Source organism: Shimia sp., from assembly GCF_039969785.1.
GTDB lineage: Bacteria > Pseudomonadota > Alphaproteobacteria > Rhodobacterales > Rhodobacteraceae > Shimia.
Window position 1 is genome coordinate 113,391 of sequence record NZ_JBDVNC010000033.1, and the last position, 113,510, is coordinate 226,900.

The following is a 113,510-nucleotide window of genomic DNA, read 5'->3' on the forward strand; positions in this document are numbered from 1 at the left end:
GTTCATGGAGATGAACACGCGGTTGCAGGTCGAACACCCCGTAACCGAAGCCATCACCGGCGTTGATCTGGTTGAATGGCAATTGCGCGTCGCATCAGGCGAGGGCCTGCCAATGCAGCAGGAGGCCTTGTCGATCACCGGTCACGCGTTTGAGGCGCGCATCTATGCCGAGGACGTGCCAAAAGGCTTTTTGCCCGCGACCGGTACATTGTCGCATCTGGAGTTCCCTGAAACAGCCCGCATTGATAGTGGCGTGAGGTCCGGGGATACGATCAGCCCGTGGTATGATCCGATGATTGCCAAACTTGTGGTGCATGGCGCCACGCGGCAGATCGCATTAAAACAGCTGGAGCGTTCGCTGCGTCATACCGAAATTGGCGGCACTGTCACCAATGTCTCTTTCCTGAGCCTGCTCTCCGCACAACCTGACTTTGTCGCGGGCGATATGGATACCGGATTGATCGAACGTCACATCGAGACTTTGGCCGCGGCACCGGTGGCCTGCACCAAGGCACGGTCCGTGGCGGCATTGACCGCGCTGGGCCTGCTGCAGGCACCGGATGGCGTGCCGCCCGAAGCCTTTGTGATGTGGTCCCCGCTGATCCATAGAATCTCGCTTGTGCATCACGACACACAGATTGACGTGAGTGTGACTGTGCTGGGGACGGGCGACTATCTGGTGGAACTCGCAAATGGACAGCACAAAGTGACCTATGCACAAGGGTGCTGGTGGGTGGATCAGACCAAATTGCTGGCGCGCACAGCGCGTGACGGCAATGAACTGACGGTCTTTTGGGGGAACGGGTATCGCTTTCACATCATTGACCCGTTGGAGCGCGAAGATGAGGCAGATGCTGGTGGTAACGTCGTTATCGCGCCGATGCCGGGCCTGGTAAAAGCGGTGTTTGCCAGCGCCGGGCAGGCCGTGGCACAGGGTGATCGGCTGGCGATACTGGAAGCCATGAAGATGGAACATGCGCTTTTGGCAGCGCGTGACGGCATCATTGCCGAGGTGTTGGCCACCGACGGGCAGCAGGTTGAAGAAGGCGCGGCACTGATCCGGTTGGAAGACGAGGAAGAGGCCTGACATGGGCACATTTGTCGAGATTTTCGAGATGGGTCCGCGTGACGGGCTTCAAAATGAAAGGCGTCGGATTCCAACCGAGGAAAAGATCGCGCTGGTCAATTGTCTGAGCCGCGCCGGATTTAAACGCATTGAGGTGGCCAGCTTTGTCAGCCCGAAATGGGTGCCGCAAATGGCGGATTCAGCGCAAGTACTGGCCAATATCGACCGTCTTCAGAATGTGTCATATGCCGCGCTGACGCCAAATATGCAGGGGTTTAACCGGGCGGTCATGGCCCAAGCTGATGAAATTGCGGTTTTCGGATCGGCCTCGGAAAGGTTTTCCAAAGCCAACATCAACGCGACCATTGCAGAAAGCTTTGAACGGTTTGCCCCGGTTGTGGAAGCGGCCAAAGAGGTGAATCTGCCGGTTCGGGGATATGTCTCGTGCGTTACAGATTGCCCATATGACGGGCCGACGCCGCCGGAGAAGGTGGCAGAGGTTGCGGCATATCTGCGCGACGCGGGGTGTTATGAGATCAGTCTGGGGGACACGATTGGCCAGGCCACGCCGGAAAGCATCTCAGCGATGCTGGACGCGGTGTTGCAGGAGGTGCCCGCAGAACAACTGGCCGGGCATTATCACGACACGTCCGGACGGGCGCTGATCAATATAGAGGCTTCGCTGGACAAAGGGTTGCGGGTTTTTGATGCCGCAGTAGGGGGGCTGGGCGGTTGCCCGTATGCGCCGGGAGCGGCCGGGAATGTCGCAACTGAAGCTGTGCACGCACGCCTAGTGGCTTTGGGTTACGAAACCGGGCTGGACGAGGCTGTGTTGCTGGATGCAGCCGATATGGCGCGGCGCATGCGCGAGGAATGACGACATCAGGGTGCCTGCCATTAATGTTCTGTGGATAAGTTTTGCGAGGAAGAGACATGTTTGAAACGCTTTTGACAGAGTTAGACGCGCGCGGCGTTGCGACTCTGACGCTGAACCGTCCTGATAAACACAATGCCATGTCCGGTGAGATGCTTGTCGAGCTGAAACAGGTCGCTGCGCAATTGGCGGAGGATGATGCCGTGCGTGTTGTTGTGCTGACCGGTGCAGGTAAATCGTTTTGCGCGGGTGGTGATCTGGGCTGGATGCGGGCGCAGCGCGATATGGACCCGGTCACGCGCGGACGCGAAGCCCGCAAGTTGGCGGAGATGCTGCAGGCGCTGAACACGCTGCCAAAACCTTTGATCGGCAAGATACAAGGCAATGCCTTTGGTGGGGGTGTTGGGCTTGCCTGTGTGTGTGACGTGGCCATTGGCGTGGACGGTTTGACCATGGGTTTAACCGAAACCCGGTTGGGGCTGATCCCGGCCACCATCGGGCCCTATGTGGTCGCGCGCATGGGCGAGGCCAGAGCGCGGCGTGTGTTCATGTCGGCGCGCCTTTTTCCTGCTCAGGAGGCGGTGGATCTGGACATTTTGGCCCGGTCCGTCCCGTTGGACGCGCTGGATGACGTCGTTGAGGGTGAAATTGTCCCGTATCTGACCTGCGCGCCCGGAGCTGTGGGGCGGGCCAAGGCGCTTGTCCGTAAGCTGGGCCCAAGAATAGACGACGAGGTTATCGACCACACAATTGCCGAATTGGTCGCTTGTTGGGAGGGCGATGAGGCCGAAGAAGGTATTCGGGCCTTTTTCGCCAAGGAAAAGCCGAACTGGGGACAGTAATTACCGTTTCACATCCGGTTTTGCAGGCCGAGAATTGCGCGCAATTATGCGGCGCGCCAAATTCCGACTGATTTTGTTGGTTAAAGGCGGGCGGAGGAATCATTCTCTGCCGGTCTGAGTTTCCGTGACAGTTATCTCAAATTAAGGGGCCGACCGATTGCCGCATGGCGATTGGAATTATTCACATATCCCTGTAAAATAACAATAAATCAGTCAAAGTCTGAAAACTGAATGTGTACGGGGTATGTTGACCCCGCCATAGGGCAGAGGTAAACCCCGATTAGTCTGTACAGCCATCTGACTGCGCCTGATATTCGCGCATGAAAGGAGCTACCCCTTGGAAGAGATGCTCAGGGAATATTTTCCCATTATCGTCTTCTTGGCCGTCGCAATTGCGCTCGGTCTAGTTTTCATCCTTGCCGCCGTGGTTTTTGCCGTTCGTAATCCTGATCCTGAAAAGGTGAGTGCTTATGAGTGCGGTTTCAATGCCTTTGATGACGCGCGCATGAAATTTGACGTCAGGTTCTATCTGGTGTCGATCCTGTTCATCATTTTCGACTTGGAAATTGCTTTCCTGTTCCCTTGGGCGGTCGCCTTTAAGGATGTGTCGATGGTGGGCTTCTGGTCGATGATGGTATTCCTTGGTGTTCTGACCATTGGCTTTGCCTATGAGTGGAAGAAAGGGGCTCTGGAATGGGAGTGATGACCGGAGCCAATACGGCAGGCGCGGATCGCGAAGTCGCCACGCAGGCGCTGAATGCCGAGTTGCAGGACAAGGGCTTTCTGCTGACCACAGCCGAAGACCTGATCAACTGGGGTCGTACCGGCTCGCTGCACTGGATGACCTTTGGTCTGGCGTGCTGCGCGGTCGAGATGATCCACACGTCCATGCCGCGGTATGACCTTGAGCGTTTCGGTACTGCCCCACGCGCATCCCCACGACAGTCTGACGTGATGATTGTGGCTGGTACGCTGACCAACAAAATGGCACCGGCGCTGCGCAAGGTTTATGACCAGATGCCAGAGCCACGTTATGTGATCTCGATGGGGTCCTGTGCCAATGGTGGTGGATATTACCACTATTCCTATAGCGTTGTGCGTGGATGTGACCGGATTGTACCGGTTGATATCTATGTACCCGGATGCCCGCCAACAGCCGAGGCGCTGATGTATGGCGTTATGCAGCTGCAACGCAAAATCCGCCGCACGGGGACAATTGAGAGATGAGCGAAGCACTGAACGAACTGGGCACGCATATTGAGCTGAAGCGTCCCGACTGTGTGTTGGGGTGGCGCGTTAGCTTTGGCGAACTGAATATCGATGTGGCTCCGGCGAACATTGCCGGATTTGTCGAATTTCTGAAAAATGACCCGAACACCAAGTTTGCGACGCTGGTTGACGTTACAGCAGTGGACTACCCTGATCGGGCCAAGCGGTTCGACGTGGTGTACCACCTGTTGTCGATGTACCAGAACGCGCGCGTTCGGTTGCATGTTGCGGTGCGCGAAGATGAAATGGTGCCCTCAATTACGGGTGTTCACCCCTGCGCCAACTGGCCAGAGCGGGAAACCTTTGATCTGTTTGGCATTATTTTCAGTGACCACCCGGACCTGCGCCGTCTGCTGACCGACTACGGGTTCCGTGGTCATCCGCTGCGCAAGGATTTTCCGACCACGGGGTATACCGAAGTGCGCTATGACGAAGTGCAAAAACGCGTTGTGTATGAACCCGTGTCGCTGCCGCAGGATTACCGCCAGTTTGACTTTATGTCCCCATGGGAAGGCGCGGAATATATCCTTCCGGGCGATGAGAAAGAGGGGGCGAAATGATGGACGGCTCCAGATATGACGACGGCAGCACAGACGCGCTGTCGGGCGAACAGAAAATCCGCAATTTCAACATCAACTTTGGTCCTCAGCACCCTGCGGCGCACGGTGTGCTGCGTTTGGTGTTGGAGCTTGACGGCGAGATCGTAGAACGCTGTGATCCGCATGTCGGCCTGCTGCACCGCGGCACCGAAAAGCTGATGGAAAGCCGCACTTACCTGCAAAACCTGCCTTATCTGGATCGCCTCGACTATGTGGCGCCGATGAATCAGGAACATGCGTATTGCATGGCCATCGAAAAGATGACCGGCGTGGAAGTGCCGCGCCGTGGTCAGCTGATCCGCGTGCTTTACAGTGAAATCGGCCGTGTTCTGAACCACCTGATGAACGTGTGTTCACAGGCGATGGACGTCGGCGCGCTGACCCCGAACCTTTGGGGTTTTGAAGAGCGTGAAAAGCTGATGATCTTTTACGAGCGGGCCTGTGGCGCACGCTTGCACTCGAACTATTTCCGTCCCGGCGGTGTGCATCAGGACCTGCCTGACGCGTTGTTGGATGACATCGAAGAATGGGCGCTGGGTTTCCCGGAAACGCTTGATGACATCGAAACGCTGCTGACCGAAAACCGCGTGTTCAAACAGCGCAACGTCGACATTTGTGTGGTCGATGTGGATACCGCGCTGGAGCATGGGTATTCAGGTGTCATGCTGCGCTCTGCTGGTCTGGCGTGGGATTTGCGCCGCGCGCAGCCCTATGAATGCTATGACGAGTTTGACTTTAAAGTGCCGGTTGGCAAAAACGGCTGCTGCTATGACCGTTATCTGATGCGTCTGGCGGAAATGCGCGAGTCGACTTCGATCATCCGTCAGGCCATTGTTAAGCTGCGCGAAGCCACCGGCGACGTGATGGCACGGGGCAAGCTGAGCCCGCCCAAGCGGGGCGAGATGAAAACCTCGATGGAAGCGCTGATCCACCACTTTAAGCTTTATACCGAAGGGTTCCACGTACCCGAGGGTGAAGTTTATGCCGCCGTGGAAGCGCCCAAGGGTGAATTTGGTGTGTATATCGTGGGCGATGGCACCAACCGCCCTTATCGCTGCAAGTTGCGCGCGCCCGGTTACATGCATCTGCAGTCGCTGGATCACATCACTTGTGGCCATCAGTTAGCAGATGTTGCCGCCATCATCGGTACGATTGACATCGTGTTTGGGGAGATTGACCGCTAATGTTGCGCCGTCTGTATCACGAACAACCCGAAAGCTTTGCTTTTACGCCGGCCAATCAGGCCTGGGCCGAAGGGCAGATCACAAAATATCCTGACGGTCGTCAGGCCAGCGCGGTTATTCCACTGTTGTGGCGCGCGCAGGAGCAGGAAGGCTGGGTTTCCAAGCCTGCGCTGGAATATGTCGCTGACATGCTTGGCATGGCCTATATCCGCGTGCTGGAAGTGGCCTCGTTCTATTTTATGTTCCAGATGCAACCCGTTGGGTCCGTTGCACATATCCAGATTTGCGGCACGCTGAGCTGTATGATCTGCGGTGCCGAAGACCTGATTGCTGTGTGTAAGGAAAAGATTGCCGACAAACCCCACGAGCTGAGCGCCGATGGCAAATTCAGCTGGGAAGAGGTCGAATGTCTGGGCGCTTGTACCAATGCGCCAATGGCACAGATCGGCAAGGATTATTACGAAGATATGACCGCCGAAGGGTTCGCCCAGATGCTGGACGATATGGCGGCTGGTAAAGTGCCATCGCCGGGTCCGCAAAACGGGCGTTATGCGTCAGAACCTTTGTCTGGTCTGACTAGCCTTAAGGAATATGACAGCGGTCACACCCAATTTAACGCGTCGGTTCAGCTGGCAAATGATATTGGCGACACGATCAAGCGGATTGACGGTACAGAAGTACCGTTGCGTACCCCTTGGGTAGACGCGGATGGCAAGGTCGCCGGACGCGAGGCGGAAGCCACACCTCCGGCCCCGGCGCCTGCACCGAAGCCTGCTGCAAAGCAGGCGGAAGAGGCCAAGAAAGCTGCAAAGCCCGCAGAAAAACCTAAAGCCAAGCCAGCGCCTAAGAAAAAAGTTCCTGTCGCCGAGATTAAGTCTTCTAAAGAGCTGGCTGGTCAGAAAGAGCTGGCAGAGAAAAAGGGCGAATGGAAATACGAAGCCAAGCCCGAAACTAAGCCGGAAGCCAAGCCGAAAGACACGCCAAAGGCTTCGGCGGCGGTTTCTGAAGGGCCGGATGATCTGAAACAGCTTAAGGGCGTTGGCCCAGCGCTGGAGAAGAAACTGCATGCCGCCGGTGTGACCACGTTTGCCCAGATCGCAAGCTGGGGTCCGGACGATATCACCGAGATGGACGACAAGTTGTCCTTTAAGGGACGGATCGAGCGGGATGGCTGGGTTGATCAGGCCAAGACTTTGGCCGCTGGTGAAGATACGGAGTTTTCGAAACGCGTCGCCAAGGGTGACGTTTACGGGGACTAAAATATGACCGCGGAACCGCAGGATCAGCAACAGGCAAGAAAGGGGCGCATCGTAGCGCTTGTGATTGCCGGGACGATGTTGATCTGGATTGGGGTTCAGTGGATCGCAAATCAGGTAGGGTTGCCGGGACGTTATGCGTTTCTGTTCGATTTTGCCGCCATCGCCGCGCTGATTTGGGCGTTGGTGAACATCTATCAGATCTGGCGCGCGCGTCAGAACAACGAAGGGTAACGGGATGCTCAAAGATCAGGACCGTATCTTTACCAACCTCTACGGTATGCATGACCGCACGCTGAAAGGCGCGCAGGCGCGTGGCCATTGGGATGGTACTGCGAAGATCATCCAACAGGGGCGGGATGTCATTGTTGATCAGATGAAGGCTTCAGGTCTGCGTGGTCGGGGTGGAGCAGGGTTTCCCACCGGTCTGAAATGGTCATTCATGCCCAAGCAGAGTGACGGACGTCCGGCGTATCTGGTGATCAACGCCGATGAATCCGAGCCCGGCACCTGTAAAGACCGCGAAATTATGCGCCACGATCCGCACACGCTGATCGAAGGGGCGTTGATTGCGTCTTTTGCGATGGGTGCACATACCTCTTATATCTATCTGCGCGGCGAATACATTCGTGAGCGTGAAGCGTTGCAGATGGCCATTGATGAGGCCTATGACGCAGGATTGCTGGGCAAAAATGCCGCCGGTTCGGGCTGGGATTTCGATCTGTTTCTGCACCACGGGGCTGGTGCTTATATTTGCGGTGAAGAAACCGCATTGCTGGAAAGCCTTGAAGGCAAAAAAGGCATGCCGCGCATGAAGCCACCGTTTCCGGCTGGCGCGGGTCTTTATGGCTGCCCGACCACGGTAAACAACGTGGAATCGATTGCGGTTGTGCCGACCATTCTGCGTCGGGGACCTGAATGGTTTGCCGGATTTGGACGCCCAAATAATGCGGGTACAAAAATCTTTGGTATCTCGGGCCACGTGAACAATCCTTGTGTGGTCGAAGAAGAGATGTCGATCAGCTTTGAAGAACTGATTGAAAAGCACTGTGGCGGTATTCGCGGTGGCTGGGACAATCTTAAGGCAGTGATCCCCGGCGGATCGTCTGTGCCTTGTGTGCGCGGCGAAAACATGCGTGATGCGATCATGGATTTTGATCAGCTGCGCGAAGTTGGCTCTTCCCTGGGCACGGCGGCTGTCATCGTGATGGATGAAAGCACTGACATCATCAAAGCCATCTGGCGCCTTTCGAAGTTCTACAAGCACGAAAGCTGTGGTCAGTGCACGCCTTGCCGCGAAGGCACCGGGTGGATGATGCGTGTCATGGATCGTCTGGTGAAAGGCGAGGCCGAGTTGGAAGAAATCGACATGCTGTTTGATGTGACCAAACAGGTCGAAGGGCACACAATTTGCGCACTTGGTGACGCGGCTGCCTGGCCAATTCAGGGTCTGATCCGCAATTTCCGTGAGGAAATCGAAGATCGTATCAAGGCACAGAAATCCGGGCGCATGGGCGCGATGGCGGCGGAGTAACAGGATCCATGCGCGAGACTTCCCCCTTCATTCGCAGTTTGCCCGTCCGGGCCAGCGTCGTGTGCCTTTTGGGCGTCACGCTGGCTTTGTCGGCGTGCAACCGGCGCAAGAAGGATGATGTGTCGTTCAACGGAGTTCACTTCAAATCCCACGCCGAGAAAGTCTCAAAGGAAGAGCGCGACCGTTTTACCGTTGAAGTTCAGAAAGTTAGTCAGAACTTTGATGGTGCGCGCGAGGCTGGTCGGTATGCCGGGACCAAGTATTGCATCAAGGAATATGGCACATCCACGATCGAGTGGGCGATTGGGCCAGATACTGAAACCATCATCCCGGTGGATGACATGATTACGTTAGAAGGATACTGCCGCCCGTGACGCAATCGGCGACATATCGCGGCTGTTATTGCCTAACAAAGGGGACATCCCCCTTTTGGAACAGCGCAGACATTCTGTCTGCCTGTCTGAAAGGAGAAATGTCATGAGTAAGTTTGGTATCGTAATTGCAGCCGCAAGTCTGGTTTTTGCCGGGGCGGCATCAGCTTCTGCAAAGCCGCCGTTACGCGACGTGCGTGAGATCGACGACAAGGTGTATTACGCGTTGGTTGCGTATGAAATTGGTGAGCAATGCGACAGCATTTCGGCCCGAAAGCTTAAGGGAATAAACGACCTTTGGGCATTGGGACGCCGCGCCAAGGCGCTCGGCTATACCGAAGCGGAAATCAAAGCCTACATCCGGTCCGACGCGGAAAAAGCGCGTATGCGGGCCCGGGGTGAGGCTTACATGGAATATAAGGGCGTCAGCTATGACGATCCGGAAACATTTTGCGTGCTTGGGCGCGCGGAAATCGAACGTAACAGCGCGATCGGCGTGTACCTGAGGGCGAATTAAGTCATGTCTGACCTACGCAAGATCATCATTGACGATACCGAAATCGAGGCAGAGGGCGCGATGACCCTTATTCAGGCCTGTGAGCAAGCCGGGGTGGAAATTCCGCGTTTCTGTTATCACGAGCGTCTGACGATTGCCGGAAACTGCCGGATGTGTCTGGTGGAAGTTGTTGGCGGCCCGCCAAAACCGGCAGCCTCCTGTGCGATGCAGGTACGCGATTTGCGTCCGGGTCCGGAAGGCCAGCCGCCAGTTGTAAAAACCAACTCGCCCATGGTCAAAAAGGCCCGCGAAGGCGTGATGGAATTCATGCTGATCAACCATCCGCTGGATTGCCCGATTTGCGATCAGGGGGGGGAATGTGATCTGCAGGATCAGGCTGTTGCCTATGGCATTTCCGACAGCCGCTTTAAAGAAGCCAAGCGGGCGGTTGATGATCTGGACTTGGGACCGCTTGTTTCGACAACAATGACACGCTGCATCAGCTGTACGCGTTGTGTGCGTTTCACAACCGAGGTCGCAGGTATCGCGCAGATGGGCCAGACAGGTCGTGGCGAAGACGCAGAGATCACCAGCTATCTGAACCAGACGCTGGATTCCAATCTGCAGGGCAACATCATCGATCTGTGCCCGGTTGGCGCGCTGACATCTAAACCTTACGCCTTTACTGCGCGTCCGTGGGAGCTGAGCAAGACCGAAACCATCGATGTGATGGACGCGCTTGGCAGCAATATCCGCGTTGACACCAAAGGCCGCGAAGTGATGCGCATTCTGCCGCGCAACCATGATGGCGTGAACGAAGAATGGATCAGCGATAAAACCCGTTTTGTCTGGGATGGTCTGCGTCGTCAACGTCTGGACAAGCCGTATGTGCGTGTGGATGGCAAACTGAAGCCTGCCAGCTGGGGTGAAGCCCTAGCGGTAGCAGCCGGTGCCATGAAAGGCAAAAAGGTTGCAGCATTGGTTGGTGATCTGGCGCCTGTCGAAGCGGTGTATGCGCTGAAACAGATCGTAGACGCGCAGGACGGCACAATTGAATGCCGCACCAATGGTGCAGTTTTGCCAGCAGCCAATCGGTCGGCTTATGTCGGCAATGCATCGATCGAAGATATCGACAGCGCCAAGGCAATTTATCTGATCGGGACCAACCCGCGCACCGAAGCACCGGTACTGAACGCGCGTATCCGCAAGGCTTGGGCCAAAGGCGCAGACGTTTCGTTGTTGGGTACCAAGGGTTTGGATCTGACCTATGATTTCCGGTATCTGGGGCAGGGTCGTATTCCGCTGAACAATTTGGTGTCCGAAGCGGCCGCACAGGACGATGCGATTGTCATCGTGGGGCAGGGCGCGCTGACCGAAGGTGACGGCGTTGCGGTTCTGGGACAGGCGATGGCGTTGTGCGACAAGCTGGGTGCCAAGATGTTGGTACTGCACACTGCTGCCAGCCGTGTTGGCGCGATGGATGTGGGTGCCGTGACAGAAGGTGGTTTGTCCACCGCGCTGGACGGGGCAGACGTTGTCTACAATCTGGGTGCTGACGAAATCGAAGTCGCAGATGGACCTTTCGTGATCTATCAGGGCAGCCATGGCGACCGTGGCGCGCACCGCGCCGACGTGATCCTGCCTGCGGCAGCCTATACCGAAGAAAACGGTCTGTTTGTAAACACTGAAGGCCGCCCGCAACTGGCGATGCGTGCCGGATTTGCGCCTGGTGAGGCCAAGGAAAACTGGGCCATCCTGCGCGCACTGAGTGCTGAACTGGATGCTGTTTTGCCGTATGACTCGCTGGCGCAACTGCGCACAGCTTTGATTGCGGACGTCCCGCATCTGGGGCAGATCGATCAGGTTGCCGACAATGGCTGGGAACCGCTTGAGGCCAAGACGCTTGGCAAAGGGGCGTTCAAAGCAACGGTTGCAGACTTCTATCTGACCAACCCGATTGCCCGTGCATCCGAGCTGATGGCAGAGCTTTCGGCGAGCGCCAAGGCGCGGACCAACAAGAAGATTGCGGCGGAGTAAGCACCTGATGATCAAATCCGCGTTCATTCCACTGATTTGTCTGGCGGCTTGTGCCGGACTGTCGGCCTGCGCTAAGCCGCAGGACAGTGGTGTGTCGCGTGATCAGATGGTGTTTGACCCGCTTTACCGAGGCGTGGATACGCGCCTTTTGGAAGGTGATCTGGTGAATTTTCACGTGGCCATGACGGGCGCGCGGGATGATCTGGATGTACATCAATACGCCGAATGCGCGGCGGCTCAGTATGCGTTAATCCGGGGTTTCGGATTTGCGCGTCACTTGCGCACAACTGTCGACTTTCAGGGTGGCGTCTGGCGGGGGGATGCGATTTACACCATCTCGTCGGCATTGCCCCGCGGGCTCAAGACGATTGACGCAGAAGTCACCGTCTCGAACTGCGAAGATAACGGAATACCCACGGTGTGAGGACCTATGATTGAATTCTTTACCACCACTAACCTAGGGATTTTCCTGCTCACTTTGGGGCAGGTCCTTTTGGTTGTTGTCCCGCTGCTTGTGGCTTTGGCTTTCCTGCTTTACGCCGACCGGAAAATTTGGGCAGCAGTTCAACTGCGACGCGGTCCCAACGTCGTGGGCACGTTTGGCCTGCTGCAATCCTTTGCCGACTTTGTGAAATACATCGTTAAGGAAATCGTCTATCCCGCTGGTGCGGATAAGGTGGTGTTCCTGCTGGCGCCGATGGTCAGTCTGGTCATGGCAACGGTTGCCTGGGCAGTGATCCCGTTCAATGACGGCTGGGTTGTGTCTGACATCAACGTCGCCATCCTTTATGTGTTCGCGGTGTCCTCTCTTGAGGTTTACGGCGTGATCATGGGCGGGTGGGCGTCAAACTCGAAATATCCATTCCTGGGATCACTTCGCTCTGCTGCGCAGATGATCTCTTACGAAGTGTCATTGGGGCTGATCATCATCGGTGTCATCATCACCACCGGTTCGATGAATTTTGGCGATATTGTACGGGCACAGGACGGCGCTTATGGCTTGTTCAGCTGGTATTGGTTGCCACACTTCCCGATGATGTTCCTGTTCCTGATTTCAGCCATGGCGGAAACCAACCGCCCACCATTTGACCTTCCCGAAGCGGAATCCGAACTGGTTGCGGGGTATCAGGTGGAATACAGTTCGACCCCGTTCCTACTGTTCATGATCGGTGAATATGTGGCCATCGTTCTGATGTGCGCGCTGGTGTCAGTGTTGTTCCTTGGTGGATGGCTGTCGCCAATCCCGGGCCTGCCTGATGGCGTGCTTTGGATGCTGGGCAAGATCTGTTTTGTCTTCTTCATCTTCTCGATGGTGAAAGCAATTGCGCCGCGTTACCGCTATGACCAGCTGATGCGGGTTGGTTGGAAAGTCTTCCTGCCAATGTCGTTGGCTTGGGTTGTTCTGGTGGCCTTTCTGGCGAAATTCGAACTCTTCGGCGGTGCCTATGCCCGCTGGGCAATAGGAGGCTGATATGACAGCGATCGATTATAAACGCGCTGCGGGCTACTTCCTGCTGAAAGACTTTATGCTGGGGTTCAAGCTGGGTATGAAGTATTTCTTCAAACCCAAAGCCACGATCAACTACCCGCATGAAAAAGGCCCGCTGTCACCACGTTTCCGCGGTGAACACGCGCTGCGCCGGTATCCTAATGGCGAAGAGCGCTGCATTGCCTGTAAGCTGTGCGAAGCGATTTGTCCGGCGCAAGCGATCACCATTGACGCGGAACCCCGCGACGATGGCAGCCGCCGCACGACGCGTTACGACATCGACATGACCAAATGCATCTATTGCGGTTTCTGCCAGGAAGCCTGCCCGGTGGATGCGATTGTCGAGGGCCCGAATTTCGAATTCGCCACAGAAACACGCGAAGAGCTGTTTTATGACAAGGCCAAGCTGTTGGAGAACGGCGAACGCTGGGAAGCAGAGATTGCCCGTAACATCGAGCTGGATGCGCCTTACAGATGACAGATCCCAAGAACCCTTTTGAAGCGATGTTCGCACAGTATCAGGACATGGCAAAATCCATGAACCCGGCGCTGGAATCCTTCACCCCTAAGGGGTTCGAGACGCTTTGGCCAACTATGCCGAAAGACGTCATGGAGATGTTCTTTGGCAACGCTCTGAATTCCGACGGGCTGGACGCCAAAACGCGTTTGTTTCTGACGCTGGCAGCGCTGACCGTTCTGGGGGCGCAAGCTGACGCACAAATTCGCCTGACGGTCCGGCATCTGCTGGAAGCCGGGGCAACGAAACAGGAAATCGTCGAGACCATTGGCCAGATGTCGATGTTCGCCGGCATTCCCGCCAGCACCCGCGCCATGGAATTGGCGCAAGAGGTACTGACGGACAAAGAGGGAAGTGACACATGACCATTGTCGCAATTGCATTCTACCTGTTTGCGATCTGCGTGATTGCTGGCGGGCTTTTCACCGTCATCAGCCGCAACCCGGTGCATTCGGTACTTTGGCTAATTCTGGCATTTCTCAGCTCAGCCGGGCTGTTTGTGCTGTTGGGGGCGGAATTCGTCGCCATGCTTTTGATCATCGTTTACGTGGGCGCGGTCGCAGTGCTGTTCCTGTTTGTAGTGATGATGCTGGACGTCGATTTTGCTGAACTCAAAGGCAGTATGGCGCAGTATATGCCGCTGGCGCTTTTGATCGGCATCGTCCTGTTGATGCAACTGGGCATGGCCTTTGGTGTCTGGGAAGCCTCTGAGCAGGCCGAGGCGCTGCGCGGTGCTGTAACCCCGACCGACATGCAAAATACCGCCGCTTTGGGCGTGCTTATTTACGACGAATATTTTCTGTTGTTTCAGCTGGCGGGTCTAATCCTGTTGGTGGCCATGATTGGCGCCATCGTTCTGACCCTGCGCCATCGCAAAGACGTCAAGCGCCAGAACGTGCTTGCGCAGATGTGGCGCGATCCGGCGGATTCGATGGAACTGAAAGATATCAAACCGGGACAGGGGCTTTAAAGCCCGCCGAATAAGAACAAGAACCGAGGGACCACATATGATTGGTTTGGAACATTACCTAGGCGTGGCGGCGACGCTGTTCGTCATCGGCATATTCGGCCTCTTCCTGAACCGGAAGAACGTGATCATTCTATTGATGTCGATCGAGCTGATATTGCTGGCGGTCAACATCAATCTGGTGGCTTTCTCCAGCTTCCTTGGCGATCTGGTCGGGCAGGTGTTTACCCTGTTCGTGCTGACCGTAGCTGCCGCCGAGGCCGCCATTGGCCTTGCGATCTTGGTTTCTTTCTTCCGGAACCGCGGCACCATCGCGGTCGAAGACGTCAACGTGATGAAAGGCTAAGCGACCATGGAAAAGATCATCCTATTCGCGCCGCTTATCGGCAGCCTGATCGGCGGCTTTGGTTGGCGGTTTATTGGCGAGAAGGCGGCGCAGTATGTCACGACCGGTTTGCTGTTCCTTGCCTGTCTGCTGAGCTGGGTTGTGTTTCTGGGCCATGATGGCACCACGCAACACATCCACATTCTGGACTTCATCCAATCCGGCACACTGGACACGGCGTGGTCGATCCGTCTGGACCGGCTGACGGCCATTATGCTGATCGTGGTGACCACAGTTTCTGCTTTGGTGCACATGTATTCGCTGGGCTATATGGCGCATGACGAAGCATGGGGCGAGGGCGAGCACTATAAGGCGCGGTTCTTTGCGTATCTGTCTTTCTTTACCTTTGCCATGCTGGCGCTGGTAACTGCTGACAACCTTGTTCAGATGTTCTTTGGCTGGGAAGGCGTGGGCGTTGCCTCGTACTTGCTGATCGGTTTTTATTACAAAAAGCCATCTGCCAATGCGGCTGCGATCAAGGCGTTTGTGGTCAACCGTGTGGGTGACTTTGGTTTCGCGCTTGGTATTTTCGGCCTCTATTACCTTGTCGACAGCATCAAGTTTGACGACATTTTTGCGGCATCCCCTGCGTTGGCGGAAACGCAGCTTGAGTTCCTGTGGCGTGAATGGAATGCGGCGAACCTGTTGGCGTTCCTGTTGTTCATCGGCGCGATGGGTAAGTCAGCTCAGTTGTTCCTGCACACATGGTTGCCGGACGCGATGGAAGGTCCGACCCCTGTGTCTGCCCTGATCCACGCGGCGACCATGGTGACAGCAGGGGTATTCCTTGTTTGTCGCATGTCACCGCTGATGGAATACGCACCCGAGGCGACGGCCTTTATCACTTTCCTTGGTGCCTCGACAGCGTTTGTCGCCGCCACGATTGGTCTGGTGCAGAACGACATCAAACGCGTGATCGCGTATTCGACCATGTCCCAGCTGGGCTATATGTTCGTTGCGGCGGGTGTTGGTGTCTATTCGGTGGCGATGTTCCACCTTTTCACGCATGCCTTTTTCAAAGCGATGCTGTTCCTTGGCGCCGGTTCGGTGATCCATGCGATGCATCACGAGCAGGACATGCGCAACTATGGCGCGCTGCGTAAAAAGATCCCCTATACATTCTGGGCGATGATGATCGGTACGCTGGCCATCACCGGGGTTGGTATTCCGCTGACCCATATCGGTTTCGCTGGCTTCCTGTCCAAGGATGCAGTGATCGAGAGTGCGTGGGCCGGAACAGCAGGCGGTTACGCTTTCTGGATGCTGGTAGTGGCCGCGTTGTTCACCAGTTTCTACAGCTGGCGTCTGATGTTCCTGACGTTCTACGGCGAGGCGCGTGGCAACAAGCATACGCATGACCACGCCCATGAAAGCCCGATGGTTATGATCGTTCCGCTAGGCGTGCTGGCTCTTGGCGCAATCTTCTCGGGCATGATCTGGTACGGATCGTTCTTTGGCGACCACAACAAGGTCAATTCGTTCTTTGGCATCGAAGCGCATCACGAAGCGTCCGAAGCCGGGCATGGCGAAGACGCCAGCCACAATGAAGAACATGCGGATGATCACGCCGCTGCGGATACGGCACATGGCGAAGACGCGCCTGCTGGTGATGATCACGCGGCTATGGCCGAGGAGCATCACGACTCTGAGGCTGATCATGACGCTGCGCATGCCGATCCGGCACACGCGCCTGTCATGGCGGCTCATCACGGTGAAGCCCCGAAAGGTGCCATTTTCATGCATCCGGATAATCACGTGATGGACGAAGCGCACCACGCCCCAACCTGGGTTAAGGTGAGCCCGTTTGTTGCGATGATTATCGGGCTGATTACGGCGCTCTGGTTCTATATCTGGAACCCGTCGATGCCTGCAAAAGTGGCCGAGAGCCAGCGTCCGCTGTACCTGTTCCTGTTGAACAAATGGTACTTTGACGAAATCTATGACTTTATCTTCGTGCGCACTGCATTTGCCATTGGTCGCTTCCTGTGGAAACGCGGCGACGGAAACGTCATTGATGGCGCTTTGAACGGGGTGGCAATGGGCTTTGTTCCATGGGTCACGCGTCTCGCTGGGCGTGCTCAATCCGGCTACATCTTTACTTATGCCTTTGCCATGGTGATCGGCATCGTTGCGCTGATCACGTGGATGACGCTCAGCGGAGGAGCGCACTAATGAACGATAGCCTGCTCTCTCTCGTTACCTTTATCCCTGCGCTGGCGGCGGCGATCCTTGCCATCTTCCTGCGCGGCGAAGAGGCTGCGGCAAAGCGGAATGCCAAATGGGTCGCTTTGGTTGCCACGGTGATCACCTTTCTGGTGTCTCTGTTTGTGCTGGCCGAATTTGACCCACAGGACACTGGCATGCAGTTCGTTGAAGAACGCGACTGGCTGCTGGGTCTGAAATATAAACTGGGCGTAGATGGCATTTCGGTGCTGTTTGTGATGCTCACCACATTCATGATGCCGCTGGTGATCTGGGCATCCTGGGGTGTTGAGACGCGCGTCAAGGAATACATGATTGCCTTCCTGCTGCTGGAGACCCTGATGCTGGGTGTCTTTATGGCGCTGGATCTGGTGCTGTTCTATGTGTTCTTTGAGGCCGGGTTGATCCCGATGTTCCTGATTATCGGGATCTGGGGCGGCAAAGAACGCATCTATGCGTCCTTTAAGTTCTTCCTCTACACGTTCCTCGGTTCGGTTCTGATGCTGGTTGCGATGGTGGCGATGTTTGTGGATGCCGGTACAACCGACATTCCGACGTTGATGAACCACACGTTTGCCTCTGAGACTTTTTCAGTACTGGGTATTCAGGTAATCGGTGGCGCACAGACGCTGATGTTCCTGGCCTTCTTTGCCAGCTTTGCGGTGAAGATGCCGATGTGGCCCGTGCACACCTGGCTGCCCGATGCTCACGTTCAGGCCCCAACAGCCGGGTCGGTTGTTCTGGCGGCGATCCTTTTGAAGATGGGTGGCTATGGCTTCCTGCGCTTTAGTCTGCCAATGTTCCCAATTGGCGCTGATGTGCTGACACCACTGGTGTTCTGGATGTCCGCAATCGCGATTGTCTATACTTCGCTTGTCGCGCTGGTTCAGGAAGATATGAAAAAGCTGATCGCCTATTCATCGGTGGCCCATATGGGCTATGTGACGATGGGCATCTTTGCGGCCAACCAACAGGGCATTGATGGTGCGATCTTCCAGATGTTGAGCCACGGCTTTATCTCGGGCGCGCTGTTCCTGTGTGTCGGCGTGATCTACGACCGCATGCACACACGTGAGATTGAAGCATATGGAGGACTTGTGAACCGCATGCCCGCCTATGCGCTGATTTTTATGTTTTTCACTATGGCCAATGTCGGACTGCCGGGCACATCCGGGTTTATCGGTGAGTTCTTGGTGTTGATGGGCGTGTTCCAAGTCAATACATGGGCGGCACTGGTGGCAACATCTGGCGTGATCTTCTCGGCAGGCTATGCCTTGTGGCTGTATCGCCGGGTGGTGTTTGGTCAATTGATCAAAGAAAGCCTGAAAACCATCAAAGATATGACCCCGCGTGAGAAATGGATTTTCTCGCCGTTGGTGGCCATGACCTTGATCCTGGGTGTTTACCCGTCGCTGGTGACAGACATCATTGGCCCGTCGGTCGAACATCTGATTTCCAATTATGAAACCGCTCTGGCGAATGCCCCTTCGGGCAACCAGATGGCATCGCACTGAGGAGAGCTTGAGATATGATCCAGGCTGATCTGAATATTATCCTGCCGGAAATTCTGTTGTCGATTTATGCGATGATCGCATTGGTTGGCGCAGTCTACACAGGCAAGGACAAACTGGCGCCGATGCTGACTTGGCTGACTGCCATCGTCTTTGTGCTTATTGGCGCATGGATTGGAATGACCGGAGAGGGCGAACATGCTGCCTTTAACGGTATGTTCCAGGATGACGGGTTTTCGCGTTTTGCCAAAGTGACCATATTGCTGTCTGCCGCCGCTGTTCTGGTGATGGGGCAGGATTACATGAGCCGTCGCGGCATGTTGCGGTTTGAATATCCAATGCTGATCACGCTTTCGGCTGTTGGAATGATGGTGATGGTGTCAGCGGGTGATCTGATGGCACTTTATATGGGCCTCGAGCTGCAGTCGCTGGCGCTTTATGTCGTAGCATCAATCCGTCGGGACAGCGTGAAATCAACCGAAGCCGGTATGAAGTATTTTGTACTGGGCGCGCTGAGTTCGGGTTTGTTGCTCTATGGGGCATCCCTTGTTTATGGCTTTGCCGGAACCACAAATTTTGCAGGTATCATCGAAGCGGCGGGTCATGGGCACACACCTTTGGGTCTGTTGTTTGGTCTGACATTTGTGACAGCTGGTCTGGCGTTCAAAGTGTCGGCGGTTCCGTTTCACATGTGGACACCGGACGTTTATGAGGGCGCTCCCACTCCGGTGACGGCGTTCTTTGCGACGGCTCCTAAGGTGGCTGCGATGGGATTGCTGGCACGGGTCCTGCATGACGCCTTTGGTGGTGTCGTGGGTGACTGGCAGCAGATCATTGCCTTCCTGTCGGTGTTGTCGATGTTCCTGGGTGCTGTTGCCGCGATTGGGCAGCGTAATATCAAACGTCTGATGGCGTATTCGTCGATTGCGCATATGGGATACGCTTTGATGGGTTTGGCTGCGGGCACGGCGTTTGGCGTGCAGGCGATGCTGATTTATATGGCGATTTATGTGACAATGAATGTAGGTACGTTCGCCTTTATTCTGTCGATGGAAAAAGACGGACAGCCGGTCACTGATATTCAATCGCTGAACATGTATTCCAAGCGCGATTCCGGCAAGGCGTTGGCGATGTTGGTCTTGCTGTTCTCGTTGGCTGGTGTTCCGCCGCTAGTTGGATTCTTTGGCAAGTTTTATGTGTTGCGAGCCGCTTATGAAGCGGGCCTTGCATGGCTGGCTGTGCTGGGTGTTGTCGCGTCTGTTATTGGGGCGTTCTACTATCTGCGCATCGTTTACTATATGTATTTTGGTGAAGAGAGTGACGCTTTGGACAAGGGGCGTTCGCCGGTTCTGTATGTGTTCCTGATGGTGTCTGCCGCGGCGATGGTGCTGGGGATCGTGAACCTGTTCGGCATAGAAAGCATTGCGCAGGCGGCATCATTGGCGTTGGTCAACTGAGTCCGTCTTGACGATGATTGGTAAGTTAAATGAGACGCGCCCTTAGGGGCGCGTCGCTTTGTTTTAAGGTGCCTGCGGCGCGAGTATTTGGAGCAAAATGAAGATGCAGGACTGGCCAGAAGGCTATGGGCGGCGGGTTTTGGCAGAGGTGGACAGCACCAATGCAGAGGCTGCGCGTATTGCATCTGATTTGCGGCAGCCTGAATGGATTCTGGGGTTGCGTCAGACCGCCGGGCGCGGCCGGCGTGGCCGGGCCTGGGTTGATCCGGCGGGGAACTTTGCCGCGTCTTTGGTGATGCGCCCCAGCGAAAGCGCAGAACAGGTTGCGTTGCGCTCTTTCGTTGCGTCGGTTGCGTTGTTCGAGGCTTTTGCCACTGCCACCGGGCGCCCTGAGTGTTTTTCGTTGAAATGGCCAAATGACGTATTGTTGAATGGCGGCAAGGTTGCAGGAATTCTTTTAGAAAGCGCTGGCATGTCGGGCGGCGGAGTCAGCCACATCGCCATTGGGATTGGTGTAAACCTGCGCCATGCGCCTGCCGATACCCAGGTTGAAACCGGGGCTTTGCGCCCTGTGTCTTTGCTTGCAGAAACAGGTGTTAAACTGACACCGGAGCCGTTTCTTGGTCTACTGGCGTCGTCTTATGCCCATTACGAAACTCAGTATCGAACTTATGGATTTGCCCCGGTGCGCACAGCATGGTTGAGCCGCGCGGCGCGATTGGGCGAGGTGATCACGGCCCGCACCACACGTGCAGAGTACACCGGTACCTTTGAAACGGTGGACTTGGGCGGCAATCTGGTGTTGAACACCGCAAAAGAACGTGTTGCCATTCCGGCAGCTGAAATCTTTTTTTAGAAACCGAGGGGAACGCGCGCATGCTCCTGGCGATTGATTGTGGAAATACCAACACTGTCTTTTCAATTTGGGATGGCGAAACGTTCCTTTGCACGTTACGCACATCGACCCACCATGCCCGTACGGCGGATGCGTATTTCACCTGGTTTTCGACCCTGATCAGCCATTATCAGATTGATCTGGACATCACCGAGGTGATTATCAGTTCTACAGTGCCCCGGGTGGTGTTCAATCTGCGGGTGTTTGCGGATCGGTTTTTTGACTGCCGTCCGCTTGTTGTCGGCAAACCGGAATGTCTTTTGCCAGCGATGCCGCGTGTGGACGAGGGGACAATTGTCGGACCGGACAGGTTGGTAAACGCCGCCGGTGCATTTGATCGCTTTGGCGGCGATCTGGTTGTGGTGGATTTTGGCACAGCGACAACGTTTGACGTTGTTGCCGCGGATGGTGCGTATATCGGGGGCGTGATTGCACCGGGTGTTAACCTGAGCCTTGAAGCACTACATAATGCCGCCGCCGCCTTACCACATGTCGACATTGCCAAACCGCAGGATGTGATTGGCACAAACACCGTGGCGTGCATTCAGTCCGGGATATTCTGGGGCTATGTCGGGTTGGTCCGTGAGATTTGTGCCCGGATCAAGGTCGAGCAGGACCGCCCTATGAAGATCATTGCGACTGGGGGGCTGGCGCCGTTGTTTCAGCAATCTGTCGAGCTGTTTGATCGCTTTGACGAAGATCTGACCATGCACGGGCTGACCGTGATACACAGTTATAATAAGGAACATGCCGCGTGAGCCGAGAAAGATTAATCTATCTGCCGTTGGGCGGAGCAGGCGAAATAGGCATGAATGCCTATGTCTATGGGTACGGCGCTGAAGGGGCAGAGCGTTTGATCCTTGTAGATATTGGCGTCGCTTTTTCTGATATGGAAACCAGCCCGGGCGTGGACCTGATATTTGCTGACATCTCTTGGTTGGTGGAAAACAAGGACCGGCTAGAGGCGGTCTTTATCACCCATGGGCATGAGGATCACGTTGGCGCGGTTGGGCATTATTGGGAACGCTTGGGTGTGCCGGTTTATGCGCGCACGTTCACGGCCAATCTGGCGCGTCACAAGATGGCAGATCGTGGTCAGCCCGAAGACGCGGTGCGCACCGTATCGCCATGGCCTGAAATGACCAGTGCGGGGCCGTTCTCGGTCGGTTTTTTGCCTGTAAGCCATTCGATCCCGGAAAGCGCTGCTTTGGTGATCGACAGCCCGGCAGGACGCGTGATCCACTCTGGCGATTTCAAACTGGACGAGACGCCAGTGGTGGGTGAACCATTTGATCCGGGTTTGTGGGCTGAGGTGTCAAAGGACGGGGTTCAGGCGCTGATTTGTGATTCAACCAACGTGTTTTCACAGCACGCCGGTCGATCCGAAGCCAGCGTCGGACCCGAGATTGAGGCGCTGGTTTCGGCGGCGCCCAACATGGTGGTCGCCACGACATTTGCGTCCAACGTCGCGCGTGTGAAAACGCTGGCCGAGGCCGGGCAGCGGGCAGGGCGGTCAATCTGCCTGATGGGCCGGGCCATGAGACGCATGGTTGAAGCGGGCATTGCGACAGGCGTGCTGAGCGATTTTCCCAAGGTGGTCAGCCCGGAAGAGGCCGCGCAAATTCCGCGTGAAAGCCTGATGTTATTGGTGACAGGCAGTCAGGGCGAACGCCGGGCGGCAAGCGCCCAATTGGCGCGGGGCAAATTCAATGGCATCACGTTGAAGGAAGGGGATTTGTTTCTGTTTTCTTCAAAAACAATTCCAGGCAATGAGCGCGGCGTCATTCGCATTATGAACCAGTTCTCGGAAATGGGCGTGGATATTGTGGATGACTCCGCTGGAAAATACCATGTTTCCGGGCACGCAAACCGCCCCGATCTGTTGCGGGTGCATGAAATTGTAAACCCGGTCATGGTTATTCCAAACCACGGGGAGCATCGTCATCTGCGTGAACACGCCAAATTGGCCGAGGAATCCGGTCGTAAATCAATTGTCGCCGTCAATGGCACCATGTTGGATCTGACCGGATCGGAACCCAGCGTCGCTGGATATGTCGAAACCGGTCGGACGTATTTGGATGGTGCGGTTCAGATTGGGGCAATGGACGGAATTGTTCGGGATCGTATTCGCATGGCGCTGAATGGGCATGTGATTGTCACGGTTATTCTGGATGAGGATGACGAACCTTTGGGCGGAGCCTGGTGCGAGCTGATGGGCTTGCCTGAAAAGGGGCGGTCAAATGCGCCGTTGCTGGATGTTCTGGAAGAAGACCTGAGCCAGTTTTTGGGACGAGCGGGAGAGAAAACGCTGTCTAATGACGACAAGCTGGAGACCGAGTTGCGCCGTGTTGCGCGCAACTCTTGCCGGGACGAAATTGGTAAAAAGCCAGAAGCGACGGTGATCGTCAGCCGCTTGCGGTAGGTTGTTCACGGACTAACCAAGATGCAAAAAGCCCACCAATCGCATTGGATTGGTGGGCTTTCATGTCTCTGCGGTAACGTCTTTAGCTTGCGCGCCGATCGTCAAAGCTGAGCGCAATGAAAGACGGCATGTGATCGCCCATACCGACCACTTTGTTGTCGGACCGACCACCAGAGCGTCCGCGCGACCGTCCACGGTCTTTGGGGGCGTCTTTGGGCTTTGGCGTTGCGACTTCTTTTACCGGCGTTGGCTCTGCCGCCTTCTTTTCCGATCTGCGGCGGTCCTGTTTTTCCACCGGCTTGTCTTTTTTCTCGGCGGATTTCACCGGGCTTTCGACACGCGTGATTTCTTTTTGGATCAGCTTTTCAACCGCGTCAAAATTCTTTTCGTCGCGCGGGGTGCAAATCGTAAAGGCCTTGCCTTCGCGGCCAGCGCGACCGGTGCGACCAATGCGGTGGACATAGTCTTCGGCATGGCCGGGGACGTCAAAGTTGAACACATGGCTGACGCTTGGAACATCCAGTCCACGGGCCGCCACATCGGAGGCCACCAGAATACGCAATTCGTTATTGCGGAAGGATTCCAGAGTTCTTGTACGTTGTGACTGATCCAGATCACCGTGGATTGGCGCGGCATCGTAGCCATATTTTTTCAATGATTTCGCGGTGATATCAACATCTGTCTTGCGGTTGCAAAAGATGATCGCGTTGGTGCATTTGTCACCTTCGCTATTGATCAGCTCACGCAAAACACGACGTTTTTCGCTGCCTTCGCGATCACGACGGCTGGCTTTGAACATCACGACACCCTGTTCAATGGTCTCGGACGCGGTGGCCTGACGCGCCACTTCGATACGTGCAGGCGCCGACAGAAACTCGCTGGTGATGCGTTCGATTTCCGGTGCCATAGTCGCCGAAAAGAACAAAGTCTGGCGGGTAAAGGGCGTCAGCTTGAAAATACGTTCGATGTCGGGGATGAACCCCATATCAAGCATACGGTCAGCTTCGTCGACGACCATAACCTGAACACCGGTCAAAAGCAGTTTGCCGCGTTCGAAATGGTCAAGCAGGCGACCGGGCGTGGCGATCAGAACATCGACGCCACGGTCGATCAGAATGTCCTGCTCTTTAAAGCTCACACCGCCAATCAACAGCGCTTTGGTCAGCTTGAGGTGTTTGGAGTAGGTATCAAAATTCTCTGCCACCTGCGCGGCGAGTTCCCGTGTGGGGCACAAAACAAGGCTGCGCGGCATACGGGCCCGCGCGCGTCCACGTGCCAACAGCGAAAGCATCGGCAGCGTAAAGCTTGCCGTTTTGCCTGTGCCGGTCTGGGCGATGCCTAAGACATCTTTGCCCTCAAGGGCGGCGGGAATGGCGCCAGCCTGAATTGGCGTTGGAGTTTCATAGCCCGCGTCGCTGATTGCTTTCAGCACCTTGGGGTTAAGGTTTAAGTCGGAAAATTTGGTCATGTGTATCCGTGGTTTACGGACACGTCTTGGCCCGTAGCATCTGAGATTGGGTCAGGCCCGGTTGGCCTCGCATGGCAGTGCGTCGCCGACCCACGCGGGCCTTGTATAGGAAGGTATGGCTTTGGTCAACAAAGGTGCAGGGGCGTACCATGAGTGTTGCCGGATTGGCATCAATTCAGGAAAAACCGGGAAAATGTTTCCGTTTCTTAGCATCCGCATCCAACTGAAACTCGCGCAAGACTCCGTTTTTGCGAAGTTTTTCAATCAATTCGGGCCGTGCAAGGCAGATTTCCTCATAGAATGCCTTCAGTGTTTCTTCGCCGCCATCGGCCAACAAAAACGAAAACAGATCATGCAGCGACATACCGCCAAGTTCGGGTTTGCGAGTGGGTTTCAACTCGCTGCGATAGGATCCCTTGGTCATGCGATAATCGATGATCTTTTGCCATGCGTCCCAACCGGTGATGTGACAATGGCACAAGTCGATGTCGTCCAAGGTCATGCGTGGCTCGATTTCCTGTTTGTTCTGCATGCCCCGATGAATGCGAAACTCCAGATTGGGTAGCCCCGTGCGGATGAAAATCTTGCCCACAAAATGGCTGACGAACCCTCCGCGCAGAAAGCCGCCAAATGTTGGGTATAGCTCTTTTTCAAGTTCCATGCGGCTGTTGCCGCCCGGCATCCACGCCTTGCAATATGTGGTTTTGGGGTCGAGCCCGGGCAAGCCTTCATTGGCCAGTGCCTCGGCCGGGCGCACACGGGCGCATACGACGTTTTTCGGAATGTCTGAGAGCAGCGCGCCAACCGGGCGTTTGGGGCACAGAAATTCGTCGACATCGATATGGGCGATCCAGTCCAGCCTGGCAGTTGAAGCGCGATAGGCGTGGCTGGCATTGGCGGTTTGACGCGACTGGTGACGGACGGGTTTCTTAATACCGAGACTGTACCAATAGGCCTGATTGGTGCGCGTCGTGGTGACGCGCGGATGGTTGGCAAGAGCGGCTTGTGCCTTTGGGTTTTCATTGTCGAGATAGATGAAAATATGATCCGCACCCAAGTCCAGATGGTAAGCGACAAATGCAACGATGTCTTTTGCCGGTGCTTTTATCGTGGCCACCACGCCCCAGCGGGTCATTTATTTTCCTGCTGTCGTTGCCGTTTGTCCCGCATGATTTTGAGCCTGCGAAATACTCCGCCGGGTTCGCCGTTAAGGGTCTCAAGCAAATGACAGGCCAATGGGCCAATCACGGCGTCGGTTTCAGCCATTGTCCAAATGGGGGCGATCAGATTGATATCCAAACCGCCGGATTTCAAAGAAAATGGCTCCATATCCAAAGGCAATCGCGTTTTGACACGATTGTTGAACCCAAAATCCTTGTCGGGGGTTTTACCGCTGAACGTGCGTTCGAATTCATAGAGTTTCATCATACCAAACAACATACGCAGCGCATGGCCCACTTCGCGTTGGGTCGGCGTATTGCCATGTTCGGCAAACGTCTGCACCGATGACACCAGCCAGCGCAGGCTCAGGCGATCCAGCAGATGCGCAGACTCTTCCTGCCACAACCGACGAAACAGGGCAGGTGTATGTTCGGGATAATCGCGTTTTCGCAAATTCGAGATCAGCAGGCCGTTCAAACAGGCCAATTCAGAGTTTCCAACAAACTCCCGGGCCACATCGCGCCGCTTCCAGGCCCAGGATGTTTTAGGGTCGTCCGGCTGTTTTTGAGCTGCGGCCTCGGGGACGGTGCCCGCCTTGAGAACCGCAATATCACAATCAATGGGGGGCAGGGCCTCGGGGCCATATTTGAACGCATCGCGTCGGCCTTCATAGCGCTCTGTCATGCCCGGTAAACCGTCCGGGTAGGTAAGTTGAGTATCCGTCATGTCGCGATAATTGCATGGGGTATTACCCCATGCAATTGGCGATCCGATCAGACCATCATTTCCTTGGTCGCCGTCAGAGTAATATCCGGGTAATCCCGTTCAACACGGTCAATGTCCCATTGCAGACGTGTCAAAAACACCACATCCCCATCATGGTCATAACTGACATGCTGTTTGTTGGTATCTGCAAATTTATCAATGGCTTTCTGGTTTCCGTTCACCCAACGTGCGCTGGTAAACTGGCTTTGTTCAAATCGGACAGGAAGCCCGTATTCCATTTCGATCCGGCTGGCGAGAACTTCGAACTGAAGCTGTCCGACAACACCCACAATAAAGCCTGAGCCAATCATTGGTTTGAAAACTTTTGCGGCGCCTTCTTCGGCAAACTGCATCAGTGCTTTCTCAAGATGCTTAGCCTTCATCGGGTCCCCGGCACGCACGCCCTGCAGCAGTTCGGGGGCGAAACTTGGAATGCCTGTGACGCGCAACGCTTCGCCTTCGGTGAGCGTATCACCGATGCGCAACTGCCCATGGTTCGGGATGCCAATGATGTCGCCTGCCCAGGCCTCGTCTGCAAGTTCGCGGTCTGACGCCAGAAACAATACCGGGTTGGAAATTGCCATCGGCTTCTTAGACCGCACGTGGGTCAGGCGCATGCCGCGTTTGAAATGACCAGACGCCATGCGGACAAAGGCGACGCGGTCGCGGTGTTTGGGGTCCATGTTCGCCTGAACCTTGAAGACAAACCCGGAGACCTTTGTTTCTTCAGGGGAAATCTTTCTTGGCTCAGCGGCCTGAATCTGTGGTTCCGGGCCATATTTTGCAATCCCGTCCATCAGTTCTTTGACGCCAAATGAGTTGATCGCAGATCCAAACCAAATGGGCGTCATGTGGCCTTCCAGCACCGATTGCGGATCCAGTGTTGGAAGCAACTCGCGGGCCATTTCGACCTCTTCCAAAAACGTGTCCAGCAAATGGGCGGGAACATGTTCGGCCAGTTTGGGATCGTCCAGGCCTTTGATCTGGACGGTCTCGGCAACCACGTTGCGGTCGGCCCGGTCCATGAGTTCCAACCGGTCGTTCAAAAGATCATAACAGCCCATGAATTCACGCCCTGTGCCGATCGGCCAGCTGGCAGGTGTGACATCAATGGCCAGATTCTCTTGAATCTCATCAATAATATCAAAGGTTTCGCGGCTTTCCCGGTCCATCTTGTTACAGAAAGTCAGGATTGGCAGATCGCGCAGGCGACACACTTCAAACAGCTTGCGGGTCTGGCTTTCCACGCCCTTGGCGCCGTCGATCACCATGACAGCAGCATCAACAGCCGTCAGCGTTCGATACGTGTCCTCCGAAAAGTCCGAGTGGCCGGGAGTGTCGACGAGATTGAAGCGAAAGGACTCAAAATCGAAGGACATTGCCGAGGCGGACACCGAAATGCCGCGGTCTTTTTCCATCTGCATAAAGTCAGACCGTGTGCGGCGTGCTTCGCCTTTGGCACGCACCTGGCCAGCCATCTGAATCGCACCACCATACAACAGGAATTTTTCAGTAAGTGTCGTCTTGCCGGCGTCAGGATGCGAAATGATCGCAAATGTACGGCGGCGGGCGATTTCCGGGGGCAGTTCCGGGCGATTTGAAATGCTATCCAACATGTTCGCGCATATAGGTTGCGCAGCACAAAACCGCAAGAAAAAGCGTTGTCTACTTGGAGGACGCCCGCTTTAGAAGAGCTGCAGCATCCGGACGGTCCAGAAGGCTTTTGTGCACTTCGTATTCCTGATGCTGGCGGCGTTGGTGCCCGGGGATGTTTTGCTTGAGCTCAGTCGGCAAAACTGCGTGAACACGTGTGTCGATCTGCATGGTTTCCGCTGAAATACCTTCGGCAAAAATGATCTGGTGTGTGTCAAACATCAGCTGAAAATAGTCGACAAAGCCACCTTCTTGAACATGAACCGTATCGCCATTGACCAAATGCCGGGCTTTGACCATCAATTCTGCGCGTCCGGCCCCAATGTGGTCGTGGCGTTGATAGATAAAAAGCCGGTGGTCAGGGCTTACCTTTAGATCTTCGGTATTGTTGAGCGCCCCTGCGGTGATCACAATAGGTGCAAATTCGCCAACAGCGCGTTGAGTCGAATGTCCAATCCACCGAATTTCCCGGGGTCCGTCATCGCGTGTTAAAATGCGATCACCAATCCGCAGATCCTCAATCGGCTTTTGTTCGCCAGTGGCGGTGGTGATGCGTGTCCCGCGCGTAAAGCTGACGCAAGCCAGTTGGGCAAGGCGTGTCAGCGCGTTTTCCTGATCAATTCCGACCAGCATATAGTCCGTCTTAGGGGCCAGTGGGGCCAGCGGTGCACCGTAGATTTCAGCGATATTGCCGTCATCGTCTACTTCGACCAGAACCAATACCTCGATTGTGTCACCAGACGGCGGCATGAATGTTGCGACGCAGTCCAGAAACACGCGCGCGCCAATTGTTCCCAGTCCTGATCCGTCTGAAATTCGAAATTGACCTTCTTCGTCCGCCCCCAACGACAGGCTTTGCGCATCGGCGTCGTTGTTTAAAGCGTAAACGTCGTCTGGCACGAGTTCCTGAGAATAGGACAAGCCATCGCCCAGATTCGCGCCATTCGTCACCCGGATCATTGACGCCAGATACACCGGCAGGCTTTGCGAAGGGTGGGCGGATGTGTGAAGTTGCGGCGACATTCGCTCAGGGTCTCTTTCTAATTTGGATGATCAAGAGTTAACGAATAATTGTGGCAGCTTCGGGTCTGCCCGCTGACAATACGCTGGCACTGACAAGTATTTGAGTATTCTGTTGGGCCATTACAATGGAGAGAATCGCATGGATTTGGGAATCAAAGGTAAACGCGCGCTGGTTTGTGCATCTTCAAAGGGGCTGGGGCTGGCCTGTGCCCGGGCTCTTGCTGGCGAAGGTGTTGACCTCATCATGAATGCGCGCGGCTCTGAGGCGTTGGAGGAAGCAGCAGAAGCCATTCGCGCAGAGTTCGGCGTGCAGGTCGTAACGGTTGCATGTGATGTCACCAGCCTAGACGGGCAGGCGCGTCTGATCGAAGCGGCGACTGGTGTGGATATTCTGATCAATAATGCCGGTGGACCGCCTCCGGGCATGTGGACCGATTGGGATCGTGAAGATTTTCTGGCCGCGCTGGAAGCCAATATGCTGACACCGATTACGATGATCAAAGCTCTGGTGCCCGGCATGATCGATAAAGGCTGGGGCAGAGTGGTCAACATCACGTCGCAATCGGTCAAGGCACCCATTGCTGTGCTGGGCCTTTCAAATTCTGCGCGGGCGGGGCTGACTGGCTATGTTGCCGGAACTTCGCGGCAAGTGGCCGCCTTGGGTGTCAACATCAACAACCTGCTGCCGGGCAGCCATGATACCGATAGAATACTGGCGCTGGACCAGGGCACATCGCAAAAATCCGGCATCAGCTTTGACGAAGCGCGCGCACAACGCCAATCGACGATACCCGCTGGCCGTGATGGCAATCCACGAGACTTTGGCGCAACCTGTGCATTCATGTGCTCGCAATATGCGAATTTCATGGTTGGTCAGAATGTTCTGCTGGACGGCGGCAACGTCAACGCGACCATCTAAAGATGGCGCAAGGGTTCTCATTGAAAGATCAGCTATTTAATGAAGATAGCTTGCGTGATCTGGCAACAGAGTTTTCGGCCGGCGTTGATGGTTTTGACGCCGGGGATTTCCACAAGGAAGTGGTGGCCGGGTTGCACGGCCGCGAACTTATGGAGCGTTTGGAATGGATCGCCGATTGTGTCGCGCCGCGTCTTTCTACTGATTTTGACACAATGGCGGATCAGCTTGAGGCGGCGATGCCGTCCAGGCTGGATACGCGATTGCAGGATGATGATTTCGGGCGTTTCATTCACGCGGTTCCGGGCATTCTGGCGGTCCGACACGGTCTTGAGAAACATCGCGACCGCTCGCTCGATCTAATCTACGAAGCTACGCAAAGGTTCTCGATGGAGTTCTATATCCGTCCGTTTTTGAACCGATGGCCGGATGAAACGATGGCACGTCTTGGCGAATGGGCCGAGGATGAGAACTATCATGTGCGCCGTTTGGTCAGCGAAGGCACGCGCCCTAAGCTGCCCTGGGCCAAAAAGCTGACACTTGATCCACTGGCCCCTTTGCCGTTTCTGGACCGTTTGCACGCAGACCCGACGCGTTATGTGACACGTTCGGTGGCCAATCATCTGAACGATATAGCGAAAATTTCACCACCAGAGGTGGTGAACCGCTTGCAGGACTGGGCGCAAAAGAAGGCACAGTCGCAAAAAGAGCTGGATTGGATGACACGGCATGCGACACGCACGTTGGTCAAACAGGGCGACAGCGATGCTTTGGCTTTGTTGGGGTTTCGCCCGGATGCACCTGTCGACCTGTCCGGGCTTTCGATGGCCAATCAGAAAGTGCGCATCGGCGAGGCGTTGGAGTTTTCGATCTCTTTGAGCACGCAAAGCGACACGCCAGTGCCGGTTCTGGTGGATTATCTGATTACATTTGCCAGACCAAACGGGCGCACCGGGCAGAAAGTATACAAATTAAAGCAAGGCAAAATCACTCCGCTGGGATCATTGTCGCTTAGCAAAAAACATCCTCTTAAGGGGAATGCCACGACATTCACGTTGCATCCCGGCCCGCACCGTTTGGCGGTTCAGGTCAATGGCCGGATTGTGGGTGATATTGATTTTGAACTGACTGCAGAGGCCTGATTTCCCAAAGTTTCTTCTTGGGTTTGCATATGCAATCCAAATTTCGTTTCGCGGCAGTATTCATTGGGCCTCGCAGGGTTGATGCGGCGCGGGGGGGCTGTTAAACCATTGCGAAATCCGATGGTTTCTCTCGGAGATTGCAAGAGGCAAATGTGCAGTCGCAGCTAAAACAGTCACCTCCACCTCGATTGGAAGTTCGAAACCTGCGCCGGAAATTCGGCGACCGTCAGGTGGTGGACGACGTTTCGCTGACCATTATGCCCGGCAAGGTCATGTGCCTTCTCGGGCCGTCCGGATGCGGTAAGTCCACGACATTGCGCATGATCGCAGGCGTCGACATGCAGGATTCCGGTGAGATCTATGTTGATGGGTCGCTGATTTGCGACACTGTGTTTCGCATCCCGCCCGAGCGGCGCAAGATTGGGTTGATGTTCCAGGACTTTGCCCTGTTTCCACATCTGAGCGTTGCGGACAACGTTGCTTTTGGTCTGAAAAACAGCAAAGAACACAAACGCGATCGTGTGGAAGAATTGCTCGGCAAGGTCAATCTGGCCTGGGCGATTGATGAATACCCGCATGTCCTGTCGGGGGGCGAACAGCAACGCATCGCATTGGCGCGGGCGCTGGCGCCGCGGCCCCGTATCATGCTGATGGATGAACCGTTTTCCGGGCTCGACAATCGGCTGCGCGATGACATTCGCGACCAGACCCTGAGTATTCTGAAAGAAGAAGACACTGCTGTCATGCTGGTCACGCATGAGCCGGAAGAGGCAATGCGGATGGCAGACGAAATCGCATTGATGCGGGATGGGCAAATTGTCCAACGAGGCGCGCCCTATAATATCTACAACGCGCCTGTCGACCGCGAGGCTGTTGGTTTCTTTAGTGATATCAATGTGATCCGGGGCACAAGTAAGGGGGCGTTGACCGATACGCCCTTTGGTCAGTTTCTGACACCCGGTCTGGCGGATGGTGCGTGCGTTGACATCGTTATCCGGCCTCAGCACCTGAAGCTTGATTTTGACCGCGACGGCAAAGGGCCTTTGCCCACGGCCAGCGACGGGGTTGCAGCACGGGGTATCGTCAAACGCGCACGGTTCATAGGCAATGAAAGCCTAGTTGAATTCTGTATGGATTTTGACGGATCTGACCTTAAGGTCACGGTTCCCAATGTGTTTCTACCCAAGGAAGGCACGCCGCTTTGGCTGACTATTCGTCGCGACAGATGTTTCGTTTTCCCGTCCAAAGACTGATGAATAGGTATTAATTACAACATTTTACAGTTCGAAACTTAACTGTTTTCCTTGCTGAAATCCTGCAAACGCTTGCCCGGTTCATCCACAAATAGTCCGGGTAGAATTGCGATGGAGTCTATCTGGTCAACGCGCAGCGTTTCAAATGCGTCGTCGGATTCGTTCCAAACAATGCATGTCCAGACACGCCCCCAATAATCCATCTTGAGCGGCCGCACGTCACATGTGCGATCATCCATCATATTGAGGCGCAGTTTCTGACGTGACCGGATCGCCGTGCGTACAGGTGTCAAGTGGCGAAAGCCCTGTGCCGCATCGGCAAAAGGATAGACAGCAAAGCCAAAACTCTTTGGCGCATCGAGACTGTCTTCGGGAAGCACTGCATCGATTTTCGCACTTAAGCTTTCGGCGGCGTCTCGCAGGTCGCCCTCCATGCCACCACCAACCGCCGCCAAACCGATGTGCAATGCTTCAAGTTCGGTTTCTGTCAGGTTCAACGGGGGCAGGGTAATTGCGGCGCGCGCGCTGTAGCCCTGACCACGCTCTCCTTCGACCGGAATGCCGCTGACCGCCAATGTGTCCATGTCGCGATAGATTGTGCGCATAGACACTTGCATGCGATCCGCAAGATCTTCGGCGCGGTGCAATCGTCCGTCTTTTAGGATTTCGATCAGAGCATAAAGCCTGTCTGCGCGCTTCATTCTTGATGATTCCCCGAGCTCAATTGACAAAAATCTGACAACTGACAGGATAATGGCAAAAGAAACCGGAAAACACCCCAAAACGACGGGCCGAACAGGTGTTTGTCGCTTTTCCCAAGGCGGTCAAAGGGCTAGGACTTCGGTAACATTTACCGGGCGCACACCGCCTGATGAGAGGAGAGACATCATGGGAATTGGAAATATTGGTCTGCCGGGCCTGTTGTTGATTGCAGTGGTTGTGCTTGTGCTGTTTGGCCGTGGAAAAATCAGCGGTCTGATGGGTGAAGTCGGAAAAGGCATCACGTCCTTTAAGAAAGGCGTCAATGAAGGCCAAAAAGAGCTGGAAGAAGAAGTTTCTGACGTCGCCAAAGATGTGACACCCGAAGACGACAAAGACAAAGTCTGAGCAGGGGCTGACAGTTCATGTTTGACCTGGGGTTCTCTGAGCTACTTGTTATCGGCATCGTGGCGCTGATTGTTGTTGGTCCCAAGGACCTGCCAGTGCTGTTTCGCTCTGTCGGGCGGTTTGTTGGCAAGGCCAAGGGCATGGCACGCGAGTTTTCCTCTGCCATGAATCAGGCAGCGGATCAGGCAGGCGTCAAAGATGTTGCTGATACGCTGAAAGGCGCCACTGACAGTTTGAACACCATGTCAAACCCGCTCAAGGCGGCCAGCGATGTGGTCAAGGATACAGCCAAGTCTGTGACGGACCTGAACCTTGATCCCAAGAGCGAGACCGCAAAACTGGCCGCTGAACGCGCCGAAGACGCCAAGAAAATTCAGCAGGCCACGGCGCAGCGGGCGCAAGAACGTCTGGACGCAGAGGCCAAAGCTGCAGAAGAGGCAGCCGCTGCCGCCAAGGCGCGCGCCGAAGCCGCCCGCAAGGCCACAGAAGCCTCTGAGGATAAAGCATGAGCAGCACGGAAGAGATCGAAGACAGCTCGGCCCCATTGATCGAGCATCTGGCCGAATTGCGCACGCGATTGATCCGGTCGGTGATCGCGCTTTTGGTTGGGATCAGCATTTGTTTTATCCCAATCAACGGCGATTTCATTGCCGTTCATATTCTGAACTTCCTGTTGCAACCGATCGAAGCGTCGCTGCGTGCGCTGGGTGATCCGTCGCCGACACTGCAATACACATCTCCACAGGAATACCTGTTTACGCTGTTTCGCATTTCTATGGTCTTTGGGTTCGCGATGGCCTTTCCGGTCATCGCAATTCAGATGTGGCGCTTTGTGGCGCCGGGTCTTTACAAGAATGAAAAGGGCGCCTTTCTGCCGTTTATGGTGGCGTCGCCGTTTATGTTTCTGCTGGGTGCAACCTTTGCGCATTTCGTAGTGACCCCGCTGGCGATGTCCTTTTTCCTGGGGTTCGCTGACGTCAGCTCGATTTTCGCCAATCTGATGTCTGGTGTCGCGTCGGACCTGCCGACGGATGCGGCAGTTGTTCCCGAAAGTAACGAAGGCATTAAGGTCACGTTCTTCGGCAAGGTGAATGAAAGCCTGGATATCACGCTGAAATTCATCATGGCCTTTGGGCTTTGCTTTCAGCTTCCCGTGTTGCTGACCCTGATGGGCAAGGCCGGTCTGGTCAGCGCCGACGGGCTGGGCGCGGTGCGTAAATACGCAATGGTTGGCATCCTTGTTCTGGCCGCGCTGGTGACACCGCCGGATGTTGTCACCCAGGGCATTTTGTTCACGGTTGTGTACGGCCTGTATGAGATTTCGATTTTTCTGGTCAGACGCGTCGAAACCAAACGCGAAGCAAAGCTGCGCGCCGAAGGGTTTTATGACGACGAAGACGAAGACTTTGACGATCCGCTGAAACAGGAACCTGACAGCGCCGATACGTCCGAAGGCAAATAACCAAATCAAGATAGAGAGACAAAGGCGTTTGGATCATCCCAAGCGCCTTTGTTGTATTTGCACTTGGCGTTTTGTGCGGAACATGGTTTTTGATCGTGAACTGACACAAGAGGTTTCGCATGAGTGCTGCAACTTTGACCCGTATTGCCGATGCATTGGAACGGCTGTCGCCCGCCCCGATGGCCGCACCTGATTTTGAGGCCGCAGACGGGTTTGTCTGGCATGTCGAGCCAGACCGGCTTGAACCCGTTGTTGAGATCAAGCGCGTCGATATCGGGTTGCTGATTGGTGTGGACCGGTCGCGCAATACGTTGCTGGAAAATACGGAACAATTTGCACGGGGCCTGCCCGCGAACAACGCGCTTCTCTGGGGCTCGCGTGGGATGGGAAAATCGTCGCTGGTCAAGGCAGTGCACGCCGAAGTTCTGAAACGCGGGATGGCGCTCAAAATCATCGAGCTGCAGCGTGAGGACCTGCCCAGCGTGGCGCGGTTGCTGAACCTGCTCAGGGGCCGGCCTGAACGGTTTTTGCTGTTTTGCGATGATCTGTCCTTTGGCCATGATGATCAGCATTATAAGTCGCTCAAGGCCGTGTTGGATGGCGGTATTGAGGGGCGGCCTGACAATGTGGTTTTCTATGCCACGTCAAACCGACGCCACCTGATGCCGCGCGACATGATCGAAAACGAACGCTCCAGCGGGATCAACCCGTCAGAGGCTGTGGAAGAAAAAGTATCTTTGTCCGACCGGTTTGGGCTTTGGCTGGGCTTCCACCCGTGTTCGCAGGACGAATACCTTGCCATGATCCGTGGGTATTGCCGCGCATATGGGGTGGAGATTGATGACGACACGCTGTGGGCCGAGGCCATTGAATGGCAAGCAACCCGCGGCGCGCGTTCGGGCCGCGTTGCGTGGCAGTACTTCACCGATTTGGCAGGCCGCAAAGGTGTTACGCTCTGACGATCAGCTTTGCTGCGGAACAAAAGGTTTCCGGCAGAGGTGATACTCTGCCGGTACGGGTTACTTCAGATAAGGCATCGGGTCGACGCTATCAAAGCCCTTGCGCACTTCGAAATGCACAAAGCTGTCCTTGGCAGGCAGGGCTGCGATTTTCTGCCCGCGTTTGACGCTTTTGCCTTTGGTGACATTCACAGCGTCTACATTGTAATAGACCGTCATCAGATTGTCTGAGTGGCGCAAGACAACGATGGTGACGTCATCGGCGTCGGTTGTGATCGCCGCAACCTTGCCGTCAGCAGCCGCCATGACAGCTGCGCCCGCCTTGCCAGAGATGTCGACACCGTTGTTTTTTCCCTTGGAATAGGGGCGAATGATCTTGCCGCTGACCGGGTATCCCATTTGGGATTTTGAGGCGCTTTGGTTTTTGCCCAGATCCGGCGATTCCGGCTTTTCGACGCGAACAACGCTGTCATCCTCAGGCAATGGTTTGGATGCGCTTGGAGGCGTCGGCGTCGGAGAGCCCTGGCCAGGTTTGGTTGTTGCCGCCGCAGCCGTTGCTGTGGTGCCTGCCGTGGCCGCCGCTGCGGCTGCCTTTTTCTCGATCTCGGGGTCTGCAGGCGGAATAAGCAGGTACTGGTTTTCGCGAATGGTGAAATCGCTGCCAAGCCCGTTCCAATCGGCCAATGCCCGCACCGACACGTTGTACAGCCGCGAAATGGTAAAGGCGGTCTCTCCGCGTTTGACCTTGTGACGGACCGGCTCGTAACCAGTTTGCGTTTTGGTCTTGGCGACTGGTTTCGGGGTTGGCTCAAGCGCTTCGGTAGTGACATCCGGTTGCGCATTGTCGATGGCGCTTCCGGCGAGGGAGGCGATGTCTACTTCGCTTTGCGGAGGCTGGATCACGCCGGTGCCACCCGTTGCCGCTGAAGGTTCGGCAACCTTATAGGGCAGGGCGACAATTTCGCCATCGCGCAAGCTGGCATCCGGCTGGATGCCGTTATACTTGGCCAACTCGTCCGCCGGAACGCCAATACGGGCGGAAACATCGCTAAGTGTATCACCGCGTTTGGCAACGGCCACCTGATAGCCAGGATAGGAGATAATACCGCGATTGTCCGGCTTGGGGCGCTTGGCGGTTGCGGATTTGGCAGCAGTGGTTGTGTCCAGACCAGACCCCAACCCGCCACGCAGATCGACGTCAAATCCATCTTCACAGCCCGCAATCAACGCCATACACAGTCCTGCCATGATCAGCCTGACCGATTTTACCGGGGTAAATGCCATCTCGAAATCCTCACATGCGCCCCTTGTTTTGTTCGGTCTTGCGCCGGGGCCGCCTTGGTTGTCACTCATCAATTTATAGATCAGCCGATTTTCGCCCAAAAAACGGGGAAAACCGGCCTGAAAACTCAGTTGTCGCGCGCGATGCCTTCAATCAGTGGCACAAAACGCACCGGGCGTATTTCGTCATAGTCAAATCCGGTCTCTGTTCTGCGTACCCGGATCAGACTTTGCACCGTGTCGGACTGGCCAACCGGCAATACCATAATACCGCCGATCTTGAGTTGCGCCAAGAGGGGCCCCGGAGGGTCCTCGGCGGCGGCGGTCACGATGATGCGATCAAACGGGGCCTGATCGGGCAAGCCAAAGCTGCCATCCGACGTAAACGCGGTGATATTCACAAGGTCCATGCTCTCAAATACTGTGCGGGCTTCGCGCACCAGACGTTTGTGCCGGTCCACAGTATAAATTCGCCGCGCCAGCAAGGACAGAATGGCCGCCTGATAGCCCGACCCGGTGCCCACTTCGAGAACTTTGTCGCGTGGCGAGACTTCCAGGGCCTGCGTCATCAGCCCCACAACAGAGGGCTGGGAAATGGTCTGGCCGCATGCAATCGGCAAGGGGGTATCCTCGTAAGCCCGATCTGCAAACAGGCCCTTTACGAACGGGCCACGATCGATCCGTTCCATGGCCGTCAGGACAGTTGGATTGGTGACGCCTTTTGAGCGCAGCGCAAAGAGGAACTGCATTTTGCGTTCTGCTACGGAGTCTTCGGCGTCGTTCATTCGATACCCTTAAGTGCGGCAAGTGTGTCATGCGCAGTCAGGTCCGCGCGCATAGGTGTGACCGAGATGTAGCCATCCAGATTAACCGCCACATCTGTGTTGGGCGTGCCTTGAACCTGTTGATCGCCCCCCCGGGCCCACAGGAACCGACGACCCGACGGCGAGGCATGCGGTTCGACCGTGAAATGCGTGTTCGGGCGTGTACCTTGCGCCGCAACCCGAATGCCTTTGACCGCATCGCCCAGAACAGGTGGGAAGTTGATATTGTAAAACAGGTGATAGTCATGGGCGTTGTCAGGGGCTGCATCGAGAATTTTCTGCACTACGTCGGCACCAAATCGGTCTGCGGACTCAAATGGATTTTCTGCGTTGCGTGTATGTGGCCCAAGATATTGGGACAACGCCATTGATGGGATACCTTGCAAAGCGCCTTCCATTGCGCCACCCAAAGTGCCGGAATACAACGCGTTTTCAGCGGAATTGTTGCCCCGGTTCACGCCTGACAGGATTAGATCCGGTCGTTTGTCTTTCAACACATCATGCACACCGGCCAGCACGCAATCGGCGGGGCTGCCTTCGGCAGCAAACCGGCGCTCGTCCATTTGGGCAATCATGGTGGGGTGGGTGTAGCTGATGCAGTGGGCAACGCCTGATTGTTCAAATGCGGGCGCGACAGTCCAGACCTCGCCGTCCGGTCCTGCGATCTGATTTGCAATCCTGTCCAGCACAGCCAGACCCGGCGCATTGATACCGTCATCGTTTGTAATCAGAATACGCATAATGGCCCCTTACCTGCACGTGTCCTGAATAGGGGCTGAGGCCGGATTGGGCAAGAACCGTTGGGCGTTCAGACGCAGCGCGCGGTTATTGCGCAACTGGTGCAGGATAGCGGGCCTTTTGCCAGCGCGCGAGGGCCGCGTAAATTACGCTTAGCCTGTAATGTCGGGCATCATACGTGCCGCTTCGTCATTGGGATGCGTCAAAGGGGCCCGGTCTTCGCCCGGGTGAAAACGCGCGCGCAACCCGGTTGGCATTGGTTTGGGTTTCAGGATCGAAACACGCGGACCAATTGAGGTGTTTTCGGCCTGCCAGCTTTGCGCCAGCGCAATCTGTGCGGTTTTCGTTGTCCCGTAAGAGCCAAAGAATTTCTCTCCGCCATGCGGATCATCAAAGAACACGGCGTGACCGTCGGGGCCCAAAAGGGGTGTCAGGAATGGAATCAACCTTCCCACAGCATCAAGGTTGATGCGAACCGATTTGTCCCAGTCTTTGGGATCGATATGGCCAGTCGGGGTCAGCGGTGCACCATGGATGGCGGTGTGCACCCAAAGGTCAACTTTCCCCCAGCGATCATGGACAGACCGGCACAGTTGGGCCATGGCGTCGACATTTGTAATGTCCATTGGCGCCAAAGTGGCTTTGCCGCCCCTGGCCTGAATGCGATCATCCAGATCTTCGAGCCCGCCGGTCGTGCGGGCTACAGCCACAACATGATATTCAGGCGTCAGGGCTTCGGCGATGGCGGCCCCAAGACCGCGCGAAGCGCCGGTCACAAGAGCGATCTTTTCGATATTGTTTGGCTCGGTCATGACCTTCATGTGCGGGGTTCTGAAGGCAAGGTCAAGAGGGCGGGCGGCTGTCTGCACTGCACGCGCCAATTTGCGCGCATTTTGGCAGATGCCCTGTGAAGTCGCAAGAAGCTGAACGCCCCAATCAGTTTGGCATCGTCAGGCGCACTTGTTTTTTGCCTGACTGCAAGACAATGCTCTCGCCGTCGATACCCACAACCCTTCCGGCAGGGGTGCTATCACCCAGACGCACTTTGAGGGTGCGCCCGGACAAGGTCATCAGCAACGCGGTTGGTTGCGCGGGTGTGCCCATAAGCCCGATCAGGACGATGCGGGAGCGGTGTTTCAACACGCCGGGAGTTGTGGCCTTGGCGGCCACAGCAGCAGGGGTTTTGGTGGTCATGGAGGTATCTTTGCAGCAGTTTCGTCCCCCACAGATGGGGATCAGGCCGCGCAAGTAACAGGGGGATCGGGGGATGAAAAGTGCGACGGCACCGTCTGGCGGCGGATTTATGCCGCATTGCAGCGGCGGCTGCGATCTAACGTTTCCGAGACGGGCGGCTATTCAGCCGCCGTCTTCATTTCAAACCCCTTATCCAGCATGTCCGAAGGCACCACAGGATACTCTCCCGAGAAGCAGGCATCGCAATATTGCGGGCAGTCATTGTCGCGCCCGTCAAGTTCGCCTACTGCGCGATACAACCCGTCCAGCGAAATGAACTTGAGGCTGTCCACGGCCAGATGCTCGGCCATTTCATCCTCGGTCATTGTTGCTGCCAGAAGCTTTTCACGCTGAGGCGTATCAACACCATAAAAACAGGGCCACGCGGTGGGTGGGCTGGCGATACGGAAATGAACTTCCTTAGCGCCGGCATCCAGAATCATTTCCTTGATTTTGCGACTGGTGGTGCCGCGCACAACCGAGTCGTCAACAAGGATCACACGTTTGCCTTTGATCAGCGACCGGTTCACGTTCAGCTTGAGACGCACACCCATGTTACGGATCTGTTCAGTTGGCTCAATAAAGGTCCGACCCATGTATTGATTGCGGATAATACCCATCGCAAAGGGAATGCCGCTTTCCTGGCTAAACCCAATGGCTGCAGGGGTGCCGCTGTCTGGAACTGCACACACAAGGTCGGCATCAACAGGGTTTTCACGGGCCAGTTCAACACCAATCTGACGCCGTGTTTCATAAACAGAACGACCGCCGATGATCGAATCCGGGCGCGAAAAATAGACATGTTCGAACACACAGAATTTCGAAGGGCGCGGACGGAACGGGAAAGAGGATTCGACACCGTTTTTCTCGGTGATCACAACCATTTCGCCGGGCTTGATCTCGCGCACATATTCAGCGCCGATAATATCCAGCCCGCATGTTTCTGAAGACAAAGCCCAGCCTTCGCCAAGGCGCCCCAGAACCAGCGGACGCACACCATGGGGATCACGCACACCAATCAGCTTGGTGCGGGTCATGGCAACAACGGAAAATGCCCCTTCGACACGACGCAGCGCGTCTTCCATGCGTTCGGGAATATTGCGCTGAAGCGAGCGGGCCATCAGATGAATGATGCATTCGCTGTCCGAGGACGATTGAAAAATCGATCCGCGTTCGATCAGCTCTTTGCGCAAAGCGTCGGCATTGGTGATGTTGCCATTATGCGCAATGGCTGCTCCGCCCATGGAAAATTCGCCAAAAAATGGCTGAACGTCCCGGATCACCGCACCTTTGGAACCTGCTGTTGAATACCGGACATGACCAATCGCAAGCGGACCGGGCAGGGTTTTCATCAGGCTTTCTTTGGTGAAGTTATCGCGCACATAGCCAAATCTGCGGGCTGAGTTGAACCCATGATCCGGGTGATGACAGACGATCCCGCCTGCCTCTTGTCCGCGATGTTGCAAAGCGTGCAGCCCAAGGGCTACGAAATTGGCGGCATCGGCAAGGCCGACGACGCCGAAAACGCCACATTCCTCTTTCAGTTTGTCGTCGTCAAAAGGATGGGCGGCGGGCATATTCCTGGACAAGGCGAGTGGCTCCGAATCCGAGTTGGCAGGCTGAGGCCTCTCTTAAGGGGTCGAACGACGGTTGTCACGAAAGGATAACATTTACTTTTGAGATATGCGTCGCGGTGACGGTCAGGCGCGCTGCAATGGTGCATCTAAGAAACACTATTTGTTCCTGATTGTTCGTTAGCGCGTTTGTCGCGAACGCGTTTACGCACAAGGTCGATATGCATACGCGCGTGATACGCCGCCTGACGATAGGCCGCAGGAATCCGCAAGGTGGATATTTTGGTATCCATACTGACCAGTTGACGGTCCATTTTTTCAAGCGCTTCAGTGTCTTGTTTTAAGGCAAGTTCGTCTTCTATCTGGCGGATCAACGGATAATGCTGCCACACACGCCATCCCATGAAATAGGCATAAAGCGACGGGAATACCCGCAGTAGGGGCACAAGGATCAGCAAAACCGGCAAGGTCAGCAAAAGCAGCCGGTTGACCTGAGCCGCCATCCAGTAAGGCAGCCACTGGTGCCATGTTGACGGACCTTCCTGAATGAGTTGCCGGGCAACGGTATTAATGGTCATTCCAGTACCTTCGACGGTCGGAAACGTGTCCCGGCCCGTGATGATATCGCGCGACGCGTGCAATTCTATGGCCGCCATTGTCAGCCGGTTGACCAGAGCAGGGTGCAGGTTTGGCATCATTGCCAACCGCGCCTCAAGGGCCAGAACCTGTTGCGGGACAGATGGTACAACAGGTGCCAGTGACACGGCGCCGCTGGGAACGGTTGCCACCGTTGCATATTCCAGCCAGCGCGAAATCGTCTCGACATAATCGATTTGCAGAAACGTCAGATCGCGCGATGTATAGGCCTGAGCCAGATAGGGTGCATCGACGGTTGTGACAAATACCGCCATATCAACCGCGCCAGATTTCAGGGCCTGCAGGGCATCCGCGTAAGACAGAAACGCGTGTTGGTTTTGATCTGGGTCCAATTTAATGGCGGCTTGAAAATCATCAAACGCAGCGCGGGTGCCAGACCCGGAGGTTCCGCTTGTGATACGGATATCTTTCCAGTGGGACGGGTTGCTTGGAATGCCGCTGTCTGTTCGGATAAGGAACAGCATTGGTTCAAAAAACACACCGGCGATGGCTTCGGCCACGCCGTCTGGCACCGGGATGCCGCCTTGTAACAAAGCCACATCCGCGGCGCCCTGCGCCATCAAGTCGGCATTATCGACGGACCCGTCAGTATACAGGATTTCGACTTCAATTTCGTCGCGTGCCAATATGGCCTGATACCGTTTGGCGACCTGGGCATAGGCGCCCCCTTCGGGACCAGCTGCAAAAGTCAACGATTTGGGCGGCAACAGAACGGTCAATATGACGGCCGGGATCAGAACCACGGTGAATAAAATAATCGCAACCCAGGTTCTCATGCCCGAAAAATCCATCCATCCCAAAACACATGCACGCTACTGCCCTGCAGGTGTAACGACAAGAAAAAGCGTGGTTTTTGTTGGCTTTTGTAGCGGGCACAAAAAAGCCCGCACATTTGGCACGGGCTTTTTGAATTAGTTGACAGGGTCGCGAACTTACTTTTCGCAGATGCCAACCAGTTGTTCGTACTGCGTTGTGATCCATCCCAGCGCTTGCTCTGGGTCGCGGTCTTCGATCTTTTGGGTCATGCGTGAAAACACATGCGCGGACCGGCTGTCATCCACTATGGCAATGCTCTGAGACGTGATGACCGTTTCGTAGACGAAGAACGCAATTGCCACGAGCAGGATACCGCGCAGGACGCCAAACAGGAACCCGATGCCCTGATCCAGCCCACCCAGCGCCGACCGTTGTACCAGCGACGAGAACAGGGGCGTGAACAGCGACACAACAACCAGCGCAATGGCAAACACCACTGCGAAACTGGCGATAATCGACAACTCGCAACTGTCGGACAGGTATTCGCCGACCACCGGGATTTCCTTGACCAGGGGCTGCACCTGCGGCGCAAACATAAAGGCAAGGACCGCAGCGGCCACCCATCCGGCAATCGCCATCGCCTCGCGCACGAAACCGCGGCTGTATGCCAGCAGTGCCGAAATGATGATGACGCCAGCGACGACGCCGTCAATAATGGTGAAACCTTCCATGTATTCCCGTTCCCTCTGGGCCGTGTCTCTTTGGCTTTTGGCAGGTTAACCTGCTCCGAATGTTTCCTCCACAAAGCGCGCCAGATCCGTCATTCGGTTCAGCTTTATGCCGTCGACCGTCAACGATTTACCACCCTTCGGAGCTATTGCGGATGAAAAACCAAGTTTTTGGGCTTCTTTCAACCTGTTTTCTGTCTGTCCGACCGCTCGAAGCGCCCCTGAGAGGCTTATTTCGCCAAAAACCACTGTATCTGCAGGCAAAGCTGAGTCTTCGCGGGCTGAAATCAGGGCGGCGGCGACGGCGAGGTCGGCGGCGGGTTCGTTGATTTTCATGCCCCCGGCCACGTTCAGATACACATCGAGTCCCGTGAATGGGACGCCGCAGCGCGCCTCGAGCACGGCCAGAATCATCGCCAGCCGTCCACCATCCCAGCCCACAACCGTGCGCCGGGGCTGGCTGTGAGGCGAGGGCGCCACCAGCGCCTGAAGCTCGATCAGAACCGGGCGTGTGCCTTCGATACCGGCAAACACGACGCTGCCTGCGCTGGGTTTGCCCCGGTCGGACAGGAACAGCGCGGAAGGATTGCCAACTTCGGCTAAGCCTTTGCCAGTCATCTCAAAAACGCCGATCTCATCGGCTGGCCCAAAGCGGTTTTTGACAGCGCGCAGAATGCGGAACTGATGCCCGCGTTCGCCTTCGAAATAGAGCACGGTGTCCACCATGTGTTCGACCACGCGGGGGCCTGCGATCTGCCCCTCTTTGGTGACATGGCCCACAAGGATCACAGCCATGCCTTTGCGCTTGGCAAAGGCAGTTAACTCGTGTGCGGCGGCGCGGACCTGAGAAACGGAGCCGGGCGCGCTGCCCACCGAATCTGACCACATGGTCTGAATCGAATCAATGATCGCCAACTGCGGGCGTTCTTCGTCCAGCGTGGTCAGAATATCGCGCAGGTTGGTTTCAGCCGCAAGCATCACCGGGCTTTGTGTCAGGCCCAGACGCTGGGCGCGCATACGCACCTGGGCGCTGGCTTCTTCGCCGGAAACATAGATTGTTTTCAAACCCATACGGGCAAACCTTGCAGCAGCCTGTAAGAGCAGCGTTGACTTGCCGATGCCCGGATCACCGCCCACAAGTATGGCGCTGGCCGGGACCAGACCGCCGCCCAGAACCCGGTCCAGCTCGGCCACGCCAGAGATCGTACGGGGGGGCGGGGTTTCATGTGTGCTGAGGTCAGTCAGCTCGATCCGGCGGCCCCGGCTGGTGCCCAGCGAGGCGGCCGATGGGCCGTAGGACAGGGGCTTTTCTTCGACGATGCTGTTCCATTCGCCACAGGCTTCGCAGCGTCCGGACCATTTGGTTGAGACGGCAGCACAGGCAGTGCAGGTGAACTGGGTTTTACTCTTGGCCATGTTCTTGTTTTGGACCACTACCGCTTGCGGGTCAAATGGCTAATCGCAATCGAGGCCAGAATGCAGCCTGTAAACAGGTAAAGCCCCCAGCCGGTTTGCACGGTCACATAGCCTGCGCCCTTAACAATCACGACGTAAAGCGCAATCAGGAACACGTCGGCCATCGCGAGCTTTCCCAGAAACTCCAGTGCTGGCAAGACCTTACGGCGCATCATGCCGAAATGGATCAGGGCGACACCGATGACTTTCATGTAGGGCGCAAAGATCGCGAGGAACGTGACAAGCAAGGCCAGCGCCACATCGCTGTCCCAAAGCGATTGCAGGCCCGAGACGATGGTGATTTCGGAAAGACCAAAGATCGGCAGGATGCCCGCGCGCAGAAGCGGGGCAAACCATGCGACGGGAAAGAGGATCAGCAGGGCGAGGTTGGCGAGGCGCAATATCATGAGGCAAGAGCTAGGGTGTTGCGCGGTGTGGTGCAAGGCGACGCTTGGGGGGAAAAACCTATAGATTGGCTCTGACCTGCACGAATCATGGTTAACGCGTTGGTTTCGTTGAAAAGTGCGTATCGGCGCTGCGTCGGCATTGCGACGGTGTGGATTTGGGAAATGGGGGGCTTAAGCGGGCGGGCGCCGTGTTGCGCGGTGTTATGATGTAACAGTGAGACCCAGGCCGGGCAGCGACCGACCGGGGTGGGCGCTCCGACGTGTGGGCTTGGCAGTTTATCTGTCCAACTCTCAAACGGTTTGTGGTCTTGGTGAGCTGTCAAAAGCGCCCGCCCATGGGGCGGTCGGGCGCTGCCCGGCGGCTTGCTTTGCAAGCCTTGATTCCGGGCAGCACAATACTCAGCGCAATCTCGCGTAGGAAATGTGACTCACTTGATCTCGTCATTCACGTATTGAACGACATCCAAAAGTGCTTCTAGGAAGTCAAACATGTTCAAATTGACCGCCCAGTTGGTGCCCCCGAGCGAACCTTTCAATTCTAGTTGACCATCCATGCCCCATACTTCTCTCTCGATGCGGTCGGAGCCATTATCGTAAACAGGCCTCACGTCGGTAGCGTGAACAATTTTGTTACAAGCTTCGCGGAGTGTTGTTTTCCCGTTTCCTTGGTAGAAGTGGAGGTTGCTAAAAGAAGTTTCCAAGTTTTTTACAAATTCCCTGAAGCCTTCATCTTCCCGTCTTTGGTCGTCTAGAGTGCGAAAACTGATCGCGAGAAAGAGAAGTGCGCTGGACAGTTTCAACTCTGCGCACTGTTGATGGAGTTTTACCAAGGTTGGGTAGGACCAAATGCTTTCCTCCAATCCCTCGTCCTCTGAGGCACTTTCCCAAAAAACGCCTAGAGACGAGGACGTAGATAGAGGTTCAAAGCACTTCAGGCACTGTTCAGAAACTGAGTCTGGGTCGAATGCGTGTGGTTTAATCGTCGGATGCCAGTAAGGATTTTCCATCACCGCACAGCCTCGATCGGTCCCTCGGCGCTGCCGGAAATGAACTGTTCCAGATAGGGATCGCCCGATTTGTCCATGTCGGCCACGGGTCCGGTCCATTGGATCACGCCGTCATGCAGCATGGCGACATTGTCGGCGATGGCGCGGACGGATGTCATATCGTGGGTGATGGTCATGGCGGTGGCGCCCATTTCAACCACAATCTCGCGGATCAGGTCGTTGATCACGCCGGACATGATCGGGTCCAGCCCCGTTGTGGGTTCGTCGAAAAAGATGATCTCGGGTTCGGCAGCGATGGCGCGGGCCAGCCCGACGCGTTTTTGCATACCGCCGGACAGCTCGGACGGGAACAAATCGGCCACATCCGGGGTCAGCCCCACGCGGCGCAGTTTGTCGATGGCAATTTCGCGCGCCTCGGCCTTGGGGCGTTTGAGAGAGCCGCGCAGCAGGCGAAAGGCGACGTTTTGCCAGACGGTGAGCGAATCAAACAGCGCGCCGCCCTGAAACAACATGCCGAACCGGGCGAGGAACGCGTCGTGATCGCCTTTGGTGGAATCCTTGCCGTCGACCTTGATCAGGCCGCTGTCGGGCGTGACCAGACCAAGCACCGATTTCAGCGCCACGGATTTACCGGTGCCCGACCCGCCGATGATGACCATAGATGTGCCTTGGGCAATCTCGAGGTTGACGCCGCGCAGCACCCGTTTGGGGCCAAAAGATTTATGAACGTCCTGAAAGCTGATCATGAGGCAAAAAACAGTGAGGTGAGAAAGAAGTTGGCGGCGAGGATCATCACGGCGGCGGCCTGAACCGAACCTTTGGTGGCGCGTCCGACGCCTTGGGCACCGCGTCCGGAATTGATGCCGTAATAACAGCCCATCACAGCGGCGATCCCGCCAAAGGCAGAGCCTTTGATCAGGGACGAGATAATATCCGAGGTTTGCAGGAAGTCGGCGGTATTGCGGATGTAATTGGCGGGGTTAAAGCCAAGTTGGCCGGTGCTGACCAGAAAGCCGCCATAGATGCCGATGATATCTCCGATACCCACCAGAACGGGCACTACGATCAGCGCCGCCAGCACGCGCGGCGCGGTGAGGTATTTCATCGGATGGGTCGATAGCGTGACCAGCGCGTCGATTTGCTCGGTCACTTTCATAGTTGCAATCTCGGCCGCGATAGAAGAGGTCACGCGGGCGGCTACCATCAGACCGACCAGCACAGGTCCCAGTTCCCGCACCATGCCGATGGCGACAATCTGGGGCACCACGGCCTCGGCGGAAAAGCGCGATGAACCGTCATAGATTTGCAGCGCCAGCGCGCCACCGGTGAAGACAGCCGTCAAGCCAACCACGGGCAAGGACAGCCAGCCGATGTTGAACAGGGCGTTCAGAAATTCGCGCCCGTAAAAGGGCGGGCGCACGATGTGGGTCAGCGCAGAGAACAGGAACATGACGGCCTGACCCAGCGATTGAAGAAGGGAAAGCGTCTGGCGTCCGATGGCGGCCAGGCCTTTGACTGCTGCCATCAACCGACCTTGTAGCGCCGCGTATAGCGGTGCCCCAGCGAGGTCAGGATTTCATAGCCAATCGTGCCGGCTGCATCCGCCAGCGTGTCGACAGACTGATGTCGGCCCAACAGTTCCAGCCGGGATGGGTCTTCGCCCAGATCCGTGATGTCGACGCCAATCATATCCATCGAAATGCGACCTATCACCTTGCAGCGCTGGTCGCCCGAAAAGACAGACACGTCCGTCCCCATGGCACGCAGGATACCGTCAGCGTAGCCCGCAGCGATTGTGGCCACGCGGCTGGGGCGCCCGGCGATCCAACTGTTGCCATAGCCGACGCTTTCGCCTTCGGCGACGTCGCGTACCTGAATAACGGGAATTCCAAGTGTGGCCACGGGCGTGGCTTCGACAAACGGCATGCCGCCGTATAGCCCGACGCCGGGGCGGGTGAGGTCGAAATGATAGTCAGACCCCAGCAGAATGCCACCCGTCGCCGCGAGCGAACGGGGTGCGGCGATGCCATCTGTCATTTCACGGAACGCAGCCAGCTGGCGTGGGTTCATCGGGTGTTCAGGTTCGTCGGCGCAGGCTAGATGTGACATCACCAGCGTCGGATTGCGCGGCAGTACCAGATCACGCACGGCGGCCCATTCCGAGGCTTCCAGCCCCAGACGGTTCATGCCGGTGTCCAGTTGAACGCCAAACGGATTGGCGGGCAGGGCCTCGACATGGCGCACGATCTGATCAACCGAGTTCAGCATGGGGGTCAGCCCCATATCGGATATCATGTCTGTATCGCCGGCCATATGCCCTGAAAAAACACTGATCTCAGGATCGGGCCCAAGCGCCTGCCGCAAGCTGACGCCTTCTTCGGCGGCGGCCACAAAGAACTTGCGCACGCCGTTATGCATCAGACAGCGCGCAACCCGGTCGGCGCCAAGGCCGTAGCCATCGGCTTTGACCACGGCTGCGGTTTCGCAGGTGGTGACTGCATCCAGCGCCCGCCAATTGGCAATTAGCGCATCGAGATCGATTGTTAAAGTCGCGGTAGCCATGGCCCGTTTGTTGTCGTCCAGAGGCGCGAGGTCAAGGGGGAAAGGTGGGCGGTTGGCAGCACGGGCGCGATTGAGTGCGCTTAAGGCATATAGGCTTGCGAATGCCAGAATATCCGCACATCGCGTGCGCGCCCATCGGGGCCGAATTCCGCGATCAGCGTGCCGTCCAGTGTCAGGCGCGGCAGCGGGTCCCCGGGTTCGCGGTCGGGCATACCGGTGCCGGTGGATTTGGCCCAGATGTCAAACAGCTCTTCTGATGCGACCTGGTAATCCACCCACCAGTGCCCAATGCCGCCGTTTTCTGTTTCTGCCAGCACCGCGACCTTCATACGGATATCATTCTGCAGCTGAATGCGATCCCAATAGGTGATCAGCGCGTCGCGCCCGGTCTGCACCTGAAACGGTGTGTTGTGATAAGTGCCGTCGCGGGTGAACAGATCGGCAAAACCTGCGCTATCCTGATCCAGCCAGACGCGTTTATAGGCGGTCATGAAATCGTGGATGTTCATAGGGTGTCTCCTGTTGGCGTCAGGTTCGGGCGCTTGCGGGACAAGGTCAAGAGCGGATTAAACCGGGTTCGAAAACGCCGCGCCTGAGAGTGCGTCATAATCCGAATACTTCGTGCTGAAACCGGGGTAAGGCATTCTCGTCGGCAGGCCCAGATACTGAATGCAGAAACTTGTGCCGTCAGACCGCAAAGGGGCGAAGCCGGTCGACTTCGGATCTGTAAGGCGAGGCACCGTTGGGGAGATCAGGGATAATCACCGCGTCCTGATTTTTGAGTTGCTTCCAGAGCACAGGCAGAAGCCGGCGAAATGCCGCATAAATCGAAGGTTCCGGCGCCGGAAGTTCGTGTTGGATCAGTTTGTGTAGGTCTGGCAATCGGTAATAGGGCACCATGGTGAACATGTGGTGTTCAACATGATAGTTCATATTGAGGTAGATGAACCGGCTTATCGGGTTCATCAGAACGGTGCGGGTGTTGAGACGGTGGTCGGAGACGTTTTCGGCAAGTCCCAGATGTTGTATCAGGCCGGTCATCACGTGGTGCCATGCGCCATAGGCTCTGGGCAGGCCAATCACCATAAAGGGTAGAATCGAACCCATCCAAATTGCCAGCCCCAATGTGCAGAGGTAAATTGCGATCCAGATACGGGCAATCTGAGCGACTTTGGCACGATCTGAATCGCGCACATACGTCGCCTCGTCTGCGGTCAATTGACCACGTGCATGCAGCGCCATGCGTTGGAAGGCTTCGATGACTTCGGTGACGCCGATGAATTTCACCGCGATATTGATCAGATCGGGTGGGCGCATCGCGACAATCTCGGGATCGCGCCCTACGATGATGGAATCCGTGTGATGCCGGACGTGGCTGGCCCGCCAGACCACCGGATTGCGCATCATCATAAAGCTTGCGATCTGATAGACGAAATTGTTCATCCACGGCGTTTTGAATGCGGTCATGTGGCCACATTCATGCCAACGCGCATCAGCGCCGGACCCGTATAACAGTCCATAGGCCAGCCAGAATGGCGCCGACCACCATGACGGCCAAAGGGCAATTGCGATGCCTGCAAACAGGATCATTGCGCCAAGCCAGAGCACAGTGTCCCGGAGCGCGATCGCATCAGATTTTTGCATCAACACCCTTATTTCCTTAGGGTCAATGGCTGGGCGAAACCAGGAAATCTGCGCTGGATCACCGTCCTTGGCGGCGCGTCCGGCAGGGCCGGATAGGGAATAGTCATTTGCCATTCGGACAGGCTAGCGAAGGCAATTCACGCTGTCAAAGTTGACAGATTGGGGCAGAGATCAATCAAACTGCATGCCGCAATCAGACAACGAGCAGCACGCTGAAACGTCAGGAGTTAGAACGGTGGAAACGGAGTGTTTCCATTGATTTCGCTTAATTTGTCATAAAAGTGGCGTTTTTGTGTTAACACAAGTGCAGATAAAGGCCTGCGGCAATGATATTTTCTGCGGCACAGCAGGGCGACTTGGCTGAAAACGACCTATTAAGGAAAAGAATATGCCAGAGACATCAAAAGTGTTTTCGTACCAGACAGACGGACTGTCATACACAGTCGTTGTTTATGAAGAGAACGGAGAGTTTTTCGCAGATATTTCGGTTTCGGAAGGCGCGATGGACGTAAATGCCGTCTATTTTGGGGATGATGATTTTTCCGGAAAAAGCGAAAGTCTGGACGGACCGCTCAATATGAACGGGGCGCGGCTGGACGGCGACAAGGTTCAGTGGGATGATGCTGCGCAACTCAGTGATCCGGGGTTGGGACCAGAGGGAACCGACAAAGAGACATATGTAGAGACGGGCGATACTCTGACCGTTCAGCTCGACATCAGCAGCTTGGACGACATTGACGTCTTTGGCATTCGCGCAACGTCGACGACAACGCCGGAAGGTTCGATCAAGGGGGTCTCTGACGATCCTGAGGAACCCGAAGAGCCCGAAGAGCCGCTGATCGAGAAGGTCTTTTTTCAGGTTAATGACGATGATGAACCGACCAACGGCGTGTTCGTGGTGGACGAAGAGCGCGAAGGGTATGGTCATTCGCTTCCGGAAGGAACGGACCCGACATTCGAAAATTACCTGCAGTATTTCGAAGAAGAAATCGCGGACGAGGATTATAATGTTGGAACGTTGACAAAAATCACGTTCTACGAATTCGGTGATGAAGGTTATCCGGTAGAGTTGTTCAATATTGAAGCTCCGGACGGTGGATACGAAAGCGCTGAAGATGTGCTTGCTGCGTATGACGAGGCCATCGCCGACGGTGTGCTGGATGGGGTGAGCACCTCGGAAGATGGCGGGCTGGAACTGATGGCGGCACTGAGTCTGGGCGAAACTGCGGATGACGATGACGTTGCCGAAGACGAACCGGTAGAGGATGTGGAAGTCGAATTGGTATAGAGTCGACGAAGACTGCACATGTGATCTGTGAATGGTCCTGATCGATTGATTGCCGTTTGACGGGGTTGCGGTACCCGGTACTGCAACCCGATTTATGAGCTATTGCCAGCCTAGAATTCGCTGTCGCCGTCTTGTTGCCAGGGTTTCACGAGGTTGCCAAAGCGGGTGAACTGGCCTTCAAAGCTGAGTTCGATATTGCCGATAGGGCCGTGGCGTTGTTTGCCGACCACCACTTCGGCTTTGCCGTGCAAATGGTCCATGCGTTCCTGCCATGCTGCCATTTCTTCGAGCCGGTCATCTGAGGGTTTTTCGCGTTCGACATAGTATTCTTCGCGGAACACAAACATCACCACGTCGGCGTCTTGTTCGATGGACCCTGATTCCCGCAAGTCGCTGAGCTGCGGGCGTTTGTCGTCGCGGCTTTCGACGCCGCGAGAGAGCTGGGACAGGGCCATGACCGGGATGTTGAGTTCCTTGGCGATGGCCTTCATGCCCATGGAAATTTCGCCAATTTCCTGCACCCGGTTTTCGGCGGTGCCGCGGCAAAGCTGGAGGTAGTCGATGATCAACAGGTCAAGCCCATGCGTGCGTTTGAGACGGCGCGCACGCGCGGCGAGCTGAGCGATGGGCAGGGCGGGCGTGTCGTCGATATACAGCGGGCAGGCTTCGAGCGCCTTGGCGGCGTCAACGAAGCGGCGGAATTCGGCCTCGGTCATGTCGCCGCGCCGGATCTGTTCTGAGGGCACTTCAGATGCTTCTGACAAGATCCGGGCGGCGAGCTGCTCGGCGCTCATTTCAAGAGAGTAAAAGCCGACGACGCCGCCTTCGACGGCGCCTTCTGAACCGTCTGGCCGGATGCCCTTTTTGTAGGCTTTGGCGACGTTAAAGGCGATGTTGGTGGCCAGCGAAGTTTTGCCCATCGACGGGCGACCGGCGAGGATCAAAAGGTCAGACGGGTGCAGGCCGCCGAGCTTTTTATCCATATCAATCAGGCCGGTGGAGATGCCCGCAAGCCCACCTTCGCGCTGATAGGCGGCGTTGGCCGTGTTTACGGCTTCGGTCACGGCCTTGAGGAATGAGACGAAGCCGCGCTCGGTCTGGCCCTGTTCGGAGAGCTTATAGAGCGCCTGTTCGGCTTCGACGATCTGTTCTTTGGGTTCGAGTTTAACGTCGACTTTTTTGGCCTTGGTCGAGATGTCATTGCCCAGCCCGATCAGTTCGCGCCGGATCGCCATGTCATAGATCATCTGCGCATAGTCGCGTGCGGCAAAGGCCGAAATGGCGGCGCCGGCGAGGCGGGCGAGATAGGCGGGGCCACCCAGTTCCCTGAGGCCTTCATCGTCTTCAAGAAAGGCCTTGAGAGTCACTGGTGAAGCGAGGTTGTTTTTGGCGATGCGGGCGGCGGCCACTTCGTAAATGCGGGCATGAACAGGATCGTAGAAATGTTCGGCAGTGATGACCGCGGCGACGCGGTCAAAAATGTCGTTATTGGTCAGGATCGCGCCCAGAAGCTGCTGTTCAGCTTCGATTGAGTGGGGCATCGGATCGGTCTCTGCCGCCTCGGTGCCGGTCGCATTGATGGTCGCGATTTCGTTCATAACTGCCCTCTTGTCCTTGGCCCGTACACCTAGGCCGAAGTGGGCGTGGATGCTAGGTGCAAAACGCCGTGGATAACCTGCCATGGGCGCTGTGGATTACCTTGTGGATAACACAAGTTGGTGCAGATATCGAGGTTTGGCGCATGCCTGATACATGATGTGGTGCGTGTATCTGATTCTGGGGATAATTCATTCACAGGCCACCCACAGGGCTTTCCACGGCAATTTTGTGCGTTGCCTCTGTGGATGAGCGCAAGGTAGGTCGGACAAAATTGTCCGACCTACGCCTAAGGTCAGCTTTTCATGCGGGCGTCTTGCCAGGCGCGTGGGTCATTCAGAAATTTTTCAACTTCGCTCAGGGTGGCATCGTCAAAAGCGTCTTGTGCGCAGGCTTCGGCCAGAACGTCCCACCATGTGCACAAGTGATGAAGTTGGACACCGTGATCGCCCAGTGTTTTGATCGTTTCTGGAAAAATGTCGTAGTAAAAGATCACGGCGGTGTGGCCACAGGTGGCACCGGTGTCGCGGATTGCGTCGACAAAACTGAGTTTTGAGCCGCCATCCGTGGTCAGATCTTCGACCAGCAGAACCCGTTCGCCTTCGGACATTGCGCCTTCAATACGGGCGTTCTTACCATAGCCTTTGGGTTTTTTGCGCACATAGGTCATGGGCAAGGCCATGCGTTCGGCAACCAGTGCAGCAAAGGGAATGCCTGCCGTTTCGCCACCCGCAATGTTGTCAAATGCTTCAAAGCCTGCGTTGCGCATGACGGTCACGGTCAAGAAATCCATCAAGGTGCTGCGGATGCGCGGGAAAGAGATCAGTTTGCGGCAATCGATATAGCTGGGCGAGGGCAGGCCGGACGCCAGCGTATAAGGTTCATCTGTGTTGAAATTGACCGCGCCGATTTCCAGCAGCATGCGCGCGGTGAGGCGGGCGATTTCTTTTTGGGGGGGGTAGGAGGTCGGGATCATCAGTTTATCCTGTGGTGTTGGCGTGCGGGGCGGGTGCGGAACGCCTCCGGCGGGAGTATTTTTGGCAAAACGAAAATCAGGTCACATCCCAATGCACCGGGAAGCCGGGATCAAACACCGTGACGGTGTCGTCACCCGCGTCGATTTTGGACGGGAAGATGGTTGGGGCTTCAGACTTGGTGAGCGTGATTGTGTCGCTGTTGGTTGGCAGCCCATAGAACGCCGGGCCGTTTTGCGAAGCGAAGGCTTCGAGTTGATCCAGCGCGCCGTCTTCTTCAAACACGTGTGCGAGCAAGGCCATGGTGTTGGTGGCGGTGAAACAGCCAGCACATCCACAGGCGTGTTCTTTGAGGGCGTCCATATGCGGGGCCGAATCTGTGCCCAGGAAAAACCGTGCATCGCCTGAGGTAGCGGCGGCGCGCAGGGCGAGGCGGTGCTCTTCGCGTTTGGCGACGGGCAGGCAATAGTAATGCGGCTTGATCCCACCGACGAGCAGGTGGTTGCGGTTGATGATCAGGTGGTGCGTGGTGATGGTGGCGCCCAGATCGGTGGCATTTGATTTCACATAGTCCACACCATTGGATGTGGTGATGTGTTCCATGATCACGCGCAGGCCGGGTGTGGCCTTGCGGATCGGGTCCAGAACACGGTCGATAAACACGGCTTCGCGGTCAAAAATGTCGATGTCGGCATCTGTGACTTCGCCATGCACACAGAGCGGCAGGCCGATTTCGGCCATTCGATCCAGCGTCGCGCGGACGTTTTCAAAGTTTGCCACACCTGAGGCGGAATTGGTGGTGGCGCCAGCAGGGTAAAGTTTGACCGCTTTGATCAGACCGCTTGCATGGGCTGCGGCGACATCATCCGGATCGGTGTCTTCGGTCAGGTACAGCGTCATCAATGGTGTGAAGGACATATCAGCAGGCAGGGCGGCAAGGATGCGGTCACGGTAGGCCGCCGCCTGTGCACCGGTTACAACCGGGGGCACCAAGTTTGGCATAATGATGGCGCGGGCAAAGTGGCGCGCGGTTTCGGGCAGAACAGCGACCAGCATTGCGCCGTCGCGCAGATGCAGGTGCCAGTCATCGGGGCGGGCAATGGTCAAGCTTTGGGTCATGTGCGCGGCTTACACAAAAGCGGTGCCGCAATCCAGAGGGCACTGGTAATTTTGAGCGGACAGCAGAGAGACAGAACCTGTTTTTCAAAGGCCGGGGCGCGATAAGGGTTTTGCCTTGTTCTGGTTTGGCGTGTCATTACAGTGCACCGTAAGTTGGCCGGAAGGTTGGAATACACTGGTCAGTCAGAAACGTCGCGTTATCAGAACAAGGACTTTGGGATGCAAAAAGTAGCTTTGGTGACGGGGGCCGCGCGCGGTATTGGTTTGGAGACGACAAGGCTTTTCCTTGAACAAGGATGGCGTGTGGCCATGGTTGATCGGGATGGCGACGCGTTGCGAGATGCCGCAAAGGGATTGAATGATGCCAGCGCATTTCTGCATGATGTTTCCATACCCGAACAGGTCGATGACATGGTGCAGTCTGTTAACCAGGCGTTCGGGCGCATTGATGCGGTTGTGAACAATGCCGGTGTCGCGGATTTTGGACCGATTGAAGACACGGATTTTGCCCGCTGGCGGGCGGTGATGGCGACCAATCTGGATGGCGTTTTCCTTGTCAGTCAGGCCACCATTCCGGCGTTGCGCGCGTCGCGCGGCGCCTTGGTAAATATTGCGTCTATTTCCGGGTTGCGCGCATCCACTTTGCGGGTCGCTTATGGCACGTCCAAAGCGGCCGTTATCCAGCTGACAAAACAGCAGGCGGCAGAGTTGGGGGAATATGGCATTCGCGCCAATTGCGTGTGTCCCGGTCCTGTGCGCACCAAATTGGCCATGGCGGTGCACACGCCCGAGATTATCGCGGCATACCATGATGCGATCCCTTTGAACCGGTATGGGTCCGAACGGGAAATTGCCGAGGTGATTACGTTCTTGTGCTCTGACAAAGCCAGCTATGTCACCGGGCAGGTGATTGCGTCAGATGGCGGGTTTGAAAGCACAGGCGTTGGATTGCCCGCGCTGCGCCCTCAGGGCTAAACGCCAGATCAGGTGTAAGTCCGGGTCCTATGGGTTTGATCACGACTTTCTAAGGTCTGTGCTAGCTGGCCAGCCGTCCTGTATTGGCGGCTTGCACCAACAAATCCAGTTTGCGCAGATAGCGGGGCGCCTTGAGACGTGTTGCGACATTTGCGCAGAGCAAGGCCTTAATATAAGGGCGTTTTTGGCGTTCGATCTCGCCAAGGAGCGCGTCGAGATACGGCAGGTGCGTGCGCCGGGTCCGCAGCAATTTATGGATCGCATGTGACGTCAGCTTGCCCGCGCCCGCCTTGGCCAGAATGCGGAACAGGATTTGCATTTCAAGCAGATGTGGTTCGAGAGTATCGCCAAAATAGGGCATCCGGATCAGGTTGACATTGTCGCGACGAAACAGAGACGCATGCATGGCGTCTGCGTCCTGATGCGGATCATAAAAAACAAAGGCGCTATCCGCGGCTTCGATCAGGTCCGGGGCATAGCTGTAGCGGTCTGAAAAAGAAATCCGGCGCGCGTCAAGGTGGCGTTTGTCCCATGGCACGATACGGGCATCCTGGGTGGCTTGTGGGTGCAGGGCCACAACGGTTGCACCGGGGGCCGCGACGGAAAAGGCCGAGGCCGCATAGCCACAGGGACCTGCGCCATAAAACACGATGCGTTCGAAATCCTCAAAGAAGCCGTCATCCGACAGGCGGTCGAAATAGCCATAGACTGCCGGATCGCGGAACCATGTGTCTCCGTCGGACAGGATGCACAAATGTGACCAGCCCAGTTCGCGCACCAGTTCCCAGCCCAGCGGCTGGCCGGTGTCATCGCGGGTTTGAATGCTTTGCATTGTCTCAAAGGTCACCAGCAGAACCGGTTTGTCTTCGATCAGCGTGGCACAGTGGCGCGGGCCCAGCGGTTGAAAATGTCCGTGCTCTTCGGCGATGTGTTCCAGCTTGTCCAGCCAGTCCTTGCGCCCAAGTCCCAGCATTGGCGTGTCAAAGCCATTTGGTGAATCCTGCATGTCCTCAATCCTTGCAACCCGGCAAATCAATAAACGGCACCTGTGTGCTCTTGGAATTGGGGATATCTGCCATTTGCGGCAAAAATTGGGAAGAGTGGGCGTATCTACAACTTTAGTCGTGTTGCCGGGTGGTTGACGCGCCCTGGCCACGCGTGCAGCCTGAGTTTTGTCACACAAGGGGAGCGACATGCAGGACATCGAGAGCATCGACAAGGTTCAGACGTTGCTGGAGGGGCAGGATTATGTCTGCAGCCGGTCGCTGGCCACTGTGGTTTTTCTGGCGCTGCGCCTTGGGCGGCCGATCTTTCTGGAGGGCGAGGCAGGTGTTGGCAAAACCGAGATTGCCAAGGCGATTGCCGCTGCCCTGGGGCGTAACCTGATCCGCTTGCAATGTTACGAAGGTCTGGATGCGGCCAGCGCGGTGTATGAATGGAACTTTGCCGCTCAGATGGTGGCGATCCGCACGGCCGAGGCGGGCGGCGGCGCTGACAGGACGGCGTTGCAGCAGGAACTGTTTGGGCCTGACTATCTGGTCGAGCGACCACTGCTGCAGGCGATGCGCGCTGATCCGCGTGGGGCGCCGGTCTTGCTGATTGACGAACTGGACCGCACGGACGAGCCGTTTGAGGCGTTCCTGCTCGAGGCGCTCAGCGATTTTCAGGTGACAATCCCCGAGATCGGCACCATCAAGGCGCCCGAACCACCCATTGTCATCGTCACATCCAACCGCACCCGCGAGGTGCATGATGCGCTCAAGCGGCGGTGCTTGTATCATTGGGTGGATTACCCGGACTTTGCCGGTGAACTGGAAATTCTGGAAAAACGCGCGCCCGAGGCGTCAACCGCGCTCAGCCGCGAGGTGGTGGCGTTTGTGCAGAAACTGCGCACCGAAGACCTGTTCAAAAAACCCGGCGTGGCCGAGACCATAGATTGGGCCAAATGCCTGCTGGCGCTGGATGTTCTGGAACTGTCGCCGGAAATGATCGCCGATACGCTGGGCGCGGTGCTGAAATATCAGGATGACATTGCCAAATTGCAGGGCTCCGAAGCCAAACGTCTGCTGGACGAGGCGCGCGCCACGCTCGAGCCGGTCTGATGCTTCATTTTGCCAGAAATACTCCGGGGGGGAGCTTGAAAACCGGACCGGTTTTCAAGGTGGGGGGCTGGCCCCCTTTTGTGTGTAATGGCTGAATACATCCCCATCGATATCCCGGACGCTCCCAAGCTGACCCATAATATCACATGGTTTGCGCGCGCATTGCGCAAAGCGGGTTTGCCGATAGGTCCCGGGCGGGTGATTGATGCCATTCGCGCGGTTGAGGCCGCCGGATTTACAGAAAAGCGCGATTTTTACTGGACGCTGCATGCTTGTTTTGTCTCGCGCCCAGAGCATCGTACCGTGTTTGCGCAGGTGTTTCGCCTGTATTGGCGCGATCCGCGCTTTATGGAACACATGATGGCGATGATGTTGCCTGCGGTACGTGGCGTACAGGAAGAGCGCAACGCCGGCGCCGGAGAAAAGCGCGCCGCCGAGGCTATTCTGGACGGTGTCGAGCAGGACATGCCGGATATTGCCCAAGAGGAAGAGGGCACCGAGATCGAGGTGGACGCGTCACTGACCATGTCCAGCGAAGAACGACTGCGCACGCTTGATTTCGAACAAATGAGCACGGATGAAGTGGCCGAGGCCAAGCGCATGCTGGCGCGTCTGAAACTGCCGGTGAAGCCCATCGCGTCGCGGCGCGGCAAACCGGATGCGCTGGGCGCGCAGGCCGATTGGCGGGCCACCATGCGCGCGGCGATGCGTCAGGGCGGCGAGATGCAGAAACTGTCGCGCAAGAGCCCGCGTGTGCGCTGGCCGAACCTGATTGTGATTTGCGATATTTCAGGTTCCATGAGTCAGTATTCGCGGATGGTCTTGCATTTTCTCCATGCTGTGGCCAATCAAAAGGGCGCGGGATGGGCGCGGGTACACGGGTTTACCTTTGGCACGCAGCTGACCAATATCACCCGCCACCTTGCCACGCGCGATGTTGACGCGGCGTTGCATGCAGCGGGCGCAGAGGCGCAGGATTGGGAGGGCGGCACCCGGATTGGCGATTGTCTGCATGACTTTAACCGGGACTGGTCACGGCGGGTTATGGGGCAGGGCGCGGTTGTGTTGCTGATCACTGATGGATTGGATCGCGGTGACGCGGGGGCATTGGAACACGAGGTCAGACGGCTGCACCTGTCGGCAAGACGTCTGATCTGGCTGAACCCTTTGCTGCGCTGGGATGGGTTTGCGCCCAAGGCGCAGGGTATTCGCGCGATGTTGCCACATGTCGACAGCTTTCGGGCGGGGCATTCGATTGCAACGCTGGAAGACTTGGCCGCCGCCATTTCGCAGCCCGACGATCTGGGTGAAAAGGCGCGATTGATGGCGGTGATGGACAGCTGACAAGGGAACCGACATTGTGTCATGTGTGCGGTGTCCCCATCTGGGATATGCGACGGGCAGATACGGGAGAGCAGGCATGACACTTGATTTGAAAGGCGCGCCGGAACTGGCATTGGACTGGCATCGTGCCGGGCGTGGCGCAGCTCTGGCCACTGTAGTGGAAACATGGGGCTCGGCCCCGCGCCGGGTCGGTGCGCAGATGGTTGTGTCGGGTGACGGTCAGATTGAAGGGTCAGTATCGGGCGGCTGTGTCGAAGGTGCGGTGATGGTTGAAGCGTTGGAAGCGTTGGAAACCGGCAAAGGCACGTTGTTGGAATTTGGCGTCAGCGACGGCGACGCGTTTGCGGTTGGTCTGGCCTGTGGCGGCACCATCCGTGTGCTGGTCGAGCCTGTTGGCGCGGTTCTGAGCGAAACGGTTCTGGCCGCGCTGGTACTGGCACGCGCCGAGCGGCGACCTGTGGCCTATGTCTGTGATCCGCAGCTGGGCGGCGGCGTGTTGCACGACGATGGTTTTGAAGACCGGTTCCGCATGGACCGGTCCGGCATAGAAGAAGATGGTGCGTTTGTTGCCATTCACAACCCGCCCTTGCGATTGGTGGTTGTGGGGGCTGTGCATATCACGCAGGCGTTGGTGCCGATGGCGCGCATTGCCGGGTTTGATCCGGTGATTGTAGACCCGCGCAGCGCGTTTGGCTCTGAGGCGCGGTTTCCCGGAGAAACCATTGTCGAAGACTGGCCGGACGAAGCGATGCAGGCAATCGGGCTGGACAGCCGCTGCGCGCTGGTCTTGCTGACCCATGATCCCAAACTGGACGATCCGGCGCTGCATGAGGCGTTGCGCTCGGATGTGTTTTATATCGGCGCCTTGGGGTCGAAACGCACACATGCCAAACGGGTAGAGCGTTTGCAGGAGGCCGGGTTCTCAGAGACAGAGATCGCGCGCATTCACGGACCGGTCGGGTTAAATATCGGCGCGGCGGGGCCGTCCGAAATTGCCGTCGCTATTTTGGCACAGATGCTACAGACATTGCGGGTGGCTGCATGAGATTTGGATCGGTGCCGCTGGCGCAGGCGACGGGGGGCATTCTGGCCCATTCGTTGCAGGTTGGCACGCGCAAGCTGCGCAAAGGCGTGACATTGGAGCAAACCCATATCCAGGCGCTGGGTGCGGCCGGGATATCGGATGTGGTTGTGGCGCAGCTGGAACCGGGCGATCTGCACGAAGATGTCGCCGCAGCGGAGCTGGCCGACGCAATTGTACCGGACCCAAGTGGTGCGCATCTGGATTTGACCACAGCCTTTACCGGGCGGGTCAATCTGGTGGCAGCCTGTCCCGGCGTGGCGGTGATGGATGTGGATGCGCTGCGCGCGATGAATGCCATCAATCCGATGATCACACTGGCCACGGTGCCCCCGTTTCAGCAAATGGGCACTGGGCAGATGGTGGGTACGGTCAAAATCATTTCCTATGGTGTGGCCGCCGCAGATGTCGCGCGGGGGGCAGTTGCTGCGGCTTCGGCCATGCGGCTGGCCCCGGTGGTGCATCGAACTGCGTCCTTGATCATCACCGAAATCGACGGTGGCGCCGGTGACAAGGGAAAGAAAGCCATCGCCGCACGGGTTGACGCGCTGGGCATGGATTTGTGCGAAGTGCAGCTTGTCCCTCATCGTGAGGCTGATCTGGCTGCTGCGGTGTCTGCCGCGCAAGGCGATATGGTTTTGATCCTGACCGGATCGGCCACATCGGATCCCAATGATGTGGCGCCATCGGCGGTGCGCAGCGCAGGGGGGCAGGTTGTGCGTTTTGGCATGCCGGTTGATCCGGGCAATTTGTTATTCATAGGGGATCAGGGCGGCAGGCCTGTGATCGGGCTTCCGGGTTGTGCGCGTTCGCCTGCGCTGAACGGTGCAGACTGGGTTCTGGCGCGTGTCGCCTGTGGGCTTGACGTCAGCCATGACGATATTGCGGGAATGGGTGTTGGCGGGCTGTTGAAAGAAATTCCAACACGTCCGATGCCACGCGAACGGCGGCGCTGAGATGGGTGTATACGACCAATGTCTTACACTTATTTGGACGATTAATTCAGAAATCGGGTTCTCAAGTGCGCGTGACGCTGTTTAACTTCAATTCATAACCAAAAAAACTGAATCCAATTTGGGAGGAGCCAATGTCGCAAGTCAAAATGACTGTGAATGGCAAGGAAATGTCCGGCGATGCCGAGGGACGCACCTTGCTGAGCCAATTCTTAAGAGAGACGCTGAACCTGACAGGAACACATGTTGGATGTGACACCAGCCAATGTGGCGCTTGTGTTGTGCATGTGAATGGCGAGGCGGTTAAAGCCTGTACCATGCTGGCCCTGGAAGCGGATGGGGCCGATGTGGCAACCATCGAAGGGCAGGCCGCCGAGGACGGAACGCTGAATACCATCCAGCAGGCGTTTCAGGACCATCACGGTTTGCAGTGCGGGTTCTGTACGCCCGGCATGGTGATGTCAGCAGCTGCGCTTTTGAAAGAGAATCCTAAGCCGAGCGAGGCCGAAGTCCGGGATTATCTGGAAGGCAATATTTGCCGGTGTACCGGGTATCACAACATCGTCAAGGCAATCATGGCCGCGTCCGGGCAGGACGTCAGTGCGATCGCCGCCGAATAACCTGAACGTGCGCGCAGGAGGAAGGCGCGGCGTTTGTTTAAGTGTTTTCGGAACAATGAAAGGGATTGGGGCATTGCGTCCTGGATCCGTTCTCAGGGAGGAATTTAAATGCCGAAAGATCATGGCATAGGCGCCAGCCCAAAGCGGCGCGAAGACATCCGGTTTTTGACCGGTACAGGAAACTATACAGATGACATCAACGCACATGGTCAGGCCTATGTGCATTTCCTGCGCTCGGATGTAGCGCATGGCAAGATTAACGGCGTTGATACCGCCGCCGCGGCTGCGATGCCGGGCGTGGTGCGTATTTTCACCGGTGCGGATTTTGAGGGCGTGGGGGGTATTCCCTGTGGTTGGCAGGTGACAGACCGTCACGGCGAGCCGATGCAGGAGCCGGCACACCCGGTTCTGGCGCAGGGCAAGGTGCGCCATGTGGGTGATCCGATTGCCGCTGTGGTTGCAGATACCTATGAACAAGCCCGCGATGCTGCCGAAGCCATTGAGCTGGACATCGAGGACTTACCTGCTGTTGTCGATATGAAGGCGGCTGTGGCAGAGGGTGCAACCAAGGTGCACGACGATCTGAACAGCAACCTGTGTTACGACTGGGGCTTTGTTGAAGAGAACAAAGACGCCGTTGAAGAAGCAATCCAGAGTGCGGCGCATGTCACGACGCTGGAGCTGGTCAATAACCGGTTGATTGCCAACCCGATGGAGCCACGCGTCGCCATTGGCGAGTATAACCGCGCCACAGATGATTCCACGCTTTACACCACCAGCCAGAACCCGCATGTGATCCGGCTTTTGATGGGTGCGTTTGTGCTGGGCATTCCCGAGCATAAGCTGCGTGTTGTCGCGCCTGACGTGGGCGGGGGCTTTGGCACAAAGATCTTCCACTATGCGGAAGAAGCGTTTTGCACCTTTGCCGCCAAGGCGATCAACCGCCCGGTCAAATGGACTTCAAGCCGGTCAGAAGCGTTTATGAGCGACGCACATGGGCGTGATCACGTGACCAAGATCGAACTGGCGCTGGACGCAGACAACAACTTTACTGCTGTACGCACCGAAACATACGCCAATATGGGCGCCTATCTGTCGACCTTTGCGCCTTCGGTACCGACATGGCTACATGGCACGCTGATGGCGGGCAACTATAAGACGCCGGTGATCTATGTGAACGTCAAAGCAGTGTTCACCAACACGGTGCCAGTGGATGCCTATCGCGGTGCCGGACGGCCCGAGGCGACGTTCCAGCTGGAGCGGGTGATCGACAAAGCTGCACGAGAGCTTGGGGTCGACCCGATTGCGCTCAGACGGCAGAACTTTATCACTGAATTCCCATATGCCACGCCGGTTGCGGTGGAGTATGACACTGGGGATTACCACGGTACAATGGACGCGTTGGAAGGCATTGCCGACCTGTCGGGCTTTGATGCACGCCGCAAGGCAAGCGAAGCTAAGGGCAAGCTGCGCGGGCTGGGTGTGAACTGCTATATCGAGGCTTGCGGCATCGCGCCGTCTAACCTTGTGGGTCAGTTGGGCGCACGGGCTGGTTTGTACGAAAGTGCGACCGTGCGGGTGAATGCCACTGGCGGGCTGGTTGTGATGACCGGATCGCACAGCCACGGGCAAGGTCATGAAACCGCGTTTCCACAAGTGATTGCCGAAATGATCGGTATCGATGAAAGCATGATTGAGATCGTGCATGGGGATACCGCTAAATCACCAATGGGCATGGGCACGTATGGCTCGCGTTCGCTGGCTGTGGGGGGATCAGCCATGGTGCGCGCCACAGAGAAGATCATCAATAAGGCCAAAAAGATTGCGGCCCATCTGATGGAAGCCTCTGAAGGTGACATCGAGTTGAAGGATGGTCAGTTCTCTGTTGCAGGCACCGACAAGTCTGTGGCCTGGGGAGATGTGACGCTGGCGGCTTATGTACCGCATAACTATCCGCTGGAAGACATCGAACCGGGATTGGAAGAGACCGCGTTTTATGATCCGGCCAACTTTACCTATCCCTCTGGTGCCTATGCCTGCGAAGTGGAACTGGACCCGGAAACCGGCAAGGTGACAATCGAGCGGTTCTCGGCGGCGGATGATTTCGGCAATATCGTCAACCCGATGATTGTCGATGGTCAGGTGCATGGCGGCATTGGTCAGGGCATTGGTCAGGCGTTGATGGAAGGCTGTGTCTATGACGAAAATGGCCAGTTGCTGAGCGCGTCCTATATGGATTACGCGATGCCACGCGCCGATGATGTGCCGTTCTATGCGGTGGATCACAGTTCGCAGACACCCTGTACGCACAACCCGTTGGGCGTGAAGGGCTGCGGCGAAGCCGGAGCGATTGGATCGCCGCCAGCGGTGGTCAACGCGGTGGTTGATGCAATGCAATCCGGTGGCCATAAAGTGGATCATATCGATATGCCTGCGTCGCCTTCGCGCGTCTGGGCGGCGATGAACAAATAAGGAGGACGAGACATGTATAATTTCGACTTTGAAAAGCCCTCCTCGGTCGCGGATGCGGTTGCTGCGCTGGCGGATGAAGACGCTCAGGCGCTGGGCGGCGGGCAAACGCTGATCCCGACGCTGAAACAGCGCCTTGCCAGTCCAAGCAAGCTGGTCAGTCTGACCGGCATTGCCGACATTCAGGGGGTGTCCAGCGATGGCGGGCAAGTAAGCATTGGCGGGGCGACCTGCCACGCGGATGTGGCTGCCAATGCCGGTGCCTATCCGGCGCTGGCAGCGCTGGCGGGCAATATCGGTGATCCGGCGGTGCGCGCTCGCGGCACAATTGGTGGGTCTCTGGGTAACAATGACCCATCGGCCTGTTATCCGGCGGCAGCTTTAGGTTCCGGGGCGACGCTTGTCACCAATGCGCGAGAGATTGCGGCGGATGACTATTTCCAGGGCATGTTCACCACGGCGCTGGACGATGGGGAAATCATCACAGCGGTGAATTTCCCCGTGCCAGAAGCTGCGAACTATCAGAAGTTCGAGCAGCCTGCGTCCCGGTTTGCGCTGGTGGGTGTGTTTGTCGCCAAATACGCCGATGGTGTGCGGGTGGCAGTGACCGGCGCGTCGGAAGAGGGCGTGTTCCGCTGGAGTGCGGCCGAAGACGCGCTGTCGGGTGATTTTTCGGCGGATGCTGTGCCCGCAGCGCCAGACGCGGAAGGTATGATTGGCGACATGCATGGCACGTCGGCCTATCGTGCGCATCTGGTGGCCGTTCTGACCAAACGGGCGGTTGCCGCCTGCGGATAACGTAGAAAGCGCCCCTGTCGGGGCGCTGCCTGCGGCGCGAGTATTTTTGGCAAAATGAAGGGAGGGCGCTGGTGCAGACCGGCGCCCTGTCCGTATGGGGGGAATGATGATTCTGGAGATTTGGGAGAGTTTTCGACGATTGCCGGTGTGGGTTCAGGTCTGGATGGCGGTTGTTCTGGTGCCGGTCAATCTGATGCCGTTTGGCTATTGGATCTCGGGCGCGCCTTTTTGGGGCGTATTCGCGTTTCTGGCGCTTGGCGGGATGTTGGCGAACCTGATTATCCTGTTGCGAGAGCAGGGGTTCTCCAAAGCGCTGGCTATACCGCATGTCCTGTTCTGGGGGCCGCTGGTGGTGGTGATCTTTCTGACATTGCGCGATGGTGGCGGTGCAGATTGGGACACGGAAGAGTTGGTGTTGCTGATCGTGCTGATAGTCGATGTGATTTCGCTGGCGTTTGATGTGCCGGATGCCGTGAAATGGCTGCGCGGTGATCGGGAAATTGCGTGACGCTCAGGCCGGTTTGCGCGCGATGAAATCAATCAGGGCGGACATGCCGGAATGGGCGCTGCCTGCCTGAACTTCGCGGTCATATTCGCGGCAAAGAAGAATGTCCCAGCCGACAAAGGCAGCGCGCAGAATCACCTCTGTGTACATGTTTTCGGCAAATGGCGGGCCACCCGTGCCGTATTCCAGCTGTTTGGGGGTGTAGCCATGCAGCATGACAATCCCGCCGGGGCAGGTGGCCTGCTTCATCCCGTCAAAGATTTTGCGACGCCCGTGCGGACCGGTGAACTGAATGAACAACCCGGCAACCAGATCAAAGGTTTCGTTTTCCCAAGTGCGGGTCAGCACGTCTGCTTGTTGAAAATCAACAGTGACATCTTTCTCGGCAGCCAGAGATTGTGCGCGCGCCACGGCGGTGGGGGCAAATTCCAGCGCGGTCACGCTCAGCCCATGCTGCGCCATAAACACCGAGTTGCGGCCTTCGCCATCTGCGACAGACAGCGCGCGGGCGCCTTGGGTCAGGTAAGATGTGTTTTCCGCGAGAAAGCGCGCGGGGTCTTTGCCAAACAAAAAATCAGAGCTGTTTGCGAAACGGTCTTCCCACATGAGAGTGCCCCGGGATGTGCTGGCAGAAAAAAACCCCCGCCGGATGGGCAGGGGTTCGACAGGGTCTTATTTGGGGATCGGACCGATCATCATGATCATTTGTCGGCCTTCCATCTTGGGCATGTTTTCAACCTTGCCCAGTTCCTTGATGTCTACCGCAACCCGTTCAAGCAATTCGCGGCCCAAATTCTGGTGCGCCATTTCACGGCCACGGAAGCGCAGGGTCACCTTGACCTTGTCGCCGTTCTCCAGAAACTTGTACACGTTGCGCATTTTGACTTCGTAGTCATGCGTATCGGTGTTGGGGCGGAACTTGACCTCTTTGACCTCGATGGTCTTTTGCTTTTTGCGGGCCTCGGATTCGCGCTTTTGCGTTTCGTATTTGAATTTGCCGTAATCCATGATCTTGCAGACCGGCGGCGCCGCATTTGGCGAAATCTCGACAAGATCCAGCCCAACCTGTTCTGCCATTTCCATGGCACGGGCGGGGTGGACAACGCCCACGTTTTCGCCTTCTGCGCCGATCAGGCGGATTTCAGTGGCGCGGATGCGTTCGTTGACTCGAGGGCCGGTGTCGCGCTGTGGTGGCGCATTATGAGGTCTGCGGGCTATGGTTTTCTTCCTTCGATAGCTGAATCCATTAGGCAGGCAATTTATTCGCGGTTTCGCGCCGACACAACAGCGTAATGAGCGAATATGAGCTTAATCGTGCTGCTTTCCCCCTTGTGGATGGGTGGCACCCTGCGGCATTTGCTCTACATGCATCGCAAGTCCCTTTGGGGCGCGTCAGAGACACAGGAGTATTGAAGATGAAGCAAGTGATTTGGATCGTGATTGCCGCAGCCGTGGCAGCGGGTGGATATTTTGCATTTGTTAAACAGGATGAAGCCCCGGTTGCAGAGGAGCCTGCATCAAGTGAGGCAGCACCGGCAGAGGCAGAAACTGCTGAAGAGACTACGGTAGAAGAGGCCGTTGAAGAGGCTGTGGAAGAGGTTCAGGATGCGGCGGAAGACGCAGCTGATGCGGTAGAAGACGCCGTGAGCGAAACGGTTGAGGCTGTTGAGGATGTCGTGACAGAAGGCACAGAAGCTGTTGAGCAGGCTGTGGAAGATGCGGTAAGCGACGTAACAGAATCGGTCGCACCAGCGGCTGACGCGGTTGAAGCGGCTGGCGAAGCTGCGGTTGATGGTGCTGCGGAGGCTGTTGAATCTGCGACAGAGGCCGCAACAGACGCAGTTGAATCCACAACCGAAGCGGTGACTGAAACAGCTACTGAATCGGTAACAGAGGCATCCGAAGCTGCCACTGACGCGGTCACAGAAACTGCAACTGAAATGGCGACGGAAGCTGCTACAGATGCTGCTGCGGATCTGTTTACGACCGAAGGGTTCAATCTGGATCAGGTTAATACACTGATCGACAGTTCGTCGCTTGATCCGTTGAAAAAAACGGCGCTGAAAACAAGCATCCAGGGCGCTGTTGATAATCCCGAACTGCTGGCACCAGCTTTGACACAAGCCAAGGCAGCACTTGGGCTGTAAAGCAATTTGGGCGCTCTGTTTTATGGGGCGCCCATTCCCGATCCCTGCGCAAAAAGTTGAAATTTGCACCCTGGTGCGCAGGTCAAAACGACCATTATCGCGAAATCGCCTTAGTTTTTACAGATTTCGATGTAATTTGTGACTGTCATTCACTGAGTTTTCTTTCCAGCCAGTTAAAGAGACCGGCAAAATGACAGACCAAAACGTTTCTATTCCTAATCTTATCGACGCGCGTGCGCGCTTGTTTGGCGGTTTTCTTGCCAAGGCGCAGAGGCTGGATGGCCGCTGGCGATTCGTGCCAACGCTTCAGGGGCTGATTTTTTCGATGATGATGCTGGTGGCGGTTGTTCCGATTGCCGGTTTTTATACATGGATCGAACAGAACACATTCCGCCGGGAGATGGATTCTGTGCATGAGAGCCATTTACTCATTGCCAGGAACCTGTCTGCTGCATTGTCACGCTATGCGACGGACGCAAAAACGGTTTTTGGGCTGGCCGTAAAAAACACTCAGTTATTGGGGGAGTCTCGGGAATTTGGTCAGGCGTTGTCAAATCTCCATATCTGTCACATCGTGCTGTTGGACAGTCATGGCTCCGAGTTGGCGCGGCTTTCTGGTCAGGTTTCTCATACGGAAGAACTGCCTGACCCTGCTTTGTTAAGTGAGCTGCGCCAGTTTGCGGAACAGGCCAATGGCGAAATTGCCATTACCGGCATTCGTTCGCACGAAGGTGTTCCACATTTCTTTATTGTTCAGGCTCTGGAAAACGCACAGCTCGCAGTGGCTCCGCTGAGCCCGGACTATGTCATTGCGCTGCAGAAATCGATTACCTTTGGGGAACGCGGCCATTCGATGATGGTTGATCAGGATGGGCTGGTTGTGGCGCACCCGAATGCAGAATGGCAGCGGATTTCCAAGGACGCTTCTAAGCTGTCCGTTGTGCGCGCGATGATGCAGGGCGAGACAGGCGTGATGGAGTTCTATTCACCGCCCATGCAGGCCGATATGATCGCTGGCTATACCTTTGTGCCCGAAACCGGGTGGGGGGTGATGGTGCCGCAGCCGATCAGCGAGCTGGCGGATCGGGCCAATGAGTCGCGCTCGGCGGCAATTCTGGTTGCGTTTGTGCAATTGGCGATGGCGGGCTTGCTGAGCTGGTGGCTGTCGTCCTGGCTGGTTCGTCCCATACGGTCGATTGCCACCGCCGCAGGGCAGCTGTCGCAGGGTGATCTTGATACCCGCATTGGAGAATTGCCCAATCTGACCCCGCATGAGATCGTGCAGACCGCCCATGCCTTTGACGCGATGGGTGACGGGATCGAAAAAATGACAGATCGGCTTCAGATCGCGTTGGAAGAGGCAGAGCGTGTGTCGCATGAGCGGGCGCAATTGTTGGAAGCAGCGCAAAAGGCCAATCAGGTGAAATCGCAATTTGTGTCGATGGTGAGCCACGAACTGCGCACGCCGCTGACATCAATCAAGGGTGCGCTGGAGCTGATGGATAGCAAGGTTGTCAGCGATGATCTGCCCCCCGAAGCAAAGCCGCTGCTGGAAATAGCGCTCCGAAACGGACGCCGGCTTGCCGTTCTGATTGACGACCTTCTCGATTTGGAAAAGCTGGACGCCGGAAAACTAAGCTTCTCGTTTGAACCGGTCGAGTTGGGTGCGTTGGTGACTGAGGCTGTGGAGGCAAATGCTGGTTATGCGACACTGGCGGGGGTTTCGTTCAATTGCGATACGTCTGAACAGGCAATAACGATTTCGGCAGATTCGAGCCGTTTGTTGCAGGTGATGGCCAACCTGTTGTCCAATGCTGCGAAGTTTTCCAGGATTGGTGATGAGGTAAATGTGTCTGTGATTGCTGATCAGGGCAAGGCTGAGATCCGTGTGCACGATAACGGGCTGGGCATTCCGGAAGGGACCGGAGACAGCATCTTTGATGCCTTTACGCAGTTGGATTCGTCAGATCGGCGCGTTGTTGGCGGAAGTGGGCTGGGTCTGAATATTGCGCGCACCATTGTCGCCCGCCATCAAGGTACGCTGACCTATGAAAGCACCAAAGGCGCGGGAACGGTATTCCTGGTGACGTTGCCGTTGCAGTCCATGTAAACAAAAAAGCCGCCCGAATGGGGCGGCTTTGATTGTTTAGTGGGGTTAGATCAGTCCAGAAAGGCTTTTTCCACGACATATTGCGCCGGTTTGGAATTGGCACCTTCTTCAAGACCGGCGGCTTCCAGCATGTCTTTGAGTTCAAGGTTGAACGCAAGATTGCCGCAGATCATGGCGCGGTCATTGTCAGGGTTGAGCGGCTCCACACCCAGATCGGCATAAGCTTCGCCGGAATTGATCAGGTCGGTGATCCGGCCCATCTTGGCGCTCTCTTCGCGGGTGGTGGTCGGGTAGTATTTGATTTTCTTCCAGAACCCTTCGCCGATCACTTCGTTCAAAAGCTCATCTGTTTTCAACGACTCGATGATGTCGTGACCATAGGTCAGCTCGCCAGCTTCGCGGCAGGTATGGGTGATGATGACCTCGTCATAATCCTCGTAAGTCTGCGGTTCGCGCAGCAGCGAGGCGAACGGGGCAAAGCCGGTGCCGGTGGCAAAGAACCAGATGCGTTTGCCGGGGATCAGCGCGTCATGCACCAGCGTGCCAACCGGTTTGGGACGCAGAATAATCTCATCACCGGGCTGAATGTGCTGCAGTTTAGAGGTCAGCGGTCCGTCCTGCACCTTGATCGAATAAAACTCCAGCTCTTCATCCCATGACGGCGAGGCAATGGAATAAGCGCGCAGCAGTGGCTTTTGCTTGCCGGTTTCGGGGTGCGGGTCGCCCATCAGGCCGATCATCACAAATTCGCCCGAGCGAAACCGCAGCGAGGCAGGGCGCGTGCATTTGAACGAAAACAGGCGGTCAGTGTAGTGCTGAACCTGTGTCACGGTCTGGGCGTCGGGCAGGGTGGGAACTTTTACAGCTTTGGTGTCGGTCACGGGAGTTTGCTCGGTCATATCAACATCGGGCGAAAGTGCCCGTCTCCATTTATCATGTCACAGGAGGAATTGAAGGTGAATTTGCGGCATGTCGTTGACATATCGCAAATTCACGATCTGTTTTTAGCGATCAGCCGTTGTCGCGCATGCGGGCCTGATAGTCATGCGCCTGCCAATCCGCACGGAATGCCCATTCGGCTTCAGGTTGGCGCGCGGCCAGATCATCGGAAATCTCGACCTCGTCAAAGCCGCAGCGGCGTGCCATGGCGTATTGGTCAGAAATCACGTGTCCCTTGGCCCGCAGGCGTCCGGTATATCCGGCCAAACGCAATTGGCGCGCGATGGTAAAACCTCGCCCGTCTGCAAAACTGGGGAAGTCGACGCGGATCATCTGGGCTGATGTCAGCTTGTCGGTCAGCGTGGCCGGGTCGGTGTCAGAACTGACATCCAGCGCGGCGACGTCATTGGCGGCGTCCGCAGACGGCACATAGCCAAGCGTCCAGTCATCTGCGCCAAAGCCGCTATCGGTTACAATTACACTCATGTCATCTCTCCAACTCGCACCATTTTGCCGTTTACAAAATGAATGCCGCATTCTTCTTTGTCCTGACCGCGCCAGCGGCCCGATCTTGGGTCTTCGCCGTCTTTGACCGGCGAGGTGCAGGGCGCACAGCCAATCGACGGATAGCCATTGGCCACCATCGGATGGCGGGGCAGGCGGTTTTCTTCCATATAGGCGCGCACGTCGTCGGGCGCCCAATGGGCCAGGGGGTTGACCTTGATGCGTCCGGTGAACTCTTCGACCTCAAAGAACTCCATCGCGGCGCGGGTGCCCGACTGAAACCGTTTGCGTCCGGTGATCCAGCCGTCAAAACCGCGCAGGGCCTTTTGCAGGGGCCGGGTTTTCCGCAAGGCGCAGCACGCGTCGGTGTCGCGCTGATGCAGCGTGCCGTCAGGGTCTTCGGCCTGTAATGTCATGTCCGAGGCGCGGATGATCTGAACGTTACTCAGATGCAGACGTTCGGCCAGTTCAGCCTGATAGACCAGCGTTTCCGTGAACAGCATTTCGGTGTCCACGAATAATACAGGAATATTGCGATCGACCATCGATGCGAGGTGTAGCAGGGCCACGGATTCCGCGCCAAATGACGACACGAGCGCAATTTTGCCCGCCTGCGGATCGCGCAGGGCCGCCTCGATCACCGCAGTTGCCGAATGGTGACGATAGCGTGCGTTCAGCGCGTCCACCTTGGCCTGAAGCGGGTCACGCGAGGCTGCATCGCCGGGGTCTGCCGCTGTGTTCAGCGGCGAGACCAAAGGCGTGAAGGTATCATGCGGCATTGGCCTGTACCTCTGGGTAGAGATAGGCTTTGAACGGGGCCAGACCCAGACGGCGATAGGCCGCCAGGAAGGTTTCCTCGGGTCCGTCGCGCAATTCAAGATAGCCCTGAACCAGACGTTCGATGGCCGGCACGATCTCGTCATAGGCAAACCCAGGACCGGCACGTTGACCAATCGCGGCATCCCAGGTGGCGTCGCCCCCAAGGGTGATCTGGTAGTTTTCTACACCGGCACGGTCGAGACCCAGAATGCCGATATGGCCGACATGGTGGTGGCCACAGGCGTTGATGCAGCCCGAAATCTTGATCTGCAGATGGCCGATATCATGCTCGAGCTTGAGCTCGTCAAAACGGGTGGCGATCTGCTGGGCCACCGGGATAGAGCGGGCCGTGGCCAATGCGCAATAGTCCATGCCGGGGCAGGCGATGATGTCTGACACAAGGCCAATATTGGCCGTGTGCAGATCAGCGTCGCGCAGCGCATCATAGATCGCGGGCAGGTCGGATTTGTGCACATGTGGCAGGATCACGTTCTGCTCGTGGCTGATGCGCAGTTCGTCATGGCCGTATTTGCGGGCCAGATCGGCCAGTACGCGCATTTGCTCAGAGGTTGCGTCGCCCGGTGTCTCGCCGTGTTTCTTGAGCGATACGGTGACGATGCTGTAACCCTGTGCGCGGTGTGCGGTCAGGTTGGTATCGGCCCAGCTGCGGAACATGGGGTTGGCGTCATAGGCCAGATCATATGCGGCGGTTGGCGCGTCGCGGAACGTGGGCGCAGCGAAATGCGCTTCGATTTTGGCCAGCAGACGCTGGTCGTGGCCGCCAAATGTTTTGCGCACTTGCTGGAAACGTTCCTCGACGCGAGCACGGATATCGTCCAGCCCATGTTCATGCACAGTGATCTTGATGCGGGCTTTATATTTGTTGTCGCGGCGGCCAATCTGGTTCCAGACTGAAACCACGGCTTCGATATAAGGCAGAACATCGGCTTTTGGCAGGAAGTCATTGATAACCTTGCCAATCATCGGTGTGCGGCCAAGTCCGCCGCCGACCAGAATTTGGTAACCGGTTTCGCCTGCATCGTTCTTGACGATGCGCACAGCCAGATCATGCGCCTTGAGCACGGCGCGGTCTGCAGCAGCGCCAGACACAGCGATTTTGAACTTGCGGCCCATGAACTGGAATTCCGGATGGTCAGTTGACCATTGACGGATCAGTTCGGCCACTGGGCGCGGATCTTCGATTTCATCGGCAGCGGCACCGGCAAAATGGTCGGCTGTAACGTTGCGGATAGTGTTGCCCGAGGTCTGGATGGCGTGCAGGTTCACCTCGCCCAATGCGTCCAGCATATCCGGCACATCGGTCAGTTTGGGCCAGTTGTACTGGATGTTTTGACGGGTGGTGAAATGGCCATAGCCCTTGTCCCATTTGTCCGCCAACAGGGCGAGCTTGTCCATCTGGGCGCTGGACAACGTGCCATAGGGAATGGCGACGCGCAGCATATAGGCGTGCAGTTGCAGGTAGAGGCCGTTCATCAGGCGCAGGGGCTTGAATTCGTCCTCAGTCAGGGCACCGGACACGCGGCGTTCAACCTGCGCGCGGAACTGGCGATTGCGCTCGGCAAGAAATGCGGCGTCAAAATCGTTGTAGTGATACATGGCTATGACCTTTCGCTGGTTACGGGCTGGACGCTCAGAGCGCCTTGCTGTCCCGGGCGGTGTCCGCCTGTTTGCCGTGGAAGTAGTTTGAGGGTCCGGTGCGACGGAATTCCTCGCGGAAATGGGTTGGCTCGGGGCCAGTGTCGCCAGAGGTGGCGTCGGCCAGATAAGCGCCCACAATTTCACCTGCCTGCTGTTCGGCTTCGAGCAAACGCAGTTGGGCATGTGCCTCGTCAGTCAGAAGCTCTGCTTCGGCGAGGTTGCGCGACCAGCTGTCATCAGCTGTCAGATAGATCACGTCACCTTCGATAAGGGCATTGGCGGTGATCACTTTGGGGGTAAATGCGCGGGCCATCAGGCAAGCTCCTGTGCATGGAATTCGGTTGATTTCTGAATACGGGTCGCGGCGCGTGGGGCGAGGCCCAGGAATGTAAGCGCCGGCCCGCCGCTACAGCGCTCTGCCAGATCGGTTGGCAAGGCAGCGAGTGTGGTTGCAATGATACGTTCGTCAGCGCGCGAGGCGTTTTCAACAATAGTCACCGGGGTTTCGCCATCGGCGCCATGCATCAGCAGGCGGCCTTGAATAAACCGAGCGGCTTTGACGCCCATGTAGATGGCCGCAACTTCGCCCGGACGCGCGAGGGTCTGCCAGTCGTGATCGGCAAAGCCTTTGGTGTCATGGCCAGTCATCAGACGCACCGCGCCGTTGCGGCCGCGTTTGGTCAGGCTTTGGCCGATATTGGCCACTGCCGAAGAGGCCGCTGTAATGCCGGGCACGATGGTCCATGGCAGGTTTGCAGCTTCCAGCGCTTCTATCTCTTCGTCCAGACGTGCGAACAACGTGACGTCGCCGCCCTTGAGCCGCGCAACACGAGCCCCGGCGCGGGCGTGTTTCACAATCAGCGCGTGGATGTCGGATTGTGCGGTAGAAGGACCAAAGCCCTGTTTGCCGACATTGATCAGTTGGGCGTCGGACTTGGCAAGCGCCAGAACGTCCGCGCTGACCAGACGGTCATGGATGACGACATTGGCCGTTTGCAAAACCCGCAAGGCCTTGAGTGTCAGCAATTCCGCGTCACCGGGGCCCGCGCCGACAAACACCACCTGACCCGAAGCGGGCAGGGTGGGCGTGGTCGAAGCCGGTTGTGTGATCGCAGGCGAGGCCATGAGAGAATCCGTTTGTTTGACTTACTATGCAATATAGGAAATTATCCCGGTTATTCGCTAGATGCTGGCGGAAATAGAAACGTATGTTCTGGTGTGAACGCCAGTGAGTGGGTTTGTTCTGGAAAGTGGGAGAAATTGGGATGTCATTGCGCATAGACGACATGGACCGGAAAATCCTTGGGGAGTTGCAGCGGGATGCGGCGCAGTCTTTGGATGAAATTGCCAAGCGGGTCGGATCGTCTAAGACACCGGTCTGGAACCGAATTCGCAAATTGCGCGATGCCGAAGTGATCCGTCAGCAGACTGTTTTGCTGGACGCCGAGGCGCTGGGATTTGAAGCGTGTTTTTTTGTGTTGATACGCACCTCAGAGCATGAGGCGGACTGGCAGGCGAAATTTCTGCAAGCGCTAAAGGATCGCCCGGAAGTGCAGGAAGCGCATCGGTTGGCCGGTGATATCGATTATATCCTGAAGGTTCAGGTGAAAAACGCCCGCGCCTATGACACGTTTTATCAGGCGCTGATTTCAGAGGTCAAGGTGCACAACGTGACCGCGCTTTTGTCGATGGAACAGATCAAATCCACAACGATGTTGCCGCTCTGAGATGGACCAATTGGCGCGTCGGCGGCGCATCGGTATTGCGTCGGTATCACGTCGGTGGCGAATTCAGGCGGTCACTGTCAGCGCGGTCAGTCCATGAAAGTGGAATGTGTTGGCGAAGCCTGGCGAGGCGGTCAGTTTGAGGTTTGGGCAGCGGTCGAACAGGATGGGCAGCGCCACCTGCATTTCGAGCCGGGCGAGCGGGGCACCGACACAGAAATGCAGCCCGCCGCCAAAGCTGGTATTGGTGATGACGGGGCGCCCCGGGTTAAAGCGATTGGGGTCTTCCCACATGCCGGGATCGCGATTGGCTGCGCCCAAGAGCAGTGCCACCTGATCGCCGCGATGGAAGGTGTGGCCGGACACCTCGATATCCTCATAGGCATAGCGCGTGAACATGTGCAGCGGTGGATCGTATCGCAGGATTTCCTCGACCGTGCCGTCGATCTTGTCCGGCATTAACCATGACCGGTCAATATTTTGTTCCAAAAGCGTTTTTACACCGTTACCCAGCGAATGCACGGTGGCTTCGTGGCCTGCATTCAGGAGAAGAATGCAGGTGGTGATCAGCTCGGGGGTGGACAGTTTTTCACCGGCTTCTTCGGCCTCGATCAGGCGGGTGATCAGGTCGTCGCCGGGGGTTTTTCGGCGGGTGTTGATGTAGTCGGTGAGAAAGGCCGTAAATTCGGTGGCGGCCTGTGCGGCGGCGTCTTCGTGGGCGCGGGTGCGCGACGCCATGTACATGGCAACCATCGCATGCGACCAGCGCAGGAATTGCGGGGCCATATCATCGGGCACCCCAAGCAGGCGGGCGATGGTGATAACCGGTACCTGCGTGCAATATGTGTTGAGCAGATCAAACGGCTCTGCGGGAAAGTCATCAATCAGGTCATGACACAGGGTTTCGATGCCCGGGCGCAGGTCAGAAATGGCGCGGCTGGTAAATGCGCGCAGCACGAGCGAGCGCAGGCGTTTGTGGCGGGGCGGTTCCAGTTCCAGCATGGAGTGGGCTTCGACCGCGTAGAACGGCTCAAGATGCGGCGGGATGTCGGGGGCCAGTTCGGGTGGCACCTCTCTGCCAAAACGGCGGTCCTTGAACAACATCGTGACCAGCGCATGGGACAGGGCGACGGGCATGCCATAGTCCTGCCAGAACACCAACCGGCTTTGGCTGCGAGCGTTGTCGTAGAACGCATAGGGGTTTTGCACAAATGCTGGATCGGTCGGGGACTGGCTGAGTGTTATCATGGCGTCAGTTTCATTGTGCGGGCGCAATTGGCAAGGGGGCGTGATCCAAATGTGCGCTGGCGCGCGCAGTTTTGCGCCTTTGGCGGGTGACGTGCATCGTGACGGGGGCGTGTGGGGCGCCCGGGGTGCGCTGACTTGTGGGTCGCAGGGCATCGGGAATGGCGCTAGGGTGGACGTATGAGAACGTGGATACGGCATCGGGCAGCGATTCTGGCGCTTTTTCTTTTGGTACTGGCCGCTGTTGCGGGCGGGGTCTGGCGGTTTGGCTATGGTCAGGCGCTGGATCAGCTTGCGCAGCGCGGTGAGGTTGACCTTGCGCTGGCGGCAGACCGGTTGACGGCGCAGCTTCAGCGGTATCAGGAACTGGCGGTTCTGATGGCGGAGCACCCTGATTTACATGATCTGGCCCGGGGTGAAGGCGATGCGCAGGCTGCGCGGGCGCTGTTGCTGGAAGCGGCGGACAAAACTGCCGCGCTTGATCTGATTTATGCAGATGTTGACGGGTCGGTTCTGGCGGCGGCGCATGACACCATTAGAGGGGCCAACGATCTGGTGACGACGCCCTATTTTGAGCGGGCGTTGCATGGCGCATTGGGCGCGTATCATGCGGTGGATGTGCGCTATGGGCGGAGGGCGTTTTATTTCGCCTCGCCCAGTTTTGGCGCGGATGGCCGTGTCAGCGCGGTTCTGGTTGTGGTGGTGGATATCGAGAATGTCGAAGAGAACTGGCGCGGGGACCGCCCGGCTGTGTTCTTTGTGGATGAGGCGGGCGAGGTGTTTATCTCAAACCGTTCGGAACTGATATTCTGGCAGCGCCGCGCAGGGGATGTGGGGTTGGTGCCGCCCGAAGGGTTTGCGCCGCCGTTTCAGCAGTTTTTCCGCGCCGGGCACGAGCTTTGGCGGTTGGACTGGGGGCCGTATCTGCCCGAGCGTGGGTTGCATATTGCCAAGGACCTGCCGGTGATCGACATGCGCGGTGAGGCGATTGTGGACGTGGCACCTGCGCTGCGTCTGGCGGGATTGCAGGCGGCGGTTGTGGCGGCGGCGGCGATGGTGTTCGGCTTGATCCTGTGGCAGGCAATTGAGCGGCGCCGGGTGTTGGCAGAGGCCAATATGGTGTTGGAGGAGCGGGTTGGCGAGCGCACCCGCGCGCTGAGCGAGACCAACCTTGCCCTGCGCCATGAGATTGTCGAACGCCAGGATGCCGAGGCGGCGCTGAAACGGGCACAGGCGGATCTGGTGCAGGCGGGCAAGCTGAGCGCGTTGGGACAGATGAGCGCCGGGATCAGTCATGAGCTGAACCAACCCTTGATGGCAATCCAAAGCTTTGCCGAAAACGGTGAACGGTTTCTGGAGCGCGGCAATCAGGGCAAGGCAGGCGAAAATCTGGGGCGGATTGCCCAGATGGCGACACGCATGGCGCGCATCATTCGCAATTTGCGGGCCTTTGCGCGCAATGAAAGCGAGCCGATGGGTAAGGTCGATTTGGTGGCAGTGATCAGTCAGGCCGTTGAATTGGCTGAATCGCGGTTGCGTCGGGACAATGTGCACTTGCATTGGGACCCGGACAAATGGCGCGACCCGGTTTATGCGCTGGGGGGCGAAGTGCGGTTGGGGCAGGTGTTTGTAAACCTGATCAACAATGCGGCGGATGCGATGGTTGATGCGCCGCGCAAAGAGATTTCAATTACGTTGGACGCAGGGCCGCGATTGTCGGTGGTGGTGCGTGATACCGGACCGGGCATTTCTGAGCCAGACCGGATATTTGACCCGTTTTATTCAACCAAGGAAGTGGGCAGTTCCGAAGGCATGGGATTGGGGTTGTCGATCTCTTATGGTCTGGTGCAAAGCTTTGGTGGAAATATTCGTGGCACCAACGCCCCGGAAGGTGGCGCGCAGTTCACGGTTGAACTGGATTATTGGAATGAGGAAAAGGTGGCATGAAGGCGCCGGTTTTGGTGGTGGATGACGATCCGATTGTGCGCGAGGCATTGACGCAGACGCTTGAGTTGGAAGATTTTCCGGTGATTGCGGCGGGGTCATTTGTTGAAGCCAAAGATCACATTGAACCGGGGTTTTCGGGGGTGATCCTGTCGGACATGCGGATGCCGGGGCGGGATGGTTTTCATTTGTTGGAATTCACGCACGAGGTTGATGCGGAATTGCCTGTGATCCTGTTGACGGGCGAAGGTGATGTGCCGATGGCGGTCAGGGCGATGGCCATGGGGGCGTTTGGGTTTTTGGAAAAACCCTGTGCACCATCCGAACTGGTGGCGGTTATTGAGCGTGCCCAAAAGACACGCAGCATGGCGCTGGAAAACCGACGCCTGAAGCTGCAGCTTGAAACCGGCGACCCGGCAGCACGTTTGATTTTCGGTATTTCGAAACAGGCTGAACTGTTGCGGACCCAGGTGCGCAATGTCGGTCGGATCGGAGCCGAGGCTTTGGTTACCGGGGCGCAAGGCTCTGGAATTTCGAAAGTTGCCGAGGTGATCCATCTATGTTCGCCTCAGAGCAAAGGGCCATTTGGCAAACATACTGCTGCGGGGATGGTGCCGGACCGGTTTCAGCAGGCCGTGAAAGATGCGGGCGGTGGAAGCCTGTTTCTGGATGAAATTCAGGCGATGCCGATGGAGACGCAATTTGCATTGATGGCGTTGATGGAGCAGGGCGCGCATCCGCGGCTTATCTTTGGCAGTGCCGCGCAGTTGCGCGATGCGGTTGGGGCAGGCACGCTGCATGGCGATTTGTATTACCGGATGGACGCCTTGCAGGTGCGAATTCCATCATTGTCCGAACGGCCCGAAGATATCCCGGTGTTGTTCCGTCATTATGTGGCGCAGGCTGCCGAACAATCGGGGGTGGTGGCACCAGACGTGACGCCGGATGTCATTTCCGGTCTCATGGCGCGGGATTGGCCGGGCAATGCGCGGGCGTTGATGAGCGTGGCGATGCGGTTTGTGCTGGGCTTGCCGGGTGAAGAAACCCAGAGCGGCGGCTTGGGACTGGTGGATCAGATGGCACAGGTCGAACGGTCGTTGCTGGCCGAGGCGCTGCGTCAACATCGCGGGCGGGCGTCTGTGGCGGCTAAGGCGCTGAAGCTGCCGCGCAAGACGATGTATGACAAGCTGACAAAATACGGGCTGAAGCCCGAAGATTTTCGGTAAGGCCCGGTCATTCAGGGTATTTCGCGAAAAATTCGACGGAACATTGTATGGCCTGCGTTCAACTGAGCAAGACAAATACAGATTGAGGTTCCTAATGCGTTTTCCAAAGTATTTTGCCGTTGCGACCTGCCTTTGTGCGCCTGCCGTTCACGCGGAACAGTTTAAGGCGGATGTCTGGGCGGACAATTGGTTTGCCTTTCATGTAAACGGCAAGACCGTGGCCGAAGACAGTGTTTCGATTACAACCGAGCGGTCCTTTAACGCTGAGAGCTTTTCGTTTCAGGCAGAGCGCCCCTTTGTGATCGGGTTGATCGCTAAGGATTTCAAAGAGAATGACACAGGCCTGGAATATATCGGGTCGCGTCGTCAGCAGATGGGTGATGGGGGCGTTATTTTGCAAGTACGCGACGGGCAGGGACATGCCATTGCGGTAAGTGATGCAAGCTGGCGCTGTATGGTGACGCACGCGGCGCCGTTGAACAAATCCTGCGCGCGCGAAGACAATCCGGTTGCTGGGCAAGGACCATGTGGGTTCAGCGAAACGGCTGCGCCTCAAGGCTGGGATCAGGCCGGGTTTGACGACAGTGGTTGGTCCAAGGCAATAGAGTATTCCGAACGCGATGTGCGGCCCAAAGACGGCTATGACCGGATTTCCTGGGATCGGTCCGCCGAGCTGATCTGGGGCGGGGATCTGGAAACGGACAACACGATTTTGTGCCGTCTCACAGTGGACTAGCGGTCGCCCTGACACCGCGCGGTGTGGTCCTGTTTGTGCAGGTCCAGATCGCGGCTGGCGGTGAAATTACCGCGTACATGTTCCAGCCAATAGCCGAAATACGTCTTGTCCGTCTCGGCATGAAACACTTCGGGCGCGCCTTTGTGCAGGGCGGGCAGACGGGTCCATGGCACGTTTGGAAAGCTGTGGTGTTCGTTGTGATAGCCGGTGTTGAACAGCAGCCAGTTGATCGGGCCATATGTGGAACGAGTTGGGTTTTCCGCGTCATCGCCGGGGTGTTCGGACAGCGACTGGCCCAGATTAGAGATGCCAAGCTTGCCGGGAAAGAAAGACGCGGTCCAAAGGTGATAGAGCAGCGCCCACGGGCCGAGCAACAGAAACAGGATGACGTTTGAGAGCAGCGACACTGCGATATAGGGCGCCATCTCGCGCCAGCTTGGGCGGGTGCCGGTAAAGCGGTCAACAGGATCGCTTTGAGGGCGGCCCGAGGCCAAGGCATAGGCGCGTGGCAGGATCAGATCACCAATGAAGATGCTGCCAAAGGGCAGGGCATGGATAAACAGGGTCAGACCGGTGAGCAGCTTTTGCCGCCCGGGTGTGGTTTGGCCGACATACTGGCGCGCCTGAAGGGCACACAGGTCTTCATGTTCATAGTCACGCGCATAGTCGCCCATAAAGGGATGGTGGCTGGTGATATGCTGATGCTGATAGATCAGCTGTTTGCCATAGGTGGTCAGGATGAATTCCAGCGCCAGATCAAACCCAGCTTGGCGCGTGGGCCACGAAATATCAGCTTGTGACAGGTTTCGTGAATCAGTGACGCGGCAGAGTGATAGATCAGTTGCCCCACGATGAAGGCCGTCAGGCCGATGACAAGCACGCTGCTGTCAGATACCAGCCACGCCACGCCCCAATGGGCGGCCAGCAACACCGGCAGTGCCAGCGCGGTGCGTGGGTCCGCACCGGACAGGGTCGACAGTTCAGGGTGCGCGCGAATAGCTTCGCGGCGCATGTCATTATGGCGACGTGATTGCACAGATATACGAGCGGGCGCCGAAACCGGCGCTGCGGTGTCTAACCGTAAATTGGTTTGCATAAATGACCTGATGAAATGCCTGTTTTTTTTGCAACCTAGTATCTGTGGGTCTCAGGTCAAGCATGTGAGCCAGCGGGGGCTTGCAATTTGCGCAATGCGGACCAATGAACATTGCATGGCTTGTGCGGGATTCCGCACAAACCGGGCGCTAACGCGTGCGAAAATCCGCACGGGTTGCATAGTTTCCCAATGGTAAGGTGTTTCAAGCAGATCACATTTCCTTGAAATTGCTTGAAAAATGAACCTTTCGCACATTTCGCAAACAAAGTGTTGAAGCAACTTTCCGCTCACGCCAAACTTTATGAGTGTCGTCCAGAGGGGCGAGAATTCTGCAATCGATCGTGTAATCCGGGGAGGAACCCACATGAAATTTTTGACAACCGCAGCCACAGCACTTGCATTGGCCGTAACCGCAGGCACCGCCGCTCAGGCCGCTTGTGACGAAGGCGAGATCGTTATCAAGTTCAGCCACGTCACCAACACCGACAAGCACCCCAAGGGGATTGCGGCGTCGTTGCTGGAACAGCGCGTGAATGACGAGATGAACGGCAAAGCCTGCATGGAAGTTTTCCCGAACTCGACGCTCTATAATGACAACAAGGTTCTGGAAGCCATGTTGCAGGGCGACGTTCAGCTGGCCGCACCTTCGCTGTCCAAGTTTGAAAAGTTCACCAAAAAATTCCGCATCTTTGATCTGCCCTTCATGTTCAAAGACGTAGGCGCAGTTGATGCGTTTCAGGCGTCGGACGCGGGTCAGGGCCTTTTGGACAGCATGCAGCGTCGTGGCCTGCAGGGCGTTGCCTACTGGCACAACGGCATGAAGCAGATGTCTGCCAATGTACCTTTGGAGTCGCCTGCAGACGCAAACGGTCTGAAATTCCGAGTTCAGTCGTCGGATGTTCTGGTTGCTCAGATGGAAGCCATCGGTGGCAGCCCCCAGAAAATGGCGTTCTCGGAAGTGTATGGCGCGTTGCAGCAGGGTGTTGTGGACGGTCAGGAAAACACCTGGTCGAACATCTATGGCAAGAAGTTCTTTGAAGTTCAGGATGGTGTGACCGAAACCAACCACGGCATCATCGACTATCTGGTTGTGACCAGCGTTGACTGGCTGGACAGCCTGGACGCGGATGTGCGTGATCAGTTCCTGACCATTCTTGGTGAAGTCACAGAGGTCCGCAACGCAGAATCGACTGCCGTCAACAACGCAGCCAAAGACTCGATTGTGGCCGCCGGTGGTGTGATCCGCCAACTGGATGCCGCTCAGCGTCAGGAGTGGGTTGATGTGATGAAGCCTGTTTGGGACAAGTTCTCGAAGGACGTAGGCCAGGAAAACATCGACGCTGCACAGGCGATCAACGCCTCTATGTAAGCACCTGATACAGGTGGTTTGACGAGACGAAATGAGCGGGCGGGCCGCAAGCGGTCCGCCCGTATTGCATCTAAAAACAAATAAACGGGACACGGGACAATGCAAACGAAGCATAGCTTTGTGGACCAGATCGAGGAAACGCTTATCGCGATCCTCATTGGGCTGATGACGGTGATAACCTTCGCCAACGTGATCGCCCGGTTCGGGTTCAATTCTAATATTTTATGGGCGCTGGAGCTGACGGTGTTCCTGTTCGGCTGGCTGGTGTTGTTGGGGGCGTCTTATGCCGTCAAAAAGCACAGCCATCTGGGTGTGGACGCAATTCTGAACATGGTGTCGCCCGGCACAGCGCGGGTGATGGGGCTGATTTCGGTGGCCTGTTGTCTGGTCTTTTCGTTCCTGCTGTTGAAAGGCGCCTACGATTACTGGGCAGTTTTTGCCGACCTGCCGCCGACATCGGGGCGTTGGTTTCCGACCGGATTTGAGGACAAGTTCCGCAGCCAGTCTTTCTATGAGGTGCAAGACGTGCCGATGGTGGGTTTCCTGCGGTTTCTGGAAGACTGGATCAACTATGGCGAAGAATACGAAAAACTGCCCAAGGTGGTGCCGTATCTGGTGTTGCCGGTGTCGATGTCGTTGTTGATGTACCGGTTTATTCAGGCGTCTTTGCAGATTTGGCGCGGTGAAACAGACCGTCTGGTGGCGAGCCACGAGGTGGAAGACGAGATCGAAGAAGTACGTGCGCAACAAGGGGAGCATGAGTAATGGAAGTTGTTCTTCTTTTTGCAATGGTGATTGGACTGTTGCTGATCGGGGTGCCGATTGCGGTGTCTCTGGGTCTCAGCTCGATCATGTTCTTGCTGATGTTCTCGGATGCGACGCTGGCGTCGGTGGCCGGAACATTGTTCGAAGCCTTTGAGGGGCACTTTACCCTGCTGGCGATCCCGTTCTTTATCCTTGCATCGTCGTTTATGACGACCGGTGGTGTGGCACGGCGGATTATCCGGTTTTCGATTGCCTGTGTTGGGCATTTGCCCGGCGGTCTGGCGATTGCGGGTGTGTTTGCCTGTATGATGTTTGCGGCCCTGTCCGGGTCATCCCCGGCAACGGTTGTGGCGATTGGGTCTATCGTAATCGCGGGTATGCGTCAGGTTGGCTATACCAAGGAATTCGCAGCTGGTGTGATTTGTAACGCGGGTACGCTGGGTATCCTGATCCCGCCGTCAATTGTGATGGTGGTTTATGCGGCCGCTGTCGAAGTTTCGGTGGGCCGGATGTTCCTTGCGGGTGTGATCCCGGGTCTGTTGGCAGGTATCATGCTGATGGTGACGATCTTTGTCATGGCCAAGGTCAAGAATCTGCCCAAAGGCGACTGGCTGGGTTGGGGTGAGATCCTGCAGTCCGGACGTGATGCCGGTTGGGGCCTGTTCCTGATCGTGATCATTCTGGGCGGGATTTACGGTGGTATCTTTACGCCAACCGAAGCGGCGGCTGTTGCAGCGGTCTATTCCTTCCTGATTGCATCGTTCATCTACAAAGACATGGGCCCCCTGTCAGAAGACGCCAATGGCGGTACCAAAGGCAGCTTGTTGAAAAAGCCGCTGGCGTTGATCACGGCCTTTTTTCACGGCGACACAAAACACACGTTGTTTGAGGCGGGCAAGCTGACGGTGACGTTGTTGTTCGTGATCGCCAACGCGTTGATCCTGAAGCATGTTCTGACCGAGCAGCAGGTGCCCCAGCATATCGCGGGCGTCATGCTGAGTGCAGGCTTTGGGCCGATCATGTTCCTTGTGGTTGTCAACGTGATCCTGCTGATAGGTGGACAGTTCATGGAGCCATCAGGGTTGCTGGTCATCGTTGCACCGCTGGTGTTCCCGATCGCTATTCAACTGGGTATTGATCCGATCCATCTGGGCATCATCATGGTGGTCAACATGGAGATCGGGATGATTACACCGCCGGTGGGGCTGAACCTGTTCGTCACATCCGGTGTGGCAGGCATGCCAATGATGGGCGTGGTGCGCGCCGCACTTCCGTTCCTCGCCGTGCTCTTCGTCTTCCTGATCATGGTGACCTATATCCCATGGATTTCGACCTTCCTGCCCAACACTTTCATGGGGCCGGAAATCATCACAAACTAATCGCGACACATTGCGATAAAGCGGCCCCGGAGTGATGTCCGGGGCCGTTTTTTGTGCGGAAAGTGGCCTGCGTTATGTTGGTTCACCGCACAGAGCGTCCCAGAAATCTGCGCTTAGATTGTGGTGGGGAAACGCACCGTCGGGCACGGGTACATCCAGAAAGGCGCATAACGGTTCCCAGCCCTGTGCCACATCAAAAACCAGCAGGTCCTGGGCAGGCACAGCTGCGCGCACGTCCGCCGTTCTTTGTTCAAACGCTGCAAGTACAGTGTCGCGATCCCGGAAATTTCCACCAAAGGTCTGCTCACCGATATGTTCGCGGTTCATATCAAGCAACTCTTTGATCGGAGGGGGCAGATCCATCGACGGATAGACCTCAAGCAACCTGCCAATTGTCTTGTCAAACCTGGCCCACCAGTTTTCAGCCGGGCGGACAGAGTGCAGGACTTTGGCGTCCGGAAAGGCCGCTTTTGCCTGACGCCAGAAATGTGCACCGGGCCAGTCAACCTGGCTTGCGTAGCCCTTGTAAACGGTTTCCCAATCAGTTGGCTCACCCTTTACTGCAGCTTACCAGAGTGGCAATTGATCTATCTTCTCAACAACTTCGTGCATGTGGTGACACGGTCCGAAGCCCAGTAATTCCAGAGCTTCCTTAATAGATTTCGTGCCGGTCCGTCCAAATCCGGACCCAATAATTTTCAATCCCATCCTACAGTCCCTTTTGCTGAATGCCCAAGGGTAGCCGCGCAGGGACGATAAGGATAATGATTTGGTAATTTGTTCGCGCCACTAAGGTGAGCGAGGCTAGGTAATCGCGAGAATGCAAAGGCTCGAAACCAGTGCCGTGTAAACTGCGCCCTCAGCCCGATTTCGAAACGACGAGGCAATGAGCGCGCAGTTTATTCATTCAGAGTGTCGATATGCGCGCGGTTAAGCTGCGCCCAGTGCGTCGATGATGCCGCGGAAATCTGCGGCCTTCAGGCTGGCGCCGCCCACAAGCGCGCCGTCAACATTGGGTACACCAAAGATTTCGGCGGCATTGGACGGTTTGACCGAACCGCCGTACAGCAAACGCACCGAACGGCCCACACCGGCGCCAAAGCGTTTTTCCAGACGGGCGCGGATGAAGTCATGCACTTCGCCAATCTGCGACAGGGTCGGGACCAGACCGGTGCCGATGGCCCAGATCGGTTCATAAGCAACCACGAGGTTTTCGCCGGTTGCGCTGTCAGGAATGGAGCCTGCCAGTTGGCCGCCGATGATGTCGAGCGTGTTGTCCGCTTCGCGTTGCGACAGGCTTTCGCCAAGGCAGACGATCGCGATCAGGTTTGCATCCCACGCGGCGCGGGTTTTGTCGCGTACATCTTCGTCGGTTTCATTGTGGTCTTCGCGGCGTTCGGAATGGCCGAGAATAACAGATGTCGCCCCTGCGTCGCGCAGCATTTCGGCGGAAACGTCTCCGGTATGTGCGCCGGTGGTCTGGGCGTGGCAGTCCTGACCGCCAACAGACACATCGCTGTCATTTACAAGGGTTGCCGCGCGGCTGAGCAGGGTCGCAGGCGGGCAGATCAGGATGTCAGTTTTATCCGGCGCAGGGGCCGCCGCCAGTGCGGATAGCTCAGACAACGACGTGTCTGTTCCGTTCATTTTCCAATTTCCGGCGGCCAGTTTGCGACGCATGTATTCATCCTTTAAAGCTTCAAAAAAGTCAGATGTGTTGTGTGCTTTGTCGCGGGGCAGGTCAAGGGGGCCCTTCGACTTGGGTCAGTTCAATTTCGGCGGTGCGTCGGTGATCATGTCCTCAGACAGGTCTTCGATGTCTTTGAATTTGATCGATTCACCGCAGCCACACGCATCAGCCACGTTGGGGTTGTTGAACTTGAAACCAGATTCCAAAAGCGAAACTTCGTAGTCGATTTCGGTGCCAAACAGGAACATCTGGGCCATGGGCGCAATCATCACCCGGGCGCCGCTTTGTTCGACAACTTCGTCATGCGGATCGGTTTCGGTCACGTATTCCATGGTGTATTCCATGCCCGCGCAGCCGCCTTTTTTGACGCCAATGCGCAGACCCGCGTGACCTTCGGCCCCCATGAGTTTCGCAATCTGGGCGGCGGCTGTGGCGGTGATCGTGACCGCTTGTTTTCCGGGAATGCCAAACATCAGCTTTCCTCCTCAACCGATTGTTAAATCACATAAAGCCCAGCTCAAGTCGGGCTTCATCCGACATCATTTCCATTCCCCATGGCGGCGACCAGACCAGTTCGACATCCACCGTGCGCACACCGGCAACACCGGCCACGGCCTCCTGTAACCAGCCCGGCATTTCACCCGCAACAGGGCAACCCGGTGCGGTCAGGGTCATGGTCAGGTTCACGTCGTTTTCAGCGTCGATCAGGATCGTGTAGATCAGGCCCAGGTCATAAATATTGACCGGAATTTCCGGGTCATAGACGCTGCGGCACGCTTCCACGATCTGCTCGTGCAGCGGGTGGTCGGTGCTGGATGGCGCGATCAGTGGCGTGCCTTCAACGGGGTCCGGAGCCTGGGTCATATCATGTCCTGCTTTATTCCTGAGTTTTTCATATAGGAAATACGAAGGTCAAGGTCCAGAGGGGGAAATGCGCGAAAGCGCGCATCTGCAGCGCGTCGGTATCCTGTCGGTATTGCGTCGGTGTGGATGGTCAGTTGGCGGTGTCCGGGTCGATGGGATCAGTGAACCACGTGCAGCCGGGGGGCGGCGGGATGGCTGGGACGTCGTGGTATTGGGGCGGTGCAATAAGTTGCCATTTTAGTTTGTGCCAAGACGGGTCTAGTGTCAGCCACCCATGCCAACGTCCAAAGAACTCCTCGTCGATCAACGGTACGGGGTTTTCACCAACCCAGTTCCGAAGACAGGGATGGCCTATTTGTTTTTGCATGTTCGGTGGTATTGCAACTGAGGCATCAAAGAAGGCATTTCGCCAATCGGTTTTGGCGTCAAGAATCGCGCTGTTGAAATCCACAAACCTGAGCGCGCCGCCATTGTTTATGCTCGCGTTCAGGTTTGTGGCGTATAACAGTATTGGGGCTTCGGGCGCGCCGGTCAGGAGTGCCCCGGAGAGGTCTGCGTTTTGCATTTGCGCCCCGGTGATAATTGCGTTTTGCATCTGGGATCGAAAGAGGTTTGCATTTTGCATCTGGGTTTCGATGAGGATAGCGTTTTGCATCTTTGCCCACGAGAGATTTGAATTATGCATCTTTGACCGAAAGAGGATTGCGCCTTTCATCTTTGCTTCGGAAAGGTTTGCGTTTTGCATCTGCGCCCCGGAAAGGTCTGCGTTTTGCATCTGGGATCGAAAGAGGTTTGCATTTTGTATCTGCGCTTCGAAGAGGTTTACGTTTTGCATCTGTGCCTCGGAGAGGTTTGCGTTTTGCATCTGGGCCTCGGAGAGGATTGCGTTTTGCATCTGCGCCCGGGAGAGGCTTGCGCCGGGCAGGAAAGCGTTCGGCATTACGGCGTGGCGCAGATCGGGGCGGGTGGCCTTAGCGGCGCTCCATGTTGGTTTTTTGAGCGCGGCGTGGGTGGCGGATTGACGTGCTTTCCATTCAGATTCGAATGCCTCGGGCGGAATGAATTCTGGTTGGGGTGTGACGTCTGCTTGGTCGGGGTGGCCAAAGGTGCGGGTCAGCCAGCCGGGTTTTGGCGCGCTGGGGCGTTGGCAGGCGGGGGCCTCTCGCTTGCACCACTGCGACAGAAATTCCTTGCGGGCAATGTCATAAGGAAGCCAGCCCGCTGGGCGTTCCACGAGGTCCTGGCCGGTCAGATCAAGCGGCGCGAGGGGGATCCAGTCTGAGGGTTCTTCGGTCAGGCTGTGACTGATGATGAAGATAAACGGTGTGGTCAGGATCAGGGATATGTTGATGCCGAGCCCCTGCCAGACGTTGGGGTTGGCGCTTGCACCGTCGCGCATGCGGCGGATCATCATGACCATGCTGGCCCATGCAAAGATCAGTGCAAAGAGCAGGCAGGCGGCGATCAGGCCGGTCATTACGAATGAGCGCGCGGCGAGGGATTCCAGCCAGAGAAAGCCCAGGACAATTGGGCCAAAGGCCCATGCCAGCAGGAAATTCCAAAAGGCGTTGGGCCATTCCATAGCACGGCGTGGGGTGCTTTGATCCTTTTGGCCAAAGCGCGATTTGCGCAGGAACAGGGCGCTGTCGAGCAAAAGCCATGGGGCAATCGCCTGTCCCAGCGGTTGATCGCCTTGGGTTGCGTCAGCTGCGCCAAGCGCGTCCCACAGGCGGATCAGGTAGAGGTGGAAATAGGCGTAGATGGCGGTGACCAGCAGTGGGGCGGCGTAGAAGAACAGCGGCGTGGGCACCGAGACGTTGATCAGGGGCAGGTCGGTGGCGCGGTTGACGCCGTAAAAGTCGATATGTTCGACCCCCATCAGGGTGATACCGACAAACAGCAGCACCGAGAGCAGGGCGAACCACGTGGCGCGCGCGTTTTTGGTGAGGGCGTCAATACGTTCGACTTGGGTGGTCATAAAAATGCCTGCTGCGATATGGCGTAAACCTATGGCAGCAGGCTAGCAGAGTTGTGGGCGGACGCCAATTGGCGTCAGTCGTTGATGTCGCGGTCGAAGGTTTTGACCTGTCCGGTGGGCAGGGAAAACAGCCGGCGCAGGACCAGCCATGCGACCAGAGAAAAGGCGGCAAAGATCAAAAACAGCATCGGCGGGGACACAAGTTGCAGCGGGCCAAACAGCATCAGCCCGACTGCTGCGGCGCCGATGGCAAAGCCCAGAAACACAAAGCCGGGCACCAGAGTCTCAAGGATGACGAGCACCAGTGCCGCCGCGAGCCAGACCCACCAAGTTGTCAGAAGCTCTGTCATCAGCGGCCTCCCTTGAGCAGTTTGAACGCGTCGCCAAAGGCTTCGAGCGCGGCGGCGGGCAGCAGGATTGTCTGTTTGCCTTCGCCTTCGCCCAATGCATTCAGGGCTTCGACCTGTTTCAGGGCGACCTGATATTGTGCCGCTTCTACGCCGTTTTCCTTGATGGCGGCGGCGACAACAGAGGTGGCATAGGCTTCGGCATCGGCTTGGATACGGCGTGCTTTGGCGGATTGTTCTGAGGCGTAAAGCTCGGCGTCGGCCTGAAGCTCGACGGCGCGTTTGTGGCCTTCGGCCTCGGTCACTTGCGCGCGGCGGGCGCGTTCGGCGTTGAGCTGTTGCAGCATGGCGTCGCGGGTGGCCTGATCCAGATTCACGTCCAGAATTTCGGCGCGGGTAACTTCGATACCCCAGTCATCCACGGCGTCTTCGACGCTGGCTTGAATGGATTCAATCAGGCTGGCGCGATTGGACTGTACCTCGTCGAGATCCATTTTACCGATATTGGCCCGCACGATTCCGGCCACGGTGGTTGCGATGGCGCCGTCGACATCGCGGATCCGGTAAACGGTCTTTTCCGGTTCCAGAATGCGGTAGAATACAGAGGTGTCGATTTGCACCAGCACGTTGTCCTTGGTGATCGCGTCCTGTGTGGCGTTGGGCAGCTGGCGTTCCAGAATAGAGATTTTGTGGCGCACAACATCAAGGAAAGGCACAACAAAGTTGATGCCGGGTCCAAGCACCGAGTGCAGGCGACCAAAGCGCTCGACGACGAATTTCTCGGATTGCGGGACGATGCGCACGCCTTTGAGGATGACGATGATCAGGAAGATCGCCGCGAGGATCAGCACAATGTTCTGAGATAGGATTCCGATCAGGACGTCTTCGATCATGGGGGTCGTCTCCTTGAAGCAATCATTTAAACATACGCTCTTTTCAAGTGGAGGTTGAGCGTTTGTTTTACAAGCGAATTCTGAAAGCTTAAGGAGGGGGAAATCTGTTGAAAATTCCCCGTAAAGGTACGGAAATGTCTGAAAAGTTCTCGTTTTCTCTGAATGCTACGGATGGTGCGGCGCGGTCAGGCGTGATTTCCACGCCGCGCGGTGACATCCGAACGCCTGCGTTTATGCCGGTGGGGACTGCTGCGACGGTCAAGGCGATGATGCCCGAGTCGGTGCGCGCCACGGGGGCGGATATTCTGTTGGGCAACACCTATCATTTGATGCTGCGTCCGACGGCAGAGCGGATTGAGCGGTTGGGTGGGTTGCACAAATTCATGAACTGGGAGCGTCCGATCCTGACGGATTCGGGGGGCTTTCAGGTGATGTCGCTGGCCGAGCTGCGCAAGCTGACCGAAGAAGGCGTGACATTCAAAAGCCATATCGACGGGTCCAAGCACGCGCTGACACCGGAACGGTCGATGGAAATTCAGCGCATGCTGGGCAGCGATATTGTCATGTGTTTTGACGAATGCCCCGCGCTTCCTGCGGACCGCGCCCGGATTGCCGAGAGCATGCGGTTGTCGATGCGGTGGGCGGATCGCTCTCGTGAGGCGTTTGGGGATCGGCCGGGGCATGCGTTGTTTGGCATTATGCAGGGCGGGTTGGAGCAGGATTTGCGCGAGGAAAGTGCCAAAGCGCTGACCGATATCGGGTTTGACGGCTATGCGGTCGGCGGGTTGGCTGTGGGCGAAGGTCAAGAGGCAATGTTTGGCTGTCTGGATTATGCGCCGGGGTATTTGCCGGTCGACAAGCCGCGTTATCTGATGGGGGTTGGCAAGCCGGATGACATTGTGGGGGCCGTGAAACGCGGCATCGACATGATGGATTGCGTGCTGCCGTCGCGATCCGGGCGCACGGGGCAGGTGTTTACCCGGCGCGGCGTGATCAATATCAAGAACGCGCGCCACGCCGAAGACCCGCGTCCGCTGGATGCCGAATGCTCGTGCCCGGCGTGTTCAAGCTATTCCCGCGCCTATCTGCATCACGTTTTTCGCGCCAATGAGATGATCTCGGGCATGTTGTTGACGTGGCATAACCTGCATTATTTTCAGGATATTATGCAGGGGATGCGGGACGCAATTGCGGCGGGCAGCTTTGACGCGTGGGAGGCAGAATTCCATGCCGGACGTGCGCAAGGCGACATCGCACCGATTTAGGCTGTGTCAGGGTAGCAAATCGGGCAGGTCTGCGAGCAGGCTTGTCTGTGTGCGGCTGCCTGCATAGCCAGATGACGGTGCGGTTTCCTGCGTGAGGCGCACGAAAACATAGGTTTCATTGTCTTTGACGACCCAGCCGACAAACCAGCCCAGCTGATCCTTGGTGCGGTGATAGTTCGCGTCGCGCACCCATGTCGTGCCGGTTTTTCCCAACGCGTCATGAGGCCCGACGGAGAAATGTTGCATCGTTTCTTTGGTCAGGGTTTGGGCGCGATCAGACAGGGGCAGGGACTGGGTGACAAAGGCGCGCAGGAACCTGGATTGTTCCAGTGGTGAGATTTTGAGCGACGAGCCAAGCCACGCGCGGGTGAGCCCGTTGTTCTGCCCGGGATCACCAGACAGGTCGCGATTGCCATAGTTCAGAGCATCAACATGGTTCTGGAATTTCGCGGCACCCAGCTGCGTTGTCAGCCATTGCGAATACCAAACCACCGAGTAGCGCAGCCAGCGACGGGGATAGGTCGTTTCGCGCCAGATCGAAAATGGCGCGTTGATCGCCGGGTCATAGTCGATGGCGGGCGCGTCAGGTGAGGCCAGTAAGTTGGTTTCATACCCGATCAGGGCCAGTGCGAGCTTGAAGGTCGAGGCCGGAGAATAACGGGTGTCACAGCCGGTCCCGGTGTGATGGATCGTGGCGCCGTCGCTGACACGTGTGACCAATGTGCACAGCGTTGTGGTTTCCGTGGCGCGCGCCAGTTGGGGCAGGGCGCACAGAAGCGAAAGGCCAGTCACAGCGATAAGACAGTTTAACCCGGGCAATTTGGATGCAAGGCGGTACATTTTGCACGTTCCATGGATTTTGCGGCAAAGTTGGCGCAAGGTGGGCATGGTTTCAACAGTTGAGTGAAACTGTCGCAAAAAATGGCTCATATCCGCAAAAAGCTCCTGAAAGTGCCCTTGTTCCCATCCCGCAGGACGGGCATTGTGGCGCCCAATAATAAAAAGCCCGGTTGAATCGGGGGGAAAGCCCCCCAGATTAAAGGGCCAGGAAACGGAAATGGCCGATAGGTTGCCGCCAGGCGGGACCAGCGCTGTTTTGCTAAGAACAAGGAATGAGCATGCAAGAGCCTCTCAACACATCCTACCCTGTGCTGCCATTGCGCGATATTGTGGTGTTCCCACACATGATCGTGCCGCTTTTTGTCGGGCGTGAGAAATCAGTGCGCGCGCTAGAAGAAGTGATGTCTGACAACAAGCAGATTCTTCTGTCGAGCCAGATTGACCCCGGTGAAGATGATCCCGCAGCAGATGGTATCTATACCGCTGGTGTGCTGGCCAATGTGCTGCAACTGCTGAAATTGCCAGATGGCACGGTCAAGGTGTTGGTCGAAGGTCAGAGCCGCGTCAAAATCACCGAGTTCCATGAGAACGAGGATTATTTTGAGGCAAGTGCTGAATATCTGCCGGAAATGCCCGGCGACGCGGCCACGATTGAGGCGCTGTTGCGCACTGTGGGCGACGAATTTGAGCGCTATGCCAAGGTCAAGAAGAACATCCCCGAAGAGGCGCTGACGGCTGTGGCTGAAAGTGACGAATCCGCGCGGTTGGCCGATCTGGTTGCCGGGCATCTGGGCATTGAAGTGGCGCAGAAACAGGAACTTTTGGAGACGCTTTCAGTCAGCGAGCGGCTGGAAAAAGTCTATGGGCTGATGCAGGGCGAAATGAGCGTTCTGCAGGTCGAGAAAAAGATCAAAACGCGGGTCAAATCTCAGATGGAGAAGACCCAGCGCGAGTACTATCTGAATGAGCAGATGAAGGCCATTCAGAAGGAACTGGGCGACGGCGAAGAGGGCGAAGGCGAACTGGCTGAGCTGGAAGAGAAGATCGCCAAGACCAAGCTGAGCAAAGAGGCCAAAGAAAAGGCCGATGCTGAGCTGAAAAAGCTGAAAAACATGTCGCCAATGAGCGCCGAAGCCACCGTGGTGCGCAACTATCTGGATTGGATGTTGTCGATTCCGTGGGGCAAAAAGGGCCGGGTCAAGAAAGACCTGAACAAAGCGCAGGCGGTGCTGGATGCCGATCACTATGGTCTTGAAAAGGTCAAAGAGCGGATTGTCGAATATCTGGCGGTGCAGCAGCGGTCGGCCAAGCTGAAAGGCCCGATCATGTGTCTGGTTGGCCCTCCGGGTGTGGGTAAAACCAGTCTGGGTAAATCGGTGGCACGGGCCACGGGGCGCGAGTTTATTCGCATCTCGTTGGGTGGCGTGCGTGATGAAAGCGAAATTCGCGGTCATCGGCGGACTTATATCGGGTCGATGCCAGGTAAGATCATTCAGGCGCTGAAAAAGGCCAAGACAACCAACCCGCTGATCCTGCTTGATGAAATCGATAAGATGGGGCAGGATTTCCGCGGAGATCCGGCTTCGGCGATGTTAGAAGTGCTGGATCCGGAACAGAACGGCACGTTTGTGGATCACTATCTTGAGGTCGAATATGACCTGAGCAATGTGATGTTCCTGACCACCGCCAACAGTTATAACATGCCCGGCCCATTGCTGGATCGGATGGAGATTATTCCACTGGCGGGCTATACCGAGGATGAAAAGCAAGAGATTGCGCGTCAGCATCTGATCGACAAGCAGGTTAAGAACCACGGTCTGAAGAAAGACGAATTTGAACTGACCGATGAAGCGCTGCAGGAGATGATCCGCACATATACCCGCGAGGCGGGCGTGCGGAACCTTGAGCGCGAGATCGCCAAGCTGGCGCGAAAAGCAGTGACGCGGATTGTGCGCGGGGCCACTGAGAAGGTCGAGATCACGCCAGAGAACCTGGATGACTATCTGGGCGTGAAAAAATTCCGCTATGGGTTGGCTGAACAGGCTGATCAGGTTGGGGTTGTGACCGGGTTGGCATGGACCAGCGTGGGCGGCGATCTGTTGCACATCGAGGCGTTGAAACTGCCCGGTAAGGGGCGGATGAAGACCACCGGTAAGCTGGGCGATGTGATGAAGGAGTCGATTGATGCGGCGTCTTCTTACGTGCGCTCGATCTCGCCCAAAATCGGGGTGAAACCGACCAAGTTCGACAAGATCGACATCCATGTGCACGTGCCGGATGGCGCAACGCCAAAGGACGGCCCGTCGGCCGGTCTGGCGATGGTGACATCGATTGTGTCGGTTCTGACGGGTATTCCGGTGCATCGCGACATTGCCATGACAGGTGAGGTTTCGTTGCGCGGCAATGCGATGCCCATCGGCGGTCTGAAAGAAAAGCTGCTGGCGGCGTTGCGTGGTGGGATCAAAACTGTGCTGATCCCGGAAGAAAACGAAAAAGACCTGGCCGAAATCCCGGACAATGTGAAAGAAGGATTGAAAATCATTCCTGTAAGCCACGTGTCGGAAGTTTTGAAGCTGGCCTTGGTTGAAGAACCGGATGCCATCGATTGGGATGAAGCCGCAGAAGAGGCGGCAGCTGCCGCGCTTTTGGCGGAAAAAGGGGCCGCTGCGACAGCGCATTAATCCCGGCATTCCTGAAATCTGAAACGCGCCTCGTGACAAGCGGGGCGCGTTTTTTGTGCTGTATGTTGTGGTTTTGCTAACCTCAATGGCGAGATTTTGTAGGTTAGGGTGGTTTTGATACCGCTTCGCTGTTAGACTAAATCCAATCAGGCAAAAAAATGAGGCCCCTCATGGCGAGCACTCCTAAAACAATTCAAACCAAAGCTCCGACAACACGCAAGTCCACAACGTCGACACGTGCACGTACAACTTCGACGGCCACAAAAGCACAATCAACAACTTCAAAACCGGCCGCTGCGCCAGAGCCGAACCCGATTGTTGTGGCCGAGGCGACGACAATTGTCTCTGGACCCGAGCTGAAGAAATCCGAATTGATTGAAGCCGTCGTGGAGCGCTCTGGTATCAAGAAACGCTATGCCAAGCCGTCTATCGAGGCAGCGCTGGCGGTTCTTGGAGAAGCGTTGGAAGAAGGGCGCACGCTGAACCTGATGCCTATGGGCAAGGCCAAGGTGCAGAAATCCAAAGAAATCGCTGGCGGCCAAGTGCTTTCGGTGCGCGTACGCCAACGTCAGCGTGTGACCGAAGCGAATGAAACAGCGTCGCTTGCAGAGCCTGCGGAGTAAGGCAGGCACGGCCATCGGGGTGATTTTGCGCTTGGTTTACATCTTAGTTGCGCGTGTTCAGGAATTCTCTTACCCAAAAGTTGTAAGGCGCTCTTTGAAAGATGAGCGTCTTTATTTTTGGCGTTTGCGGGTTTTGTGCACCATGCCGTGATTAATTTGGCGCGAAACTATCCCTGTCCCATGGAAAACTTGTGCGGCGAGATGCCAAAGGTTTCACGGAACCGTTTGGAGAAATTACCAGCGCTTTCGTAACCACAGGCGATGGCCACGTCGACCACCGGCATATCGGTTTCTACCAACAGGATGCGGGCGCGGTGCAGGCGCAGCTCCTGAAGATAGCGGCGTGGTGTCGTATCGAGATGCGTGCGGAACAGGCGCTCGATCTGGCGGCGCGACACGCCAAGCGCATTGGTCAGATCGTCCAGATCAATGTCGTCTTCCAGATGATCCTGAAAATGCGCGATGATGTGCAACAGTTTTTCGTTGCGGGTCCCGATATTGGCTGAGGTCGAGCTTTGCTGACGTTCGGTTTCAGAGCGTTGCACGCTGTGCAGGCACATATTGAGGACAGATCGCGCCAATGCGCCGCCATGGCGTTGGTAGATCAGTTTCATAAACAGATCAGTCGCCGCCGCGCCGCCACCGCAGGTCAGAATGCGATCATCGATGGCATAAAGCTGTTCTACCGGGTGCAGGTCGGGGAAGTGTTCGCAAAAGGGGGGGATGTTTTCCCAATGCAGCGTGAATGTGCGCCCGGAGAGAATCCCGGCGCGGGCCAGCGTGTAGGCGCCGCTGCACAAGCCGCCAACCGTGCGCCCGATGCGCCATTGGTGGCGAATCCAGTCGGCCATTTTCTGACTTGAGTTCAATTCAGGCTGAACCCCAGAACACACAAAAATCCGTGCATCTGTCGGTGTGTCGCCAATTGGCGCGTCGATCCCGATTTCAATGCCATTGGAACAGCGCACATTTGCGCCGGTGTCGGACACAGTTTGCCAGGAATAGAGGCTTTGCCCGGTCAGCTGATTGGCGATGCGCAATGGTTCGATGGCCGAAGTAAAGGCGAGCATCGACAGATTATGCTGCAAAGCAAACACAATCGGCTCAGGTGCGCTCACGTTGGCGAGCGGTACATAAGCGACACCTTTTGGAATGATCGGGGATGACATGATAGGCAAGCCGTTCCGCTATTTTGATGCCTCTTAGAATACCGCGTAAAAAAAGCTGCGCAACATGTACAAAAGCGGTTGCATGCCCGCGCGACAGGCGCTAAATCCAGCCTCACCGGGTCGTTAGCTCAGTTGGTAGAGCGCTTCGTTTACACCGAAGATGTCGGGAGTTCGAGCCTCTCACGACCCACCATTCTCCCAATTTATTGTGATGCTTTGATTTCGGTTATTCTGGCGCTTTGCGTTGCCGGAGTTCCCGGACCGAATAAGGCTGAGCGGTCGTTGATATAGCGTATTGGGCGTGTCGATTCGTGACGTCCCATTGTGCAGACCACACAAAATCCGCCCGTCAGGGCTATTGGCCAAAATCTTGCTGATTTTCGGTGGGGGGCCATCAAACGATGACCTGATGTCAGGTCAGATCGATTCGCTGGAAAAAGATGCGACTGAACGCAATTGTCAGTCGTAGAAAAGAGTCGGGGCGGCGAAATGCGCCGCCCCGGATATTAATGACCGATCAAGATGCCGGTGCGCAAGCCAGCGAGCCTGTGTCTGTGGTGATGAGCGCATAGCCCGCGTCACAGTTGGCGTTGCCAGCTTTGTCAAAGTTTGGTTGCATGTAAACAGGTGTTGGTTCTTCCTGCTGTGCACAAGCAGCGAGAAGAAGTCCTGCGGCGCACATAGCGGCATAGATTGGTTTCATAGCAGCAAATTCCCTTTTTGTTTTGAATTCAAGATGCAGCCCCATTTGAACACAGTTCTGTGAGGTTGCAAAGGGGGGGGATTACCCGCTTTTCATCATCGGCGGAAACCTGTGATATTTTCTTCACAGAACTGCACCATATGCGCTTGACGAGTACGGCGGGGCGGCATAAACCACGGCTCACGCTGACGGGCATTGCCCGGATGCGGGCAGTGGGCGGTTGTAGCTCAGTTGGTTAGAGTACCGGCCTGTCACGCCGGGGGTCGCGGGTTCGAGTCCCGTCAACCGCGCCATCACTGCCAGCCCTGATCCGGGTCAATGGGTCGCGCCGAAAGGCAACGCGCGGTTGTAGCTCAGCTGGTTAGAGTACCGGCCTGTCACGCCGGGGGTCGCGGGTTCGAGCCCCGTCAACCGCGCCACTTTCTTCTTTGAACTGTACCAAATTCTGGCCAATTGCCGGCGCCTCAGAACATTCTTTGTGGGGAAGTGCTGCCTGTGGCGTGAGCTGCCAAATTGCGGCCATATTAACGTCCTGTTCTAACTTTATCTTTTAAGCTCAGTGAACCAATGCGTGCAGGGCTTGTAATGCCGGACCCTTATATATCAGAAGTCAAATATTTTGGGACGGCGGCGCTCGACTTCATTGAAGTCGCCGTGGACGCCGGCACCGATGTGTCTGGTATCTTTGTGACGGTTTACCGTTCGAATGGAACGGTGCGGAGCGTGAATGCGCTGGAGACGTATGTGTCCACCAATGCGGGGCGCGATGTTTATCTGATCTCGACGTCGGATTCGTCTACTTTCAATGGGTTAAGCAAGTCCGGGGCGGTGGCGTTGTCGCAAGATGGCGATCTGTTGCAGTTCATTTCATTTGATGATGCGGCGCCGGTTGACGCGGTCGCGGGTGTTGCGAACGGAGAGACGTCTGACCAGATTGGGCAAGCCGGGGCAGGAGAATCTCTGGAATCAACTGATGGTGGTGCCAGCTATGAAACTCAGACCAATCCCAATGGCGGAACGATTCCCTGTTTCCTGAAAAACACCCGTATCGCCACGCCCGATGGGTGGGTCCATGTGCAAGATCTGAAGCCAGATGATTCGGTGTGTGACGCCCAGGGCAACACGCTGGTCGTGCGTCAGGTTTTATTGCGCAAGGTGGGGATCGCTGAGTCGATTTATGACTATCGGCTGCGCCCGGTACTTATTCGTGCAGGATCGTTGGGCGCGGGGTTGCCGGAACGGAATTTGTATTTATCGCGCCAGCATCGGGTTCTGGTGGGGTCAAAAATTGTACGGCGCATGTTTGGCGTGCCGCAGGTTTTGGTGGCGGCACATCAGTTTCTGAAGTTGGACAGGGTCGAACTGGCGCCTGTGACTGGCGCCTTTCACTATTATCACTTGTTGCTGGAACGTCATGGAGTTGTGGTGGCCGAAGGATTGTCCTGTGAGAGCTTTTTGATTGCGCAAAGTTCGATAAGCGCCATTTCGGATGCCGCACGTAAACATGTGTTTGCTACATTTCCCGAATCACGGGCCCACGGGTATCAGGCGGAAAGTGCAGCGCTGATTCCCTCGCGAAAACAGCAACAACGTTTGATTGAACGTCATTTGAAAAACAACAAACCATTTGGGGCGACACAATGGGGCGGGGCAGCGGGCGCGCGGGTTTTACCCGACAGGGCGCTTGTCGCCAGTGCGTAGGGTATTCAACGTCTGGCCAGACTCAGAACGAACGCGTCATTTGACAGTATTTGGAAAATTCCCGGCAACACATTGAAAGCCTCATTTTTTCTTTGCAATAGAAGAAACTGACGCGTCGAACGTGATTGATTATGTTGAAACTGTTGAAAGAGGCTGATCAGAGCGAACGCCGCCTGAATTTGCCCTGGTCGTAAAACCGCCCGAATGCATTCCGGGCGGTCCGCGCGTTTCGTCTGATGACGCTATTTGGACAGAGCTTCCAGAATGCGGGCCCAGCTGCGAATACCTTTGTGAAAGCTTTCAAGGTCGTATTTTTCATTGGGCGAGTGGATTTGGTCATCATCACGGCCAAAGCCGATCAGCATGGCGTCAACGCCGAGCAGTTCCTTGAAGTAGCCCGCGATTGGGATTGAGCCACCGCAGCCCACATAGGCCGCGGGGCGGGGCCATTCATCGCTCAGCGCCTGACGGGCCTTTTCGAAGGCCGGGTCTTCGATCGACATCTGCGAAGCAGGCGCACCTTTTTCCGTGCGGTATTCGACCGAGAATCCTTCGGGCAGATTGTTTTCCAGATAGGTGCGGAACGCGTTACGGATTTTGTCCGGGTCTTGTTGACCCACCAGACGGAATGACAGTTTGGCTGATGCCTGACTGGGCAGAACGGTTTTGAAACCGTCACCGGTGTAACCGCCCCAGATGCCGTTGACGTCGCAGGTGGGGCGCGACCAGATTTGTTCCAGCGGGGTGCGATCCTGTTCGCCGGCAGGATTGGACAGGCCAACGTCGCCCAGATATTTGCCGTGGTTGAAGTTCAGACCCTGCCATTGGGCCCGGATTTCATCGGGCAATTCCGGCACATCATCATAAAACCCCGGCAAAGTGACTGCGCCAGTGTCGTCATGCAGCCCGGCCAGAATTTTATTCAGCACGCGGATCGGGTTCATGGCGATGCCGCCATACATGCCCGAATGCAGGTCGCGGTCTGGGCCGGTTATGGTGAAATCTTCGCCCAGCAAACCACGCAACATTGTGGTGATGGCAGGTACTGCGCTTTCAAACAGGCCGGTGTCACAGATCAGCGCGATGTCCGAGGTCAGCTCGGCAGCGTTTTCCTGCATGAAGGGCACGAGTGAGGGCGACCCTGATTCTTCTTCTCCCTCAAAAAAGAACGTGATGCGGCAGGGCAGGGTGCCATGCTCTGCCTTCCAGGCGCGGCAGGCTTCGACAAAGGTCATCAGCTGGCCTTTGTCATCCGACGAGCCACGGCCCCGGATCACTTTACCGTTAGGGGTGTCTTCGATGGCAGGTTCAAACGGGGCAGAGTCCCAAAGGTCCAGCGGATCAACGGGTTGCACATCATAATGGCCGTAAAACAATATGTGTGGCCCGTCGCCGTCTACATGTCCAACAACCATTGGATGCCCGGGCGTTTGGCGTTTTTCTGCTTTTACATCAAGGCTTTGAAGATCAGCGACCAGCCAGTCGGCTGCCGTTTGACAATCGTCCTTAAAGGCTGGGTCTGTGGAGATCGAGGGAATGCGCAGTAATTCCAGCAGACGGTCCAGCGCCTCGGGCAGATTGTTGTCAATTCGGGCGAGTACGGAATCAAGCGACATGACGTCTCCTTTGCAGCGTTTTGCGGAGCCTATCATTGGCATTTGAAGTGTCCAGAGCACCAAAATGTGACACGCGCAATTGCTTGACATGAGTCAATGTGGGGGGGCGGGACAATTTGTTACCTGTTGTGCCAAAGATGCGCGCGATATATGCATTCAGGCACTTTATTGGTCGCAAGCCGGAAACGCGCATCCTCTGGGCTTGCGATTTGATTTGGAGGGAAACCCGTGGACTATACGGCAAAGCTAGATGACGCCATCCAGCGACTGCATGATGAAGGGCGTTATCGCACCTTTATTGATATTGAACGCGAGCAGGGCAATTTCCCGCATGCTGTCTGGAACAAACCCGATGGCAGCACGCAGCCTGTGACGGTATGGTGTGGCAATGACTATCTGGGCATGGGCCAGCATCCGGTTGTTATGGATGCGATGCACGAGGCAATTGATGCGACGGGTGCCGGATCTGGTGGCACGCGCAACATTTCGGGCACAACCGCTTATCATAAGCGTCTTGAGGCGGAGTTGGCGGATTTGCACGGCAAAGAATCGGCGCTGTTGTTTACCAGCGCCTACATTGCCAATGATGCGACGTTGTCGACATTACCCAAGCTGTTCCCCGGCCTGATTATCTATTCTGACGCGCTGAACCATGCCTCGATGATCGAAGGGGTGCGCCGCAATGGTGGCGCCAAGCGTATTTTCCGCCACAATGACGTTGCCCATCTGCGCGAATTGCTGGCGGCGGACGATCCGGCCGCGCCCAAGCTGATCGCGTTTGAATCAGTCTATTCGATGGACGGCGATTTTGGCCCGATCGAGGCCATCTGTGATCTGGCAGACGAATTTGGTGCGCTGACCTATATTGATGAAGTGCATGCCGTGGGCATGTATGGACCACGTGGTGGTGGTGTGACCGAGCGGGACAATCTGGCCCACCGGATCGACATTATCAACGGCACGCTGGCCAAAGCATTTGGCGTAATGGGCGGGTATATCGCGGCGTCTGACAAAATGTGTGACGCTGTACGCTCTTATGCGCCCGGCTTTATCTTTACCACGTCTTTGCCCCCGGCGGTTGCCGCTGGTGCGGCGGCGTCGGTGCGCCATCTGAAACAGGATCAGGCGCGACGCGACAGCCAGCAGGCGCAGGCCAAGGTTCTGAAGCTGCGCCTTAAGGGCATGGGATTGCCGATCATTGATCACGGCAGCCACATTGTGCCTGTCATCGTGGGCAACCCGGTGCATACCAAAAAGCTGAGCGACATGTTGCTGGAGAATTTTGGCATTTACGTACAGCCGATCAATTTTCCAACCGTGCCACGCGGTACAGAGCGTCTGAGATTCACCCCATCGCCCGTTCACGGTCCGGAAGAAATGGATCAGCTGGTACGCGCCATGGATGAATTGTGGAGCCATTGTGCGCTGAATCGTGCCGAACTGGCGGGTTAACTCTCGCCAAAGGTGCAAAAGCCGTTGCCTTATGGTAGCCTGCCATTAACAAAGGGACCGATCCGAATCGTGGGACGGTAGCGGGTCGGCAGAGCATAATTGGGGCGTATGGCATGATCGGGCGCAAGGGACAGCGCATCACCGAAGTGATTGAAGCAGGGCCGAAAGGCTTTGACGACTTTGACCTGCGTCTTGGCGACATGATGCGGGGCGAACGGGCCACGTTAGGCAAATCGCTTCTGGATGTTCAGAGAGAATTGCGCATTCGTGCGTCATATATAGCAGCCATTGAAAACAGCGACCCCAGTGCCTTTGAAACGCCGGGGTTTATTGCGGGGTATGTCCGGTCTTATGCACGGTATCTGGGTATGGACCCGGAAGCAGCGTTTGAAATCTTTTGCACGGAAAGCGGATTTACCACTGCGCACGGCATGTCCGCCGAAGCGTCGACAATCCGCAAGTCCGAACCGGTTGCGCCTGTCATGGGGCAGGATCCGTTTGCGTCCCCTAATATGCCATTCACTCCGGTTCAGGATTCGATCCTGTCACGGATAGAGCCGCGCGCCATTGGGTCTTCGTTGGTTCTGGTCGCGCTGATTGCGGCCATTGGTTATGGCGGTTGGTCGGTTCTGAACGAAATTCAGCGCGTCACTTTGGCCCCGGTTGAGCAAAAGCCGGTTGTATTGTCTGATCTCGACCCAGTGAGCAGTGCGAGCGAAATCAACACTCTGGACGGCTCTGAAGATGTGATTGCGACGGCGGGCGTATTTACCCCCCCGAAGGAAGCACTGGATCGGCTTTATCGCCCTCAGGCACTGGATGTGCCGGTATTGATCGCCCGCGATGCACCCATTTCGCAGCTGGACCCGGACAGCATTGGCGTCTTTACGCCTGACGCGCCTGTGCTGGCATCCGTTTTGCCACAGGAAGTCACCCCCATCGCGCCAATTGTTGTCGAAGACAATGCTCCTGATGTGGTTCTGATGGCGGTGCGCCCGGCGTGGGTGCGGGTGCGTTCGGCCGAAGGCACGGTTCTGTTTGAGAAAATTCTTGATGCTGGCGAAGAATACATCCTGCCCGCCACCGAAGGTGCGCCTACTTTGCGTGCGGGCATGTCGGGGTCGGTCTATTTCAAAGTGAACGGCCAGTTGTTCGGCCCTGCAGGCAGCGGCACAAACACGGTGCGCGATCTGGCCCTGAGCACAGAGTCTCTGAAAGAGAATTTTGCGCTGGCGGATCTGGATGATGATCCTGAACTGGCCCGGATCGTGGCTATGGCTGCTGCAGAAAACGTTGTGATCTCGCAGGATTGACGCAAGGCACACTCTGGTGCATTGCCCCCGCCGCATTACAGGATTAGACAGGCCCTGAACCTTTTTGGCGAGGGGCTTTTTAATGTCCATGAACCACATCCGACCCTGGCGAAATATTGAACGCCGTCCGTCCCGCCAGATCATGGTGGGCAATGTGCCCGTTGGCGGGGATGCTCCGATTGCCGTGCAGACCATGACCAACACCGACAGCGGTGATGTTAAAGCCACGTTGGGCCAAATCATGGCCGCAGCCGAGGCTGGTGCAGATATCGTGCGGGTCTCAACCCCGGATCAGGCTGCGACACAGGCGTTGAAAGAGATCACGCGCGAAAGCCCGGTGCCAATCGTGGCGGATATTCATTTCCACTATAAGCGCGCGATCGAAGCAGCCGAGGCCGGCGCGGCCTGTCTGCGCATCAATCCGGGCAATATTGGCGATCAGAAACGGGTGCGCGAAGTTATACAGGCGGCCAAGGATCACGGCTGTTCCATCCGCATTGGTGTGAACGCGGGCAGTCTCGAAAAACACTTGCTGGAGAAATACAGCGAACCTTGTCCTGACGCGATGGTCGAATCCGGATTAGAGCATATTAAGATACTGGAAGATAACGACTTTCATAACTTCAAGATCAGCGTCAAAGCGTCAGATGTGTTCATGTCCGCCGCCGCCTATCAGATGCTGGCAGAGGCGACCGATGCGCCAATCCATCTGGGCATCACCGAGGCAGGCGGTCTTGTCAGCGGAACCATCAAGTCCGCGATTGGTCTGGGTCAACTTTTGTGGATGGGGATTGGTGACACGATACGCGTCAGCCTCAGCGCCGATCCGGTTGAAGAGATCAAAGTTGGTTTTGAAATCCTGAAGTCGCTGGGCCTGCGGCACCGGGGCGTGAACATCATCAGCTGTCCCAGCTGCGCGCGTCAGGGGTTCGATGTGATCAGAACAGTCGAGGCGCTGGAACATCGTCTGGCCCATATCCACACTCCCATGAGCCTCAGCATCATAGGCTGCGTGGTCAATGGCCCGGGAGAGGCGCTGATGACTGATGTTGGGTTTACCGGTGGCGGGGCCGGGGCTGGCATGGTCTATCTGGCAGGCAAGCAGAGCCACAAGCTCTCCAATGAGCAGATGGTCGATCACATCGTGGAACAGGTGGAAAAGAAAGCCGCCGAAATTCAGGCCGCCGAGACGTCATACTAGGCACGCGGCCCTGATCTTCATTTTGCCAGAAATACTCAAACTGGCTCAGCCTTGCTGAGCCGGGGCGGCGAAGCCGCCATGCCCAACGCTTTGTCGCGCAGCTTTGCTGCGTGTTCAAAGGGGCGGGAGCGCACCCGACATCTCTAAGACCTTAGAGACCGCCACCTGTACCCTGCAAGACGCCATGCTCCATCGCATAGCGGGTCAGACCGGCGGTTGAGGAAATGCCCAGTTTGCGTTTGATATTCTTGCGGTGGGTTTCAACTGTGCGCACGGAAATATTCAGCACCAACGCCACTTCTTTGTTGGATTTACCTTGCGCCAACTGCAACAGAACCGTCTGTTCCCGGCTGGTCAGCTGCTCGCGTGCGCCACCGTCCGGGGGCTCCAGCGATCCGCGCGCGCCTGTGCACAGATAGCGTTCGCCGCGCATGACCGCGTCTATCGCGGTCTTGATCTCATCTGTTTGCACGTCCTTGAGTAGATAGCCCATCGCGCCATGGCTTAGCGCGGTTGAGATATATTCGGGGCTGTCATGCATCGACAGCACCAGAATACGCAAATCAGGATCGCGCTCGAGCAACATTTCGGTGGCCGTAAGACCGCCAATCTCTGGCATGTTGAGGTCCATCAGAATGACGTCCGGTGCCAGTTGAGGCAGGCGGTCCACCGCTTCGCGTCCATTGGTCAGGGTGCCAACCACCGATATATCATCAAAACTTTCCAGAACGGATTGAATACCTTCGGCCACCATTGGGTGATCGTCGACTATGGCGACACGGACAAGGTCTGTCATGCGCTGGCCTTTCTGCGTTTTGCGGCGCCATCATCCTGAGGGGTCAGCATATGACTGAGCGGCACTTCGACCACGATAACTGTGCCGGATTTACTGGAGAGGATGCGCAAAGTCCCGTCAAGTTGTTCGACACGTTCCTGCATATTTCGAAGCCCAAGCCCGCCTTTTGAATTGCCCTCACGATCTTGGGGAATTCCGCTGCCATTGTCTGCTATGCGCAACGTCGCACCTTTTTGATGACCGCGCACATCGATCGAGACTTCGGTGGCGTTGGCGTGGCGTTCGATGTTGGTCAGGGCCTCCTGGGCAATGCGGTAGAGAGCGATTTTTGCGTCTTGATCCAGTCGGTTACGGAACACAACGGTTTGAAATTCTGTCTTGATTCCGGTGCGGGTGCCAAAATCGTCCGCCAGCGCTTTGATTGCTGGGCCAAGGCCTAGGTCATCTAGTACGCCGGGGCGCAAATCGCGGCTGATGCGGCGCACTTCCTGAATGGCGCCGGACAGATGGTCGATGCCTTTGTCCAGCATTTCGGGTGCGCGGTCATCCTTGGCATTAAATCGGCGGCGCGCAGTATCCAGCGCATAGCGTACGCCCACCAGTATCTGGCTGATTCCATCGTGTAATTCACGCGCCACGCGGCCGCGTTCTTCTTCCTGCGCCTCCAACACCCGCAGGGTCAATGCCTTGAGTTTGGCATCCGCAAGCCGCCGTTCACGCACGGTGATCACCATGCCTGACAGGAACACCATGAACAGAGCGGCCACTGTGATCGCAAGAATATACAGCGACGTGCGGCGCACCTGAGCTTCGACATCGGCGCGAGCTTTGGCGACTGAGGCCAGGACATCATCGATAAACACGCCCGTGCCTACCGCCCACCGCCAGCTGGGAAAGGACGTGACATAGGTGATCATTCGCGCTTCTTTCCCGGTCGAAGGTTTGTTCCAGAGGTAGCTGTGATATCCCGCACCCTGGCGTGCAATGGCGATCAGTTCGTCCACCACCGGCGTGCCCTCGCTGTCGCTGAGACCGGACCAGTTTTGATCGATCATGTCGGTTTGACGCGGACTGACAAGGTTGTTGCCGTCATAGTCATACACAAAAAAGAATCCATCCGTGCCATAGATCATCGCGGCCAGAATTTGCATGACCTGTTGCTTGGCGTCTTCGTCATCAGGGGCGGCGCTGCCGTAGACATAGTAGAAACCGTTGCGCGCCTGTGTCACGTAGTTGCGCAATTCGGCTTTCTTGGCCTCAATCAGCTGATCTTCCAGCGTTGCAATCTCACGCTCGGCCAGCTGTCGCGATTGGTTGGCAACCAGGAACGAAATGGCCGCAACCGCCAGAATCAACGGAACTGTGGCCAGCAGGAACAGCTTTTGCCCATAAGACAGGCGCAGATGCGGGAATAAATTGCGCATAGTGATTCGATAGTCGGGAATCAGCGCGAATCAAAGCGCTGAATATGGGTTTTTGCCGGCACCGTCGCCGGAATACCGCGAAAATTAAGGAAATTCTCGGGGAATTCGCCCTCCCTGACATGAGAATACGTAGTACTTGGTATTTCCAGAATGGGGGGGCAAAGCTAGGCTCGGTCCACTTGCAACGATCCGCCTGAGCGTCAAAAGAAGCGCCGGGCTGAACTAATTCTGGGAGGATTACCTATATGGATCGTCGTTCTTTTCTGAAAACCTCAGCTTTGGGTGGCGCTGCCGCCGCGACCACTTTGGCCGCTCCGGCATACGCACAGGGCAAGCGCACATTGACCATGGTGCAGTCTTGGCCACGTGGCTTTGCGGTTCTCGATGACGCTGCAACCTATCTGCAGACCATGGTTGGCGAAATGTCTGATGGCATGCTGACAATCGACAAAAAAGCACCGGGCGAGCTTGTAGGCGCGCTGGAAGTGTTTGACGCCGTGTCTTCGGGGCAGGCGGATATGTATCACTCGGCTGATTATTATTTCATCGGTCAGCACCCTGGTTACGCCTATTTCACAGCTGTGCCATTTGGTGGCACCGCACAGGAAGTCAGCAACTGGTACTACCACGGTGGTGGTGAGCAGCTGCACGACAAGCTGGGTGAAATCTTTAACCTCAAAGGTCTGCTGGCTGGTAACTCAGGTTCGCAGTCTGGTGGTTGGTTCCGTAAGGAAATCAACTCGGCGGCAGACTTTAACGGTCTGAAATTCCGTATGCCGGGTCTGGGTGGCAAGGTTCTGGGTAAACTGGGCGCTTCGGTTCAGAACATTCCCGGTGGCGAACTGTATCAGGCATTGTCATCTGGCGCGCTGGACGGTCTGGAGTGGGTTGGCCCAATGGCCGACGAACGCGCCGGCTTCCAGGAAGTTGCCAAGATCTATTACACTGCGGGTTTCCACGAGCCGGGTTCGGCGCTGGCCGCCAACATGAACCTTGATGTGTGGAACGAGCTGAGCCCTCAGCACCAGGCGATCATGCGTTATGCGTCTATGGCCACAACGCAGCTTCAGCTGTCTGAAACACTTGCCAACAACGGTGCCGCGCTGGCCCGTCTGCAGGCACAGGGCGTCAAAACGCTGCAGTTCTCGGACGATGTCTGGGATGCGTTTGGTGCAGCATCAGCCGAAGTCATGGATGAAAACATGGGTGACGAGCTGTTTGCAGAAATCCGTGCGTCGTTTGAAACATCGCTGGCCAATTCGGCAAGCTGGATCAACAAGTCGGACGGCTATTATGTTCAGCAGCGTATTCGCGTGCTGGGCGGCTAAGGCCGATTTCGTTTAAAATTAGTGGGTTCCGAGGTTTCGGAACCCACGATTCGGTCTGAACGGGTTACGTCTTAACCGCCTGTTCCACCAACACATTCCCAGGGGGGGTAGCATGCAGGACGAGGGCGGACTAGGCTTCGGCGCGCTTGTGGACGGCATCTGGTGGTTTATCCAGAATATCGGGATGGCCTTTTACAATTTTGGATACGCTGTAACGCATCCTGAGCTTTGGTTGGACTGGTCCAGCAAAGAAGCCGTGATGCGGTTTGTATATTATGGCGGATCCGTCGAGTTTTTCTTTGTAGCGTTCACACTCTTTTTGGTGGTCACGGCTGTGGGCATCTGGCGCAACAGCTTTATGTGGGGCTGCGTGCGGGTGCTGGAAGGCTTTGCCAATACAACGGGTCGGTTCTTTGCGTGGGCCGGTCTTTTTATGGTTCTGCAACAAGTTATCATCGTATTTATGCAGAGGATTTTCACCCGGCCGGACATTGTGTTCGGGTTCGGTATTCCGCTGCAGTTCGACATCAGTTGGTACGCTGAAGAACTGAAGCTTTACAATGCGTTGGTTGTCGCTCTTTGTGCGACTTATACGTTTGTCCAAGGCGGGCATGTGCGGGTCGATCTTGTGTATTCGGCGGTGTCGCACCGTGCGAAAAAATCCATCGATATGTTTGGTGCGCTGTTTTTCATGATGCCAATGGCCGTGCTGATCTGGATGTATGGCTGGTACTTCATGTGGCGCCATCTGATTGTTCCCAAGCCGTCGGCGTCTGACACGCTGGAGCGTCTTTTGCTCAAATCCCGCGCCATGCGCTGGAACGTAGAGCTGATCGGGCCTTCACCAAATGGCTTTACCGCATATTTTCTGTTCAAAATCCTGCTCGTCGCCTTTGCTGGCATGGTCTTCCTGCACGCAATTGCCTTTTTCTACCGCTCGTACCTTGAGCGCAAAGAAGGCATGGAAAGCGATGGCAAGTACCTCGACCGCGATACGTTGGGCGAGGGTGAAGAAGCCTACGAAGGCACACACTGATTTAAGGGGCAGTTACAATGTTGTTAGGACTTGATGGGGTCGAAATCGGCCTGATTATCGTCTTTCTCTGCCTTTTCGGGGGCATTCTCTCGGGGTTTCCGGTTGCGTTTGCCATCGGTGGTGCGGGGATCATTTCATTTGGGATCATTGCGGCGCTCGATAGTGCTGGCATTCTGATCCATCAGGCGATTGATACGTCGTCTGCCATGTATGTTGATCTTGTCAGTCAGGGGATCAAAGCGGACACGATTTCGGTTTTCCGATACCCTGATTTACCGCGTGTTGATCAGGCCGTTTTCCCACGTGGCTGGGAAGTTGCGATGGACCGTAATGTGTCGTTCATTGTAAACCGGATTAACGAACGGGTTCTTGCTGGGCAGTCGATTGAAACGCTTCTGGCGGTTCTGATGTTTGTTCTGATGGGCATCACGTTGGAGCGGTCCAAGATCGCCAATGACCTTTTGACCACAATGGCGCGCGTCTTTGGACCGCTGCCCGGTGGTCTGGCCGTGTCGGTTGTTGTTGTGGGTGCATTCCTTGCCGCCTCGACAGGGATTGTCGGCGCGACGGTTGTAACGATGGGTCTGTTGTCGTTGCCGACCATGTTGCGCAACGGGTATTCGCCAGAGCTTTCGACCGGTGTTATCGCTGCGTCGGGCACGTTGGGGCAGATTATTCCGCCGTCCATCGTGATTGTTCTGTTGGGCACTTTGGCGGGCGACCTTTATTCGGCCGCCCAGGAAGCGCGCGCGCAAACTGCAGGGTGTACGGATGCGCTGACTTATCTGGGTGAGCCGGCGGTTGTGTCGGTTGGTACGTTGTTTCAGGCGGCGCTCTTGCCGGGCATTATGTTGGCACTGCTTTATGCGCTTTACGCATTTGGTTATGCGTTGTTTAACCCGTCAAAGGCACCTGCCGTTGCAATGGGGACCACCAGCTCCGAACCTATAAGCCGCAACGAAGCCTTTACATGGCTTCTGGGTCTTCCGGTTTTGGTCATCGGTGGCTTCTTCCTGCTTGGCAATGTCGGCGTGATTGGATCGCAGTCGCTTCAGGTGGATTCATATACTGATATTGGCGAGGCAGCATCGTTGCGCACCAATGTTGGGGATGAGTGCAAAGCGTCGATGATTGAACTGCATGGCCAAGAGGCATGGGACGCAGCCGTTGCAGAATCCGCAGCAATTGAGGCCGATGGTGGCGTTAAACAAAGCGTTAAACTGTCGCCGGAAGATATTGCCGCCAAGGTTGCCGAAAAGGAAGCTGCCGCCGCGCCAATTGGCACCGGTCTTGCAATCCTGATGGCAATGGCCGCGCTGGTGTTGATCTTTGCCCGGGGCGTCAGCCCTTCGGCAGTTCGCACTCCGCTGATCATTGGCGCGGTCGGGATCGTCCTAACGCTGATCGTAGATATTGTGCTGGTTGCGCCGTCGACATCATCGGGTGCCAGCGTTGTGTTGTGGCTTATTCCTTTCGGGCTGACGGCTTACGGATGTGCGCGTGCCGCGGGTTATCTGGCGAAGAACGAATTGATCCGCGTAGTGTTTCCACCGCTTGTTTTGATTGTTGCGGTGCTGGGGTCTATTCTGGGCGGTATCACCAACCCGACGCCTGCCGCGGCCCTGGGGGCTGGTGGTGCGCTGATGCTGGCGGCCTATCGCCGACTGAAGGACGAAGAGCGCAGCGGCAAGGTGATCCTGTGGGCGACCATGGCAATTTTGCTCAGCATTCTGATTGGCATCAACTTTGATCTGCGCATCAATCAGGACGGTGTCAGCTTTGAAAGCTGGGTGGCGTTCTTTGTCGCCTATGCGGCGTATCTTTATGCTGCGTTTGGTCTGTTGTTCTCGTGCTATGTGCTGTTCAAAGGTGGCATCCTGACGCCGGTCGTGCGCGAAACGGCCAAGGTGACATCTATGGTGTTTACCATCCTGATCGGATCGCAACTGCTTAATC

110 protein-coding genes, 3 tRNA genes and 1 pseudogene (2 of these 114 cut by a window edge) are annotated in these 113,510 nt (G+C 56.5%); 64 read left to right on the forward strand and 50 right to left on the reverse strand.

Annotated features, from left to right (window positions below):
- From ABJI08_RS14885 to ABJI08_RS15005, 25 genes are all read left to right on the forward strand, one after another.
- Positions 1–1,087, forward strand: partial view of an acetyl/propionyl/methylcrotonyl-CoA carboxylase subunit alpha gene (locus tag ABJI08_RS14885; RefSeq protein WP_348402627.1) — the 3' portion only. It extends 866 nt beyond the left edge of the window; only the last 1,087 of its 1,953 coding nucleotides appear in the window; its start codon lies off the left edge, out of view; its stop codon occupies positions 1,085–1,087.
- Position 1,088: 1 nt separating this feature from the next.
- Entirely contained in the window at positions 1,089–1,943 is an 855-nt protein-coding gene (locus tag ABJI08_RS14890; protein ID WP_348402628.1) for a hydroxymethylglutaryl-CoA lyase, read from the forward strand.
- Between the two features lie 56 nt (positions 1,944–1,999).
- The gene (locus ABJI08_RS14895; protein WP_348402629.1) at positions 2,000–2,782 is read left to right on the forward strand and encodes a crotonase/enoyl-CoA hydratase family protein; all 783 of its coding nucleotides are present in this window, start codon (positions 2,000–2,002) and stop codon (positions 2,780–2,782) included.
- A 337-nt stretch (positions 2,783–3,119) separates the two neighbouring features.
- Positions 3,120–3,485 (forward strand): NADH-quinone oxidoreductase subunit A, encoded by a 366-nt coding sequence (locus ABJI08_RS14900; RefSeq protein WP_348402630.1) that lies wholly within the window; start codon positions 3,120–3,122, stop codon positions 3,483–3,485.
- Positions 3,476–4,009, forward strand: a complete 534-nt coding sequence (locus ABJI08_RS14905; protein WP_348402631.1) for an NADH-quinone oxidoreductase subunit B family protein — start codon at positions 3,476–3,478, stop codon at positions 4,007–4,009. The genes ABJI08_RS14900 and ABJI08_RS14905 overlap by 10 nt, the downstream gene beginning before the upstream one ends.
- Positions 4,006–4,611: an NADH-quinone oxidoreductase subunit C gene (locus ABJI08_RS14910; RefSeq protein WP_348402632.1), complete on the forward strand. Its 606-nt coding sequence runs from the start codon at positions 4,006–4,008 to the stop codon at positions 4,609–4,611. Before ABJI08_RS14905 ends, ABJI08_RS14910 begins: the two co-directional genes overlap by 4 nt.
- The gene (locus tag ABJI08_RS14915) at positions 4,611–5,834 is read left to right on the forward strand and encodes an NADH-quinone oxidoreductase subunit D (RefSeq protein WP_348402633.1); all 1,224 of its coding nucleotides are present in this window, start codon (positions 4,611–4,613) and stop codon (positions 5,832–5,834) included. The genes ABJI08_RS14910 and ABJI08_RS14915 overlap by 1 nt, the downstream gene beginning before the upstream one ends.
- Complete coding sequence (locus ABJI08_RS14920) at positions 5,834–7,093, forward strand: NADH-quinone oxidoreductase subunit E (RefSeq protein ID WP_348402634.1); 1,260 nt, start codon at positions 5,834–5,836, stop codon at positions 7,091–7,093. The genes ABJI08_RS14915 and ABJI08_RS14920 overlap by 1 nt, the downstream gene beginning before the upstream one ends.
- 3 nt (positions 7,094–7,096) lie before the next feature.
- On the forward strand, positions 7,097–7,324 hold the full coding sequence (locus ABJI08_RS14925; protein WP_348402635.1) for a DUF5337 domain-containing protein: 228 nt from the start codon (positions 7,097–7,099) through the stop codon (positions 7,322–7,324).
- A gap of 4 nt (positions 7,325–7,328) precedes the next feature.
- Positions 7,329–8,624 carry an NADH-quinone oxidoreductase subunit NuoF gene (gene nuoF, locus ABJI08_RS14930; RefSeq protein WP_348402636.1) on the forward strand — a complete coding sequence of 432 codons (1,296 nt, stop codon included), beginning with the start codon at positions 7,329–7,331 and terminating at the stop codon, positions 8,622–8,624.
- An 8-nt stretch (positions 8,625–8,632) separates the two neighbouring features.
- Positions 8,633–8,998 carry a hypothetical protein gene (locus ABJI08_RS14935; RefSeq protein WP_348402637.1) on the forward strand — a complete coding sequence of 122 codons (366 nt, stop codon included), beginning with the start codon at positions 8,633–8,635 and terminating at the stop codon, positions 8,996–8,998.
- A 103-nt stretch (positions 8,999–9,101) separates the two neighbouring features.
- A complete protein-coding gene (locus ABJI08_RS14940) occupies positions 9,102–9,512 on the forward strand; it encodes a DUF5333 domain-containing protein (protein WP_348402638.1) in 411 nt (136 codons plus the stop codon).
- A gap of 3 nt (positions 9,513–9,515) precedes the next feature.
- Positions 9,516–11,528, forward strand: a complete 2,013-nt coding sequence (gene nuoG, locus ABJI08_RS14945; RefSeq protein ID WP_348402639.1) for an NADH-quinone oxidoreductase subunit NuoG — start codon at positions 9,516–9,518, stop codon at positions 11,526–11,528.
- A 7-nt stretch (positions 11,529–11,535) separates the two neighbouring features.
- The gene (locus ABJI08_RS14950; RefSeq protein ID WP_348402640.1) at positions 11,536–11,952 is read left to right on the forward strand and encodes a hypothetical protein; all 417 of its coding nucleotides are present in this window, start codon (positions 11,536–11,538) and stop codon (positions 11,950–11,952) included.
- 6 nt (positions 11,953–11,958) lie between these two features.
- Positions 11,959–12,999, forward strand: coding sequence for an NADH-quinone oxidoreductase subunit NuoH (nuoH, locus tag ABJI08_RS14955; RefSeq protein WP_348402641.1), 1,041 nt, complete (start codon positions 11,959–11,961; stop codon positions 12,997–12,999).
- A gap of 1 nt (position 13,000) precedes the next feature.
- A complete protein-coding gene (nuoI, locus tag ABJI08_RS14960) occupies positions 13,001–13,495 on the forward strand; it encodes an NADH-quinone oxidoreductase subunit NuoI (RefSeq protein WP_348402642.1) in 495 nt (164 codons plus the stop codon).
- On the forward strand, positions 13,492–13,899 hold the full coding sequence (locus tag ABJI08_RS14965; protein WP_348402643.1) for a carboxymuconolactone decarboxylase family protein: 408 nt from the start codon (positions 13,492–13,494) through the stop codon (positions 13,897–13,899). The genes nuoI and ABJI08_RS14965 overlap by 4 nt, the downstream gene beginning before the upstream one ends.
- Complete coding sequence (locus tag ABJI08_RS14970) at positions 13,896–14,504, forward strand: NADH-quinone oxidoreductase subunit J (RefSeq protein ID WP_348402644.1); 609 nt, start codon at positions 13,896–13,898, stop codon at positions 14,502–14,504. Before ABJI08_RS14965 ends, ABJI08_RS14970 begins: the two co-directional genes overlap by 4 nt.
- A gap of 37 nt (positions 14,505–14,541) precedes the next feature.
- Complete coding sequence (gene nuoK / locus ABJI08_RS14975; protein ID WP_348402645.1) at positions 14,542–14,847, forward strand: NADH-quinone oxidoreductase subunit NuoK; 306 nt, start codon at positions 14,542–14,544, stop codon at positions 14,845–14,847.
- A gap of 6 nt (positions 14,848–14,853) precedes the next feature.
- Positions 14,854–17,058, forward strand: coding sequence for an NADH-quinone oxidoreductase subunit L (gene nuoL / locus ABJI08_RS14980; RefSeq protein ID WP_348402646.1), 2,205 nt, complete (start codon positions 14,854–14,856; stop codon positions 17,056–17,058).
- On the forward strand, positions 17,058–18,602 hold the full coding sequence (locus tag ABJI08_RS14985; protein ID WP_348402647.1) for an NADH-quinone oxidoreductase subunit M: 1,545 nt from the start codon (positions 17,058–17,060) through the stop codon (positions 18,600–18,602). Before nuoL ends, ABJI08_RS14985 begins: the two co-directional genes overlap by 1 nt.
- 14 nt (positions 18,603–18,616) lie before the next feature.
- Positions 18,617–20,056, forward strand: a complete 1,440-nt coding sequence (nuoN, locus tag ABJI08_RS14990) for an NADH-quinone oxidoreductase subunit NuoN (RefSeq protein WP_348402648.1) — start codon at positions 18,617–18,619, stop codon at positions 20,054–20,056.
- Positions 20,057–20,159: 103 nt separating this feature from the next.
- A complete protein-coding gene (locus ABJI08_RS14995; protein WP_348402649.1) occupies positions 20,160–20,912 on the forward strand; it encodes a biotin--[acetyl-CoA-carboxylase] ligase in 753 nt (250 codons plus the stop codon).
- Positions 20,913–20,932: 20 nt separating this feature from the next.
- On the forward strand, positions 20,933–21,709 hold the full coding sequence (locus tag ABJI08_RS15000) for a type III pantothenate kinase (protein WP_348402650.1): 777 nt from the start codon (positions 20,933–20,935) through the stop codon (positions 21,707–21,709).
- Positions 21,706–23,373 (forward strand): ribonuclease J, encoded by a 1,668-nt coding sequence (locus ABJI08_RS15005; protein WP_348402651.1) that lies wholly within the window; start codon positions 21,706–21,708, stop codon positions 23,371–23,373. The genes ABJI08_RS15000 and ABJI08_RS15005 overlap by 4 nt, the downstream gene beginning before the upstream one ends.
- An 82-nt stretch (positions 23,374–23,455) precedes the next feature.
- Here the strand turns inward: ABJI08_RS15005 and ABJI08_RS15010 are convergent, their stop codons facing one another.
- The 5 genes from ABJI08_RS15010 to ABJI08_RS15030 form a co-directional block, all read right to left on the reverse strand.
- Positions 23,456–24,841, reverse strand: a complete 1,386-nt coding sequence (locus ABJI08_RS15010) for a DEAD/DEAH box helicase (RefSeq protein ID WP_348402652.1) — start codon at positions 24,839–24,841, stop codon at positions 23,456–23,458.
- A gap of 175 nt (positions 24,842–25,016) precedes the next feature.
- Complete coding sequence (locus ABJI08_RS15015; RefSeq protein WP_348402653.1) at positions 25,017–25,976, reverse strand: glycosyltransferase family 2 protein; 960 nt, start codon at positions 25,974–25,976, stop codon at positions 25,017–25,019.
- Complete coding sequence (locus ABJI08_RS15020) at positions 25,973–26,728, reverse strand: hypothetical protein (RefSeq protein WP_348402654.1); 756 nt, start codon at positions 26,726–26,728, stop codon at positions 25,973–25,975. Before ABJI08_RS15020 ends, ABJI08_RS15015 begins: the two co-directional genes overlap by 4 nt.
- Before the next feature lie 47 nt (positions 26,729–26,775).
- A complete protein-coding gene (locus ABJI08_RS15025; RefSeq protein ID WP_348402655.1) occupies positions 26,776–28,383 on the reverse strand; it encodes a peptide chain release factor 3 in 1,608 nt (535 codons plus the stop codon).
- Positions 28,384–28,432: 49 nt separating this feature from the next.
- The gene (locus ABJI08_RS15030; protein ID WP_348402656.1) at positions 28,433–29,443 is read right to left on the reverse strand and encodes a Hint domain-containing protein; all 1,011 of its coding nucleotides are present in this window, start codon (positions 29,441–29,443) and stop codon (positions 28,433–28,435) included.
- Between the two features lie 139 nt (positions 29,444–29,582).
- Here ABJI08_RS15030 and ABJI08_RS15035 point away from each other — a divergent pair, with 139 nt between their 5' ends.
- The 3 genes from ABJI08_RS15035 to ABJI08_RS15045 all read left to right on the forward strand — a co-directional run bounded on the left by ABJI08_RS15035 (position 29,583) and on the right by ABJI08_RS15045 (position 32,754).
- Complete coding sequence (locus ABJI08_RS15035; protein ID WP_348402657.1) at positions 29,583–30,362, forward strand: SDR family oxidoreductase; 780 nt, start codon at positions 29,583–29,585, stop codon at positions 30,360–30,362.
- A gap of 50 nt (positions 30,363–30,412) precedes the next feature.
- Entirely contained in the window at positions 30,413–31,501 is a 1,089-nt protein-coding gene (locus tag ABJI08_RS15040) for a hypothetical protein (protein ID WP_348402658.1), read from the forward strand.
- Positions 31,502–31,689: 188 nt separating this feature from the next.
- Positions 31,690–32,754, forward strand: coding sequence for an ABC transporter ATP-binding protein (locus ABJI08_RS15045; protein ID WP_348402659.1), 1,065 nt, complete (start codon positions 31,690–31,692; stop codon positions 32,752–32,754).
- 38 nt (positions 32,755–32,792) lie between these two features.
- Here the strand turns inward: ABJI08_RS15045 and ABJI08_RS15050 are convergent, their stop codons facing one another.
- Positions 32,793–33,455 carry an HTH domain-containing protein gene (locus ABJI08_RS15050; protein WP_348402660.1) on the reverse strand — a complete coding sequence of 221 codons (663 nt, stop codon included), beginning with the start codon at positions 33,453–33,455 and terminating at the stop codon, positions 32,793–32,795.
- Between the two features lie 187 nt (positions 33,456–33,642).
- On the opposite strand from ABJI08_RS15050, the gene ABJI08_RS15055 reads away from it, so the two are divergent.
- From ABJI08_RS15055 to ABJI08_RS15070, 4 genes are all read left to right on the forward strand, one after another.
- On the forward strand, positions 33,643–33,861 hold the full coding sequence (locus ABJI08_RS15055) for a twin-arginine translocase TatA/TatE family subunit (protein WP_348402661.1): 219 nt from the start codon (positions 33,643–33,645) through the stop codon (positions 33,859–33,861).
- 17 nt (positions 33,862–33,878) lie between these two features.
- Positions 33,879–34,370, forward strand: coding sequence for a Sec-independent protein translocase protein TatB (gene tatB, locus ABJI08_RS15060; RefSeq protein WP_348402662.1), 492 nt, complete (start codon positions 33,879–33,881; stop codon positions 34,368–34,370).
- Positions 34,367–35,323 (forward strand): twin-arginine translocase subunit TatC, encoded by a 957-nt coding sequence (locus ABJI08_RS15065; protein WP_348402663.1) that lies wholly within the window; start codon positions 34,367–34,369, stop codon positions 35,321–35,323. The genes tatB and ABJI08_RS15065 overlap by 4 nt, the downstream gene beginning before the upstream one ends.
- Positions 35,324–35,442: 119 nt before the next feature.
- On the forward strand, positions 35,443–36,282 hold the full coding sequence (locus tag ABJI08_RS15070; RefSeq protein ID WP_348402664.1) for an ATP-binding protein: 840 nt from the start codon (positions 35,443–35,445) through the stop codon (positions 36,280–36,282).
- 60 nt (positions 36,283–36,342) lie between these two features.
- On the opposite strand, the gene ABJI08_RS15075 is transcribed toward ABJI08_RS15070, so the two are convergent.
- From ABJI08_RS15075 to ABJI08_RS15150, 16 genes are all read right to left on the reverse strand, one after another.
- Positions 36,343–37,566 carry a LysM peptidoglycan-binding domain-containing protein gene (locus tag ABJI08_RS15075; protein ID WP_348402665.1) on the reverse strand — a complete coding sequence of 408 codons (1,224 nt, stop codon included), beginning with the start codon at positions 37,564–37,566 and terminating at the stop codon, positions 36,343–36,345.
- Between the two features lie 125 nt (positions 37,567–37,691).
- Positions 37,692–38,348, reverse strand: a complete 657-nt coding sequence (locus tag ABJI08_RS15080) for a protein-L-isoaspartate(D-aspartate) O-methyltransferase (protein WP_348402666.1) — start codon at positions 38,346–38,348, stop codon at positions 37,692–37,694.
- The gene (gene surE / locus ABJI08_RS15085) at positions 38,345–39,127 is read right to left on the reverse strand and encodes a 5'/3'-nucleotidase SurE (RefSeq protein WP_348402667.1); all 783 of its coding nucleotides are present in this window, start codon (positions 39,125–39,127) and stop codon (positions 38,345–38,347) included. Before surE ends, ABJI08_RS15080 begins: the two co-directional genes overlap by 4 nt.
- Positions 39,128–39,277: 150 nt before the next feature.
- Entirely contained in the window at positions 39,278–39,937 is a 660-nt protein-coding gene (locus tag ABJI08_RS15090) for an SDR family oxidoreductase (RefSeq protein ID WP_348402668.1), read from the reverse strand.
- A gap of 124 nt (positions 39,938–40,061) precedes the next feature.
- Positions 40,062–40,319 (reverse strand): hypothetical protein, encoded by a 258-nt coding sequence (locus ABJI08_RS15095; protein ID WP_348402669.1) that lies wholly within the window; start codon positions 40,317–40,319, stop codon positions 40,062–40,064.
- Positions 40,320–40,477: 158 nt separating this feature from the next.
- Complete coding sequence (gene purF / locus ABJI08_RS15100) at positions 40,478–41,935, reverse strand: amidophosphoribosyltransferase (RefSeq protein WP_348402670.1); 1,458 nt, start codon at positions 41,933–41,935, stop codon at positions 40,478–40,480.
- Positions 41,936–42,081: 146 nt separating this feature from the next.
- Positions 42,082–43,365, reverse strand: a complete 1,284-nt coding sequence (locus ABJI08_RS15105; RefSeq protein ID WP_348402671.1) for a TAXI family TRAP transporter solute-binding subunit — start codon at positions 43,363–43,365, stop codon at positions 42,082–42,084.
- Between the two features lie 156 nt (positions 43,366–43,521).
- Positions 43,522–44,076: a CvpA family protein gene (locus tag ABJI08_RS15110; protein WP_348402672.1), complete on the reverse strand. Its 555-nt coding sequence runs from the start codon at positions 44,074–44,076 to the stop codon at positions 43,522–43,524.
- A gap of 45 nt (positions 44,077–44,121) precedes the next feature.
- Positions 44,122–45,489, reverse strand: a complete 1,368-nt coding sequence (gene radA, locus ABJI08_RS15115) for a DNA repair protein RadA (RefSeq protein ID WP_348402673.1) — start codon at positions 45,487–45,489, stop codon at positions 44,122–44,124.
- A gap of 17 nt (positions 45,490–45,506) precedes the next feature.
- Complete coding sequence (locus tag ABJI08_RS15120) at positions 45,507–45,935, reverse strand: paraquat-inducible protein A (protein ID WP_348402674.1); 429 nt, start codon at positions 45,933–45,935, stop codon at positions 45,507–45,509.
- Positions 45,936–46,363: 428 nt separating this feature from the next.
- On the reverse strand, positions 46,364–46,942 hold the full coding sequence (locus ABJI08_RS15125) for a hypothetical protein (RefSeq protein WP_348402675.1): 579 nt from the start codon (positions 46,940–46,942) through the stop codon (positions 46,364–46,366).
- Positions 46,942–47,688 (reverse strand): ATP-binding cassette domain-containing protein, encoded by a 747-nt coding sequence (locus ABJI08_RS15130; protein ID WP_348402676.1) that lies wholly within the window; start codon positions 47,686–47,688, stop codon positions 46,942–46,944. The genes ABJI08_RS15125 and ABJI08_RS15130 overlap by 1 nt, the downstream gene beginning before the upstream one ends.
- Entirely contained in the window at positions 47,685–48,467 is a 783-nt protein-coding gene (locus ABJI08_RS15135; RefSeq protein ID WP_348402677.1) for an ABC transporter permease, read from the reverse strand. The genes ABJI08_RS15130 and ABJI08_RS15135 overlap by 4 nt, the downstream gene beginning before the upstream one ends.
- The gene (alr, locus tag ABJI08_RS15140) at positions 48,467–49,504 is read right to left on the reverse strand and encodes an alanine racemase (RefSeq protein WP_348402678.1); all 1,038 of its coding nucleotides are present in this window, start codon (positions 49,502–49,504) and stop codon (positions 48,467–48,469) included. The genes ABJI08_RS15135 and alr overlap by 1 nt, the downstream gene beginning before the upstream one ends.
- An 80-nt stretch (positions 49,505–49,584) precedes the next feature.
- Positions 49,585–50,013 carry a nuclear transport factor 2 family protein gene (locus ABJI08_RS15145; RefSeq protein ID WP_348402679.1) on the reverse strand — a complete coding sequence of 143 codons (429 nt, stop codon included), beginning with the start codon at positions 50,011–50,013 and terminating at the stop codon, positions 49,585–49,587.
- Between the two features lie 178 nt (positions 50,014–50,191).
- A complete protein-coding gene (locus tag ABJI08_RS15150; protein WP_348402680.1) occupies positions 50,192–51,262 on the reverse strand; it encodes a fatty acid desaturase in 1,071 nt (356 codons plus the stop codon).
- A gap of 274 nt (positions 51,263–51,536) precedes the next feature.
- Between ABJI08_RS15150 and ABJI08_RS15155 the strand changes: the two genes are divergently transcribed.
- Positions 51,537–52,436: a hypothetical protein gene (locus ABJI08_RS15155; RefSeq protein WP_348402681.1), complete on the forward strand. Its 900-nt coding sequence runs from the start codon at positions 51,537–51,539 to the stop codon at positions 52,434–52,436.
- Positions 52,437–52,546: 110 nt separating this feature from the next.
- Here ABJI08_RS15155 and ABJI08_RS15160 read toward each other — a convergent pair whose 3' ends face one another.
- The 3 genes from ABJI08_RS15160 to pyrC all read right to left on the reverse strand — a co-directional run bounded on the left by ABJI08_RS15160 (position 52,547) and on the right by pyrC (position 56,125).
- Positions 52,547–54,034, reverse strand: a complete 1,488-nt coding sequence (locus ABJI08_RS15160; protein ID WP_348402682.1) for a replicative DNA helicase — start codon at positions 54,032–54,034, stop codon at positions 52,547–52,549.
- Positions 54,035–54,327: 293 nt separating this feature from the next.
- A complete protein-coding gene (locus tag ABJI08_RS15165) occupies positions 54,328–55,008 on the reverse strand; it encodes an orotate phosphoribosyltransferase (RefSeq protein WP_348402683.1) in 681 nt (226 codons plus the stop codon).
- 76 nt (positions 55,009–55,084) lie between these two features.
- Positions 55,085–56,125: a dihydroorotase gene (pyrC, locus tag ABJI08_RS15170; protein WP_348402684.1), complete on the reverse strand. Its 1,041-nt coding sequence runs from the start codon at positions 56,123–56,125 to the stop codon at positions 55,085–55,087.
- 219 nt (positions 56,126–56,344) lie between these two features.
- Between pyrC and ABJI08_RS15175 the strand changes: the two genes are divergently transcribed.
- Positions 56,345–57,100 (forward strand): SDR family oxidoreductase, encoded by a 756-nt coding sequence (locus ABJI08_RS15175; protein WP_348402685.1) that lies wholly within the window; start codon positions 56,345–56,347, stop codon positions 57,098–57,100.
- A 61-nt stretch (positions 57,101–57,161) separates the two neighbouring features.
- Here ABJI08_RS15175 and ABJI08_RS15180 read toward each other — a convergent pair whose 3' ends face one another.
- Positions 57,162–58,106: a phosphoadenosine phosphosulfate reductase gene (locus ABJI08_RS15180; RefSeq protein ID WP_348402686.1), complete on the reverse strand. Its 945-nt coding sequence runs from the start codon at positions 58,104–58,106 to the stop codon at positions 57,162–57,164.
- Positions 58,107–58,293: 187 nt separating this feature from the next.
- On the opposite strand from ABJI08_RS15180, the gene ABJI08_RS15185 reads away from it, so the two are divergent.
- The 8 genes from ABJI08_RS15185 to ABJI08_RS15220 all read left to right on the forward strand — a co-directional run bounded on the left by ABJI08_RS15185 (position 58,294) and on the right by ABJI08_RS15220 (position 66,975).
- Positions 58,294–59,202, forward strand: a complete 909-nt coding sequence (locus ABJI08_RS15185; RefSeq protein WP_348402687.1) for a MoxR family ATPase — start codon at positions 58,294–58,296, stop codon at positions 59,200–59,202.
- An 87-nt stretch (positions 59,203–59,289) separates the two neighbouring features.
- Entirely contained in the window at positions 59,290–60,546 is a 1,257-nt protein-coding gene (locus ABJI08_RS15190; RefSeq protein ID WP_348402688.1) for a VWA domain-containing protein, read from the forward strand.
- Positions 60,547–60,622: 76 nt separating this feature from the next.
- Positions 60,623–61,591, forward strand: coding sequence for an XdhC family protein (locus ABJI08_RS15195; RefSeq protein ID WP_348402689.1), 969 nt, complete (start codon positions 60,623–60,625; stop codon positions 61,589–61,591).
- Positions 61,588–62,583 (forward strand): molybdopterin-binding protein, encoded by a 996-nt coding sequence (locus ABJI08_RS15200; protein WP_348402690.1) that lies wholly within the window; start codon positions 61,588–61,590, stop codon positions 62,581–62,583. Before ABJI08_RS15195 ends, ABJI08_RS15200 begins: the two co-directional genes overlap by 4 nt.
- A gap of 131 nt (positions 62,584–62,714) precedes the next feature.
- A complete protein-coding gene (locus ABJI08_RS15205; RefSeq protein ID WP_348402691.1) occupies positions 62,715–63,200 on the forward strand; it encodes a (2Fe-2S)-binding protein in 486 nt (161 codons plus the stop codon).
- 108 nt (positions 63,201–63,308) lie between these two features.
- Positions 63,309–65,672 (forward strand): xanthine dehydrogenase family protein molybdopterin-binding subunit, encoded by a 2,364-nt coding sequence (locus ABJI08_RS15210; RefSeq protein WP_348402692.1) that lies wholly within the window; start codon positions 63,309–63,311, stop codon positions 65,670–65,672.
- Positions 65,673–65,684: 12 nt separating this feature from the next.
- Positions 65,685–66,467, forward strand: a complete 783-nt coding sequence (locus tag ABJI08_RS15215) for an FAD binding domain-containing protein (RefSeq protein ID WP_348402693.1) — start codon at positions 65,685–65,687, stop codon at positions 66,465–66,467.
- A gap of 106 nt (positions 66,468–66,573) precedes the next feature.
- On the forward strand, positions 66,574–66,975 hold the full coding sequence (locus ABJI08_RS15220; protein WP_348402694.1) for a hypothetical protein: 402 nt from the start codon (positions 66,574–66,576) through the stop codon (positions 66,973–66,975).
- Between the two features lie 3 nt (positions 66,976–66,978).
- Here the strand turns inward: ABJI08_RS15220 and ABJI08_RS15225 are convergent, their stop codons facing one another.
- Complete coding sequence (locus ABJI08_RS15225) at positions 66,979–67,578, reverse strand: class I SAM-dependent methyltransferase (protein WP_348402695.1); 600 nt, start codon at positions 67,576–67,578, stop codon at positions 66,979–66,981.
- Positions 67,579–67,644: 66 nt separating this feature from the next.
- A complete protein-coding gene (gene infC / locus ABJI08_RS15230) occupies positions 67,645–68,190 on the reverse strand; it encodes a translation initiation factor IF-3 (RefSeq protein WP_348402770.1) in 546 nt (181 codons plus the stop codon).
- Positions 68,191–68,387: 197 nt separating this feature from the next.
- Between infC and ABJI08_RS15235 the strand changes: the two genes are divergently transcribed.
- Positions 68,388–69,119 (forward strand): translation initiation factor 3, encoded by a 732-nt coding sequence (locus tag ABJI08_RS15235; protein ID WP_348402696.1) that lies wholly within the window; start codon positions 68,388–68,390, stop codon positions 69,117–69,119.
- A 190-nt stretch (positions 69,120–69,309) separates the two neighbouring features.
- On the forward strand, positions 69,310–71,229 hold the full coding sequence (locus ABJI08_RS15240; protein ID WP_348402697.1) for a sensor histidine kinase: 1,920 nt from the start codon (positions 69,310–69,312) through the stop codon (positions 71,227–71,229).
- A gap of 50 nt (positions 71,230–71,279) precedes the next feature.
- Here ABJI08_RS15240 and ABJI08_RS15245 read toward each other — a convergent pair whose 3' ends face one another.
- The 6 genes from ABJI08_RS15245 to cobA form a co-directional block, all read right to left on the reverse strand.
- The gene (locus ABJI08_RS15245; protein ID WP_348402698.1) at positions 71,280–72,128 is read right to left on the reverse strand and encodes a ferredoxin--NADP reductase; all 849 of its coding nucleotides are present in this window, start codon (positions 72,126–72,128) and stop codon (positions 71,280–71,282) included.
- 112 nt (positions 72,129–72,240) lie between these two features.
- The gene (locus ABJI08_RS15250; RefSeq protein WP_348402699.1) at positions 72,241–72,654 is read right to left on the reverse strand and encodes a DUF934 domain-containing protein; all 414 of its coding nucleotides are present in this window, start codon (positions 72,652–72,654) and stop codon (positions 72,241–72,243) included.
- On the reverse strand, positions 72,651–73,451 hold the full coding sequence (locus ABJI08_RS15255; RefSeq protein ID WP_348402700.1) for a phosphoadenylyl-sulfate reductase: 801 nt from the start codon (positions 73,449–73,451) through the stop codon (positions 72,651–72,653). Before ABJI08_RS15255 ends, ABJI08_RS15250 begins: the two co-directional genes overlap by 4 nt.
- The gene (locus tag ABJI08_RS15260) at positions 73,441–75,108 is read right to left on the reverse strand and encodes a nitrite/sulfite reductase (RefSeq protein WP_348402701.1); all 1,668 of its coding nucleotides are present in this window, start codon (positions 75,106–75,108) and stop codon (positions 73,441–73,443) included. The genes ABJI08_RS15255 and ABJI08_RS15260 overlap by 11 nt, the downstream gene beginning before the upstream one ends.
- Before the next feature lie 34 nt (positions 75,109–75,142).
- The gene (locus ABJI08_RS15265) at positions 75,143–75,463 is read right to left on the reverse strand and encodes a DUF2849 domain-containing protein (protein ID WP_348402702.1); all 321 of its coding nucleotides are present in this window, start codon (positions 75,461–75,463) and stop codon (positions 75,143–75,145) included.
- A complete protein-coding gene (gene cobA, locus ABJI08_RS15270; protein ID WP_348402703.1) occupies positions 75,463–76,275 on the reverse strand; it encodes a uroporphyrinogen-III C-methyltransferase in 813 nt (270 codons plus the stop codon). Before cobA ends, ABJI08_RS15265 begins: the two co-directional genes overlap by 1 nt.
- 140 nt (positions 76,276–76,415) lie before the next feature.
- Here cobA and ABJI08_RS15275 point away from each other — a divergent pair, with 140 nt between their 5' ends.
- Positions 76,416–76,877, forward strand: coding sequence for an Lrp/AsnC family transcriptional regulator (locus ABJI08_RS15275; RefSeq protein WP_348402704.1), 462 nt, complete (start codon positions 76,416–76,418; stop codon positions 76,875–76,877).
- Between the two features lie 63 nt (positions 76,878–76,940).
- Here ABJI08_RS15275 and ABJI08_RS15280 read toward each other — a convergent pair whose 3' ends face one another.
- Positions 76,941–78,122, reverse strand: a complete 1,182-nt coding sequence (locus ABJI08_RS15280; protein WP_348402705.1) for a cytochrome P450 — start codon at positions 78,120–78,122, stop codon at positions 76,941–76,943.
- 177 nt (positions 78,123–78,299) lie between these two features.
- Here ABJI08_RS15280 and ABJI08_RS15285 point away from each other — a divergent pair, with 177 nt between their 5' ends.
- The 3 genes from ABJI08_RS15285 (at position 78,300) to ABJI08_RS15295 (ending at position 82,025) form a co-directional block, all read left to right on the forward strand.
- Positions 78,300–80,066 (forward strand): ATP-binding protein, encoded by a 1,767-nt coding sequence (locus tag ABJI08_RS15285; RefSeq protein ID WP_348402706.1) that lies wholly within the window; start codon positions 78,300–78,302, stop codon positions 80,064–80,066.
- Positions 80,063–81,289: a sigma-54 dependent transcriptional regulator gene (locus ABJI08_RS15290; protein ID WP_348402707.1), complete on the forward strand. Its 1,227-nt coding sequence runs from the start codon at positions 80,063–80,065 to the stop codon at positions 81,287–81,289. The genes ABJI08_RS15285 and ABJI08_RS15290 overlap by 4 nt, the downstream gene beginning before the upstream one ends.
- Before the next feature lie 94 nt (positions 81,290–81,383).
- Complete coding sequence (locus ABJI08_RS15295; RefSeq protein WP_348402708.1) at positions 81,384–82,025, forward strand: PEBP family protein; 642 nt, start codon at positions 81,384–81,386, stop codon at positions 82,023–82,025.
- Here the strand turns inward: ABJI08_RS15295 and ABJI08_RS15300 are convergent.
- Entirely contained in the window at positions 82,022–82,828 is an 807-nt protein-coding gene (locus ABJI08_RS15300) for a fatty acid desaturase (protein ID WP_348402771.1), read from the reverse strand. The two genes, ABJI08_RS15295 and ABJI08_RS15300, sit on opposite strands and share 4 nt — an antisense overlap.
- Positions 82,759–83,121: a hypothetical protein gene (locus ABJI08_RS15305; protein WP_348402709.1), complete on the reverse strand. Its 363-nt coding sequence runs from the start codon at positions 83,119–83,121 to the stop codon at positions 82,759–82,761. The genes ABJI08_RS15300 and ABJI08_RS15305 overlap by 70 nt, the downstream gene beginning before the upstream one ends.
- Positions 83,122–83,485: 364 nt before the next feature.
- On the opposite strand from ABJI08_RS15305, the gene ABJI08_RS15310 reads away from it, so the two are divergent.
- The 3 genes from ABJI08_RS15310 (at position 83,486) to ABJI08_RS15320 (ending at position 86,634) form a co-directional block, all read left to right on the forward strand.
- Complete coding sequence (locus ABJI08_RS15310) at positions 83,486–84,490, forward strand: DctP family TRAP transporter solute-binding subunit (RefSeq protein ID WP_348402710.1); 1,005 nt, start codon at positions 83,486–83,488, stop codon at positions 84,488–84,490.
- Between the two features lie 99 nt (positions 84,491–84,589).
- On the forward strand, positions 84,590–85,255 hold the full coding sequence (locus tag ABJI08_RS15315; protein WP_348402711.1) for a TRAP transporter small permease: 666 nt from the start codon (positions 84,590–84,592) through the stop codon (positions 85,253–85,255).
- A complete protein-coding gene (locus ABJI08_RS15320; RefSeq protein ID WP_348402712.1) occupies positions 85,255–86,634 on the forward strand; it encodes a TRAP transporter large permease in 1,380 nt (459 codons plus the stop codon). The genes ABJI08_RS15315 and ABJI08_RS15320 overlap by 1 nt, the downstream gene beginning before the upstream one ends.
- Before the next feature lie 72 nt (positions 86,635–86,706).
- On the opposite strand, the pseudogene ABJI08_RS15325 reads toward ABJI08_RS15320, so the two are convergent.
- From ABJI08_RS15325 to ABJI08_RS15355, 7 genes and pseudogenes are all read right to left on the reverse strand, one after another.
- A pseudogene (locus ABJI08_RS15325) lies at positions 86,707–87,342 on the reverse strand (sulfotransferase family protein).
- Positions 87,343–87,564: 222 nt separating this feature from the next.
- The gene (gene tpiA / locus ABJI08_RS15330) at positions 87,565–88,314 is read right to left on the reverse strand and encodes a triose-phosphate isomerase (RefSeq protein ID WP_348402713.1); all 750 of its coding nucleotides are present in this window, start codon (positions 88,312–88,314) and stop codon (positions 87,565–87,567) included.
- A gap of 84 nt (positions 88,315–88,398) precedes the next feature.
- Positions 88,399–88,797 (reverse strand): iron-sulfur cluster assembly accessory protein, encoded by a 399-nt coding sequence (locus ABJI08_RS15335; RefSeq protein ID WP_348402714.1) that lies wholly within the window; start codon positions 88,795–88,797, stop codon positions 88,399–88,401.
- Positions 88,798–88,825: 28 nt separating this feature from the next.
- Positions 88,826–89,188, reverse strand: a complete 363-nt coding sequence (locus ABJI08_RS15340) for an SUF system Fe-S cluster assembly protein (protein WP_348402715.1) — start codon at positions 89,186–89,188, stop codon at positions 88,826–88,828.
- A gap of 130 nt (positions 89,189–89,318) precedes the next feature.
- Positions 89,319–91,166, reverse strand: coding sequence for a pentapeptide repeat-containing protein (locus ABJI08_RS15345; protein WP_348402716.1), 1,848 nt, complete (start codon positions 91,164–91,166; stop codon positions 89,319–89,321).
- Positions 91,167–91,240: 74 nt separating this feature from the next.
- Positions 91,241–91,516 carry a hypothetical protein gene (locus ABJI08_RS15350; protein ID WP_348402717.1) on the reverse strand — a complete coding sequence of 92 codons (276 nt, stop codon included), beginning with the start codon at positions 91,514–91,516 and terminating at the stop codon, positions 91,241–91,243.
- Positions 91,516–92,406 (reverse strand): SPFH domain-containing protein, encoded by an 891-nt coding sequence (locus ABJI08_RS15355; protein ID WP_348402718.1) that lies wholly within the window; start codon positions 92,404–92,406, stop codon positions 91,516–91,518. Before ABJI08_RS15355 ends, ABJI08_RS15350 begins: the two co-directional genes overlap by 1 nt.
- 134 nt (positions 92,407–92,540) lie before the next feature.
- On the opposite strand from ABJI08_RS15355, the gene tgt reads away from it, so the two are divergent.
- Positions 92,541–93,671 (forward strand): tRNA guanosine(34) transglycosylase Tgt, encoded by a 1,131-nt coding sequence (gene tgt / locus ABJI08_RS15360; RefSeq protein WP_348402772.1) that lies wholly within the window; start codon positions 92,541–92,543, stop codon positions 93,669–93,671.
- Between the two features lie 6 nt (positions 93,672–93,677).
- On the opposite strand, the gene ABJI08_RS15365 is transcribed toward tgt, so the two are convergent.
- A complete protein-coding gene (locus ABJI08_RS15365) occupies positions 93,678–94,601 on the reverse strand; it encodes a penicillin-binding transpeptidase domain-containing protein (protein ID WP_348402719.1) in 924 nt (307 codons plus the stop codon).
- Between the two features lie 188 nt (positions 94,602–94,789).
- Between ABJI08_RS15365 and lon the strand changes: the two genes are divergently transcribed.
- Entirely contained in the window at positions 94,790–97,192 is a 2,403-nt protein-coding gene (gene lon / locus ABJI08_RS15370) for an endopeptidase La (RefSeq protein ID WP_348402720.1), read from the forward strand.
- A gap of 170 nt (positions 97,193–97,362) precedes the next feature.
- Complete coding sequence (locus ABJI08_RS15375; protein WP_348402721.1) at positions 97,363–97,815, forward strand: HU family DNA-binding protein; 453 nt, start codon at positions 97,363–97,365, stop codon at positions 97,813–97,815.
- A 167-nt stretch (positions 97,816–97,982) separates the two neighbouring features.
- Here the strand turns inward: ABJI08_RS15375 and ABJI08_RS15380 are convergent, their stop codons facing one another.
- Positions 97,983–98,984: a GlxA family transcriptional regulator gene (locus ABJI08_RS15380; RefSeq protein WP_348402722.1), complete on the reverse strand. Its 1,002-nt coding sequence runs from the start codon at positions 98,982–98,984 to the stop codon at positions 97,983–97,985.
- A gap of 117 nt (positions 98,985–99,101) precedes the next feature.
- Here ABJI08_RS15380 and ABJI08_RS15385 point away from each other — a divergent pair.
- A tRNA-Val gene (locus tag ABJI08_RS15385) sits at positions 99,102–99,177 on the forward strand.
- Between the two features lie 324 nt (positions 99,178–99,501).
- On the opposite strand, the gene ABJI08_RS15390 is transcribed toward ABJI08_RS15385, so the two are convergent.
- Entirely contained in the window at positions 99,502–99,687 is a 186-nt protein-coding gene (locus ABJI08_RS15390; RefSeq protein ID WP_348402723.1) for a hypothetical protein, read from the reverse strand.
- 216 nt (positions 99,688–99,903) lie between these two features.
- On the opposite strand from ABJI08_RS15390, the gene ABJI08_RS15395 reads away from it, so the two are divergent.
- The 3 genes from ABJI08_RS15395 (at position 99,904) to ABJI08_RS15405 (ending at position 101,388) form a co-directional block, all read left to right on the forward strand.
- A tRNA-Asp gene (locus ABJI08_RS15395) sits at positions 99,904–99,980 on the forward strand.
- A gap of 49 nt (positions 99,981–100,029) precedes the next feature.
- Positions 100,030–100,106, forward strand: a tRNA-Asp gene (locus tag ABJI08_RS15400).
- 166 nt (positions 100,107–100,272) lie between these two features.
- Positions 100,273–101,388: a Hint domain-containing protein gene (locus ABJI08_RS15405; protein ID WP_348402724.1), complete on the forward strand. Its 1,116-nt coding sequence runs from the start codon at positions 100,273–100,275 to the stop codon at positions 101,386–101,388.
- 242 nt (positions 101,389–101,630) lie between these two features.
- Here ABJI08_RS15405 and ABJI08_RS15410 read toward each other — a convergent pair whose 3' ends face one another.
- Positions 101,631–103,004, reverse strand: coding sequence for a M20/M25/M40 family metallo-hydrolase (locus ABJI08_RS15410; protein WP_348402725.1), 1,374 nt, complete (start codon positions 103,002–103,004; stop codon positions 101,631–101,633).
- Between the two features lie 228 nt (positions 103,005–103,232).
- Here ABJI08_RS15410 and hemA point away from each other — a divergent pair, with 228 nt between their 5' ends.
- The 3 genes from hemA to ispG all read left to right on the forward strand — a co-directional run bounded on the left by hemA (position 103,233) and on the right by ispG (position 106,970).
- A complete protein-coding gene (hemA, locus tag ABJI08_RS15415; RefSeq protein WP_348402726.1) occupies positions 103,233–104,456 on the forward strand; it encodes a 5-aminolevulinate synthase in 1,224 nt (407 codons plus the stop codon).
- Between the two features lie 113 nt (positions 104,457–104,569).
- Positions 104,570–105,769, forward strand: a complete 1,200-nt coding sequence (locus tag ABJI08_RS15420) for a RodZ domain-containing protein (RefSeq protein WP_348402727.1) — start codon at positions 104,570–104,572, stop codon at positions 105,767–105,769.
- Positions 105,770–105,851: 82 nt separating this feature from the next.
- Positions 105,852–106,970 carry a flavodoxin-dependent (E)-4-hydroxy-3-methylbut-2-enyl-diphosphate synthase gene (ispG, locus tag ABJI08_RS15425; protein ID WP_348402728.1) on the forward strand — a complete coding sequence of 373 codons (1,119 nt, stop codon included), beginning with the start codon at positions 105,852–105,854 and terminating at the stop codon, positions 106,968–106,970.
- Positions 106,971–107,121: 151 nt separating this feature from the next.
- Here ispG and ABJI08_RS15430 read toward each other — a convergent pair whose 3' ends face one another.
- Together ABJI08_RS15430 and ABJI08_RS15435 are read right to left on the reverse strand one after the other, a co-directional pair.
- Positions 107,122–107,766: a response regulator transcription factor gene (locus ABJI08_RS15430; RefSeq protein ID WP_348402729.1), complete on the reverse strand. Its 645-nt coding sequence runs from the start codon at positions 107,764–107,766 to the stop codon at positions 107,122–107,124.
- Positions 107,763–109,190, reverse strand: coding sequence for a cache domain-containing protein (locus ABJI08_RS15435; RefSeq protein ID WP_348402730.1), 1,428 nt, complete (start codon positions 109,188–109,190; stop codon positions 107,763–107,765). Before ABJI08_RS15435 ends, ABJI08_RS15430 begins: the two co-directional genes overlap by 4 nt.
- 245 nt (positions 109,191–109,435) lie before the next feature.
- Between ABJI08_RS15435 and ABJI08_RS15440 the strand changes: the two genes are divergently transcribed.
- The 3 genes from ABJI08_RS15440 to ABJI08_RS15450 all read left to right on the forward strand — a co-directional run.
- The gene (locus ABJI08_RS15440; protein ID WP_348402731.1) at positions 109,436–110,518 is read left to right on the forward strand and encodes a TRAP transporter substrate-binding protein; all 1,083 of its coding nucleotides are present in this window, start codon (positions 109,436–109,438) and stop codon (positions 110,516–110,518) included.
- A gap of 112 nt (positions 110,519–110,630) precedes the next feature.
- Positions 110,631–111,554 (forward strand): TRAP transporter small permease subunit, encoded by a 924-nt coding sequence (locus ABJI08_RS15445; protein ID WP_348402732.1) that lies wholly within the window; start codon positions 110,631–110,633, stop codon positions 111,552–111,554.
- A 17-nt stretch (positions 111,555–111,571) separates the two neighbouring features.
- Positions 111,572–113,510 carry the 5' portion of a TRAP transporter large permease subunit gene (locus tag ABJI08_RS15450; protein WP_348402733.1) on the forward strand. The gene runs 416 nt beyond the window's last position, so 1,939 of the gene's 2,355 nt are visible here — the first part of the coding sequence; the start codon lies at positions 111,572–111,574; its stop codon lies beyond the right edge, outside the window.

Coding starts and splice junctions, on each gene's coding strand:
- ABJI08_RS15250 (WP_348402699.1), bottom strand. CDS start 72,654: ATGAGTGTAATTGTAACCGATAGCGGCTTTGGCGCAGATGACTGGACG.
- nuoI (WP_348402642.1), top strand. CDS start 13,001: ATGACAGCGATCGATTATAAACGCGCTGCGGGCTACTTCCTGCTGAAA.
- ABJI08_RS15350 (WP_348402717.1), bottom strand. CDS start 91,516: ATGACAGAGCTTCTGACAACTTGGTGGGTCTGGCTCGCGGCGGCACTG.
- ABJI08_RS14925 (WP_348402635.1), top strand. CDS start 7,097: ATGACCGCGGAACCGCAGGATCAGCAACAGGCAAGAAAGGGGCGCATC.
- nuoK (WP_348402645.1), top strand. CDS start 14,542: ATGATTGGTTTGGAACATTACCTAGGCGTGGCGGCGACGCTGTTCGTC.
- ABJI08_RS15210 (WP_348402692.1), top strand. CDS start 63,309: ATGCCGAAAGATCATGGCATAGGCGCCAGCCCAAAGCGGCGCGAAGAC.
- ABJI08_RS15235 (WP_348402696.1), top strand. CDS start 68,388: ATGAAGCAAGTGATTTGGATCGTGATTGCCGCAGCCGTGGCAGCGGGT.
- ABJI08_RS14950 (WP_348402640.1), top strand. CDS start 11,536: ATGATCAAATCCGCGTTCATTCCACTGATTTGTCTGGCGGCTTGTGCC.
- nuoF (WP_348402636.1), top strand. CDS start 7,329: ATGCTCAAAGATCAGGACCGTATCTTTACCAACCTCTACGGTATGCAT.
- ABJI08_RS15410 (WP_348402725.1), bottom strand. CDS start 103,004: ATGTCGCTTGATTCCGTACTCGCCCGAATTGACAACAATCTGCCCGAG.
- purF (WP_348402670.1), bottom strand. CDS start 41,935: ATGCCCGCCGCCCATCCTTTTGACGACGACAAACTGAAAGAGGAATGT.
- ABJI08_RS15110 (WP_348402672.1), bottom strand. CDS start 44,076: ATGGAAGGTTTCACCATTATTGACGGCGTCGTCGCTGGCGTCATCATC.
- ABJI08_RS15220 (WP_348402694.1), top strand. CDS start 66,574: ATGATTCTGGAGATTTGGGAGAGTTTTCGACGATTGCCGGTGTGGGTT.
- ABJI08_RS15255 (WP_348402700.1), bottom strand. CDS start 73,451: ATGCCGCATGATACCTTCACGCCTTTGGTCTCGCCGCTGAACACAGCG.
- ABJI08_RS15200 (WP_348402690.1), top strand. CDS start 61,588: ATGAGATTTGGATCGGTGCCGCTGGCGCAGGCGACGGGGGGCATTCTG.
- ABJI08_RS15305 (WP_348402709.1), bottom strand. CDS start 83,121: ATGCAAACCAATTTACGGTTAGACACCGCAGCGCCGGTTTCGGCGCCC.
- radA (WP_348402673.1), bottom strand. CDS start 45,489: ATGGCCAAGAGTAAAACCCAGTTCACCTGCACTGCCTGTGCTGCCGTC.
- ABJI08_RS15445 (WP_348402732.1), top strand. CDS start 110,631: ATGCAGGACGAGGGCGGACTAGGCTTCGGCGCGCTTGTGGACGGCATC.
- ABJI08_RS15310 (WP_348402710.1), top strand. CDS start 83,486: ATGAAATTTTTGACAACCGCAGCCACAGCACTTGCATTGGCCGTAACC.
- ABJI08_RS15380 (WP_348402722.1), bottom strand. CDS start 98,984: ATGTCATCCCCGATCATTCCAAAAGGTGTCGCTTATGTACCGCTCGCC.
- ABJI08_RS15025 (WP_348402655.1), bottom strand. CDS start 28,383: ATGTTGGATAGCATTTCAAATCGCCCGGAACTGCCCCCGGAAATCGCC.
- ABJI08_RS14940 (WP_348402638.1), top strand. CDS start 9,102: ATGAGTAAGTTTGGTATCGTAATTGCAGCCGCAAGTCTGGTTTTTGCC.
- nuoG (WP_348402639.1), top strand. CDS start 9,516: ATGTCTGACCTACGCAAGATCATCATTGACGATACCGAAATCGAGGCA.
- ABJI08_RS15245 (WP_348402698.1), bottom strand. CDS start 72,128: ATGACCGAGCAAACTCCCGTGACCGACACCAAAGCTGTAAAAGTTCCC.
- ABJI08_RS15070 (WP_348402664.1), top strand. CDS start 35,443: ATGAGTGCTGCAACTTTGACCCGTATTGCCGATGCATTGGAACGGCTG.
- ABJI08_RS15030 (WP_348402656.1), bottom strand. CDS start 29,443: ATGTCGCCGCAACTTCACACATCCGCCCACCCTTCGCAAAGCCTGCCG.
- ABJI08_RS15090 (WP_348402668.1), bottom strand. CDS start 39,937: ATGACCGAGCCAAACAATATCGAAAAGATCGCTCTTGTGACCGGCGCT.
- ABJI08_RS15020 (WP_348402654.1), bottom strand. CDS start 26,728: ATGACGGATACTCAACTTACCTACCCGGACGGTTTACCGGGCATGACA.
- ABJI08_RS15075 (WP_348402665.1), bottom strand. CDS start 37,566: ATGGCATTTACCCCGGTAAAATCGGTCAGGCTGATCATGGCAGGACTG.
- ABJI08_RS15265 (WP_348402702.1), bottom strand. CDS start 75,463: ATGGCCCGCGCATTTACCCCCAAAGTGATCACCGCCAATGCCCTTATC.
- ABJI08_RS15285 (WP_348402706.1), top strand. CDS start 78,300: ATGAGAACGTGGATACGGCATCGGGCAGCGATTCTGGCGCTTTTTCTT.
- cobA (WP_348402703.1), bottom strand. CDS start 76,275: ATGGCCTCGCCTGCGATCACACAACCGGCTTCGACCACGCCCACCCTG.
- ABJI08_RS15165 (WP_348402683.1), bottom strand. CDS start 55,008: ATGATCCCGACCTCCTACCCCCCCCAAAAAGAAATCGCCCGCCTCACC.
- ABJI08_RS15050 (WP_348402660.1), bottom strand. CDS start 33,455: ATGAAGCGCGCAGACAGGCTTTATGCTCTGATCGAAATCCTAAAAGAC.
- ABJI08_RS15340 (WP_348402715.1), bottom strand. CDS start 89,188: ATGACCCAGGCTCCGGACCCCGTTGAAGGCACGCCACTGATCGCGCCA.
- nuoL (WP_348402646.1), top strand. CDS start 14,854: ATGGAAAAGATCATCCTATTCGCGCCGCTTATCGGCAGCCTGATCGGC.
- ABJI08_RS15435 (WP_348402730.1), bottom strand. CDS start 109,190: ATGCGCAATTTATTCCCGCATCTGCGCCTGTCTTATGGGCAAAAGCTG.
- ABJI08_RS15175 (WP_348402685.1), top strand. CDS start 56,345: ATGCAAAAAGTAGCTTTGGTGACGGGGGCCGCGCGCGGTATTGGTTTG.
- ABJI08_RS15180 (WP_348402686.1), bottom strand. CDS start 58,106: ATGCAGGATTCACCAAATGGCTTTGACACGCCAATGCTGGGACTTGGG.
- ABJI08_RS14905 (WP_348402631.1), top strand. CDS start 3,476: ATGGGAGTGATGACCGGAGCCAATACGGCAGGCGCGGATCGCGAAGTC.
- ABJI08_RS15280 (WP_348402705.1), bottom strand. CDS start 78,122: ATGATAACACTCAGCCAGTCCCCGACCGATCCAGCATTTGTGCAAAAC.
- ABJI08_RS15000 (WP_348402650.1), top strand. CDS start 20,933: ATGCTCCTGGCGATTGATTGTGGAAATACCAACACTGTCTTTTCAATT.
- ABJI08_RS15315 (WP_348402711.1), top strand. CDS start 84,590: ATGCAAACGAAGCATAGCTTTGTGGACCAGATCGAGGAAACGCTTATC.
- ABJI08_RS15035 (WP_348402657.1), top strand. CDS start 29,583: ATGGATTTGGGAATCAAAGGTAAACGCGCGCTGGTTTGTGCATCTTCA.
- ABJI08_RS15105 (WP_348402671.1), bottom strand. CDS start 43,365: ATGAGAACCTGGGTTGCGATTATTTTATTCACCGTGGTTCTGATCCCG.
- tpiA (WP_348402713.1), bottom strand. CDS start 88,314: ATGCGTCGCAAACTGGCCGCCGGAAATTGGAAAATGAACGGAACAGAC.
- ABJI08_RS15080 (WP_348402666.1), bottom strand. CDS start 38,348: ATGAACGACGCCGAAGACTCCGTAGCAGAACGCAAAATGCAGTTCCTC.
- ABJI08_RS15095 (WP_348402669.1), bottom strand. CDS start 40,319: ATGACCACCAAAACCCCTGCTGCTGTGGCCGCCAAGGCCACAACTCCC.
- ABJI08_RS15065 (WP_348402663.1), top strand. CDS start 34,367: ATGAGCAGCACGGAAGAGATCGAAGACAGCTCGGCCCCATTGATCGAG.
- ABJI08_RS15335 (WP_348402714.1), bottom strand. CDS start 88,797: ATGTTTGGCATTCCCGGAAAACAAGCGGTCACGATCACCGCCACAGCC.
- ABJI08_RS15015 (WP_348402653.1), bottom strand. CDS start 25,976: ATGACCCGCTGGGGCGTGGTGGCCACGATAAAAGCACCGGCAAAAGAC.
- ABJI08_RS15125 (WP_348402675.1), bottom strand. CDS start 46,942: ATGGAAAATCCTTACTGGCATCCGACGATTAAACCACACGCATTCGAC.
- lon (WP_348402720.1), top strand. CDS start 94,790: ATGCAAGAGCCTCTCAACACATCCTACCCTGTGCTGCCATTGCGCGAT.
- ABJI08_RS15130 (WP_348402676.1), bottom strand. CDS start 47,688: ATGATCAGCTTTCAGGACGTTCATAAATCTTTTGGCCCCAAACGGGTG.
- ABJI08_RS15190 (WP_348402688.1), top strand. CDS start 59,290: ATGGCTGAATACATCCCCATCGATATCCCGGACGCTCCCAAGCTGACC.
- ABJI08_RS15160 (WP_348402682.1), bottom strand. CDS start 54,034: ATGAACGAAATCGCGACCATCAATGCGACCGGCACCGAGGCGGCAGAG.
- tgt (WP_348402772.1), top strand. CDS start 92,541: ATGTCTGAAAAGTTCTCGTTTTCTCTGAATGCTACGGATGGTGCGGCG.
- ABJI08_RS15055 (WP_348402661.1), top strand. CDS start 33,643: ATGGGAATTGGAAATATTGGTCTGCCGGGCCTGTTGTTGATTGCAGTG.
- ispG (WP_348402728.1), top strand. CDS start 105,852: ATGTCCATGAACCACATCCGACCCTGGCGAAATATTGAACGCCGTCCG.
- ABJI08_RS14995 (WP_348402649.1), top strand. CDS start 20,160: ATGCAGGACTGGCCAGAAGGCTATGGGCGGCGGGTTTTGGCAGAGGTG.
- ABJI08_RS14920 (WP_348402634.1), top strand. CDS start 5,834: ATGTTGCGCCGTCTGTATCACGAACAACCCGAAAGCTTTGCTTTTACG.
- ABJI08_RS15375 (WP_348402721.1), top strand. CDS start 97,363: ATGGCGAGCACTCCTAAAACAATTCAAACCAAAGCTCCGACAACACGC.
- nuoN (WP_348402648.1), top strand. CDS start 18,617: ATGATCCAGGCTGATCTGAATATTATCCTGCCGGAAATTCTGTTGTCG.
- ABJI08_RS15345 (WP_348402716.1), bottom strand. CDS start 91,166: ATGACCACCCAAGTCGAACGTATTGACGCCCTCACCAAAAACGCGCGC.
- ABJI08_RS15145 (WP_348402679.1), bottom strand. CDS start 50,013: ATGAACATCCACGATTTCATGACCGCCTATAAACGCGTCTGGCTGGAT.
- ABJI08_RS15440 (WP_348402731.1), top strand. CDS start 109,436: ATGGATCGTCGTTCTTTTCTGAAAACCTCAGCTTTGGGTGGCGCTGCC.
- ABJI08_RS15120 (WP_348402674.1), bottom strand. CDS start 45,935: ATGATATTGCGCCTCGCCAACCTCGCCCTGCTGATCCTCTTTCCCGTC.
- ABJI08_RS14985 (WP_348402647.1), top strand. CDS start 17,058: ATGAACGATAGCCTGCTCTCTCTCGTTACCTTTATCCCTGCGCTGGCG.
- pyrC (WP_348402684.1), bottom strand. CDS start 56,125: ATGACCCAAAGCTTGACCATTGCCCGCCCCGATGACTGGCACCTGCAT.
- ABJI08_RS15260 (WP_348402701.1), bottom strand. CDS start 75,108: ATGTATCACTACAACGATTTTGACGCCGCATTTCTTGCCGAGCGCAAT.
- nuoH (WP_348402641.1), top strand. CDS start 11,959: ATGATTGAATTCTTTACCACCACTAACCTAGGGATTTTCCTGCTCACT.
- ABJI08_RS15150 (WP_348402680.1), bottom strand. CDS start 51,262: ATGGCAAATGACTATTCCCTATCCGGCCCTGCCGGACGCGCCGCCAAG.
- ABJI08_RS15365 (WP_348402719.1), bottom strand. CDS start 94,601: ATGAGCCATTTTTTGCGACAGTTTCACTCAACTGTTGAAACCATGCCC.
- surE (WP_348402667.1), bottom strand. CDS start 39,127: ATGCGTATTCTGATTACAAACGATGACGGTATCAATGCGCCGGGTCTG.
- tatB (WP_348402662.1), top strand. CDS start 33,879: ATGTTTGACCTGGGGTTCTCTGAGCTACTTGTTATCGGCATCGTGGCG.
- ABJI08_RS15185 (WP_348402687.1), top strand. CDS start 58,294: ATGCAGGACATCGAGAGCATCGACAAGGTTCAGACGTTGCTGGAGGGG.
- ABJI08_RS15430 (WP_348402729.1), bottom strand. CDS start 107,766: ATGACAGACCTTGTCCGTGTCGCCATAGTCGACGATCACCCAATGGTG.
- alr (WP_348402678.1), bottom strand. CDS start 49,504: ATGGCTACCGCGACTTTAACAATCGATCTCGATGCGCTAATTGCCAAT.
- ABJI08_RS15215 (WP_348402693.1), top strand. CDS start 65,685: ATGTATAATTTCGACTTTGAAAAGCCCTCCTCGGTCGCGGATGCGGTT.
- ABJI08_RS15320 (WP_348402712.1), top strand. CDS start 85,255: ATGGAAGTTGTTCTTCTTTTTGCAATGGTGATTGGACTGTTGCTGATC.
- ABJI08_RS15405 (WP_348402724.1), top strand. CDS start 100,273: ATGCCGGACCCTTATATATCAGAAGTCAAATATTTTGGGACGGCGGCG.
- ABJI08_RS15295 (WP_348402708.1), top strand. CDS start 81,384: ATGCGTTTTCCAAAGTATTTTGCCGTTGCGACCTGCCTTTGTGCGCCT.
- ABJI08_RS14910 (WP_348402632.1), top strand. CDS start 4,006: ATGAGCGAAGCACTGAACGAACTGGGCACGCATATTGAGCTGAAGCGT.
- ABJI08_RS14965 (WP_348402643.1), top strand. CDS start 13,492: ATGACAGATCCCAAGAACCCTTTTGAAGCGATGTTCGCACAGTATCAG.
- ABJI08_RS14970 (WP_348402644.1), top strand. CDS start 13,896: ATGACCATTGTCGCAATTGCATTCTACCTGTTTGCGATCTGCGTGATT.
- ABJI08_RS15290 (WP_348402707.1), top strand. CDS start 80,063: ATGAAGGCGCCGGTTTTGGTGGTGGATGACGATCCGATTGTGCGCGAG.
- ABJI08_RS14915 (WP_348402633.1), top strand. CDS start 4,611: ATGGACGGCTCCAGATATGACGACGGCAGCACAGACGCGCTGTCGGGC.
- ABJI08_RS15205 (WP_348402691.1), top strand. CDS start 62,715: ATGTCGCAAGTCAAAATGACTGTGAATGGCAAGGAAATGTCCGGCGAT.
- ABJI08_RS15420 (WP_348402727.1), top strand. CDS start 104,570: ATGATCGGGCGCAAGGGACAGCGCATCACCGAAGTGATTGAAGCAGGG.
- ABJI08_RS15240 (WP_348402697.1), top strand. CDS start 69,310: ATGACAGACCAAAACGTTTCTATTCCTAATCTTATCGACGCGCGTGCG.
- ABJI08_RS15355 (WP_348402718.1), bottom strand. CDS start 92,406: ATGATCGAAGACGTCCTGATCGGAATCCTATCTCAGAACATTGTGCTG.
- ABJI08_RS14895 (WP_348402629.1), top strand. CDS start 2,000: ATGTTTGAAACGCTTTTGACAGAGTTAGACGCGCGCGGCGTTGCGACT.
- ABJI08_RS14935 (WP_348402637.1), top strand. CDS start 8,633: ATGCGCGAGACTTCCCCCTTCATTCGCAGTTTGCCCGTCCGGGCCAGC.
- ABJI08_RS15275 (WP_348402704.1), top strand. CDS start 76,416: ATGTCATTGCGCATAGACGACATGGACCGGAAAATCCTTGGGGAGTTG.
- ABJI08_RS15135 (WP_348402677.1), bottom strand. CDS start 48,467: ATGGCAGCAGTCAAAGGCCTGGCCGCCATCGGACGCCAGACGCTTTCC.
- ABJI08_RS15010 (WP_348402652.1), bottom strand. CDS start 24,841: ATGACCAAATTTTCCGACTTAAACCTTAACCCCAAGGTGCTGAAAGCA.
- ABJI08_RS15390 (WP_348402723.1), bottom strand. CDS start 99,687: ATGAAACCAATCTATGCCGCTATGTGCGCCGCAGGACTTCTTCTCGCT.
- ABJI08_RS15195 (WP_348402689.1), top strand. CDS start 60,623: ATGACACTTGATTTGAAAGGCGCGCCGGAACTGGCATTGGACTGGCAT.
- ABJI08_RS15155 (WP_348402681.1), top strand. CDS start 51,537: ATGCCAGAGACATCAAAAGTGTTTTCGTACCAGACAGACGGACTGTCA.
- ABJI08_RS15225 (WP_348402695.1), bottom strand. CDS start 67,578: ATGTGGGAAGACCGTTTCGCAAACAGCTCTGATTTTTTGTTTGGCAAA.
- ABJI08_RS14890 (WP_348402628.1), top strand. CDS start 1,089: ATGGGCACATTTGTCGAGATTTTCGAGATGGGTCCGCGTGACGGGCTT.